Origin of the sequence: Pseudomonas sp. PvP028 (assembly GCF_017832255.1) — a bacterium.
Lineage (GTDB): Bacteria > Pseudomonadota > Gammaproteobacteria > Pseudomonadales > Pseudomonadaceae > Aquipseudomonas > Aquipseudomonas syringae.
This window is the reverse complement of record NZ_JAFIBL010000001.1, coordinates 3,294,450-3,408,473: the sequence shown is the minus strand read 5'-3', so window position 1 is coordinate 3,408,473 and position 114,024 is coordinate 3,294,450. Positions and strand designations below refer to the sequence as shown.

Here is a 114,024-nt window from a genome sequence, read left to right as displayed (position 1 = left end):
CTGCAAGCCTCAAGGACTGATGATCTGATACCCCGTCCCGGTGCTCTGTCGCCGGGACGGTTCCCGTCAGGAGAACGCCCATGAAGCATCTGATCTATGGCTTGCTGCTGTTTGCCGCAGCCGCTAACGCCACACCACCGGCATCGACCCCCACCCCCACTCCACCGCCTTCAGAGCTGAGCGCCGAACAGACTGCCAGCCAACTGCGCACGCTGTTTTTCGACGCCTCCCGTGAAGGCAACAACCCGATGCTGGACACGTTTATCGAGGCTCATTACGACCTCAACATCCGTGACGAACAAGGCTATACCGGTCTGATTCTGGCGGCCTATCACGGCCATGAGGATTCGGTGATACGCCTGATAGACGCCGGAGCGGACCCATGCGCCAAGGACAATCGCGGCAATACGGCGCTGATGGGTGCGATTTTCAAAGGTGAACTGAGCATCGCCAAGCGTCTGGTGCAGGCAGATTGTGGTGCGAACCTCACCAACAATGCCGGACAGACTGCGGCCATGTACGCCGCCTTGTTCAAACGCACTGAAGTGCTCAAGGAGCTGACCGACAAGGGCGCAGACCTGAGCATTCGTGACAGCATGGGCAATGACGTAGAAGGCTTGTCCAAGGGTGAATTCCAGGCGCCGCCTGTCCGCTGACGGCGGCTGGAATCAGTCTTCGCGCTCGATCATTTCGTAGATGCGGCTGGCAAACGCTTCCATGGTGAAGGGTTTGGTGAGCACCCACATCCCCGGATCCAGATGGCCGTTGCCAATGATGGCGTTCTCTGCGTAACCCGTAATGAACAGCACTTTGAGGTCGGGTCGAATGATGCGCGCCGCATCGGCCAATTGCCGGCCATTCATGCCACCCGGCAACCCGACGTCGGTCACCAGCAGGTCGATACGCGCATCGGACTCCAGCACCTTGAGCGCAGATGCGCCTTCGCCCGCCTCGATCGGAATGTAGCCCTGGTCCTCCAGTACTTCGGCCACCAGCATGCGGATGGTCGGCTCATCGTCGACAATCATCACGGTGCGCTCGGTCTGTACCGACGTCGATTCAGAGGCATCCGCAGACTCGATCTCTTCCGGCGCCCCAAGGTAATGACGCGGCAGGTACAGGCACATGTTCGTGCCCTGATCAGGCTCGGAATAAATGCGCACCTGGCCGCCGGACTGGCGCACGAAACCGTACACCATCGACAACCCCAGCCCCGTGCCCTGCCCCAGCGGCTTGGTGGTAAAGAAAGGATCGAATGCCCGATTGATGACCTCGGGCGACATGCCTGTGCCGGTGTCGCTGACACACAACGACAGGTACTGCCCGGGGATCAGATCGCGGCTTTGCGAACCACGCTCGTCAATCCAGCGGTTGGCTGTCTCGATGGTAATCCGCCCGCCTCGCGGCATGGCGTCCCTGGCGTTGATGCACAGGTTCAACAAGGCATTTTCCAGCTGCGGTGCATCGATGAACGTTGACCACAATCCGACCGAGGTCACCACCTCCACGGTGATGTGCGGCCCGACCGTGCGCCGAATCAGTTCTTCCATGCCGATGACCAACCGGTTGACGTCGACCGGCTTGGGGTCCAGGGTCTGCCGACGCGAAAACGCCAGCAATCGATGAGTCAGTGACGCCGCACGTTTGGAAGCATCCTGCGCAGCCCCTATGTAGCGGTCCAGTTCATTGAAACGACCCTGGCTCACCCGCGTCTTGAGCAGTTCCAGCGAGCCCGTGATGCCGGTCAACAGGTTGTTGAAGTCGTGGGCGATACCGCCAGTCAACTGGCCTACGGCTTCCATCTTCTGCGACTGGCGCAAGGCTTCTTCAGCCTGGCTCAGGCGCTTCTGCTCGCGCAGCCGCTCGCTGACATCGTAGGCAAACAGGTAAGCGCCAATGGCCTGCCCCTGAGCATTGCGCAGCGTGCTGTAACGTATTTCAAAATGGCTGGCCGGATCGTTCGAGTCGCTGAAGCTGACGCTTTCGGCGAACTCCTCGCCCGCTAACGCACGCGTCCAGCGCCGTTCAAGATCAGCCTTGCTCTGCGGCCGGTCGTCGAGCAGGTCGAGCATACTGTCACCCACTTGCGGCCGGACGCCGAACAGGCGCTCGAACTCGCGCAGGGCAGCGCCATTGATAGCCATCCAGCGAAAATTGCAGTCGACGACATGAATGATCGCATTGGTGCCGTTGACGACATCGGCCAGCACATTGCGCTCGGCCACGGCTTCGACAATGCGCGCCTCCAGTGTTTCGTTCAGTTGCTTGAGCGCCAGCTCGGCGCGCTTGCGTTCAGTGATGTCTTGAAACAGTACCGCGACCTGCCGGCGGCTGGCCGGCTCGATGCGAAACGCGGTCAAAGCCAGATAACGCCCGGTGGCCACCAGCTCGCGCTCGAAACGGATCGGCTTGCCGGTCCGCAACACATCGCCGTAAAACTCCACCCAGCCATCAGCCTCCTCGCGAACCATCTCGCGCAGCTTCTTGCCCACCACGTTGGAAATGCCGGCGTGGTACTCGTAGGCCGGGTTGGCTTCGACGTGAATGTAATCGCTCAGCGGACCGTGCGGCCCGTCAAAGAACTCAATGATGCAAAAGCCTTCATCCATCGCGTTGAACAGAAAACGATAACGCTCTTGGGATTGTGCCAGGGCGTATTCGGCCTCCCGACCGGTGACACTCAGGCTCTCTCTAAGCGAGGCGTTTTCCTGCTCCAGAGCCGCTAACCGGCTCTGGAGACGTTGTAAATCTGTCGGGGTCACAGCGGCGGCACCTGAGGTATTGGTTGTGCCGCTTTCCCGTCGTGCGGGGCGACGCGAACACGCTACGAGAAAAAACGCTCGCTTGCAAAAATAATGGCTTTTTGAGTTCAGAAATTGGTGGTTTTCGTCAAATCAGATCGAGACATGCTTTTGTGAACAGTCTTCACCAGCACAGGACCTGCCGTGCGGGATCGGTCCCATTGCGGCGCACGCTGTCAGTTCGACGCTGAGGTTGCCGCATGCAGGCGCAGCCATTGGTCTGCGACTTGCCCCATGTTCTTGGGCTCGCCATTTTTGATCCACGCCATGAATGGCCGATCGAACCTGAACGACGCCCCGCACTGCAAGGTCATGAAGCGCCTCACGTTCTGCGTGTTCCGATAGTCGTCATTCACTGGCGTGTCGCGCGTGATGAGGTCGGAGTGCCAATCGAAAGCCATGCCTGATTCCTCGTGCTGTCGGGTTGCAGACACTCTTTATAAAGGGATTCTGCTGCAGTCGCGAGACTGGAAAAGCTTGTGCCGTACAGGAAATTGCGCAAACCCGACTCACTCTCCCGCAAACGGCACCAGCGACTCAAGCAGCCACGCGCCCGCAGGCCCCAGACTGCGTTGGAACGACCAGATGACGTCCACCGCCGAGCGCCGCGGCCAGCCGGAGACTTGCAGCTCTTTCAGAAGGCCGCCCGAATAGCGCGACACCAGCCAGCGCGGTAATGCCGACCAGCCAAACCCGAACGCAGCCATGTCCATCAACAGCAGGTAATTGGGTGCCGACCAATGCCGATGGCCGCTAGTGGGCAGGTCGTCGGTGGGGATGCTGTGCTCGATCAGCGTATTGAGGCGCAAGGCGCGATAGCGGGCCAGCTGTTGGTAATCGACCCGTTCCAGTGCGGCCAGTGGATGTTTGTGCGACACGAACAGACCGAAATCGGCACTTTCCTCGATGGTCGCGTGACCGATTTCCGGTGGGTAGCTGGCTTGCGCCGACAGCAGCCCCAGTGAAGCCCTGCCCGACTGCACCAGGCTGATGGCGTCGCCATGCTCGGCGAACACGCATTCCATTTCCAGCTCTGGAAAGCGTTGATCGAGCTCGGTCATCAGCCGTTCGAAATCGGCAAACTGGTTGGCATCCGACAGCACCAGCGTCAGCCGTGGCTCGACCCCTGCCGCAAGCCGCGCAGCCGCGCGACGCAGCCGGTCCGAGGCGCACAGCAGATCATCGACACGGCCCAGCATGACCCTCCCCGCTTCGGTCAGGACCGGTTGCCTGGAAGAGCGATCGAACAGCTCCAGCCCCAGATCGATTTCCAGGCGGGCGATCGCTTCACTGATGGTCGATTGGCTCTTGCCCAGACGGCGTGCGGCCGCGCTGAACGAACCCAGCGCGGCAATCTGGGCGAAGGCTTCCAGGGCTTCTGGCGAATAACTCATGGCGCTCTCATATCGGTTTAACCGATGGTATTGATTTTCAACTTAACGTAAACACCGATGATAATACCGCCATCAATCATCACCAAGGGCAACGTAGTCATGAGTAACAGCCAACCGCACATCGACCGGCAACCCGGCGTCGCCAGCAAAACCCTGCGTGAGCGGGCGATGCATGCCGCGCTGTTCGAGATCGGCGGTGTGATTCTGGTCGCACCACTGCTGGCCTGGCTGATGGACCAGTCGCTGGCGATGATGGGCGCCATGACGGTGATGATCTCGACCATCGCCATGCTGTGGAACATGACCTACAACGCGCTGTTCGACCGCCTGCGCAACCGCTACGGATTTACCATGAGCCTGACGGTCCGCGTCCTGCACGCAACGGGTTTCGAAGCCGGACTGATTCTGGCCGTGGTGCCGCTGGCCGCATGGTGGCTGACGATCAGCCTGATGGAAGCGTTCTGGCTGGACATCGGTCTGCTGCTGATGTTTCTGCCCTATACCCTGCTGTTCAACTGGGCTTACGACACGCTGCGTGAGCGCCTGATACAGCGACGTCTGGCGAGGTGTGAGGTGTGATGCATCAGGCACACGCATACCGTGCATCAAATGTTCTCACTGGATAATCAAATCCTCGTCATTGCACACTGTCCTCTACTGACCCAGGCAAGGATACCCTTCGATGACAACTGAAGTACTCAAACTGGCGGCGTTCAGCGACGGAGATCGGGGTGGCAATCCGGCAGGTGTGTGGATTGGCGATGCGTTACCCGAGGATGCCGTCATGCAGCAGATTGCCGCCGACATCGGTTTTTCCGAAACGGCGTTCGCTGCGCCTGTCGAAGGCGGCTGGCGGGTGCGGTATTTCTCGCCGCTGGCAGAAGTACCGTTTTGCGGGCACGCCACCATCGCCCTGGGCGCAGCGCTGGCGGCGCAGCAAGGCGATGGCGTGTTTCAGCTGACACTCAATCAGGCGCAGATTACGGTCGAGGGCCACGCACAGCGCTCGCTGACGTCGGCGGCGCTGCAATCGCCACCCACGTTCAGCAAGCCGGTCAGTGTGCCGTTGCTGGAAGAAGCATTGGCGCTGTTCGGCTATAACCATGCCGATCTGCATGAGCGCATTACCCCCGCGCATATCAATGGCGGTGCCGGGCATCTGCTGCTGGCGCTGAACAGCCGCGAAAAGCTCAAGGCCATGCGCTACGACCAGCAGACGGGTCACGACCTGATGGTCCGTGAAGGCTGGGCGACGATTCTGCTGGTGTGGGCCGAGACCGATCAGTTGTTTCACACCCGCAACCCGTTTGCGTTCGGCGGCGTCTACGAAGACCCGGCCACCGGCGCGGCCACGGCAGCGCTGGGCGGCTATCTGCGTGATATCGGCTGGCCGCATGGCGGTTTGATAGACATTATTCAGGGCGAGGACATGGGCAGCCCATCGCGTCTGCGCGCCGAAATCCCGCAGCAACCGGGAAGCTCGATCCGGGTGTCGGGGATGGCGCGCAGGTTGTAATACCGATCAGGTCCTGAGTTTGCTGCCCCCGATCGCCACGCCCACCAGCATCACGGCAACGATCATGAACGCCAGCTCAAGACTGCTGACATGGGCAATGAAACCGATTGCCGCAGGACCGATCAGAATCCCGGCGTAACCGACTGTGGTAATGGCCGGGATTGCCACGCTTTCAGGCATGGTCTTCTGCCGACCGGCTGCGCTGTAGCAGACCGGCACGATGTTCGAGCAACCCGCCCCCACCAATGCATACCCCAGCAGCGCCGCCTGCCAGAACGGGATCAATGTCGCGACGGCCAGGCCCGCTGCGGCACACAGTCCGCCGAGAATAATCACTCGGTTGGAGCCGACGCGTTTTACCACTGCATCGCCAAACAGCCGCCCAAGGGTCATGGTCGCGGCGAATACCGCGTAACCCAGCCCGGCATAGGAAGGCTCGACACCACGCAACGAGGTCAGGAATACCGCGCTCCAGTCGAGCATCGCGCCTTCGGCCAGAAATACGGTGAAGCAGAGCAGGCCAATGAACAGCACCACGCCACGCGGGATTGCAAAGGCTGGCCCATCGGCCGGACTGCCGTAAGGCAACAGATTCGGCGCCGCTTTGGCCAGCGCGACCAACGTCAGGAAGACCACGATCAGCATCGCCGTGAATGGCGAGATACCCAGGCTGAGCAAACCGGCGACGCCCGCTGCACCGACAATCCCGCCAAGGCTGAACAGGCCGTGAAACCCCGACATCATGGTCTTGCCGCTGGCGCGCTCGACAATTACCGCCTGCACGTTGGCCGTGCAGTCCACTCCGCCCATGCTCGCGCCAAACAGAAACAGCGTGGCGATCAATAGCGGCAGACTGGAAATCGTCGCCAGCAGCGGCAGGCACAGGCAGATCAATAGCGTCGAACACACCAGCAGACGCCGACAGCCAAAGCGCGCCGCCAGTGCTCCCGCCAGCGGCATCGAAATGATCGAGCCCACCCCCAGACACAGCAACAAGAGCCCAAGCGTGCCCTCATCAAGGCCCATCCGCTGTTTGACGTAAGGCACCAGCGGCGCCCACGAGGCCACGCTGAAGCCGGCAATGAAAAACGCGATACGCGTCGAAGACTGCTCCGCCCGAGCCTTGGCATCCTGGGCTGCGGTGCTGAAAGAGGTCATGCATGCTCCTTGTAATTTACCGAGTACGGTCACACCGGCCAGCGCGACAGCCTAACAAATCTGATCGGTTAGCCAAAACCTCTGATGCACTTGGAAAGGGCTCGTTCCATCGCCGTGCAGAGGCCGTCTGATTTGCAGCTTTTTGCACCTCAGGCCAGTAGACTGGCGACCACGCGCACCAGACGGGTGCGCAATCTGTCGAATCAGCTGTTGCGGAGGCCGTTGTGTACAAAGGTGTGGTGTTGTCGGTCCTGGCGTCTACGCTGTTCGGGGTCATGTATTTCTATACGTCACTGATGGCCCCGCTCGACGGCGAAGAAATCTTCGGCTGGCGCATGCTGCTCACCGTGCCCTGCGCGACGCTGTTCATGCTGGTCAGCGGTGACTGGCGGCGAGTCCGCGAAGTGGCTGTCCGACTCAGGCAGCAACCGCTGCTGATCTTCGCGCTGCTGCTGTCTTCGGTGCTGCTTGGTGCGCAGTTGCTGATCTTCATGTGGGCACCGCTGCACGGGCGCAGTCTGGAGGTGTCGCTGGGCTATTTCCTGCTGCCGCTGAGCATGATTCTCACCGGCCGCGTGGTGTATGGCGAGCACCTCTCCTACTTGCAGAAAGTTGCTGCGGTGTTTGCCATGATCGGCGTGGCGCATGAGCTGTGGCGGCTGGGCAGTTTCTCCTGGGAAACCCTGCTGGTCGCGGGCGGCTATCCGCTGTACTTCGTGCTGCGTCGCACGCTCAAGACCGATCACCTCGGCGGGCTCTGGTTCGACATGCTGCTGATGCTGCCCATCGGCCTGTGGTTCATCGCCCACGGCCATCCGCAGGCCATTCAACAGACACCGCTGTTGTACCTGCTGATTCCGTTGCTCGGGGTAATCAGTGCCTCGGCGCTGGTCAGTTACATCCTTGCCAGCCGTCTGCTGCCGTTCAGCCTGTTCGGACTGCTCAGTTATGTCGAGCCGATCCTGCTGGTCGGCGTCGCCCTGCTGCTGGGCGAGAGCATCGGTCGCGATGAATGGCTGACGTACCTGCCGATCTGGATGGCCGTCGTGGTCCTGATGATCGAAGGCGCCAAGCACATGCGGGCCCAGCGCCGCCGCGATGCGAGCTAAGCATCAGGACTCGGTGAAACGCTCCAGCTGCATTTCCTGAAGTCGACTGAGGGTGCGCCGGAAGGCAAACGACAGGTAGCCCTCGGTGTACAGCTCGTCCATCGGCACCGGCGCTTCGACATACAGCGGAATGCGCCGGTCATAGCACTCGTCGACCAGCGCGATGAAGCGCCGCACGCCATCATCGTTGGGCGACAACTGCGGCAGCTCGCGATCGCCTGCGGTCACCTGCTCGACGCCATCCTCGGTACCGCGGGCAATTTTCGCTTCGCGCTGTGCGGCCCCCAGCAGCGGCACCTCGCTGAGCAGAATCACCGAAAAGCGATCGCACAAGGCGATGAAATCCATGGCCGCCAGCGGCTGTTCGCAAAGGTCGCGATAGCGGCACCACACGGCCGTGTCGGAATGCTGAACTACATTAATGCTGCGATAACCGAGCATGACCTGCGAATCGTGAACCGGCTGATCCGCGCTCAACGCTTCGAAGATGCCCTGCAAGGCGCTGGGTCGACCGGCTTCGGCAATCCAGTAGCGCTGATGCAGTTGCCCGGGGTGCAGCCGGTGATCCTCGCCGCCGTCGACGGCCACGACATCCATGTACTTCAGAATGGCCGCAACCGCTGGCAGGAAGCGCTCGCGATTGTGGCCATGGCTGTATAACTGCTCCGGTGGCTGGTTGGACGTGCAGACCAGCACCACGCCCTCTTCGAACATCACCTGCAACAGCCCGCCAAGGATCACTGCGTCACCGATATCGGTGACGAACAGCTCATCGAAACACATCACCCGCACGTCACGCGCCAGCTCCTTGGCGACCACGGTCAGCGGTTGGGAAGTGCCCATCAACTCGAACATGCGTTTGTGCACCCAACGCATGAAGTGATGAAAATGCTGACGCCGGGCCGGTACGCTCAGGCTTTCGAAAAAGCGGTCCATCAGCCAGGTCTTGCCACGTCCGACCGGCCCCCACAGATAAACGCCACGAGCCCGACCGCGAGCGTCGGCCAGCCCCTCATAACACGCCTGCAATTGCCGGGCGGCCTGCAACTGCGCCTGATCGGGTTGAAAACCACGCTGGACGGCACGTTCGTAGGCTTGCAGAGGAGAGACGGCATCCATCAGGCACACACCCTTCGCTATCGGAGAAAAGACATCCAGCCTATAAGAGGCTGCGCCGCGCAACTCATCAACTCAACTCAGGCATGCTGCACGCCGGCACGTTTGAGCAATCGCTTGCAGCGCTCGGACAGGTGTACCACACGCAAATGCTTGTCCGCTTTGGCGTAGCGCTCGCGCAGGGTTTTGAGCGCAGCGATGGCCGAGTAATCGACAAAGCTCAGGTGGCGGCAGTCCAGTGTCACCTGCGCCGGGTCTTCGGCCGGGTTGAACTGGTCGAGAAACGGTGTGGTCGAGGCGAAGAACAGCGTGCCATGCAGGTGGTAGACCTTGCTGCCGTCGGCTTCGACATGGCTGTCGGCGTACAGCTCGCGAGCCTGCTGCCAGGCGAAATTGATTGCTGCAATGATAATCCCGAACAGCACTGCGGTGGCCAAATCGGTCAGCACCGTGACCACGGTCACGGCAATGATCGCCAGGACGTCGTTGACCGGCACCTTACGCAGCACGCGCAGCGAAGCCCAGGCGAAGGTCTGCTGGGCAACCACGAACATCACCCCGACCAGCGCCGCCAATGGAATGCGCTCGATCAGCGGCGAGAGGAACAGCACGAACATCAGGATCATCAAGCCCGCGACCACGCCCGACAGACGACCACGGCCGCCAGAACTCAGGTTGATCACGGTCTGGCCGATCATCGCGCAGCCGCCCATGCCGCCGAAGGCACCGGAGACCACGTTGGCAGCGCCCAGCGCCACGCACTCGCGATCCGGATAACCACGGGTTTCGGTGATCTCGTCGGTCAGGTTGAGGGTCAGCAGGGTTTCCAGCAGACCGACCAGCGCCATCAGGATCGCGTAAGGCGCGATGATGCGCAGCGTCTCCAGATTCCACGGAATGTCCGGCATGGCGAATACCGGCAAGCCACCGGCAATGTGCGCCATGTCGCCCAGGGTGCGGGTCGGCAGGCCGAGCAGGTAGACCGCCAGCCCGACGCTGAGGATAGCCACCAGCGCTGGCGGCACAATGCGGGTCAAGCGTGGCAACAGGTAGACAATCGCCATGGTCAGCGCCACCAGCCCGAGCATCACGTACAGCGGCGTACCGCTGAGCCATGATTCACCCAACTTGAAGTGCTCCAGTTGCGCCATCGCGATGACGATCGCCAGGCCGTTGACGAAGCCCAGCATCACCGGATAAGGCACCAGCCGCACCAGTTTGCCGAGCCGCAGCAAGCCGAACAGGATCATGATCAGACCGCCCAGCAATACGGTCGCCAGCAAATACTGCACACCCTGCTGAACCACCAGCGCGACGATCACCACCGCCATGGAACCGGCCGCACCGGACACCATGCCCGGACGCCCGCCGAACAGCGCGGTCAGGGTACAGATGATGAACGCACCGTAGAGCCCCATCAGCGGATTGAGATGGGCGACCAGCGCAAAGGCGATGCACTCGGGCACCAATGCAAAAGATGTGGTGAGGCCTGCCAGGACTTCGGCACGTATACGGATCGTTTTCATGGGTTACCTGAGCGGCGCTCCATGGAGGAAGCGCAAAAAAGGGGGCATATTACGCAAACCTTTGACGACCGACCACCACGGTGGGGCTTCCAGGAAAGCTCTCTGATGATCGGCCCATGCCCCAAAACAACAAGGAATAATCCAATGCAATGGAATGGAGCGCTGCTCTGCACAGGACTTCTGCTGTTCAATGCGGTGGCTGTTGCCGACGATGACACAGCGTCTGTCGACGCATTCGTGCAGGCAGAAGCCAGCAAAGTGATGCAGGAAAATCATATCGCGGGCCTGTCGATCGCCGTTACTCGCCAGGGCAAACAGCAGTTCTACACCTATGGCGTCGCGTCAAAAGCCACCGGCCAGCCAGTCACCCGCGATACGCTGTTTGAACTCGGCTCGATCAGCAAGACCTTCACCGCCACCCTCGCTACCTGGGCGCAGGCCAATGGGCAGCTGTCGCTGACGCAAAGCATCGACAGCTTTATTCCGCAGTTGCAGGCCACGCGGCTGGGTAAGGTGCCGGTTTTCCATCTGGGCACCCACACGGCTGGCGGCTTCCCGCTTCAGGTGCCGGATAAAGTGCAAAACACCCGCCAGTTGATGGAATATTTCAAGGCCTGGCAGCCCGACTATCTGCCCGGCACCCATCGCACCTACGCCAACCCCAGTGTGGGCCTGCTCGGCATGGTTGCGGCGCGCAGCATGAAACTGCCGTATGAACAGGCTCTGCAGCAGCGGCTGTTTCCGGCGCTGGGTCTGAGTAATACCTATATCAACGTGCCCGATGAAAAACAGGCGCTGTATGCGCAGGGCTACAACAAACTCGACGAGCCGGTCAGGGTCAATCCAGGTCCACTGGCGGCTGAAGCCTACGGAGTGAAATCGAGCAGCAGCGACTTGCTACGCTTCGTCGAAGCGAACATCGGGCTCGGTCAAAACGACGCCGCGCTGCAAAAAGCCCTGCGCGATACCCGGACCGGCTATTTCAAGGTCGGCGGCATGACTCAGGACCTGATCTGGGAGCAGTATCCGCTGCCGGTTCATCTGGAAACGCTGCTTGAGGGCAATGCCAGCGCCATGCTGAACACGGTCAAAACCGAAATGATCGAGCCACCGCAGGCAGCGCAATCTTCGGTCTGGGTCAACAAAACCGGATCAACCAACGGTTTCGGCGGCTATGTGGCGTTCATTCCGGAGCAGAAGTTGGGGATTGCCATCCTCGCCAACAAAAACTACCCGAACGAGGAGCGGGTGAAACTGGCCTATCGGATTCTGCAGAAAATGGGCTGCTGCTCAACGCCCTGAAAACAGTCCTGTCCCCTCGGCCGCTTCGATTTCAAGCAGCTTGCGCTTGCGCTCGACGCCCCAGCGGTAGCCCGACAACGATCCATCGCTGCGCACCACACGGTGGCAGGGAATGGCCACTGCGAGCTTATTCGCACCGCAGGCATTGGCAACCGCACGGACTGCACTGGGCAGTCCTATCTGCGTCGCGATCTGCGTGTAGGTGGCCGTCGATCCGGCAGGAATGTCCCTGAGCGCCTGCCAGACCCGCTCCTGAAACACCGTGCCGCGGATATCCAGTGGCAGCGCCAGGCCGGTCGCGGGTGATTCGACAAAACCCACGACCTCGGCAACCAGTTGTTCGAACGCTGCGTCTGCGCCGATCAGGTTGGCGTTGGGAAACTGGTCCTGGAAAGCTTCGATCAGCGCATGCGGGTCATCACCGAGCGAAATTGCACAGATGCCCTTGCTGCTCGTGGCCACCAGAATCGAACCCAGCGAACTTTCACCCAGAGCGAACCTGATATCGACATTGGTCCCGCCCGCGCGGTATTCGGAAGGTTTCATGCCAAGCATGTTCTGCGATGCCTCATAGAACCGACTGTTGGCGTTGTAGCCCGCCTCGTACAACGCACGGGTAATGCTGACGTCCTGTGAGAGCTGGACTTTCACCCGCGAGCGTAACGAGGCAACACTGTAGGCCTTGGGCGTCAGCCCGGTCAGCCTTTTGAAAATACGGTGAAAATGAAAACCGCTCATCCCGACCTGCTCCGCGAGCTCGGTCAGAGTGGGCATCGATTCGGCGGCATCGATCAGTCTGCAAGCCTGGGCGACGGCTTGCGCGTGCTTGAGCTGCAGCGCATGTGAGTCGCCGGCATTGCGCAGGGACGGGCGAAACCCGGCGGCCTCGGCGTCGTGTGCACTATCAAAAAACACCACGTTTTCCGGACGCGGCAGCCGGGTCGGGCTGCACGGGTTGCAATAGATGCCAGTGGTCAGCACGCCGTAAACGAAGGCAGCGCCAGCGTCTGAACGCCGATTGACCAGGATGTCCCAGCGCGGATCGTCTTCAGTGCGCAGGGCGCGTGCCGGTTGAGTGCGTTCTGTACTGTCCATGGTCGAGCCCGCCTTGAGTTTCGATAAGACTGCGCCTGTCAGAGCCACTGGGCACTCCGAGTCTTGCTTTCAAATTCGAGATGAGCCGAGTTCGCTGAAATCGACCGGCACTCGCCACAGATACCAGGCGGCGATGGTTCGGTAAGGCGCGAAGCGCTCGGCAAGCCGGGCCATTTGCCGGTGCGACGGCTTGAGTTGCAGAGCATACAGTCGCCGGTAGCCTTCGCACACGCCGAAATCGCTGGCTGGCATCACATCCAGCTGACCGAGCCCGTAGATGAGCATCATCTCCACGGTCCAGCGGCCCACGCCCGGTAGCTGGATCAGGCGTTCGACCAGCGCCTCGTTGCCCATCGCCAGCGCAGCACTGACCTCAGGCACCAGACCGTCCAGCCGCGCCGCAGCAATCGCCTTGATCGCCCGGCATTTGGACGCCGAGAAGCCACAGGAGCGCAGCGCCTGATCATCCAGATCGACCAGTGCCTGCGCGCCCGGAAAGCTGACCTCTGGAAGGCTGTCATCCAGAAACAACGCACGCAGCCTCCTGACCATCGCATCGCCTGCCCTGGCATGCAATTGCTGATAGGCGACCGCCTTGACCAGCGCTTGAAACGGGTCCTGCGCTGCGCTGACCGGATGCAGACAAGGGCCGACATGGTCGATCAACGACTGCCATTGCACGTCTATGGACCTAAGCGCCGCGACCGCCTCAGCATGCTCGCGGTCAGCGCTGTGTGATTTTGATGACATGATGACTTCCAGATTGAAGCGGCCAGGCGGGCAAACAGGGTTTACGCAGAGGCGGAAATGATCGCTGATTTGCGAAGACCGCGGAACATTCAAAACACCGTGACCGATTAGCTGAACCTGACCTGAACGACCTGCCAAAAACGCATAGCCGATAAAAAACAACTACCCGCATTCAAGAATGAGTATCATTATGTTACGCAGTGTTTCCGGCCTACGACCCGCTAAGACACGTTCACCCTACAGCTTTGACTCGGTGAGATATGCTTGTTCCCTTTTTGATCATGCTGCGCGAAGGCATCGAAGCCGCGCTCATCGTTGGCATTATCGCCAGTTACCTGAAGCAGACCGGCCGCGGCGAGTGGATGCCTGCGGTATGGATCGGCGTATTTCTGGCTGCCGCGCTCTCGCTGTTCGTCGGCGGCGGGCTTGAGTTGATGAGCGCAGAGTTTCCGCAGAAGCAGCAGGAACTGTTCGAAGGCATCGTCGGCCTGATCGCGGTCGGCATTCTCAGCTCCATGGTGTTCTGGATGCGCAAGGTCGCACGGTCGATAAAAAACGCGCTGCATGAATCACTCGACGCCGCCCTCACCGGCTCGAAAAACCAGACCTACGCGCTGATTGCCATGGTGTTTTTCGCCGTGGCCCGCGAAGGCCTGGAGACCGTCTTCTTTCTGCTCGCCGTGTTCCAGCAGAGCGACGGCTCCGGCGCGCCGCTGGGCGCCCTGCTCGGCCTGTTACTGGCAGTCGCTTTCGGTGTGGCCATCTACAGCGGCAGCATGCGCCTCAACCTGAGCCTGTTTTTCCGCTGGACCGGGTTGTTCATTCTGGTAGTGGCGGCGGGGATCCTCGCCAACTCCGTCCAGGCACTGCATGAAGCCGGGGTCTGGAATCACCTGCAGGAAGTGGTTTTCGACATCAGTGCGCTGCTACCGATGGACGGTCCTGCCGGTTCGGTACTGGCGGGCATGTTCGGTTACCAGGACGCGCCGACGGTCAGCACCCTGAGTGCCTACCTGATTTACCTGATCGGGGCGCTGCTGCTGTTCTTCAAGCCGCACACCCCGGCCGCTGGCAAGGTCATGCAGCCAAACACATCTTCTGTTACGAACGAATAAGGGCCTCCATGTCTAACCGTCCCTCAGGGCCTTCCGGGAAAGCCCGGCCGCCCCGTGTCCTGCGATTGGCAGTCGCCGGCTCAGTGATCCTGATGATCGCCGCAGGCGGGCTGTTCTACTACGCCTCGCAGGTCGCAGCCAAAAAGCGCGCGGCCAATGCCGGTACTGAGACCGTGGTCAATATCCACGCTCATAACTGCGAACCGAACGCCTTGACGGTCGCTGCGGGCAAGAACGCCTTTCGCATCGTCAACCGCTCGGAACGCGCCGTCGAATGGGAAATTCTCGATGGCGTGCTGGTGATTGAAGAACGGGAAAACATCGCGCCAGGGCTGAGCCAGGTGATCAATGCCAACCTGACGCCCGGTGATTACACGATTACTTGCGGTCTGCTGAGTAATCCGCGCGGCACCTTGCACGTCACGCCGACGGCAGAGTCCGACGCCAAGGCCAAGGCGCGTCCGTCCATGACCGCCTTCATCGGGCCGCTCTCCGAGTACCGCGTGTACCTGAGCCTGCAAAGCTCGGCGCTGATCAAGGCCGTCACAGCCCTGCAACAGGCCATTGATGCCGGCGACCTGAGCGCCGCCCAGGCGGCCTACCTGCCCGCCCGCGCCGTCTACCAGCGCATCGCACCGGCTGCACAGCGCCTTGCCGAGCTGGACAATGCGATCAATGCCCGCGCCGACTATTACGAGAAACGTGAACAGGATCCTGGCTTCGGCGGCTTTCACCGAATTGAATATGGCCTGTACGAGCTACACAGCGTCGAGGGCCTGGCGCCGGTCGCGCAGCGTCTGCAAACCGACGTCACCCAGCTCAAGCAACAGTTGATGGCGCAATCGCTGGCGCCCGAACAGCTGGCGGCCATTGCCACGCGCACCCTGCGCAGCCTGGCTGAGGTACGCAGCAACGGCGAAGAGGAACGCTACAGCCACAGCGACCTCAACGGCTTTGCCGCCAACCTGGACGGCACCCGCAAGATCGTCGACCTGCTGCGGCCGTTGCTGGCCCGCAGTGCGGGTGATCTGTTGCAGAAGATCGACGCAGCCATTGCTGATCTGGACACCACGCTTGATGCGTTGAGCACCGCCGATGGTGGCGTGCGTCCCTACGATCAGGTGGATAAGGTGCAGCGTCAGCAGATCGCCGCCAAGGCTGGCGCTCTGGCTGACGCACTCAATGGCATCGACCCGGCACTCGGCCTCTCCGGCCTTTGATTTACTGGAGCACAGCACGATGAAAAATCCGGACAGCAATTCAGACACGAGCAATGCTCCGGCCTCCCTGCAACGCCGCCGCGTTCTGATGGGGCTCGGCGCTGCAGGGGCCGCGCTGGCTGGCAGCAGCCTGAGTGGCAACGCACTTGCCGCAGCACCTGCGCAGGTCGCCGAAGCGCCGAACAGTGAGAAAACGCAGGACCACAACGAGTTTCACGGCCTGCATCAGAGCGGCATCGTCAACCCGCGCCCTGCTGCGGGCATGCTGGTGGCATTCGATGTTCTGGCCGCCGACCGTGAAGACCTGGAACGTCTGTTTCGCACCCTGAACGAGCGCATCGCGTTCCTGATGACCGGTGGCCCTGTGCCGGAGATCGATCCGAAACTGCCACCGCCGGACTCGGGCATTCTCGGTCCGGTGGTGACCCCGGACAACCTGACCATCACCGTGTCGGTAGGCGAGTCGCTGTTCGACGAGCGTTTCGGTCTGACCCCGGTCAAGCCGAAACGCCTGAGCCGCATGACCGGTTTCCCCAACGATGCGCTGGATCCGGCCAGTTGCCATGGCGACCTGAGCATCCAGTTCTGCGCCAACACTGCCGACAGCAACATCCATGCGCTGCGCGACATCGTCAAGAACCTGCCCGACCTGCTGCTGGTGCGCTGGAAACAGGAAGGCACCGTGCCGCCGCAGGCACCGAAGAAACCCGGTCAGCCGCCGGAAAGCGCGCGCAACTTCCTGGGTTTCCGGGATGGCTCGGCGAACCCGGATTCCAACAACCAGAAGACCATGAACGAACTGGTCTGGGTGCAGCCGGGCAGCGACGAACCGGCCTGGGCCGCCAACGGCAGCTATCAGGCGGTGCGCATCATCCGCAACTTCGTCGAGCGCTGGGACCGCACGCCCTTGCAGGAGCAGGAGTCGATTTTCGGCCGCAGCAAAAGCACCGGCGCGCCCATGGACGGCAAAGTCGAGAGCGATGTGCCCAACTACGCAGCCGACCCGGAAGGCAAGAAAACCCGACTGGATTCGCACATCCGCCTGGCTAACCCGCGTACCGCCGAAAGCCAGCGCAACCTGATACTGCGCCGCCCGTTCAATTACTCCAATGGAGTGAACAAGAACGGTCAACTGGACATGGGCCTGCTGTTCATCTGCTATCAGGCCGATCTGGAAAAAGGCTTCATTACGGTACAGAGCCGGCTTAACGGCGAGCCGCTGGAGGAGTACCTCAAGCCGGTCGGTGGCGGCTATTTCTTCACCCTGCCGGGGGTAACCGGCGACCAGGATTTCATCGGTCGCTCGCTGCTGGCGGCCGTATCGTCCACTCAAAACGCATGACCTATCCACTCCTGACCCGGAAGACACTCATGAAAAAGACGCCCCTGGCTTTGCTCCTGACCCTTGGCCTGCTCCAGACTCCACTGGCGGCCTTCGCCGCCACCGCGCCGCTGGATCTGGTAGGCCCGGTGTCGGACTACAAGATCTACGTGACCGAGAACATCGAAGAACTGGTCAGCCACACCCAGAAATTCACCGATGCCGTGAAAAAAGGCGACATCGCGACAGCCAAAAAGCTCTACGCCCCTACTCGCGTGTACTACGAGTCGGTAGAGCCGATTGCCGAACTGTTCAGTGACCTGGACGCGTCCATCGACTCGCGCGTCGACGACCATGAACAAGGCGTGACGGCGGAAGACTTCACCGGCTTCCATCGCCTGGAGTATGCGCTGTTCTCGCAGAACACCACCAAGGATCAGGGCCCTATCGCCGACAAGCTGTTGAGCGACGTCAAAGACCTGGAAAAGCGCGTGGCCGAGCTGACCTTCCCGCCGGAAAAAGTCGTCGGCGGCGCCGCAGCCCTGCTGGAAGAAGTGGCAGCGACCAAGATCTCCGGCGAGGAAGACCGTTACAGCCACACTGACCTGTATGACTTCCAGGGCAACATCGATGGTGCGAAGAAAATCGTCGACCTGTTCCGCCCGCAGATCGAACAGCAGGACAAGGCCTTCTCGAGCAAAGTCGACAAGAACTTCGCCACCGTGGACAAAATCCTCGCCAAGTACAAGACCAAGGACGGTGGCTTTGAAACCTACGACAAGGTCAAAGAGAACGACCGCAAAGCCCTGATCGGTCCGGTCAACACCCTGGCAGAAGACCTCTCGACCCTGCGCGGCAAACTGGGCCTGAATTGATCTGAAGCGCCGCGCCTGAAAGTGCTTTTTAACGCGATGGCACTGACGACGCAAATTGCGACGTAAGTGACGGCTGAGTCCTGGCGCTGATCCGGGGGTAGCCTGGCAGGACGCCAGGCTAGCCGCACCGGGCCATGGAGGGCCCGTTGCGGCGACCCCCGGATCAGTGACAGGGCGAAGGAACCCGACGAAGTCGGGCCGGAAACGGAGCTGCGGGCTTTGCCTACTTTGGCCCCATCAAAGTAGGTCGCCGAGGGGCGAAAAGGTGACCTGAGCCGAACCTCAATCCACCTGACAAAGAAAAAACCGCCATGTGACGCAGAGCGTCACGAAAGGCATTCCCACGCTAGAGCGTGAGGAACGAGAGGAGCTCGTGAGAACACCTATCGTGCCCATGCTCCACATTTCGGGACGCTCTGCGTCCGTTCCTAGATCCCGCTGAACCAGTTGTACCCCTGATCCTCCCAATACCCTCCAGGATTCTCGTTACTGACGAAAATCTCCACGATGTGCTTGGGATTCTTGAAGCCCAGCTTGGTCGGCACCCGCACCCGCAACGGGTAACCGTAATCAGGTGGCAGCGCCACTTCACCGAAGTCCAGCGCAAGCAACGTCTGCGGATGCAGCGCAGTAGGCATATCCAGACTTGAGTAATAGCGGTCAGCGCACTTGAAACCAACAAAACGCGCGGTCGTGTCAGCGCCGATATACTCCAGGAACGTCTTCAGCGGCACGCCGCCCCACTGCCCTATCGCACTCCAGCCCTCGATACAGATCAACCGCGTGATGTCCGTGCGTTGCGGCAGTTTGCGCAGCGCCTCCAGCGTCCACGGCTGCTTGTCCCGCACCAGCCCCGACACCGCCAGCTGGTAATCGGAAAGATCCAGCTCCGGCACATTGTATTCAGGGTAGAACGCATTGAACGGGAACGGATTGGTCAACTGCGCCTTGCTGTAGGTCGGCGCCAGCTTCTGGCCGTTGAACAGCCAGGCCTGAACCCGGTCATTCCAGCGCGACATGGCCCACAGCACTTTATCGACCTGATCGCCATCCTGCAGGTTGCAGCCTGTGAGCATCGACATCGCGCCCACGGTCAGCCCCGCGCGCAAAAACGAGCGGCGCTGAATATCGACCAGCTGGCGCTCTTGCGCGGGCTCAAGGCGGATACGCTGAGTGATGCGTTTACGTGGTTCGTTCATGATTGCGCAGTTCCGTCTTCGTTCGGCTGGCGGCCGCCGGTAATCATCGGCAGCAAAGTACTGGGCACCAGCACGACCAGCAGCAGATGGACGATAACGAACGCGCCGATGGCGGTCATCGCCCCGAAATGTACCCAACGGGCGAAATCGAATCCGCCCAGCAGACTGACCAGCTCCTGAAACTGCACCGGTTTCCAGATAGCCAGACCGGACAGCACGACCAGCACGCCCATGGCCAGCACCAACCAGTACATCAACCGTTGCACGGCGTTGTAACGGCCTTTGACGTGGACCAGTCGAAAACGCAACGCGTCGCTCATGTCACGCGTCACTTCGGACGGCCGGACCGGCAACAGGTCGCGTTTGAAATGGCGGCTGAACACGCCATACAACACATAAATCAGACCGTTGATGACCAACAGCCACATCACCGCGAAGTGCCAGGCAATGGAACCGCCCAGCCAGCCGCCGAGTGTCAAGAATTTGGGAAAGGTGAACGGCATCAGTGGCGATGCGTTGTAGATCGCCCAACCGCTCATGAACATACAAACCATGCCCACGGCATTGACCCAGTGGGTCAGGCGCACCGGCCACGGATGGATGGGGCGGGTTTTCATGTCGAGATCCCTCTGATCAGGCCTGGAAAAGGCTGTCAGGGGCAGCCTTGCGCCCCTGACAGCTCTGGCGGTGATTACATCGGCGGGGTGAAACCACCTTTGCCGACGGCCACACCACGAGCGGACTTGCCGTCGTCAGCCGGGAACACCACGACCTTGGCGCCCTTGGTCAACTGGGCGACCTTGCCTGGCTCGACGTAGGCGATAGGCACATCCTGCGGCACCACCAGTTTCTTCTCGCCACCCTCGTATTTGACGGTCAGCGTGCGACCATCGGTGCCAGCCAACGTGCCAACGGTGCCATTGGTCATGGTGCCGGTGCTGCCATCAGCGTTTTCCCAGCCATAGTGACCTTCGCCACTGCCTTTGAGGCTCGCCTCAAAAACGGTCACTTCCAGCGCTTTCAGTGTGCCGTCCGCCTGCGGGATGGCAGCCGAACCGACAAAACTGTCGCCTTTGATTTGCTTGAAGTCAGCTTCGGACACAAGACGAATACCGGTCTTGTCAGTCAGCTTGATGCTTTCGTGCTGACCCGAACGGGTGGTGAAATCGAGGGTGTCGGCGCTGACGCTGTCGACGGTCCCACGCATCGGTTTGACCACCTTCATGTCGGCAGCCTGGGTCATGACAGCGGCACTGAGCAACAGCAGGCCGAACGTAGTAGAGAGTGCAGTCTTCATCGGTACTTCCTTGGCAGGTGAGATCTGAAACCCATCTTTGCACCGCTACCGGCACCGCAGAATGACCGGGCAATGACATTTTTGTCATTCGTCGGACACCTTGTCGGCAACTGGTTAGACTCCGGCATCGGCGCACCATGGGTGCAGGCAAAAGCGTAGCGGACAAAACGATGCATATCCTGCTGATTGAAGATGACACCAAAACCGGCGAGTACCTGAAGAAGGGTCTGGGTGAGTCCGGCTACAAGGTGGACTGGACCCAACACGGGGCCGACGGCCTGCACCTGGCGCTGGAAAACCGCTATGACCTGATCGTGCTGGACGTGATGTTGCCGGGCATCGATGGCTGGCAAATCATCGAAGTACTGCGCGCCCGGCAGGACGTGCCAGTGCTGTTTCTGACCGCGCGCGACCAGTTGCAGGACCGGATTCGCGGCCTGGAACTGGGTGCCGACGATTATCTGGTCAAGCCGTTTTCCTTCACTGAACTGCTGCTGCGCATCCGCACCATCCTGCGCCGGGGCGTGGTACGCGAGGCGGACCACTTTCATCTGGCCGATCTGGAACTGGACCTGCTGCGCCGCCGCGTAACGCGCCAGCAGCAGGTCATCGTGCTGACCAACAAGGAGTTCGCCCTGTTGCACCTGTTATTGCGCCGCGAAGGCGACGTACTGTCCAGGGCACAGATTGCCTCGGAAGTCTGGGACATGAATTTCGACAGCGACACCAATGTCGTGGACGTCGCCATCAAGCGCCTGCGCAGCAAGGTGGACCTGCCCTACCCGGTCAAACTCATCCACACCGTGCGTGGCATCGGTTATGTGTGCGAGGTGCGGCCATGCGACGCCAGCCTTCCTTGACCCTGCGTTCGACCCTGGCCTTTGCCCTGGTGGCGATGCTTACCGTCAGCGGCGCCGGCCTGTACCTGTATCAGTCCATCGAAGAAACGGTCATGCAACGCAGCGACCATGCCGTGCTCGCGCGGCTGGACCACTTTCGCAAGCTGCTGCGCTATGACTTGACCATGGACAACCTCAAAGGCAGCCCGCAGCTGTTCGAGAACATGCTCGACAGCGAAGAAGACATCTTCATCATCGGCGAGCCAGGCAAATCACCAGTGATCTCGGTCAACCCGCAGCACGCGCCTCTGCCGGAGCTGCCGACCGTGGCGCAGGACCAGCCGCTGCAGGTCGACGACCTGCGCAGCGGCATGAGCCTGCAAGGCGTGCCGTTGCGCGCTGCTGCCGTGCAGGTGATGTCCAACGGTGTCGAAGTACGCTTGCAGGCCGCACACCTGATGGTCAAGGAAATGGCCATGCTCGCCAGCTTCCGTCAGCGCATCTATATAGCCGTGGCCCTGGCGTTTCTGATCACCGCAGCGCTGGGCTATGTGCTGTTGCGCCGCGGCTTGCGTCCGCTGCGCAGAATGGCCGCCCATGCCGCCGCAATCACCCCGGCCAGCCTGCACAAACGCCTCGACAGCCGTGATACGCCCGTCGAACTGCAACAACTGAGCGACGCGTTCAACGCCATGCTTGACCGTCTGGACGATGGCTACCGACGCCTGATGCAGTTTTCTGCCGATCTGGCCCACGAAATCCGCACACCGGTCGGATCGCTGATGGGCCACTGCCAGGTCGCCTTGCGCCAGAACCGCAGCGCCGATGAATATCAGGCGCTACTGGCCTCCAATCTGGAAGAGCTGGAGCGCATCTCGCGGCTGGTAGAAAGCATTCTGTTTCTGGCACGGGCGGACGAAGCCCAAGCCGCGCTGGAACGTCAGTCGCTGGATCTGCATGATGAGCTGCAACGGGTCGCCGGCTATTTCGAGGGGCTGGCCGAAGAACGCAATCTGACCCTGAGCACCCACGGACAAGGCACGTTGCTGGCCGATCCTATTTTGCTGCGGCGTGCACTGAGCAATCTGGTCGCCAATGCGATTCGCTACGCCGATGAAGACAGCGAAATTCTGATGCGGGTGACGGCTGTGGACAGGCACTGGAAGATCGATGTGGAGAATCAGGGACCGGTGCTGCCGCAAGCCACACTCGCGCGCTTGTTCGATCGTTTCTATCGCGGTGACGCCTCACGCCATGAGCGTTCGGATTCCAACGGCCTGGGGCTGGCGATCGTCACGGCAATCATGCAACTGCACGGCGGTCGGGTCGAAGTCGATCAACCCGCCGTCGGCAGAATCTGCTTCAGTCTGATATTCCCGGCGGCCTGAAGCCTGCGGTGCGCGAGGATCAATTCTTTTTCTCGTGGGCAATGGCCAGCTTGTAGAACGTGGCCGAGCCGCCTTCCGTGGTGTAGCCGGTATTGTCCTGGGTATAGACCCCTGCCTTGAAGTAGAACAGTTTGCTGGCCCAGGCTGAATCCAGCTTGGCGTACCAAACTGCGTCAAAGGCATTGACCGTCAGATCGCCAGACGGCGACAGGTTGATGGTGTAGTTGAACTGCTTGTTGAGCGGCACACCTTGCGCGATGGTGATGACCTCGATTTCCGAGTCCGGCGTACGACGAAACTTGGCGACGATGTTACCGGTCTGCAGCTTCTCCTTGTACTGATACTCCACCTTCAGCAGCGGTTCGGTGCTCTGGTAGCAGTGAATCTGACCGATCACGATCTTGCCACTGGAAGGCACCTGATCGACTTCCAGGGTGGCGCGCAAAAAGTTGTCGGCACTCGAGTAGGCCCAGTTGAAGACTCTTCCGTCTGAAGTCGTCTCACGCAATTCGGAACGCGGGTACTTGGCGTTTTCGGTGGTTGACCCCGTCACCGGCGCCCAGAAGAACAGCGTATCCCCCGATTGAAAGTAGCCATCCCGGTAGCCCTTTACCAACTTGGGGGTTTCGATAATGGTCGCAGGGCTTCCGACAGGTACGGAGAGATTCCAGGTAGCAAGGTCGATCATCGCGTAGCTCGCAAGGTGCGCATCGCGCACCAACTGAATGGCTCTGAAACGGGTGTGCTGGCCCGTTTGGTCATCCAGACTATCGGCTGAATCGTTTATTTTTTAAACAGCCTCGACAACGCTTTGGCGTCAACAAACCGTCTAAAAATAGCCAATGCCATCACTGCGATATCAATTGTTGCGATGCAGCCATGTGCCACTGTCGAGCTACAAGCGTTGATTAACGTGAAGAAGTGTTTTGTGAAACGCGTCATTTTTTTGAATGTGTCGAGGCCGATACAGCACAAAAAACCGCAAATCACCGACAGACGGTAGCAATTATCTTCGTCACAAATGAACTTCCGCCACTTGAAGCTGACCAAGGCGACCCTTTTAGGGCGTCCCGTCTTCTCGAAACGCGCTATTAACGGATTAGAAAGAAAGCGCCTCCGCCGGGCGGCTTCGGGTTGACTGTAAGCAGTTGTTACGGGATATTAGTTAGCAAGCTATTTATATCCCTACTAACAATATTGCTCCTAACTAAATTCCTGGTGTTTCCATGTCTGTCGAATCCCTGCATCGGACAATCAGCAGTGGCCTGGTGGCCGCGTCTCGCCAATGGCGACGCATCTGCCAGAACACGCTGGTGACCTATGGCATTTCCGAAGCCTGCGCAGGTCCGCTGTTGGCCATCGCACGCCTGGGCGATGGCGCACATCAGGTAAAAGTCGCCCAGGCGGCCGGCATGGAGAGCCCGACGCTGGTGCGTCTGCTCGATCAGTTGTGCCAGGCCGATATCGTTTGCCGCACCGAAGACCCGAATGACCGCCGCGCCAAGGCCTTGAGCCTGACGCGCAAAGGTCGCGCACTGGCCTGTTCCATCGAAGCCGAGCTGACCCGCTTGCGTGCCGAAGTGCTGCAAGGCCTGCAACCTGCCGACCTGGAAGCCACCTTGCGGGTGTTACAGGCGTTTGCCGATGCGGCGCAGCGCGAACACGGGGGCCAGGCTTGAACGGATTTTTCTCCAGCGTTCCACCTGCACGTGACTGGTTCTACGGTGTACGCACCTTCGGCGCGTCGATGCTGGCGCTGTACATCGCATTGTTGATGGAAATGCCCCGCCCCTACTGGGCAATGGCCACGGTGTACATCGTCTCCAGCCCCTTCGTCGGCCCGACCAGTTCCAAGGCGCTGTACAGAGCGGCAGGAACCCTTGCCGGTGCTGCGGCCTCGGTCGTGCTGGTGCCCATGTTCGTGCAGACACCCTTGTTGCTGGCCATCGTCGTCGGGCTGTGGACCGGCACCTTGTTGTTTCTGTCCCTGCACTTGCGCACCGCCAACAGCTACGCATTGATGCTGGCCGGCTACACCATGCCGCTGATTTCGCTGCCAGTGGTCGACAACCCGCAAGCTGTATTCGACATCGCGGTGTCGCGTACCGAAGAGATTTTTCTTGGCATCATTTGCGCCGCTGTCGTGGGTGCGATGTTCTGGCCCAGACGCCTGGCGCCGGTGTTTCAGGCCACCACGGAAAAGTGGTTCAGCGATGCCGCGACCTACAGCCAGCGTTTTATCAGCCGCACCTGCCAGCCCGAAGAAATCGGTACGCTGCGCAATTCGATGGTCGGCAGCTTCAACTCGCTGGAAATGATGATCGGCCAGTTGAGTCACGAAGGCGCCCGCAAGCAAACCGTGCGCAACGCCAATGAACTGCGCGGCCGGATGATCCACCTCTTGCCGGTCATCGATGCGCTGGACGACGCGCTGTGGGCGCTGGAGCGACGCACGCCAGAGCTGCTGGCCAGCATCAAGCCCTTGTTGCACAAGGCTTGCGACTGGCTCGAAAGCACTGCCGATGGGCCGCAGGTGGAGCAATGGCAGCAGTTGCACCGCGATCTGCAGAGCCTGCAACCGGGCTCCGCGCAACTGGACGACCGCAATCAACTGCTGCTTTCCAATACGCTGTTCAGGCTGGGTGAGTGGATCGATCTGTGGCTGGATTGCCGAACCCTGCAATACGCGATCAAGACCGACGACCAGTCACAGTGGCGCGCGGTCTATCGCCATTGGCGCCTGGGCCGGCTGACCCCGTTTCTCGACCGCGGTCTGATGCTCTATTCGGTGACCTCGACAGTACTGGCGATCATCGCCGCGTCGGTGTTGTGGATTCTGCTCGGCTGGAAAGACGGCGCAAGTGCCGTGGCACTGGCGGCGGTGTCGTGCAGCTTCTTCGCCGCCATGGACGACCCTGCCCCGCAAATCTACCGGTTCTTCTTCTGGACCCTGCTCTCGGTGGTGTTCGCCAGCCTGTACCTGTTTGTGGTGCTGCCCAACCTGCATGACTTCCCGATGCTGGTGCTGGCCTTCGCCGTGCCGTTCATATGCGTCGGGACCCTGACCGTGCAGCCGCGCTTCTTTCTCGGCACGCTGCTGACCATCGTCAACACCTCGTCGTTCATCAGTATCCAGAGCGCTTATGACGCGGACTTCATGAACTTCCTCAATGCCAACCTGGCGGGTCCTGCCGGGCTGCTGTTCGCCTTCATCTGGACCCTGGTGTTCCGCCCGTTCGGCGTCGAACTGGCGGTCAAGCGCCTCACCCGTTTCAGCTGGCGTGACATCGCCAGTCTCAGTGAAAACGCTTCGCTGGCCGAGCATCGGCGCATGGGCGTGCAAATGCTCGACCGCCTGATGCAGCAACTGCCGCGCCTGACGCTCACCGCCCAGGACACCGGGATTGCCTTGCGTGAACTGCGCGTCGCGCTGAACATGCTCGACCTGCTGGCCTACACCCGCCGTGCCACGCCTGCGGCCCAGGTACTGCTGCGTCAGGTGATCGAAGAAGTCAGCGGCTATTTCAAACAGTGTCGCAAGGCCGGTGAACGGCTGCCGGCGCCCAGAGGCCTGCTGATGGCCATGGACCGCGCACGCCGTTCACTGACCGATCAGGAGATGGGCGACAACCCGGCCCGACTGCACCTGCTGCATGCTCTCAGCGGCCTGCGCCTGGCGCTGCTGCCGGGGGTCGAAATCGTCACCGTAGGCGGCGAACTGACCGAGCAACTGCCGCACAACATCGATGGAGCGCCCCTGTGATCGGTGATCTGGACATCAGCGGGATCTTCATCCCCACGTTCCTGGCGATGATGGGCATCGCCTATCTGCTGTTTCTGGTCGTGCACGCGGTGCTGTCGCGTGCCCACTTCTACCGTCTGGTCTGGCACCGGGCTTTGTTCAACGTAGGTCTATACGCTTTGTTGCTCGGCGCCGTGGATACTCTAAGTCGATACCTGATGACATGAAAAAACCGATACTGACACTGGGCCGCGTGGTCCTGACCCTGCTGGTTGTCACCTTGGCCGCCGTGGTCGTATGGCGCATGGTGATGTATTACATGTATGCACCGTGGACGCGCGACGGGCATATCCGCGCCGACATCGTGCAGATCGCACCGGACGTGTCCGGGCTGATCCAGAAGGTCGAAGTCACTGACAACCAGCCTGTGCACAAGGGCCAGGTCCTGTTCACCATTGATCAGGACCGCTTCCGTCTGGCACTGCGCCAGGCGCAGGCGACGGTCGCCGAACGTCAGGAAACCTGGGAACAGACGCGCCGCGAGAACAAACGTAACCGGGGCCTGGGCAATCTGGTCGCCCGCGAACAACTGGAAGAAAGCCAGTCACGCGAAGCCCGAGCCCTTTCGGCACTGGGCGAATCAAAGGTTGCGGTAGATGCCGCGCAGTTGAACCTGGATCGCTCGGTGATCCGCAGTCCGGTGGACGGCTACCTCAACGACCGCGCCCCCCGCGAACATGAGTTCGTCACTGCCGGGCGTCCGGTGCTTTCTGTGGTCGATTCGACGTCGTTCCACATCGACGGATATTTCGAGGAAACCAAGCTCGATGGCATCCATGTCGGCCAGGGCGTCGACATCCGTGTCATCGGCGACAACGCGCGGCTGACCGGCCATGTGGTGAGCATCGTTGCCGGTATCGAAGACCGCGATCGCAGCAGCGGCTCGAACCTGCTGCCCAACGTCAACCCGGCCTTCAGTTGGGTGCGTCTGGCGCAGCGGATTCCGGTGCGGATTGCCTTCGATGACGTGCCTGCCGATTTCCGCATGATTGCCGGGCGTACCGCGACAGTGTCGATTATCGACGACACGCAGGAGCGCAGCCGATGAAACGTGCTTTACGCGTGGCCGCGCTCGGCTTTACCGCCGTGCTGTCGGCCTGCCAGATGGTCGGTCCGGATTACCAGTTGCCCAAAGACGGCGCGATCAATCGCCCTGACTTGCAGGGTGAACTGGCTGGTCGCTCGGTCAACACGGTTTCGGCCCCGGTGCCTGCTCACTGGTGGCGCCTGTACCAGGATGCGCGTCTGGATGAGCTGGTGGGCCAAGCCATAGCTTCTAATACCGACCTGCGCATCGCTGCCGCCAACCTGCAGCGTGCCCGCTATCAGACCTCGGAAGCCGAGGCGGCCGGCGGCTTTACCAACGGCGCGAAGATCGGCGCGCAGCGCGTGCAGGAGTCCGGCGAGGCGTTTCTGCTGACCGACAAGGTGCCGGTGGCCAATGTCGGCGATGTGGGTCTGACCACTTCGTACCAGTTCGATCTGTTCGGCACCTTGCAGCGTGGCATCGAAGCGGCGCAGGCCAATGTCGATGCCAATCAGGCGGCGGTGGATACGGCACGTATCACGGTGGTCGCCGATGTGGTGCGCGCGTACACGCAGATTTGTGCGGCCAACGAAGAGCTCGACATCGCCCGCGAATCGCTGGAATTGCAAAAACAGAGTGTGTCCCTCAACCAGCGCCTGCGTGATGCCGGGCGTGGCGATGAAACCCAGGTCACTCGTTCGCAAACGCAGTTCAAGTCATTGCGCGCCGAAATGCCCCGTTACGAGGCGCGTCGTCAGGCTGCGATGTTCCGCCTGTCGATGTTGCTGGCCAAACCTGTCGAGCAACTGCCCGCCGGGGTCAGCACCTGCAACCAACTGCCGCATATTGCGCAGGTCATGCCGGTGGGCGACGGCGCAGCACTGCTCAAACGCCGCCCGGATGTGCGTCAGGCTGAACGCCATCTGGCGATGTCGACTGCCGAGATCGGCGTTGCCACCGGCGAGCTGTATCCGGACATCAGCATCGGCGCGAGCATTGGCACCACCGGCCTGATCGAGAACCTTGGCAAGCCGGCGGCCAATCGCTGGGGCTTCGGGCCGCTGCTGAACTGGACTATCCCGTCCAACGGCTCACGCGCCCGCATCCATCAGGCCGAAGCCTCGGCGCAAGCTGCGCTGGCGCGATTTGACGGTGTGGTGCTCAATGCCATCCGTGAAACCCAGACCGGTCTGGCGCAATACACCGCCCTGCTCGACCGCCGCGACGCGCTCAAAGACGCCGAGCAATCTGCCAAGGAAGCGGCTGACCAGACACACCGTTTCTATCAGGCCGGACGCGCTTCGTTCCTCGCCGACCTGCAGGCTACGCGCACTTACACTGACGTACGCGCGCAGATGGCCGAAGCCAACACTCAGGTGGCGATGGGGCAGATCAATCTGTTTCTGGCACTCGGCGGCGGCTGGGAGAAGGATGACGTGGCGCAGCAGTAGGATGGGCGTTCGCCTCGCCATCAGGCGTGGTTCGGATTGATCAGTGCTCTGAGGACATGATCTTCCCAGACACCGGCAATTTTCAGGTAGGCGCGCGCGTGCCCTTCCTTTTCGAAGCCGAGTGATTGCAGAAGTCGCTGACTTTTCAGGTTGTGTGGCAGGTGGTTGGCCATGATTCGATGCAGGCCCATGTGTTCGAAGCAGTAGCGATTGGTGACCTCCAGTGACCTTTTCATCAAGCCCTGCCCCTGAGCGGTTTCTGCCAGTGAGAAGCCGAGGTTGCAGGCCTGGAAAGCGCCTCTCACGATGTTGGTGTAGCTGCAGCGTCCCAGCAATTCTCCGTCCGGAGCGGTGATAAGGAAAAAAAACGCGCTGCCGACCTGCATGCTTTCCCATTGCTGCTGGACCCTTGACCGGGCGTTTTCGAGAATGAAATAGTCATCGTCCCTTAGCGGTTCCCAAGGCTGCAGATGCTGGCGATGGGTATTTTCATAACGGTTGATCAGCTCGGCATCATCAAATGCCAATATCCTGAGAGAAAAGCCTTCGCCTGCATACTGCATGTTTACTCCCCGTGTCAGTCACTACCCGGATTATCGTTCACACGCTCCAGCGTGGGAATGTAGTTCGTGATGCACTGCGTCACACGGCGGTTCTGCGATATCAGGTAGATTGGGGTTCGGCTCAGGTCACCTTTACAGCGGCTATAACGCCCTCTTCGCGAGCAAGCGAAGCGTCGCCCGGCTCGCTCCCGCAAGTCTTGTGCGCTTGCACTCAACCACACAATGCTCCTAGGCTCTCCCGATCTTTGATTCGGGAACCACCATGGACAGCTCTCTCAGCCGCCGCGAGCGGTTGCATATTGTTATTTTCGAGGCCAATACGCCTGCCGGGCGGACGTTTGACAAGGCGGTGCTGGTCGCGATTCTGCTCAGTCTGCTGGTCACTATCATCGACAGCATCGAGAGTATTCATCGTGATTACGCGATGCTTTTCGCGTGGATCGAATGGGGCTTCACGCTGATGTTTGCCATCGAATACATGCTGCGCCTGTATTGCTCGCCGCGGCCGCTGAAGTACGCATTCAGTTTCTACGGGCTGGTGGACCTGCTGGCGATCGTGCCGGGCGTGCTGTCTATCTATTACAGCGATGCGCAATACCTGCTGATCGTGCGGATCATCCGTATGCTGCGGATTTTTAGGGTGCTCAAGCTCGGCACCTACCTGCGGCAGGCCAATTACCTGCTGGCGGCGCTGCGTGGCAGCAAGCAGAAGATCATCGTGTTTCTGGTCACGGTGTCTACGCTGGTCACCGTATTCGGCACGCTGATGTATGTGATCGAAGGTCCGGAGCATGGTTTCACCAGCATTCCCAAGGGTATTTACTGGGCCATCGTGACCCTGACGACGGTGGGCTTTGGCGATATCGTGCCCAAGACTCCACTCGGCCAGATGCTCTCCTCGCTGGTGATGATTACCGGCTACTCGATCATCGCCGTGCCCACCGGGATATTCACCGCCGAGCTGGCCAACGCCATGCGCGGCGAGCAGTTGAAACACGACTGCCCGGTGTGCTCGAAAAACCTTCACGAGCACGGCGCGGCGTTCTGCTCACGCTGCGGCAATCAATTGTTTAAAAAAACAGAGCACACGGCATAAGCAAAGATCTTTTCGGTCTTTAAACCGCAGGCGCGATGCTGATAGTGTCGCGGCATTACGCCATCAGGCTGATCACACTCTTCATCTCAAGGACCCTGCAGTGAATAAACTCTTCGCCGCCTCGCTACTGGCCGCCGGCCTGGCTTTTGCCAGCGCTGCCCAGGCAGCTCCAACGCTGCTCAACGTCTCCTATGACGTGATGCGTGATTTCTACAAGGACTACAACAGCGCCTTCCAGAAACACTGGAAAGACGAGAAGCATGAAGATGTGACCGTGCAGATGTCCTTCGGCGGATCGAGCAAGCAAGCGCGTTCGGTCATCGACGGGCTGCCGGCTGACGTGATCACCATGAACATGGCCACTGACATCAACGCCCTGGCCGACAATGGCAAGCTGGTGCCGGAAGACTGGGTCAGCCGCCTGCCAAACAACAGCGCGCCCTTCACCTCGGCCACGGTGTTCATCGTGCGCAAGGGCAACCCGAAGGCGATCAAAGACTGGCCGGATCTGATCAAGGATGGCGTGGAAGTCATCGTGCCCAACCCGAAAACCTCGGGCAACGGCCGCTACACCTACCTCTCGGCCTGGGGTTACACCTTGAAAAAAGGCGGCGATGAAGCGGCGGCGAAGAAATTCGTCGGTGATCTGTTCAGCCATGTGCCAGTCCTTGATACCGGCGGCCGTGGTGCGACCACAACGTTCATGACCAACCAGATCGGCGACGTGCTGGTCACCTTCGAGAACGAAGCGGAAATGATCGCCCGCGAATTCGGTCGCGATCAGTTCGAAGTGGTTTACCCCTCCGTGTCGGCAGAAGCCGAGCCACCGGTGAGTGTGGTCGACAAGGTCGTGGACAGGAAAGGCTCCCGCCCCCTGGCTGAGGAATACCTGAAATACCTGTGGTCACCGGAAGGCCAGGAGATCGCGGCCAAAAACTACCTGCGCCCGCGTGATCCGCAGGTGCTGGCCAAGTACACCGATCGCTTCCCGAAAGTGGACTTCCTCTCGGTGGAGAAAACCTTCGGTGACTGGCGCACGGTGCAGAAGACCCACTTCATCGACGGCGGTGTGTTCGACCAGATCTATCCGGGCAAATAAACCGCTCAGGCGATGCAAAACGGCGACCTTCGAGGTCGCCGTTTTTATTGAGCCTGGATCATTTACTGAACTGTTTGCCCAGCCCTGCCGGCACGCCACTGACATCAGTCGCCTGCCACGGACCGTTGGGGCTGGTTGCCCAGCTCCAGCCGTCATTCCACTGGTAGTAAGTGCGCTGGCGATAGAAGGTATTAGGCTGATCGTCCATCACGTACACGCCCAGGCGCGGGTCCCAGTGGCTGCCGCCGCCCGGTGGCGGCGCGAAACTGGCCGAGGACTTCGGCGCTGCGGCAGGCGCCTTGGCAGGCTCCGACGGCGCGCTACTCGGACGCGGTGCGCCGGGCTGCTGGCCACCCGGCAGGTTAAGGATAGGATCCTGGCTATGTGGCGGTGCCGGATGCTGGACAGCACAGGCACTCAGGCCAACGACCAGACCCAACAAGGTGATGCGTGCGGTACGGTACATAAGCGAATTCTCTAGTTATCCGGACTGTCAATGGTCAACGCCTGCTGCGCCGCAGTATCACTGGCCAGTGGCTGACTGCGGCCGACCCACTCACCGGTGGTTGGCTGCCCTGCGCGAGACACTCGCGCAACCAGTTGGACTTGCGCAAAGTTCGACAGGTTCAGTTGCGGCATCATTGCGTCGGCATCGCTCAGTTCCACGTCGGCAGGCAAGTCCGCCACGGTAATGCGTTTGACCGCCAAAGGCGCCGCCGGGCCATTGATGGCGCGGGCAAAGATGAACACGCTGTCGTTCGGCCTTACCTTGCCTTGAAGCGCCGCAGCCAGCTCGACATGAATTTTTATCGATTTAGTCTTCACCGCCGGCGCCGCGTTTGCCACGCGTTTGGCGAGGTTTTCTCTGGCGCGGGCAATACCGCCTTCCAGTGCCGAACGCGATGCGTCATCTGCGGGCAGTGCTGCAAGCAACCGGGTCCAGTAATCCACCGCCGCCTGATAGCGCTGTGTTTCGAACGCGGCAATCCCGAGCAGGCCAAGGCTAGTGACTTCCTTGGGGTCAGCCTGCAGCGCTTCGTCGGTCAGCTCCTGCACCTGGGGTGTGAAGTGTTTGCCACTGGCGAAATACAGCGCCTGAGCCCACTGCCCGAGCAACTCGGGCTGCCTTCCGGCCAGCGCCACCGAGCGCTCGAACATCTGCGCGGCATCACCCGGACGGTTCTGCGCCATGTAGCTGCGCGCCAGAAAATAAAGGTTTTCGGCTGAATCCGGTTGAGCCTGCACGCTGCGCTCAAGGCGCTGTGTCATGTCTGCCAGTGAGGTCGGTGGTCGAGCGAATTCGCGACTCAGTTCAACCCGGTCACTGGCACCCAGCTGGAGATAGCCCGCCAGCCCCAACAACGGGACCAGCAGCGCAGCCAGCACCAGCAAGGGCTTGCCCAGACGCGATGTGCGGGCGGGCTCTGCGCCTTCGGTGTCGGCAAGCAGCTCACGCGCTGCTTCGGCACGTGCAGACTGCAATTGCGCCACCGACAGCACGCCCTGCTCGTGCTGAACCTGCAGCTCGCTCAGTCGCTCTTGATACAAGGCCACGTTCAGAGCTGTGCGGTCTTCTTCCCGTTGCGCGCGATGGCCGCGCAGCAGCGGAATCAGCAAAAAGCTCAGCGCGACCATCAGCAACAGCCCGGTAGCCATCCAGAAGTCGATCATGGGCGGTGCTCATCCAGCAAGGTGGCAAGACGCTGCTTCTCATCTTCGCAAAGCTCGTCGGTCTGTGCGGATTGTGCCTTGCGGCGGCGGCCAACGATAAGGCCGATCACCACAAACCCGCCAACCAGCAGGCCGGCGGGCCCGAACCACAGCAGCCAGGTGCGTGCATTGAGGCTCGGCTTGTAGCGAACGAAATCGCCATAGCGATCGACCATGAAATCGATGATCTGTTGATTGCTCTGCCCTTCGCCCAGCATGCGGTAGATTTCCTTGCGCAAATCAGCGGCAATCGGCGCATTGGAGTCGGCAATGTCCTGGTTCTGGCATTTCGGGCAGCGCAGTTCTCGGGTCAGTTCGCTGTAGCGCGCGCGCTCGGCATCGTCGCGAAAGGCATAAGCGTCGATGGCCGCGTGGGCGATGCCGGAACACAGCACGCTGAACAGGACGATCATCAGGCAGCGCTTCATGGCCGCGCCTCATCGACCAGTTGCTGATAACGCGCGGCAAGCTTTTCGCGCCACACTGCGTCGTCGATAACCCCGACGTGTTTGTAACGAATGACGCCTTGGGCATCGATCAGGAAGGTTTCCGGCGCACCGTATACCCCCAGGTTAAGGCCCAGAGAGCCGTCCTGGTCACGAATATTCAACTGATAAGGATCATGGAATTCCTTGAGCCATTTCAGCGCGTCCGCGTTGACGTCCTTGTAATTCACGCCGTAGATCAGCACGCCCTGCTGCGCCAGCCGGGTCAGCACCGGATGCTCCACCCGGCAGGCCACGCACCAGGTGCCCCACACGTTGACCAACGCAGGTTTGCCGAGCAGATCGGCACGGCTCAACATCCGCTCGCCCTGCACCGCCGGTAGCGAGAATGCCGGAAAAGGCTTGCCGATCAGTGCCGAGGGCAGCTCGGCGGGGTCCAGATACAAACCGCGATACAAAAACGCCGCTACGCCCAGAAACAGCACCAGTGGCAGCACCATGACCCAGCGTCTCATTGTGCTGCTCCCGACAAACCCAACGCCTCGCGCACCTTGCTCTTTACCCGGGTGCGATAACGCCGATCCAGCGCCGCCAGCACCCCGCCCAGGCCGGTCAGCAGGCCGCCCAGCCAGATCCAGCGCACAAACGGTTTGACGTGAACCCGAACGGCCCACGCACCATCGCCCAGCGGTTCACCCAGGGCGACATACAGGTCCCGGCTGAAACCGGCATCAATGCCCGCTTCGGTCATCATCGACTGCTGCACGGTGTAGAGGCGCTTCTCCGGGCGCAGTTCGGTCAGTTTAACGCCGTCGCGCAACACGCGAACGGTGCCCCGATCAGAGGTGAAGTTCGGCCCTTCATAATGCCGGGCACCCTCGAAGACAAAGGTATACCCACCCAGTTCGGTGGACTCGCCAGGGGCCATGCGCAAATCGCGCTCGGCGCTGTTCTGGCTCGACAGCACCACCCCCAGCGCGCACACGACAATCCCAAGGTGCGCCAGCTGCATGCCCCAATAGCTGCGGGTCAGACCGCGTGCGCCGCTGAGCAGACCCTTGTGGCGGGTCTTGTCGAGCAGGTCGCGAACCCCGGCCAGCAGCACCCAGGCGGCGAGCATCAGGGTCGCCAGCACCGCCCACTGGAAATCGCCCAGCAGCAGACCGGCCAGCACCGCCAGGACGACGCTGCCGATTAGTACCGGGGCCAGCATGCCGAGCAGCCATTTCAGCGGCGTGTCCTTCCAGCGCACCAGTACGCCGACCGCCATCACCACCATCAACAAGCCCATCAACGGCACGAACAGCGTATTGAAGTACGGCGGGCCGACCGACATCTTGGCGCCGCTCATGGCATCAATCACCAGCGGATAAAGGGTGCCCAGCAGAATCATGGACGCAGCAACCACCAGCAACAGGTTATTGCCCAGCAGCAGGGTTTCCCGCGACCACAGGCCGAATCCGACCTGGCTTTTGACCACCGGTGCGCGAATCGCGAACAGGGTCAGCGAACCGCCGACCACGACCAGCAAAAACATCAGGATAAACACACCGCGTGCCGGGTCCGAGGCAAAGGCGTGCACGGAGGTCAGCACCCCGGAACGGACCAGGAAGGTGCCCAGCAGGCTCAAAGAAAACGCAGCAATGGCCAGCAATACCGTCCAGCTCTTGAATACGCCACGTTTTTCCGTGACCGCCAGCGAGTGAATCAGTGCAGTGCCGACCAGCCAGGGCATGAACGAGGCGTTTTCCACCGGGTCCCAGAACCACCAGCCGCCCCAACCCAGCTCGTAATACGCCCACCACGAGCCGAGGCTGATGCCGATGCCGAGAAAGGCCCAGGCCACTAGCGTCCACGGCCTGGACCAGCGCGCCCAGGCAGCGTCGAGTCGACCGCCGAGCAAGGCCGCAATGGCGAACGCAAAGGCCACGGAGAAACCGACATAGCCCATGTACAGCATCGGCGGATGCACGATAAGGCCAATGTCTTGCAACAACGGGTTCAGATCACGTCCATTCGCGGGTATCTGCGGCAACAGACGCGCGAACGGGTTGGAGGTCATGATCAGAAACGACAGGAAACCCAGGCTGATCATGCCCATCACGGCGAGGACCCGCGCCAGCATCACCTGCGGCAGTTGCCGTGAAAACACCGACACGGCGAAGGTCCAGCCGCCGAGAATCACGGCCCAGAGCAGTAACGACCCCTCATGCGCGCCCCACACGGCACTGAACTTGTAGTACCAGGGCAGCGCGGTGTTGGAGTTCTGTGCAACGTAGGCGACGGAGAAGTCGTCGACCATGAACGCGTAGGTCAGACAACCGAAGGCGAAGATCAGAAAGCTGAACTGGCCCCAGGCTGCCGGACGGGCAAGGCTCATCCACAGGCGATCACCGCGCCATGCGCCGATCAGCGGAATGATGGCCTGCACCAGCGCAAAGCAGAATGCCAGAATCATGGCCAGCTGGCCGAGTTCGGGAATCATCGATCAACCCTGTTTGACGGGTGTGGAAGGCGCAGCCGGTGCCGTCTGACCGCTGTCACGCAGCGCCTTGGTGACCTCGGGGGGCATGTATTTCTCGTCATGCTTGGCCAGTACCTCATCGGCCACCACTACGCCCTGTGCATTGAGTTTGCCCAGCGCCACGATGCCCTGCCCTTCACGAAACAGATCAGGAAGAATGCCTCGATAGGTGATGGTTACCGACTTGTTGAAATCGGTGACCACAAAACGCACGTCCAGCGAATCGGCCGAGCGCTGCAAGGAGCCCTTTTCGACCATGCCGCCAGCCCGAATGCGCGTATCCAGCGGTGCCTCGCCATTGGCGATCTGGCTGGGGGTGTAGAACAGGTTGATGTTTTCCTGCAAGGCGCCGAGGGCCAGGGTCACGGCCAGACCGACACCGGCCAGCAGCGCGACAATGATCAACAAGCGTTTTTTGCGCAGCGGGCTCACGGGCGATTCTCCCGCTTCAGGCGACGTGCCTGCTGTTTCAGAAAGCGCTGCCGCGCCCATAGCGGCAACGCCACGTTGATCAGCAGCACCACAAGGCACAGCCCGTAGGCCGACCAGACAAACACCCCGTGGCGGCCCATGGCAAGAAAATCGCTGAGCGATGCAAAACTCAAAGCGTGTTCTCCGACTGCGCTGCTGTGTGGCCCAGGCTGCGCAGAATCTCGGCCTTGACCCACTGGGTGCGCGCTTCGCGACGCAGCACTTCAAGACGCATGCGCATCATCAACAGCACGCCGAACAAGCAGTAGAAACCCAGTGTGGTAAACAGCAGCGGCAGCCACATTTCAGCCGGCATGGCGGGTTTCTCCGTGAGGCTGAACGTCGACCCTTGGTGCAGGGTGTTCCACCACTCGACCGAATACTTGATGATCGGAATGTTCACCACACCGACGACGGCCAGCACCGCGCAGGCCTTGGCGGCGCTGTCGCGGTTACTGATGGCGTTGCCCAGCGCGATCAGGCCGAAATACAGGAACAGCAGAATCAGCATCGAGGTCAGTCGCGCGTCCCAGACCCACCATGCTCCCCAGGTGGGCTTGCCCCAGATCGCGCCGGTCGCCAGCGCCAGCGCGGTCATCCACGCGCCAACGGGTGCAGCGCAGTGCAGCGCGACATCGGTCAGCTTGATTCTCCAGACCAGCCCGACCAACCCGCACACGGCCAGCATGACGTAACAGGACTGGGCGAGCATCGCGGCAGGGACGTGGATATAAATGATACGGAAGCTGTCGCCCTGCTGGTAATCCGGCGGCGCGAACGCAAGGCCCCAGACCATGCCGATGACCAGTAACAGCAAAGCGGCAACACTCAGCCAGGGCAGCAGGCGTGCGCTGACGCGGTAAAACCCTTTCGGCGAGCCGAGCGTGTGCAGCCAGGCCCAACCGATGCTGCTTTTCATGGCGTTGCTTTTCATCAGAGTGCATCCAGGGTGTTGACCGGCATCGAAGTCTCGATCCCGGAACCTCAATTATTCGCCGATGCTGATTTTCAGGCCAGCGGCTATCGCAAAGGGTGTCAGGGTGATCGCCAGCGCCGCCAGGCTGCCCAGCCACAGCAGATAGCCGGTCGTCGGCATGCCCTGCAGCGCGGCCTGCAACGCGCCACTGCCCAGAATCAGCACCGGGATGTACAGCGGCAGAATCAACAATGCCAGCAGCAGGCCGCCACGCTTCAAACCCACGGTCAACGCCGCCCCCAACGCCCCCAGCAGGCTGAGCACCGGGGTGCCCAGCAGCAGCGAAACCATCAACACCGGCAGGCACTGCACCGGCAGACCGAGCATCAAGGCCAGCAAAGGTGACAACAGTACCAGTGCCAGCCCGGAAAAAACCCAGTGTGCCAGCACTTTGATCAGCACCAGAAGGGCCAGCGGGTGCGGCGAAAGGACCCACTGCTCCAGCGAGCCGTCCTCGAAATCACTGCGCAACAGCCCGTCCAGCGACAGCAGCACGGCCAGCAGTGCCGCCACCCAGACCAGCCCCGGCGACAAGGTTTGCAACAATTGCGTCTGCGGCCCCAGCGCCAGCGGGAACAGGGCGACCACGATCGCGAAGAACACCAGCGGGTTGGCCAGCTCTGCCGGACGCCTCGCCAGCAGCCGCACCTCACGGAGCATCAGCAGAACAAACACATTGCTCATGCTGACCACTGCCCCAGGTCGAGGTCCCGATAGCCCGCGGGCAGACGGCTCAGGCTGTGGTGGGTGGTCATGACAATCATGCCGCCGTGTTCACAGTGCTCGGCGAGGTGTTTCTCCAGTTGCTCGATGCCTTGGCGGTCGAGCGCGGTAAACGGCTCGTCGAGCAGCCAGAGTGGCGGGCCCGGCAGGTACAGACGTGCCAGCGCGACGCGACGCTGCTGCCCGGCCGACAAAGTGTGACAGGGCACGTCCTCGAAACCTGCAAGGCCGACCGCATCTAGCGCGGTAGCTATCGCGCCGGCATCGGCTGGCTGGTGCAGGGCGCTGAGCCAGGACAGGTTTTCCAGCGGCGTCAGCACATCCTTGAGCGCTGGCGCATGACCGATCCACAACAGCTTGCTGCCCGGTGCCGCGGGCCCACGATCCACTGGCTGCGCGTCGAGCACCACCTGCCCGGCCGTTGGCTGCATCAACCCGCACAGCAGGCGCAGCAGGCTGGTCTTGCCGCATCCGTTGGGACCGCTGATCTGCAGCATGTCGCCCGCGTGCAGATGAAGATCGAGGTTTTCGAACAGCATCCGCCCGTCCCGCTCACACGCCAGAGCCGTCGCTTGCAAAAATGGGGTGGCTGGGATCATGAAGCGTTTCCAGTGCTTTGCGTCGCGAAATGTGCCAAAACAGAGACATACAGAGTAAAACGCGGTTCAAGTCGGGATTGATACGGCCGTTACATGAAGAGAAGTTAATGGCGGCTGGTCCGGTTTCGGCCGGTATTATACATGCGAGTCCTGTTATCAAAGGGGCAATTTCCTCGGGTTGATAGTTCAATGACAGGCGACATCACCAGCGTTCCGGCAACAAACGCCACCCTGACACTGTTGCGCGCCGGCATCTCCCCCGCGCAAGTGCTGACCATGCTGCAATCAGCGGAAAATCTGATCCCTGAAGGCGAAACCGCTAACGCCGAAGTGCTGACCCTCAAGCAGGTCAACCAGAACTTCCAGCTGCTGTTGCGGCTGGTGCTCGCCAACGGCAGCCTGACCAATTTACCGGTCACCAGCAGCGTCCCGTTCACGCCCGGCAGCCTGCTGCAAGTGGCGCAGGCGTCGGCCAACGAGCTGACCTTGACGCTGCAGCAGCTCAACGGCGCGCTGAAAAACTCGATGACCAGCATCGATACCCAACAATTACCGGTCGGCACGCTGCTGCAAGGCAAAGTCATGACCAGCCAGGTGATCGCTCAGGCAGTCAATCAACTGGCCACCCAGAACCCCGCTGCGGCGACGCCCATCTACCGCTCCATCGTGATGCTGCTCAACACGGCGCTGGCGGGTTCCAGTCTGACCATCGAGAGCCCGCAGCCGCTGACGGTTGGCAGCCTCTTGAGCGCTCAGGTACAAGGCAATCAGGCACTCAACTTCGTGGCCCTGCCCGGTCGTTTCGACCAACTGGCCGTGGCGCAGCAACTGTCCGCACAGCAAAATCGTCAAGGCTCGCTGGACACCCTGATCAATGCCCTGCAAAACCTGCAGTCCGGCAGCCCGACCAGTACCAGCCCGGCCATCAGCGCGCCGCTGCAGGCCAGTATCAATCAGTTGCTCGCCGACCTGCCCGACGTCGAGCAGATGACCACCCCTAAGGGCGTGGCCCAGGCGCTGAACGCCAGTGGCGTGTTTCTGGAAGCCAGACTGCTGGCCGGATTGAACCCGGCGCAGCAGCTACCGGACATGAAGGCCAACCTGATGCGTCTGATCGCCCAGATCCTGCCCGGCCTGCCGGACAATATGTCTTACGGCGCAGCGGCGGCGTCCAACACCCTGGCGCGCACGATGCCCAATGCAATCCGCAATGCGCTGGGTACCCTCGGCCTGGTCGCGGCACGCACTCAGCCAAGCATTTTTCCGCTGCCGTCGCGCACGGTCAGCGGTGGCGAGAAGGAGGATGATCTGGAAATCCTCCTCAAGCTCGCTGCGGCTGCTGTCTCACGCCTGCAAAGCCATCAACTGGGCGGGCTGGAACAAACGCGCACCAACGCCGACGGCACCCAGGTGACCACCTGGCAGCTGGAAGTGCCGATGCGCAACGCCCACGACATCGTGCCCTTGCAGGTCAAGGTGCAGCGTGAAGACACGCCCGATCAGGACGCGGCCGAAGACCGTGATGATATCGAGATCAAGGACACCCGGGAAAAGCTCTGGAAAGTCGACCTGGCGTTCGATCTCGAGCCATTGGGGCCCTTGCAGGTGCATGCACAGTTACTGCGCGGCACGCTGTCCAGCCAGCTGTGGGCCGAGCGCCCCGACAGTGCGGCATTGATCGAACATGAGCTGGGGTATCTGCGCGAACGGCTGATAGCCTGCGGCCTGGCAGTGGGCGAACTGGCCTGCAGTCACGGCGCACCACCAAGCGGTCCGCGTACCGCGCTCGAACAACGCTGGATCGACGAGAACGCCTGATGAGCTTACCCGACCACACTCCGCGCCAGGCTATCGCCCTCAGCTATGACGGCCAGCACGCCCCGACGCTCAGCGCCAAGGGCGACGACCAGTTGGCCGAGGCGATTCTGGCCATTGCCCGCGAATACGAAGTGCCCATCTATGAGAACGCTGAACTGGTCAAGCTGTTGGCCCGCATGGAATTGGGCGACAGCATTCCCGAGCCGCTGTACCGCACGATTGCCGAAATCATCGCGTTCGCCTGGCACCTGAAAGGCAAGTTTCCGGCTGGTCAGGACCCGAACGCGCCACCTGTCGAGCGCGATATTACGCCGCGCTACTGACTGCAGAAGCGCTGGCCGGTATCACATTGCAATCGGCTTGCGCCCTGCAAACGAATGCGCCAGCGTGCCGCCGTCGACCAGGTCCAGCTCGCCACCCAGCGGAACGCCGTGGGCAATGCGCGATGCGACCAGGCCCTTGTCATGCAGCAACTGGGCGATGTAATGCGCGGTCGCTTCGCCTTCCACCGTTGGATTGGTCGCGAGGATCACCTCGGTGAAGGTGCCCTGCTGGCTGACGCGTTCCATCAATTGCGGAATGCCAATGGCCTCCGGTCCCAGGCCGTCGAGCGGCGACAGGTGCCCCTTGAGCACGAAGTAACGACCGCGATAGCCGGTCTGTTCCACCGCATAGACATCCGTCGGGCCTTCGACCACGCACAGCAGCGTGTCATCGCGACGCGGGTCTGCGCATTGCGGGCAGAGTTCCTCTTCGGTCAGCGTGCGGCACGAGCGGCAGTGACCCACGCCATCCATCGCCTGCCCCAATGCCTGCGCCAGCCGCGAACCGCCGCTGCGGTCGCGCTCCAGCAACTGCAACGCCATGCGCTGAGCGGTTTTCTGACCGACGCCCGGCAGCACGCGGAAGGCATCGATCAACTGGCGAATCAGGGGGCTGAAGCTCATGGAGAAAAATCCGACAAAAACACAAGACGCGGTTTATACCCGCGCGTTGCCGTGAGCGTCAATTAAGGTGTTCAACACAGCGACCAACAGCGTGCCGGTGCTTTGCCGAATCAGGCTTTCAGGGCTGTCTCGAGAAACTCGGTCAACGCCTGTACCCGTGCGCTGCGATGCTTTCGTACAGGCACCAGCAGGTTGATCGGCGCACTGGCCAGTTGCCAATCGGCAAGCACCCGCACCAGCCTGCCGCTGGCAATGGCGTCGCTGACGTCCCACTGCGAACGCAACACGATGCCCAGCCCCTGTTCGGCCCAACGCCGGGCGACCGAGCCGTCGTTGCTGAGCAGCGCGGGCTCGATGCGCAGGGTCTTTTTCGTTTGGCCCTTGCTCAGGTGCCAGAGGGTGACGTCTTCATCGTTTTCGCGAATGCAGATGCAGCGATGGCCAGCCAGTTGATCGGGCGTCGAGGGCACACCATGCTGCTCGATATATGCCGGGCTGGCGCACAGCCAGCGATGATTCTGTGCCAATGGCCTGGCGATCCACTGGCTGTCATTGAGGCTACCGATGTGTATCACCGCATCGCTGTCGTGACGGTCCGGCCAGGGTGTTTCGCGCAGGTCCAGCTGCAGACACAACTGCGGATGCAGCCTGGCGAAGCGCGCCAGCAGCGGCGCAATGCGCTGGCGTCCATAACCGAACGGCGCTGCCAGACGCAATGTGCCCACCAGCCGTTCATCACGCTGCCTGAAAGACTCCGGGAGTGACTCCAGTTGCTCCAGCAACTGTGCGCTTTCGCGGGCGAAACGCTCGCCATCAGCGGTCAGACTCAGGCGTCTGGCGTCGCGACTGGCCAGGGTGATGCCCAGTTGCGTCTCCAGTTTGCGCAAGCGCATCGACAATGCAGGCGGCGAGACGTTGAGAATTCTGGCGGCAGCACTGAGCGATTCGCAGCGCGACAGGGTCACGGCCAGACGCAGGTCTTCGATAGCGATCATTCACTTCAGCTTAATGATTGATGATCACGTATTGAACCACAGCTTCATCATCGCTGCGTAGAGTGGCTCCCGTACCCAGCCACACGAGCGCTTTCCATGTCAGCCTCCCTGTCTTCTCTCGATACGCCTGTCGCGCTGCTCGATGTGTCGCGCATGCAGCACAATATCCAGCGTATGCAACAACGCATGAACGAGCTGGGCGTGCGTTTGCGCCCGCACGTCAAGACCAGCAAATGCCTGCCGGTCATACAGGCGCAGATTGCAGCGGGTGCCAGCGGTGTCACGGTGTCGACGCTGAAGGAGGCTGAGCATTGCTTCGCCGAGGGCATCGACGACGTGTTCTATGCCGTCGCCATTGCACCCGGCAAGCTGGAGCAGGCACTCAGACTGCGGCGCAAGGGTTGCCGCCTGAGCATCCTGACCGACAGCGTGACGGCTGCCCGGGCAATTGTCGCCTTCGGCCAGGCGCATGACGAACGTTTCGACGTCTGGATAGAAATCGATTGCGACGGTCATCGCTCCGGCCTGACCGTCGACGACCCCTCGCTCGTCGAGGTCGCGAGCACGCTGGTCGACGGTGGCATGCAACTGCGTGGGGTAATGACCCATGCCGGGTCCAGTTATGACCTCGACACACCCGCAGCACTGCAAGCCCTCGCCGAACAGGAACGCAGGCTCTGCGTCAGCGCCGCCGAGCGGATTCGTCAGGCAGGACTGCCCTGTGCGGACGTCAGCATCGGTTCAACGCCGACGGCACTTTCGGCGCAGAGCCTGCACGGCGTGACCGAAGTTCGCGCCGGGGTGTATGTGTTCTTCGATCTGGTGATGCACAACATTGGCGTATGCCAGGCAGATGAGTTGGCCCTGAGCGTGCTGACCACGGTCATCGGCCATCAGCAGGACAAGGGCTGGATCATCGTTGACGCAGGCTGGATGGCCATGAGCCGCGATCGCGGCACGCAGCGCCAGAGTGAGGATTTCGGCTACGGCCAGGTGTGCAGCGAAAGCGGTGAATGGATCGACGGTGCACGGGTCACCGGTGCCAATCAAGAGCACGGCATCATCACGCTTGCTGCGGGCAGCGAGGCCGACATCAGCGAGCGTTTTCCCATCGGCAGCCGACTGCGCATTCTGCCCAACCACGCCTGTGCCACCGGCGCGCAATTCCCGGACTACCACGCCTGCGACAGCGAAGGCGCAATCCATACCTGGAGTCGCCTGCATGGCTGGTGAGATGAAACCGATCAGTACGTCCCTGGCCGCAGCACCCGGTGGGCATTATTCGCAGGCGATGCTGCATCAAGGCACGCTGCATGTTTCCGGACAACTGCCGGTGCGCGCCGATGGCAGTCACAGCGTCGGCGAGCCGTTCGAGGTCCAGGCTGCGGTCGCGCTGGACAATCTGCTGGCCATCCTTGGCGCGGCGGGATGCAATACGGATGACCTGCTGAAAGTGACCATTTATATCGCCGGCGTCCAGCATTGGCCTGCCTTCGACCGCATCTACGCTGGCTATCTGGGCGAACATCGCCCTGCGCGCGCGGTGGTGCCGGTTCCGGAATTGCACCACGGCTACCTGATCGAGATCGAAGCGCTGGCGCGTTGTAGCCAATCCACATGAGCGGGAGCCCTTCATGACCCCACAAAAAAGCGATGTCCTGATTATCGGCGGCGGCTTCATGGGCGCGTCCTCCGCGTTTTTTCTGCGCCAGCACGGCCGTTCGGTCACTCTGCTGGAGCGCGACCAGATCGGCCAATACGCCAGCGGCGTGAATTTCGGCAACGTGCGCCGTCAGGGACGGTTTCTCGGCCAACTGGAACTGTCCAATCGCTCCTGGGCACTGTGGAAGCGCCTGCCGGAGCTGATCGGCGAAGACCTGGAATTCATTCCCAGCGGGCATATGCGCGTGTGCTATCGCGAAGACGAAATCGCCGAACTGGAGGCCTATGCCGCCGCCCCGGAAGCCCGCGAGCTGGACTTACAGATCCTTTCCGGCAAGGCGCTGCACGACCGTTTTCCGTTTCTCGGTGCGCAAGTCAAAGGCGGTTCCTATGCGCCCCATGACGGGCACGCCAACCCAAGGCTGGCAGCCCCCGCGTTCGCCCGTGCGGCGATTCGTGCGGGGGCAAGAATCGAAGAACGCACTGAAGTGACCGAGGTACAGAAGGTCGGCGGCGAGTTTCAAGTCACCACCGCCGATGGACAGCTATTCGTCGCCGAACAGTTGCTCATCACTGCCGGTGCCTGGGGTGCCAGGCTCGCCGAGCAGTTCGGCGAGTCTGTCCCTCTTGAGCCCAACGGACCGCAGATGTCGGTGACAGAACCGGTACCTTACGCACTGCCGACGGTGATCGGGGTGTTTACCAAGATCAAGGAAGAAGTGATCTATTTCCGACAGATCCCGCGCGGCAACATCATCATCGGGGGCGGCAATCGCAATAAACCGGACATGCTCAACCGCCGCGCCTACTTCAAGCCGGAGAGCCTGATCAACCAGATGAAACAGATGAAACGCCTGCTACCAGGCGCAGAAAAGCTGAACATCATCCGCGTCTGGAGCGGCATCGAGAGTTACACGCCGGACTCGCTGCCGATCATGGGCCGCAGCGGCAAAGTCGACGGCCTGTTCTACGCGTTTGGCTTCTGCGGCCACGGTTTTCAGCTTGGTCCCGGCGTCGGTGACGTCATGGCCGAGCTGATCAGCACCGGCAGCACGCGCACGTTGATCAGCCCGTTCGATATTCGCCGCTTCACCGATCCGACGGCCATCGAAATGCCGCTCATGTCCAGCCTGATGAGCACTGGAAAGCTGGTATGAGCCCAACCACTCACCCACCTCATCGCAACGGAGGCGCCATGCCTGCAACCTCAGACGCTCACTACCAGTATCGCCCCGTGACTGCGGCGGATATCCCGGCAGCCCATGCCCTTTCAGTGAGCCTCAAGTGGCCACACCGCGAACAGGACTGGGCGATGGTGCAACGTACTTCCGAGGGTTTTGTCGCCGAGCACGATGGCCAGCTGGTTGGCGTGGCGTTTACCTGCCATCAGGGCGACTGGTCCTCGATCGGGCTGGTGATCGTCCGCGATGATCATCAGGGCAAAGGCATCGGTCGCCGCTTGATGAAGCTGTGTCTCGACGCGACGGCACCGCGCACGCCGATCCTCAACGCTACGGAACTGGGCGCGCCGCTTTACCAGAGCCTGGGTTTCGTTGACTTCGCGCGTATCCAGCAGCATCAGGGCGTTGCCGACCTGTCAGGCATGGCGCCATCGAAAGACGACCTGCCTATTCGTACGCTGGGCGCGACCGACCACGCAGAACTGATCCGACTGGCCAACGCGGGCAGCGGCCTGGATCGCACTGCCGTGTTGACTGATCTGTTGCACGATGCAGAACAGGCGGTCGGCATTGAACACGCAGGCCGGTTGCAAGGCATCGCCCTGCTGCGCCGTTTCGGGCGCGGTCATATCATCGGTCCGGTGGTTGCCCGTGATGTCGATCAGGCACAACGATTGATTGAACACCTGTTGCAACAGATACCCCGTCTATTCGTGCGCTTCGACATTCTGGCTGACTGCGGGCTGGCGCCGTGGCTCGAAAGCCTGGGGCTGCCGTGTGTCGACAGGGCACCGCGCATGGTGCTCGGGACGCCGCCTGCCTCGAGCCCGGATGTGCAGCAATTCGCGCTGGTGACTCAGGCGATCGGCTGAGTCACCAGCGCGGGTAAACGGCCGAAACAGGTCCGCCATGTTAGCGGGTTGCATACAGCAGATTATTCTTTGCAACCCGGCAGATCGGCGCTTTTTATCCAGACTGCTTTGTTAGCTTATGGGTATCGAACGGCCTGACCGTAAAGGGCCTGGCCTTGACCACTATTGCTCCAGGGAGCCCGCTGGATGACCTCACAGTCCTTGAACAGCCATCACGTTGATCCGGACACCGCGCTGAAACTCTATATTGATGGTGGTTGGTCCGCCCCGCTCGACCCGGTCAGTATCGCGGTGATCAACCCTGCGACCGAAGAGGTGGTGGCGCATGTCGCCAGTGGCTCGGCCGCCGATGTCGACCGTGCGGTTGCGGCAGCGCGGGCAGCCTTTGCCAGCTGGTCCGGCACCTCGCCACACGCCCGGGCACAGGTCATCGGCCGAATCTACGAGCTCATTATCGAGCGCAAGGAACAACTGGCGCAGGCGATCTCGCTGGAGATGGGCGCATCCATCAGTTCGGCACGGGCCATGCAGGTGCCGCTGGCCGCAGAACACGTGCGTGTCGCACGTGACCTGCTGGCGAGCTACCGCTTCCATACCGTCGAAGGCGGCACGGCGATCGACCGCGAGCCCATCGGTGTGTGCGGGCTGATCACGCCGTGGAACTGGCCGCTGTATCAAATCACCGCCAAAGTCGCCCCGGCCATCGCGGCCGGCTGCACGGTGGTGCTCAAGCCCAGCGAATTGTCACCCCTGAGCGCCCTGCTATTCGCGCAACTGGTGCATGACGCGGGTCTGCCGCCCGGCGTGTTCAACCTGGTCAATGGCAGCGGCCCCGAGGTCGGCGGCGCGATGGCGGCCCACCCTGATATCGACATGATCTCGATCACCGGCTCCAACCGGGCAGGCGCATTGGTGGCGCAAGCCGCCGCGCCGACGGTTAAACGAGTGACTCAGGAACTGGGCGGAAAATCACCGAATATCCTGCTGCCCGACGCCGACTTCGCCAAAGCCGTGCCGCCCGGCGTGATGGCCGCGTTCCGCAATGTGGGTCAGTCGTGCAGCGCGCCGACGCGAATGATCGTGCCCAGAAACCGACTGGCGGAAGTCGAGGCTCTGGCTGCCGAAACGGCCGCAGCCATTGTTGTGGGCGATCCACAGTTGGAGGGGACGGTATTGGGCCCGATCGCCAACGAGGCGCAGTTTCACCGTGTCCAGGCGATGATCGATGCAGGGCTGAGCGAAGGCGCGAAGCTGGTGTGCGGCGGGCCGGGACGGGTGAAGGGCCATGAGCGAGGCTTCTATACCCGGCCAACGGTGTTTTCCGAGGTGGACTCGTCGATGCGTATCGCCCAGGAAGAGATTTTCGGCCCGGTGCTGTGCCTGATTGCCTACGATACGGTCGAGGAGGCTATCGCAATTGCCAACGATACGGTCTATGGCCTGGGTGCGCATGTCCAGGGGCAAAACCTCGATCAGGCACGCGCGGTGGCTTCGCGCATTCGTGCCGGGCAGGTGCACCTGAACTACCCCGCCTGGAACCCGATGGCCCCGTTTGGCGGCTACAAGCGCTCGGGCAACGGTCGCGAGTACGGCGTGCAGGGGTTTGAAGAGTATCTGGAGACCAAGGCTATTGTGGGGTTTGGCTGAGTGGGGTTTGTGATGCGCGCTAATTCTTGCTGATTGTGAGGATCGTGCCAACGCGGCATTGGCACGATAATCACTGGAGCGTGCGAAACAAGAGTGAGAAATCACTTTCTCGCCGCTTTGGCCACGTCCAGCCTGCGCAGGTGGCAGGTGACTTCTTCGCGGTCGTGGTAGAGCTGTTTGCAGCCGATGGACACCCGTACCCCTCGCGCCTGAAAGCCCTCTTCGATGCGGTCGAGCAGTCGGCGTACTTCAGCGTAGCGCTGTTTCATCGGCAACTTGAGGTTGACCACCGCTTCGCGGCACAGTCCTTCGCCCAGCCAGGTCTCCAGCAGCGCCGCATTGCGTGCAGGCTTTTCGACGATGTCGCAGACCATCCAGTCCACGGGCTGTCGAGGCTTGTAGGTAAAACCGTCCGCCATCAGATGCTGCACCAGCCCGGTGTCCATCAGGCTTTCCGCCATCGGCCCGTTATCGATGGCGGTCACCAGCATGCCGCGGCGCACCAGTTGATACGTCCAGCCGCCCGGTGCGGCCCCCAGGTCCACGCCGGTCATGTCGCCGGAAAGGCGCTCGTCCCACTGGTCTCTGGGAATGAAGTGATGCCAGGCCTCTTCAAGCTTCAAGGTCGAACGGCTTGGCGCTTCGCGGGGAAACTTGAGGCGCGGGATGCCCATGGGCCACATGGCGGAGTTGTCCGCATCGGCCAGACCGAGAAACACCTCGCGACCACTCTTGAAGGTCAGCAGCAGACGCGGCTTGCGCGGGTCATCCACCAGTTTGCCTGCCTGAGTCAGGGCCTTGCGCAGCGGCGCTTCGAACTTCTTGCAGAAATTCGACAGTTCCTTGCCGTCGTTGGTATCCACGACCTCAAGCCACAGACTGCCGCAGGTAGGAAACGCCGCCAGCTGCGCGAGAATCACGCTGATGCGATCGGTTTCCGGCAACTCGAGAAAAAGACCCCGCGCCCACTGCCGGGGAAAGATCAGCTTGTCGAAGCGCTGACCGTTCATCAACCGTTCGGCGCCATCCGCCTCGGTGCAGATGAATTCGGCGCAGGCCGTGTCGGGACGGGCCTTGGCATACCCGGCCACGTCCAGGCGCGCGGCGTGATCGGCTATTTCCGAGCAGACTTCGCCCTCAAAACCGGGTCGGCAGTGCATAAACAGTGTATTCATGGGTTACTCCTGGGCAGTGGGCACTCGGGCGTAACCCCGCAGACTTGAAAGCCGCGCATGATAGCCCAATCCAGGAACCACTGGTGCGGCCGAACAGTCCACAGAACTTGAAGCCTGATGCGGCGCTCCCGACCTGATGCACATGGAGCCCGTAAACCGATGTTCGGAGAACATTCCTCAAAGGAGACATTCATGCCCTCCCTCGATAGCCTGAAGAGCCTTAAAACCCTCGAAATCGATAACAAGACCTACCACTACTTCAGCCTGCCGGAAGCCGCCCGATCACTGGGCGATCTGGACAAGCTGCCCATGTCACTCAAGGTGCTGCTGGAAAACCTGCTGCGCTGGGAAGACAACAAGACGGTAACCGGCAACGACCTCAAGGCCCTCGCCGACTGGTTGACCGAGCGTCGTTCGGACCGGGAAATTCAATACCGCCCTGCCCGCGTCCTGATGCAGGACTTCACCGGCGTACCGGCGGTGGTCGATCTGGCCGCCATGCGCGCGGCCGTGGCCAAGGCCGGCGGCGATCCTCAGCGAATCAACCCCCTTTCCCCGGTGGACCTGGTGATCGACCACTCGGTGATGGTCGACAAGTTTGGCAACGCCGAAGCCTTCGGCGAGAACGTCGATATCGAGATGCAGCGCAACGGCGAGCGCTACGCGTTCCTGCGCTGGGGCCAGAGCGCTTTCGATAATTTCAGCGTGGTGCCACCCGGCACCGGCATTTGCCATCAGGTGAACCTCGAATACCTGGGCCGCACGGTATGGACCAAGGAAGAAGACGGTCGCACTTACGCGTTCCCGGACACCCTGGTCGGTACCGACTCGCACACCACGATGATCAACGGCCTGGGCGTGCTGGGCTGGGGCGTGGGCGGTATCGAAGCCGAAGCGGCGATGCTCGGCCAGCCGGTGTCGATGCTGATCCCGGAGGTGATCGGTTTCCGGCTGACCGGCAAACTGAAGGAAGGCATCACCGCCACCGACCTGGTGCTCACTGTCACCCAGATGCTGCGCAAGAAAGGTGTGGTCGGCAAGTTTGTCGAGTTCTACGGCGACGGCCTGGCCGATCTGCCGCTGGCCGACCGCGCGACCATTGCCAACATGGCGCCCGAATATGGCGCGACCTGCGGCTTCTTCCCGGTCGATGACGTGACGCTGGACTACCTGCGTCTGTCAGGTCGCCCCGACGAAACCGTCAAGCTGGTCGAAGCGTATTGCAAGGCTCAGGGGCTATGGCGTCTGGCGGGTCAGGAACCGGTGTTCACCGACAGCCTGGAACTGGACATGAGCACGGTCGAAGCCAGCCTTGCCGGCCCCAAGCGCCCTCAGGATCGTGTAGCACTGCCGAATGTCTCCAAGGCGTTCAGCGATTTCCTCGGTCTGCAGGTCAAGCCTGCCAAGGTCGATGAAGGTCGGCTGGAAAGCGAAGGCGGCGGCGGTGTCGCGGTTGGCAACGAGGCTCAGGTCAGTGGCGAAACCCAATATGAATACGACGGCCAGACTTATCACCTGAAAGACGGCGCCGTGGTGATCGCAGCGATCACGTCCTGCACCAATACCTCCAACCCCAGCGTCATGATGGCAGCCGGGCTGGTCGCGAAAAAAGCCGTCGAGAAAGGCCTGAAACGCAAGCCGTGGGTGAAAAGCTCGCTGGCTCCCGGTTCCAAAGTGGTGACCGATTATTACAACGCAGCGGGTCTGACCCAATACCTCGACGCCCTGGGCTTCGATCTGGTCGGTTACGGCTGCACCACCTGCATCGGCAACTCCGGTCCGCTGCTGGAGCCTATCGAGAAAGCCATTCAGCAGTCCGACCTGACCGTTGCGTCGGTACTGTCGGGCAACCGCAACTTCGAGGGCCGCGTCCATCCGCTGGTCAAGACCAACTGGCTGGCATCGCCCCCCCTGGTAGTTGCCTATGCGCTGGCAGGCTCGGTGCGCATCGACATCAGCAGCGAGCCGCTGGGCGAAGGTGCAGACGGCAAGCCGGTTTATCTGCGTGATATCTGGCCGAGTCAGCAGGAAATCGCCGACGCCGTGGCCAGCGTCAACACCGGCATGTTCCATAAGGAATACGCCGAAGTCTTTGCCGGCGACGAACAATGGCAAGCCATCGAGGTGCCGCAGGCTGCCACCTACGTCTGGCAGGACGATTCCACCTATATTCAGCACCCGCCGTTCTTCGACGGCATCGACGGTCCCCTGCCGGTTATCGAAGACGTGGAAAACGCGCGCATCCTGGCCCTGCTGGGCGACTCGGTAACCACCGACCACATCTCACCCGCCGGTAATATCAAGGCCGACAGTCCTGCCGGGCGCTACCTTCAGGAAAAAGGCGTCAAGTATCAGGACTTCAACTCTTACGGCTCGCGCCGTGGAAACCATGAAGTGATGATGCGCGGGACGTTTGCCAATATCCGCATTCGCAACGAAATGCTCGGTGGCGAAGAAGGTGGCAACACGGTGTATGTGCCCTCCGGCGAGAAGCTGGCGATCTACGACGCAGCCATGCGCTATCAGGCAGAAGGCACGCCGCTGGTGATCATTGCCGGTCTGGAATACGGCACGGGCTCAAGCCGTGACTGGGCTGCCAAAGGTACCAACCTGCTGGGCGTCAAGGCTGTCATCGCCGAAAGCTTTGAACGGATTCACCGCTCGAACCTGGTGGGCATGGGCGTGTTGCCATTGCAGTTCAAGAACGGCCAGACGCGCAAGACCCTCGGCCTGACCGGCAAGGAGACACTGAAGATCACCGGGCTGACCAACGCAGACGTGCAGCCGGGCATGAGCCTGACCCTGCATATCGAACGCGAAGACGGCAGCAAGGAAACCGTCGACGTGCTGTGCCGTATCGATACGCTTAACGAAGTGGAATACTTCAAGTCAGGTGGCATTCTGCATTACGTGCTGCGCCAGCTGATCGCGTCCTGATACCCCCTGAATAGGGCCTGCACCCAGTTTCAGGGTCAGGCCCCTTGCATGAAAATTTCTATAATCTCGCCCCTGCCCTGCTGAACGCCGGATAGAATTCCCAGCTCTCAAGGCAGGACTTACTCATGACCACAAGGCACTGGCTGACTTTCTGCCTCCTGAGCAGCGGCTACGCGCTGGCGTTGTTCTACGGCAACCTTGACCCTTCGGCGGCGCTGAGCTTTGGCGCGTTGTTCATTGCCTGGTTTTGCGTGGCGCGATCCTCTTATTCCTCCATTCGCCTGTGTGGCCACGGATTGTTCATCGTGACCGGTCTGGCGCTGGCCTTTCACCTGGCGCCTGGCTTCAATAACGCCAACGTCATCGAAGCAACGCGATTCAGTGCCGATGCCGCGCTGTTCTCCATGGACCTGAGTCTGGACAAGCCGCTGATCGGCTTCTGGCTGATACTGGCCTGCCCCTGGATTCTGCCTAAGGTTGACGTCGCCCATTCACTGCAAACCGGGCTTCTGGCGCTGATTGTGACCTCGGCGTTCTGCATGACCGCTGCGGTCATGTTGAACGTCGTCGGCTGGACACCGAAATGGCCTGACCAGGGCCTGATATGGCTGCTCAACAATCTGTTGCTGGTGACCCTGACCGAAGAGCTGTTTTTCCGCGCTTATCTGCAAGGCAGCCTGATGCGCCTGTTCAAGGGCTCAAGGTATGCGACGGCATTATCGATCACCCTCGCTGCCGGCCTGTTCGGACTTGCGCACGCAGGTGCCGGCCCGCAGTGGGTAGCATTGGCGAGCATGGCGGGCCTGGGGTACGGCATCGCATTTCGTTTCGGCGGGCTGCAGGCCGCCGTCATCAGCCATCTGGGCCTGAACCTCGTGCATTTCGGGCTGTTCACCTACCCCATGCTGGCCCGCCAGGGCTGACTCTACGGTCACTTGTCGCACGCCGCTCAATTTATCGACGTGCCCGCCGATAACCACGCCATAGTCTTCCGGATCGAAGGATCGAAATCCCATGCGCAACAACCAGCCCGTCACTCAACATGAGCGGACATTTCCTGCCGAACAACGACTGATTTCCACCACCGACACACGCGGCACCATCACCTATTGCAACGATGCCTTCGTCGACATCAGTGGTTACAGCGAGGCTGAGTTGGTGGGTGCGGCGCACAACACGGTGCGTCATCCGGATGTACCGCCTGCTGTATTCGAGCACATGTGGACCACGCTCAAGTCCGGGCAGCCGTGGATGGGCATCGTCAAGAACCGCTGCAAGAACGGCGACCATTATTGGGTCAATGCCTACGTGACGCCGGTGCTGGAAAACCGCCATGTGGTGGGTTTCGAGTCGGTACGTATCAAGCCGACCGCCGAACAGATCCGCCGTGCCGAGGCGCTTTACACCCGCCTCAACAAGGGCAAGAGCGCCGTACCAAACCGCGACAAGTGGCTGCCGGTACTTCAGGACTGGCTGCCGTTCATTCTGGTCAGCCAACTGAGCTTCCTGATCGGCGTGTGGCTCAATTCACACTGGGGGTTTGCCCTGGCTGCGGCACTGTCGGTACCACTGGGCCTGCTGGGGCTTTCCTGGCAGCAGCGTGGCATCAAACGCTTGTTGCGCCTAGCCGAGCAGACCACTTCCGACCCGTTGATCGCGCAGATGTACACCGACAGCCGCGGCCCGCAAGCGCGCCTGGAAATGTCGATCCTCAGCCAGGAAGCGCGCATGAAAACCTGCCTGACGCGTTTGCAGGACACGGCCGAACACCTGAACAGTCAGGCTCGTCAGTCCAACTCGCTGGCCAATGCCAGTTCGATCGGGCTGGAACGTCAGCGTGTGGAAACCGAGCAGGTTGCCGCCGCCATCAACCAGATGGCCGCCACCACTCAGGAAGTCGCCAGCCACGTAAACCGTGCCGCTGACGCCACCCAGCAGGCCAACGAACTGACGCGTCGCGGGCGCGATATCGCCGGTGAAACCCGCGAAGCCATTCAGCGCCTGTCCACCTCGGTGGGCGAAACCGGCCTGACCGTGACCCGCTTGGCCAAGGACAGCGATGAAATCGGCGGCGTGGTCGATGTGATCAAAGGCATCGCCGACCAGACCAACCTTCTGGCCCTTAACGCCGCGATCGAAGCAGCGCGCGCCGGTGAGATGGGTCGCGGCTTTGCCGTCGTGGCAGATGAAGTGCGCCAGCTGGCGCAACGCACCGCCGAGTCCACCGGGCAGATTCATGGCCTGATCGCCAAACTGCAGCAGACCGCAACCGACGCGGTACATACCATGGACACCGGTCGCCGTCAGGCCGAAGAAGGCGTTGCCCGGGTACTGGAGGCCGATCAGGCGCTGGTGGGCATCAGCGAGGCTGTCGCCAATATCACCGACATGACCACGCAAATCGCCACCGCCACGGAAGAGCAAAGTGCCGTGGCCGAGGAAATCAATCGCAACATCGCCACCATCGCCAGCCTGGCAGACCAGACCTCTGACGAAGCGCGTCGCTCTGCGGTATTAAGTGGCGAACTGACCGACACGGCCAACTCACAGTATTCACTGGTAGAGCGGTTTAATCGCTAAGGCCTGAGACTGTATGCCAAGCCTCGACAAACTTCGGTTGGTCGGGGCTTTTTTATGAGCATTAGTAGTATGCACTGTTAACACTCTATTCAAATCTGACGAAATCTTAAAAGCCATCTGAAGACTGTGTAGGATATTTCTTTAAAATCTTCAGTAGCAGCCATGCATGATTTTTGTCTATTGACAGTGAACGCTTACTCAGATTAGTTGAAATTCAGGTGATGCGGTAGTTATCTATTACCCGTTACGCCGACATGCAGATCGTTTTAAACAAAGCGTTCCTGCTCGGCCTGGAGACCCCGGCACTTTCAATACAGATTTAAGCACAGTAGCCTACATTTTGGCTCACAACCTTGACGGCCTCGCATGCTAACGCGTGCGAGACCCTAATGATAAAGCTGAGTGAATATTCCTACGCAGGAGTGGGAATTCAGCCAAAACTTAATTTTTCACCTTTTGTAAGACTTATCTGTAGTTAATGTCCTACAGTTAATTCATGCCTAAAAAGCCTTGGAAAAATACCCATATCAAGCCACACCCTTTATTTACAGCATCTCCGACACTAACGAGCGATAACTCACTATGCACATGATACCAAATGTAACTGCACAACCTCGCACAACCTTGGCTTACCTTTGATATCGGCAGACACTTGACCTGAACACTTATGTGCCTTGTAATATTTCCGTTGCCGACAACTGCCGGCACGCACATAACAACTCAACTTAATGTCAATAAAAGAGTTCACGATGGATAAAGAACAATCCACGGATGTAGCGGCGCGCACCCAAAAAGAAAAAAACAATCCCAACAGCGCGATCACTGTTCAAGAAGCCCCGCCCCACGAGAGCCTCTACCGGCACGCGAGCCCCCTCCATCTTCCATCCGACATTTCCGATACGCTGAAAGCACCTGTGCTGCCCGACATCGATCCTGACTCCATCAGTCACGAACAGGCACATGCGGGCATTACCATTCATATCCCAGGGTCAATCAAAATGTGCTGGGGTGACGAAATCCGTTTTTATTGGGGAAAAAACCTGTCATCGACAACGCTTTTTCATCGGGTAGGCGAAAACAGCGTGATACGTGTGCTGTGCATTTCCTACACTTTTACGCCCTATATTCAGTACGGTCTGGTTGATCTGTATTACGAGCTTTATCGTGATCATCGACTGATCGGCACATCGCCAGTGCTACGGGTGAACGTCAACTACGCGGTGCCTGTCACCTCCCGACAGAGACAACGCAAACGCAGGTTCACCGATCATTAACTGAAAAGCCCCCGGTGATCATTCACCGGGGGCTCTGGTGTTGCTCAGGCACTGGCCTTAAGAATCAGAATGCCAGGCGTAGCCCTACATTCGCTCCCCAGGGTTGCTCGATATGCCGACCTTTCATGTAATCGAAGTCTGCGTGCAGTTTCATACGCTCGGACAGCGACACCGATACCCCGGCTCCCAGTTCGCCGCGCGAACCGAACAGGCTGTTATCGAATTTCACATCGTTGGCTTTCACCTCGTTGCGGCGCGAAAACTCCTGTGCAACGGCGACGCGCACATAAGGCTGCAATACCCCGCCATCCTTGAGCGCGACGCTGCGGCCCAGCGAGGTGCCCACCTTGCCCAATACCGATTGGGTCTGGTCGTTCTTCGCCTTCATGCCGTTGTCCAGGCGCAGTTCCTGTCCCTGAACGACGACACTGGACAACTGAGCGAACGGTTCGAGAAAGTAATCGTCCGCCAGTTTTATGTGGCGGCCGAACTCTACCCATCCCCCTACCCCGTTGTTGGTGTAGTCACCCTTGGCCTTGCTTGCATCGCTCATGGCAACATCTGCCTTGTTGCGAAAGCGGTTGAGTTTGAGCACGCCGTCAACGTAGTAGCCTTCGTCCAACAGCCAGGTGGCATAGGCGCCTGCATAGTAGCTGTCGACTTTACCCGTAGTGCCACGGCTCAAATCGATACCGGACGTGCTGTACCCTCCCAGCACACCCACTACCAGTTGGCCGTTGCTGACCTCGACGGGCGCATCGGCACCCAGCGACAGGCCACTTTGTTTCTGCCGGTAGTCAACACCGTCACTGGTCGTGGCATTCAGCCTGTTGCCATAGGCACGCATCCAGCCGCCCGCCCTGCCGCTTGCACGAACCTCACCCATGCGCGAACGCAAGGTAGAGAGCTCACTCATCCAGATGGCAGGTGCCGCACTGTAAAGGGCTAGCGCGCTCTGGGTCGAAGGGCTTATGACCTTGTGTTTACCGACGATGAACCAGTCATTGCCCTGCTGCTCCAGCAAATACGAATAGGCGCCCAGGTCGACCCGTCCGCCCAGCAGGCTGAATTGCGCGTCGCCACCTTCGGTATGCACCACCTTGAGCGGTGCCATGTCGGCAGACACAATCTCCTCCCCCGTGTTGCGCACCCGCAAGCCGAACTGCCCACTGGCCTGGCCGTTGACGTCAATGAGGTCTCCGACGCCGTTGTCCAGATCCACGCGCAAGCCGAACGTGCCAGCCCCTGACAACTCATTCAGCGAAAGGGTATGAAACCCTTCGCCAGCAAACGAGACCCTGCCAGCCTGCAGGGAAAGCGACCTGACGGCATTGTCGCCCTGCATCTGCCAGTGGCTGCCCGAGGTAATCGCCAGACGGTTGCCATTGACGATGTCGCCGTTCAATTGCGCGCCGTTTTGCAGCGTGATGTTCAGGGTGCTGGTGTCATCGGCGACAAGGTTGCCATTGAGGGTGCTGTTGTCGACGTTGAAGTTGGCGGTGCTGTGATCTTCCACTTCCAGCAGGTTGCCATTCCCGGACCATAGCTCGGATTGGTTTTGCACAGCTATGTCGGCCTCGATGTCGAATGCGACGCGCTGGTTTACTTTGATAGCGGCCCCGCCCAGCCCCTCGACGATCGACCGGTCAATCACAGTGACGGACTTGTTTCCGTCCACTACTCCGTTGCCAGATCCATCTACCAGATTGATTCCATTCATGTCGCCTGTGACATGGCTGTTGTCAGCGATCAGCACATTGGCGCCAGAAGCAAAAATTCCCTGACCACCCTTGCCTTGCGATGCAAATCCGCGCACATCGGTATTAAAAATATTCAGCGCGCCCCACATTCCGACTGCAATGCCATAGCCAGAGCCCGATACCTCGCTTGAATGAGCCGATACCGAGGAACCAGGTTTGATAGCGCCGATCACTCCCTGAAGAACGATGCCGACACCTGTCGCGTTTTTTACGGTAGCGTTGGAGAGATTACCCAAGGCATCGGTGAGGCTGATACCACTCTCCACCACGCCGGACTCAATATTGACCGTAGCGTTTCTCACGCCCACAAAGTCTACTCGCCCACCGACAACATTAAGAACACTTTGATCAATGATGTGGTAAGAATCAAAGGGCGTATCAGGACCTACGGTAATGATTTCACGCCGTCTGACGGTTTCATCTGGCAACTCTTCAGCCGGCAACACTCCGCTGACTATTTTGGAGTCTAAAGGCAGACCATTATTATCGCCCGATGCCGCTGCCGACGCCTGCACATTAGCTAGAGCGCCAAAGGCAATCACGGCAAGCTGAAACGCGCCACCCCGCGACTTAACGACATTATTTTCTCTACAAGACACCGTCCATCTCCTCGTTCATTGAGAATGGAAAGGTAGCCCACTTAGCTCACAAACTTTTAACCTGTTCAATATCAAGTACGTAGGAGCAATCCCAAAATAATATAAGAAGTTTCTTACAGCGAGATTCTACATGAGCGTCAAGCAAAAAAACTCGCAAAAGAATTAAGAAATATCTGCACACCCACTTGACCAACTTACAAAAACCCTATTACGTCCAATCGTGACTGAGGACATAATTGGCGCGTTCATCAAGAGCTCATCACAAAAACCTCATACAAAAACTCGTTCGACAAAAGTAGGAAACTCCCTACAAAATTTTTAATAAAAAAGGCTTCTACACATGGAAAATCTCTCAACACGCTATCTCTCAACACCTGTTTCAGTTCCTGGAAACAGACGTCGAAACTTGAATCTTGTATTGACTGCCCCTGATATTGCAGTCGCATTTCATGATCAAGATACGCCAGGACTCATACCGGTCGCTGAGGCATCTCAACCGTTGACGGTCGACCTCGTTGTATGGCCAGCCGCGCTTCCTGGTTACACATATCAACTGCTGTTCAATAGTATCGCGACCGGCCCCCAAAAACTGATTCTGCCCTCACATGCACCAGGAGACCCTCTGCAACTGGAGATCCCGTCCGAACTGCTGCTGGAAGGTTTCCACGATGTCGCGTACGTCGTTGTTAATCCGATCAATCAGACAGAACAGAAATCGGAAATTTTCCGGATTCAGATCGACCGGACAGCGCCAGGCGCTCCGGAGCTTGCTGCCATACAGTTTCCAGCCGAGATTCAGAACGGTCTGACTGCTGCCGAGCTCGATCAACTGGGTGGCCAACTTGATGTACAGATTGCCGGCTACACAGGTATGGCCAAGCATGACCGCATCCTGACCAGGTGGGGAGATATCGTAGGCCCCACTGCTGTCGTCAACGAAACCGACATGGGACTGGACAAGGTCTCGGTCACTTTTACACGAGCGTTTCTGCAAACGTTGGGGGAGGAAGAAAAGCAGGTGTGCTATCAGGTCATCGACCGTGCGGGCAATCCTTCAATCCTCTCGAACACCGTCCCGGTGAAATTAAGACTGAAAGACTTGCCCTCCGATTATCCGGCACCTGTTATTGATCAGGCGGTAGGCGATCTGGTCGATTATCTGGAAGCGCAGGCGGGAGTAGTGGTCGACATCCCGCATTATCCAGGCGCGGCAGCGCTTGATAGCATCCAGCTATTCTGGGGCATCAATAACCCACTGACCCCTGTGTTCGTTACGCCTGGCGACGAAAATGAGGCTGTCATACTGACCTTGAAGTTGCCATTCGAGGCCATCGCCCAGGGTCCACAAGGCGACACAGCGGTTCATTATGAAGTGTTTCGCAACGGCGAACTGACTGGCACGTCGCTGGACACCCACATAGACGTTTTTACAACACTTCCCTTCCCCACCCCCTTGAACAACGTGACGGTACAAGGGACGAGCGTACAAAACCCGAACACCCAAGACAACTTCATCGATGAAGACGATTACGAGTTGAACGGCAGAGGGGTGGTGGCCTGGAATACGGGGTTCGAAATCAATGATGACCTGAACCTGTACTGGGGCAATCAGGTAAAACCGCAGTGGTATCAAATACGGTCGAGCGACGTTGCAGCAGCAAGAGACCTGATCATTCCGATTGACAATGAGCTGATGAAGTTGCAAGGCACCGGCGAAGCCATTCCCGTGTACTTCACCGTCACGCGTACAGGAAACCCGAACAGCATGACGAGTCCGATGCAGCCTGTAACAGTACGGTCTCGAGAAGAGCAACCCGGTGGCGAGAACGGATTGACCGGACCCACGTTCAATCTCACGCCAAACGGAGTGCTGGGTCCCAATGAAAATCCGGACGGTGCAGATGTAAAAGTTTCACCGTATTTAAACATTGCCGAGGGTCAGAAGATCACCTTCACCTTCAAGGGATTTGACGATTCCAATAATCCCATTGAGGCCGCTACCTACGTGGCGACTCGTAAGCTGGATGAAGTGGATGTTGTGCAAGGGCATGTATTCACGGTCCCTCAGATCAACACACTTCTTATTTGCACAGGGTTTGCGGAGGCGAGTTATACCGTCGACCCTGTCGAAGGCAGCAATCAAAGTGCGGCAAATTCCACGGTCACTCGCGTCGTCGTGCACATGCTTAAACCTACCGACTTTACCTGTCTGAGTCGCTAAACCGTTGCGGGCTCACGAGGCCCGCAACTTTTACACTTATAAGGAACGCCCCATGTATAACGCCACGACTGAAAAAAAAGAAAACGTGCTGACTGCGCCTGTCATCGCAGCCGCCTTGAACGATGGACTATTACCCGTCGACAGTTTGAACACGCCCCTCGAAGTGCTGTTGAACGTATGGCAAGGCGCGCGCCCCGGCTATACCTATCAGCTGTACTTCGATGGAGTGCTTATTGGTCTCAAGAAAGAGATACTGCCTTCGCAGATGCCAGGTGACGACCTCATGCTGCACATTCCACCCGAGCTGTTGAAGGAAGGCCGTCACTCGGTGGCTTACGCGGTCGAAAACCCGATTAATATGGTCGTCGAGTTTTCTGCCGAGACAGCTGTAATCGTAGACCTTACCCCGCCTGGCGATCCGCTGCTGGCCCCCATCATTTTTCCCGCACAGACACAGAACGGTCTGACCTCCGACGAACTGCAAACCATGGGCAACGTGCTTTCAGGGACAATTGCCAGCTACAACGGCATGCAGGAGGGCGATGTTGTCCGCACTTACTGGAATGATCTACCCGGTCCTATGGCGGTGGTGAGCAAGGATGACGTAGGTCTCAGGCGAACAATGGTCGACTTCACCCGATCGTTTCTGGAGTTGATCGGCGACATTGAGGCGCCGGTTTACTACACCGTCACAGACCTGGCAGGGAATCTGTCAATGGCCTCTGAGGCTGTGGACGTAAAGTTGCAACTCACGCACGTAACGCCCCTCCCCACCCCCACCCTGAAAGAAGCCATCGGCACCACGCTCGACCCGGCCAACGCTTCATCCGGTGCAACCGTGGTGATCGACGCCGTCGCCAATCTGCAAGCGGGTGACCAGGTCATCACACAATGGCAAGGGCCCAACGGCAACGACACCCGGGAAAAAACCCTGACTGGCGCAGAAGCGGGCAAGACGCTGGAGGTAGTGTTTGCTGCGGCGCTGGTGACGGCAAACGCCGGGCAGACGGTGGCGATTTCTTATGTCGTCAATCGCGTCAACGGTCTGGTTCAGGTATCCGGCACGCTGGCCTTGCAGATTCTGGCGGCGCAGCCCGAGCTGGTGCTGGACACTTCGCCGGTCACGCTGGGTGGCAAGGTGTATCTGCTTCCGGGCTCACCGGACCTGTTGCCGAACTTCCCGGCCGACACCACCCTTCTGCGTCAGGCCAGTGGCGGACAGGCACCCTATCAGTACGCTTCGAGCGACCCGCTGGTCGCGAAAGTGGACAGCAATGGCCTGACCTCGGTTCGGGGCAAAGGCACGGCCATCATTACTGCGACCGATGCGCTGGGCGCGAGCAAGCAATACACGGTGACCGTCACCGGCGTCATCCATTGCATCGGCCTGGGCAGCGGCAGCTTTTCTCAGATCAGCAAAAACGCGGGCAACAACGGCGCGAGGATTCCAACCATCCACGAGCTGGTGGATATCCACGCCCTGTATGGCAATCGCTGGCCGATGGGCAAAGGCAATTATTGGTCGTCGACTGTTTCAAGCGCCGGTATCGGCGGATGGAACTGGTATTACGTGAAAAACATGGTCACTGGCGGCAACTTCAAACTGAAGAGTCACAATTCCAGTCTTGGCGTAGGCATCAGATGATCGATTGCTGAACCCATTGTTAATCCGGCAGGGCGTTGCGCTAAAGGTGTAACGCCCTGTCACCGCTTTCAGGAGCTTCTCAGGGCCAGCCCATGCACCGACCGACGCCCTCACGCCAACGCTGCGTCCACCCTGTTGTTCTCGAAGACCGCTTTGCCGCGAGCATCAACACACAACCTTTCAGGACGTCCTCACTGACCGGTCGACTGACACTGAGATCGGAGCTGGAACAGGCCCCCGCTCACTGGATATGGCAGGTCATCGCCGATGGCAAGGTGGGCAGCCGACGAACCACCATCGGCTTGTTTCTGGATCGCGATCTTGAGCCCGGCGGCCACGACCTTATCGATCATGAGCAGATCAAGGTGATCTACACCGAAACGCTGCACCGGAAGAACACCGTCTACCACTCGGCGCATTTCCAGGGCGGCCGGCTGGTGCTGCTTGAAGCCAACCCCTGCACACTGCGGATAAGGGGCGAGTTCAGTTTCAATATGTCGTCCATCAACCTTGATGTGACCGACGGCGCCTTCGACCTGTATTGCCGGTGACTCAGGCGCGCAGGAACCCGGCAATCTCTCTCGCGGATTCAGTCAGGCATTGCTCGTGGCTAACGCCCGCGACCTTCAGTGGCTTTAGGTCGTGATTGGCAGTCGGCAACCAGTGCAGTCGGATGGCACTGGACAATGCATAGCGCTCTACTGCTTCGCGATTGCCCAGCGCGTCGCGTTCGCCCTGAACGATCAGCGTGGGTGTCTTCAGCTCGGCCAGATGAGCCACGCGTGGTTTTTCAGGCTTGCCCACGGCGTAGAACGGATACCCCAGACACACCAGCGCATCGACCTCAAGCTCATCGGCGATCAAGCTGGCCATCCGCCCGCCCATTGATTTGCCGCCGATCGCCAGACGTCCGGGGATGTAAGCACGGGCGCAGGCGAACACCTCTCTCCAGCACTCCAGCAGTTGCGCTTGTGGATTGGGGGGGCGCTTGCTGCCGCCCTGACGCCGCTGCGTCATGTAGGGAAACTCGAAGCGCAGTACGCTGATACCTTGCGCCGCCAGATCAGCCGCCATGCGGTTCATGAAGTCGCTGTCCATGGGTGCGCCGGCACCATGCGCCAGCAGCAGGGTCGGTGTGTCCAGCGCATCCGCAGGTTGCGCGGGCGTCCACAGCCAGCCTCTTTCATTGACCAGCTGCAGCCATTGATCCTGACCGATATCGGGCTTCAAGCCGTTGCTCATGGTTGCCTCATTCAGGTGGGTCGCAAAGTAGCCCGTCACTATAACGGCGAACAGGGTCGCGAATCCTGCACGAATCGCGAGCGCACGGCGCATCGGCATGCCCTGCCACGTCGGACAGCCACCATTCAGGTCTGCCTGGGTACTCTGTCAAGGTGCACAAGGTCAAGCACCGAGACAATGAGCGCCCCAAACTCGACACCGCCGGGCGGTTTCATTGACGGCACTGGACGCGCACACGTGCAACAACACCGCTGAGTCGGTCACCAGAGTCATATGCCTGCTCAGGCCAACTTGCTGGGCAATGACAGGTGTTACTGCCGACTGAATAGACGTGACAGTCTTTGCGCGAGTCCTGATCAACTCGTCTGTACGCGAAGATCGCCACCGCTGTATTCCAGTCCAGCGGCGATGCGTGAACTCCGCACCCTGCAACGGGGTGCGGAATACCTTCTGAGCCTGCTCTCAACGCAGCATCACCAAACACAGCCACTTTTCGTACAGAGCCTGCGACTTCCCACACCCCTGTTTCAAAGTTAAACTCGCCAACACGCGTCTGCCGCAACCCTTTTGACGCTCGTTGATGTGCCTGTCTGTTCCTGCCCCTGCCTTTTCGGTGTGCTTCGATGCCATTTCCAGCACTGCATCGCCCTGGCCCGATTACGTCTGCGGTAACCCTCTGAATCGTGGAAGTCTGCAATGAGCACAACAATCAGTCCGACAACCTACAACTACACCGTGGTGCGCCAGTTTGCCATCATGACCGTGGTCTGGGGTGTGGTCGGCATGAGCCTGGGCGTGTTCATTGCTTCGCAGCTGGTCTGGCCAGGGCTGAACCTGGACCTTGAATGGACCACCTTCGGACGCCTGCGCCCGCTGCACACCAATCTGGTGATCTTCGCCTTCGGCGGCTGTGCGCTGTTCGCCACCTCCTATTACGTAGTGCAACGCACTTGCCAGACGCGGCTGATTTCCGACGGTCTGGCGGCCTTTACCTTCTGGGGCTGGCAGGCCGTGATTGTCGGTGCCATCGTGACCCTGCCGATGGGCTACACCACTACCAAGGAATATGCCGAGCTCGAATGGCCGGTGGCGATTCTGCTGGCCATTGTCTGGGCCGCCTACGCAGTGGTGTTTTTCGGTACGATCGTCAAACGCCGCACCCGGCATATCTATGTCGCCAACTGGTTTTACGGCGCGTTCATCGTCGTAACCGGCATGCTGCACATCGTCAACCATATCTCGTTGCCGGTCAGCCTGTTCAAATCCTATTCGGCGTATGCCGGTGCGACCGATGCCATGATCCAGTGGTGGTACGGACACAATGCCGTCGGGTTTTTCCTGACCACCGGCTTTCTCGGCATGATGTATTACTTCGTGCCCAAACAGGCCGAGCGCCCGGTCTACTCCTATCGTTTGTCCATCGTGCATTTCTGGGCATTGATTACCCTGTATATCTGGGCCGGCCCGCACCATCTGCACTACACCGCCCTGCCGGACTGGGCGCAGTCGCTGGGCATGGTGATGTCGATCATTCTGCTGGTCCCCAGTTGGGGCGGGATGATCAACGGCATGATGACGCTGTCGGGCGCGTGGCATAAATTGCGGACCGATTCGATACTGCGCTTTCTGGTGGTCTCGCTGGCCTTTTATGGCATGTCGACCTTCGAAGGCCCGATGATGGCAATCAAGACCGTCAACTCGCTTTCGCACTACACGGACTGGACCATCGGCCATGTCCACGCCGGAGCACTGGGCTGGGTCGCGATGATTACCATCGGGTCGGTCTACCACATGATTCCGAAACTCTACGCCCGCCCGCACATGTACAGCGTCAGTCTGATCAACACGCACTTCTGGCTCGCGACCGTCGGCACCGTGCTGTACATCACCTCGATGTGGGTCAATGGCATCACTCAGGGCCTGATGTGGCGCGCGGTGAACGACGACGGCACGCTGACCTACTCTTTCATCGAAACCATGCAGGCCAGCCACTTGGGCTATATCGTGCGGGCCATCGGTGGCGCCATTTTCACCAGCGGCATGTTGCTGATGGCTTACAACGTCGTGCGCACGATACGTGCCTCTGACCCTCAGGCGGCAGCAGCGGCCACCCGCATCGCAGTCGCAGGAGCGCATTGATGAAGCACGATGCGCTGGAAAAAAACATCGGCCTGCTGGCCTTCTTCATGGTGATTGCCGTGAGCATCGGTGGGCTGACGCAGATCGTCCCGCTATTCTTTCAGGACGTAACCAACCAGCCTATCGAGGGCATGAAGCCACGCAGCGCGCTTGAGGTGGAAGGCCGTGATGTGTTCATCGCCAACGGCTGCGTCGGTTGCCACTCGCAGATGATCCGCCCGTTGCGCGCCGAAACCGAGCGCTACGGGCATTACTCGGTGGCAGGCGAAAGTGTCTGGGACCATCCCTTCCTGTGGGGCTCCAAACGCACCGGGCCGGACCTGGCAAGGATCGGCGGTCGCTACTCGGACGAGTGGCACCGGGTACACCTGAACAACCCGCGCGACCTAGTCCCGACCTCGATCATGCCGGCTTATCCGTTTCTGGCAGAGAAGACAATCGACAGCACGCAGACTGCAAAAAAACTGCAGGTGCTGCGTACCCTCGGCACCCCTTACACCGACGCGGATATCGCCGGTGCGGCGGCTGCGGTGCAGGGCAAGACCGAAATGGACGCGCTGGTGGCCTATCTGCAAGGCCTTGGCACGCTCATCAAGAGCAAACGGTGATCATGATGGACATCGGAATGATTCGAGGCCTTGGCACACTGGTCGTGATGGTCGCCTTCATCGGCCTGATGCTGTGGGTGTTCAGCCCTGCCCGCAAGGCAGACTTCGACGACGCGACCTTGCTGCCTTTCGCGGATGACCCCGAGGCCATCGGCAAGGTCGAAAATGCCAAGGCTGAACGGGAAGGCCGGTCATGAGCACGTTCTGGAGCCTTTACGTCGCGGTCCTGACCCTGGGCACCCTCATCGCAATGCTCTGGCTGCTGGTGTCCACGCGCAAAGGTCAGCCCGACGAACCCACGGATGAAACCGTCGGCCATACATTCGACGGTATCGAGGAGTACGACAACCCGCTGCCCAGATGGTGGTTCTATCTATTCGTAGCGACCATCGTCTTTGCCCTGGGGTATCTGCTCCTGTACCCGGGCCTGGGCAACTGGCAGGGCTTGCTGCCCGGTTATGAATACCGGGACCAGGACAGCAAGACACAATTCTCCGACGGCCAGCAAGGCTGGACCAGTATCCATGAATGGGAACGGGAAGTCGCAAACGCCGAAGCCCGCTACGGGCCGCTGTTTGCCAGGTACGCCGCCATGCCCGTCGAGGAAGTGGCGAAAGACCCGCAGGCGTTGAAAATCGGCGCACGCCTGTTCGCGTCCAACTGCTCGGTCTGCCACGGCTCTGACGCGAAAGGCGCCTATGGCTTTCCCAATCTGACCGATGCCGACTGGCGCTGGGGCGGCGATGCGCAGGCGATCAAGACGTCTATCCTCGCCGGGCGCATGGGCGTGATGCCGGCCCTGGGCGGCGTGCTTGGCGAACAAGGGGTTCGCGATGTGGCGGCCTATGTGCTGACGCAACTGGACGCGCGCGCGCTACCGCAGGATGCCAAGGCTGACCCGGTGGCAGGACAGAAGACCTTCGCCAGCCTGTGCGTTGCCTGTCATGGGCCAGAGGGCAAAGGAATGCCGATTCTCGGCGCGCCGGACCTGACCCACCCCAACGCGTTTATCTACGGCTCCAGCTTCGCTCAGTTGCAGCAGACCATTCGTGATGGCCGCCAGGGCCAGATGCCTGCTCAGCAAGCATTGCAAGGCAATGACCGGGTTCATATTCTGGCTGCCTATGTTTACAGCCTGTCCCGTCAAGAGCCACCAGCCGAATCCAGATGACAGGGCGCCGGTCAGCCTGGGGTTGTAGCATTCTGAAAGAACAAATTCTTTGTAGTTACATCTCTACATGACTAGACTCATTGATGACCACGACACCCTGTCTACTCATTCTGGAAGTCGCACACATGACCACTACCCTCTCCAGCCGTGAATTCAATCAGGACACCAGCGGGGCCAAGAAAGCGGCTAATGAAGGCCCGGTGTTCATTACCGACCGCGGCCGCCCGGCCCATGTGCTGCTTTGCATCGAGGATTACCTGAAGCTGACCGGCAGCGCGGCAAGCATCGCCGACATGCTGATAATGCCCACTGACATCGATATCGAATTCGAGCCTCAGCGCGCCGTGATCACGCCCCGACAGGTTGATCTGTCCTGATGTTCCTGCTCGACACCAACGTGGTTTCAGAGCTCAGGAAGCGCACTGCAGACGCCAACGTGCTGCGCTGGTCGCGAACACAGATGGCCTCCAGCCTGTTCATCTCGTCCATCACGATTCTTGAACTCGAAACAGGTATCCTGCGCATCGAACGCCGCGACCCGACACAAGGCGCAGTATTGCGAATGTGGCTCGACCAGCACGTATTGAAAGCATTCGCCGGGCGTATCCTGACAGTCGACACCCAGGTCGCAAGGCGCTGCGCGCAATTGCACGTTCCCGACCCGCGCAGCGAATGCGATGCGCTGATAGCCGCCACTGCGCTGGTACATGGCATGACCGTGGTCACACGCAACACAATGGACTTTCAGTCGTGCGGGGTCGCGTTGCTCAATCCCTGGGTCAGCCAGTTGAATGAAGAAGCGGCCGTATATTCACGTGCATCACGTTGAACGCGGATATGAACCTGCCTGACCTGTGTCGGCCGGAGCCAGGCCGCTGGACTCATCGATGACCAAGCAGATTCCAGTACACGACATCACCCCGGCATCCGAAACAGGCGGCGAATTCACCGACCTCTATGCTTCGCGCCAGAAAATCCAGACCCGCGCGTTCAAAGGCCTGTTTCGAAATGTGCGGATGCTCGGCGGCGCGCTGTTGCTGCTGATCTTTTTCGGCACGGTCTGGCTGAGTCGCAGCGGGCATCAGGCGGTCTGGTGGAACCTGCCGGAACGCAAGTTCTACATCTTCGGCGCAACGTTCTGGCCGCAGGACTTCATCCTCTTGTCCGGCATTCTGATCGTTGCAGCGTTCGGGTTGTTCTTCATCACCGTCTATGCCGGGCGGGTCTGGTGTGGCTATACCTGCCCACAGAGTGTCTGGACCTGGATCTTCATGTGGTGCGAGAAAGTGACTGAAGGCGACCGCAACCAGCGCATCAGGCTCGACCATGCCCCTATGAGTGCCGGCAAAATGCTGCGCAAATTCGCCAAGCACAGCCTGTGGCTGCTGATCGGGTTTGCCACCGGTATGACCTTCGTGGGCTATTTCTCGCCCATTCGCACGCTGTGCGTGGATCTGTTCACGGGCCAGGCGGATGGCTGGGCCTATTTCTGGGTCGGTTTCTTTACCCTGGCCACTTACCTTAATGCCGGCTGGCTGCGCGAACAGGTATGCATTTACATGTGCCCCTATGCGCGATTCCAGAGCGTGATGTTCGACAAGGACACGCTGATCATCTCCTACGACCAGAATCGTGGCGAAGCCCGAGGCCCGCGCAAGAAGGAAGCCGATCCTCAGGCACTGGGGCTGGGTGACTGCATCGACTGCACGATGTGCGTGCAGGTCTGCCCGACCGGCATCGACATTCGTGACGGCCTGCAGGTGGAGTGCATCAGCTGTGCGGCGTGCATCGATGCCTGCGATACGGTCATGGACAAGATGGATTACCCTCGCGGCCTGATTCGCTACACCACCGAGCACAACCTGTCCGGGCAACGCACCCGCACCCTGCGCCCGCGCCTGATCGGTTATGCGCTGGTCTTGCTGTTGATGATTGCGCTGCTGACGGCTGCTTTCTGGATGCGTACGCTGGTGGGCCTGGAGGTCAGCAAGGACCGCATGCTGTTCCGGGAAAACGCCGAAGGCCGGATCGAAAACGTCTACAGCCTGAAAGTGATGAACAAGGATCAGGTGGACCACACCTATGTGTTCCAAGCCAACGGTCTGCCGGACCTGAAACTGCAGGGCCGTCGGGAAATCAGCGTCCCGGCGGGTGAAATCGTCAGCCTGCCGGTGGAGCTGTCCAGCGCGCCGGAAAAACTACCGTCGCACAGCAACGAGGTAACCTTTACCCTCAAGGACATCGACAGCGATACACAGGTCGAGACCCAAAGCCGCTTTCTTGGCCCACCTATTCGTTAAGAGCCCCGTCATGCCCGCTGCGACTGCTGCAAGCCCCTGGTACCGGCACCTCTGGCCATGGATCATCATCGCCATCCTGACCGGCTCGGTGACCTTGAGCCTGTCGATGGTGTTCATCGCCGTGACCCACCCGGATCCGCTGGTCACCGATAACTATTACGAGGCCGGCAAGGGCATCAATCGCTCGTTGAATCGCGAAGTGCTCGCCCAGACCCTCAAGCTGCACGCGCGCCTGAACATGGATGAGCTGACCGGCGAAGTCGAACTGCGCCTGAGTGGCAACAGCAACCCGGAGCGTCTGGAACTCAACCTGATTTCACCCACGCGCCCTGACAGTGACCGCCGGGTGTTCCTGACCCGCAGCCCGTCCGAACCAGGCCGTTACATCGGTCAGTTGCAGGACAAGGTCAACGGTCGGCGTTTTGTGGAACTGCTGGGTGTCGAAGGCGAGCAGACCTGGCGCCTGTTCGAGGAAGAACAGATCGGCACCAATGACGTGACCCTGGGTGACGAGCCCCTGCAAGCCGCGCAACGCCGGAAAGACTGAACGTGGCCAGGCCCTCCTCCCCCGCGCCGCTGCACTGCTACCACTGCGGCCTGCCGGTTCCGGCGGGCAGCCATTTCAACGCGGTGGTGCTCGGAACAACCCGACAGCTGTGCTGCCCCGGTTGCCAGGCAGTAACCGAGGCCATCGTCGCGAGCGGTCTGGACAACTATTACCGCCATCGCAGTGAAACCTCGGCCAACCCGGAAAGCCTGCCCAGCCAATTGCTCGATGAACTGGCGCTCTACGACCGCCCCGACGTACAGGCGCCGTTCGTGCGCCACGACGGCGACCTCTCAGAGGCCACCCTGCTTGTCGAAGGCATCAGTTGCGCGGCCTGCGGCTGGCTGATCGAGCAACGCCTGGGGCGATTGCCCGCGGTGACCGAAGCGCGGCTGAATCTATCCACTCATCGCCTGCTGGTGCGCTGGAACGCCGACCAGCTTGCCCTCAGCCAATTGCTGAACGAACTGCACGCGATTGGCTATGTCGCCCATCCATGGCAGGCCGACCGCGCTACCGAGCGCATGGCGAGTGACAATCGCTTGGCGTTGCGACAACTGGGCGTCGCCGGCCTGCTGTGGTTTCAGGCAATGATGGCAACCATGGCCACCTGGCCGGAGTTCAATATCGACCTCAGCCCGCAGATGCACACCATACTGCGCTGGGTGGCGCTGTTTCTGACCACGCCGATCGTCTTCTACAGTTGCGCGCCGTTCTTTCGCGGCGCGTGGCGCGACCTGCGCAGCCGTCACCTGACAATGGATGTCTCGGTGTCGCTGGCAATAGGCGCGGCCTACGCCGCAGGGATCTGGACCGCCGTCACCGGCGCTGGCGAACTGTATTTCGATGCAGTCGGCATGTTTGCGCTGTTCCTGCTGGCAGGACGTTACCTGGAACGCCGGGCTCGCGAGCGCACGGCGGCGGCCACGGCCCAACTGGTCAACGTGCTGCCCGCCTCATGCCTGCGCCTCAGCGATGACGGCCAGAGCCAGCGCATCATGCTCAGCGAACTGCACCTGGCTGATCGGGTGCTGGTGCAGCCCGGTGCAGTGATACCGGCCGATGGCAAAATCCTCGAGGGTCACTCCAGTGTCGATGAATCGCTGTTGACCGGCGAATACCTGCCACAGATGCGCAGTGTGGGCGATGCGGTCACCGCAGGAACGCTGAATGTCGAAAGCCCGCTGACCGTTGCCGTGACGGCGTTGGGCCACGAAACCCGTCTTTCGGCCATTGTCCGACTGCTTGAACGCGCGCAGGCAGAAAAGCCCCGACTCGCGCAGATCGCTGACCGTGCAGCACAGACTTTTCTGCTGTTTTCGCTGATCGCGGCCGCGCTGATCGGGGTGATCTGGTGGCAGCTGGACGCATCGCGCGCGTTCTGGATCGTTTTGGCCATGCTCGTCGCTACCTGCCCCTGCGCACTGTCGCTGGCGACGCCGACTGCATTGACTGCGGCGACCGGCACGCTGCACACACTTGGTCTGCTGCTGACCCGGGGTCATGTGCTCGAAGGCCTCAACCAGATCGATACGGTCATCTTCGACAAGACCGGCACCCTGACCGAGGGGCGCCTGACACTGCGCGGCATTCACCCGTTGCGCGAGCTGGACGCCAATCGCTGCCTGGAACTGGCGGCAGCCCTGGAAAACCGCTCCGAGCATCCCATCGCCCGCGCCTTCGGTCGAGCGCCAACGGCTGCCGAAGAGGTGCTCAGCACACCGGGACTGGGCCTGCAAGGTCGTGTTGACGGGCATCTGCTGCGCATCGGCGAGGCGGCCTTCGTCTGTGCGCTGAGCGGTGCTGAAACACCCTTGCCAACCGAGCGTTCCGGCCAATGGCTGTTGTTGGGCGATACGCAGGGCCCACTCGCATGGTTGGTACTGGACGACCGACTGCGCGAGGATGCAGGCACTCTGTTACACGCGTGCCGGGCGCGAGGCTGGAAGACGCTGCTTTTGTCTGGTGACAGCTCGCCGATGGTTGACCGTGTCGCGCAGGCGCTGGGCATCGACGAGGCGCGTGGCGGCATGCGCCCGGACGATAAGCTGGAGGTGCTGCGCCAGCTTCAGGCTCAGGGGCGCAAGGTGCTGATGATCGGTGACGGAGTGAACGACGTACCGGTCATGGCAGCAGCCGACATCAGTGTGGCGATGGGCTCGGCCACCGACCTCGCCAAAACCAGCGCTGACGCCGTGCTGCTGTGTAACCGTTTGCCGGTGCTGATCGACGCGCTGAATCTGGCCCGGCGCACGCGTAGCGTCATTATCGAAAACCTGCTCTGGGCCGGTCTGTACAATGGCCTCATGCTGCCCTTCGCGGCGCTGGGCTGGATCACTCCGGTGTGGGCGGCGATCGGCATGTCGCTCAGTTCGCTGACTGTGGTACTCAACGCCTTGCGCCTGACCCGCCTGCCGCGTCGTGCGCCCGTTTCCCCATCTGCCCCGGAGGTTTCATGCCCGCGCTTTACATCATGATTCCTGCCGCTCTATTGCTGGTGGGCGTGGCGATCTACGTGTTCTTCTGGGCAGTGGACAGCGGTCAGTACGACGACATGGACGGTCCGGCACACAGCATATTGTTCGACGACACACCGCCTGTGGAGCATGCCCCGCCTGAGTCTCCCCAACCGGGCCCGGACGAGAAACGCGATGTTTGAACTCGCCTCGATGCTGTTCTCGGCGTTCATTCTCGGGCTGCTCGGCGGCGGCCACTGTCTGGGCATGTGTGGCGGCCTGATGGGAGCCCTGACGCTGGCCATCCCCAAGGAACAGCGCAGCCGCCGGTTTCGTCTGCTGCTGGCCTACAACCTGGGGCGCATTCTCAGTTACGCCGCAGCCGGCCTGTGTTCCGGCCTGGTCGGCTGGGCTGTGGCGCAAAGTCCGCTGGCGACGGGCTTGCGCATCGTCGCCGCCGTGTTGCTGATCATGATGGGGCTGTACCTGGCCGGCTGGTGGAACGGACTGACCTATATAGAGCGTCTCGGCCGAGGCCTGTGGCGTTATTTGCAACCCTTGGCCAGTCGCCTGGTGCCGGTGTCCAGTGTGCCGCGCGCCCTATTGCTCGGCGCCCTGTGGGGCTGGCTGCCCTGCGGGCTGGTGTACAGCGCCCTGCTCTGGGCCGCCAGCCAGGGCAACCCTCTCGACAGTGCACTGCTGATGCTGGCCTTCGGGCTGGGCACCTGGCCCGTTCTGCTGGCCACCGGCCTGGCTGCCGAACGCACTACGGCTTTGCTGCGCAAACGTGGCGTGCGCATGGCGGGAGGCTTGCTGGTGATGGTCTTCGGTATCTGGACCTTGCCAGGCCCGCATCAGCACTGGCTGATGGGGCATTGAGGCCGGCAACTCTTGCCATTTGATCCACATCAACGCCGACCCTCGGCCTCCTGCGTATGCTCGCGATATCGCCAGCCGGACCGGGAAACGCGCGCATGCTTGACGCCATTCGTTGGGATTCAGACCTGATCCATCGCTACGATGTGGCCGGACCGCGCTATACGTCCTATCCGACAGCGGTGCAGTTTCATACCCAAGTGAGCGCCTTCGACCTGCTGCACGCGCTACGCGAAAGCCGCAAGGCGTCACGTCCGTTATCGCTCTACGTGCATCTGCCCTTCTGCGCGAACATTTGCTACTACTGCGCCTGCAACAAAGTCATCACCAAGGATCGCGGACGCGCTCAGGCCTACCTGCAACGGCTCGAGCACGAGATACAGATGCTCGCCTGTCACTTGGCGCCCGGTCAGGTGGTGGAGCAACTGCATCTGGGCGGCGGTACGCCGACCTTTCTCAGTCACGACGAACTGCGCCGCTTGATGGCGCAGCTGCGCTTGCATTTCAACCTGCTGGACGACGACTCCGGCGACTATGGCATCGAGATCGATCCTCGCGAAGCCGACTGGTCGACGATGGGCCTGCTGCGCGAGCTGGGTTTCAACCGGGTCAGCCTGGGCGTGCAAGACCTCGACCCGACGGTGCAGCGGGCGATCAACCGCATGCAGAGCCTGGAAGAGACCCGCGCAATCGTTGAAGCGGCGCGCACGCTGCAATTTCGTTCGGTGAATATTGATCTGATCTACGGTCTGCCCACACAGAATCCGCAAACCTTCAGCCACACCGTGGACAAGGTCATCGATCTGCAGCCCGATCGGTTGTCGGTGTTCAACTATGCGCATCTGCCCGAGCGCTTCATGCCGCAGCGGCGCATCGACGTGGCAGACCTGCCGGATGCAGAAAGCAAACTGCTGATGCTGGAGCGCACCGTCGAGCAATTGGGCAACGCCGGTTATCGCTACATCGGCATGGACCATTTCGCCCTGCCCGACGACGAGTTGGCCACCGCTCAGGAAGACCTGACCCTGCAGCGCAACTTTCAGGGCTATACCACGCACGGTCACTGCGACCTCATCGGCCTGGGTGTCTCGGCCATCAGCCAGGTCGGCGAGCTGTACAGCCAGAACAGCAGCGACCTGAACGAGTACTTGAGGCTGCTGGACAGCGACCAGCCAGCAACCCGACGCGGGCTGATCTGCAACGATGACGACCGCATCAGGCGCGCGATCATTCAGCAGTTGATCTGCCACTTCACGCTGGATTTCGGCGAGATCGAAAAGACTTTTTGCATCGATTTCAGGGACTATTTCAGCGAAGCGTGGCCGCAACTGCTTGGCATGGCCAGCGACGGGCTGATTACGCTGAGCGAGACGGGCATTGAAGTCAGACCGGCAGGCCGCCTTTTGGTACGCGCAGTATGCATGGTCTTCGATACTTACCTGACCCGGCAGAACAGACAGCAGTTCTCCCAGGTGATATGACCTGCGGCCGGGTGCTACATTTTGGCCAGAACCAGCATCCCCGCCTTGGTCTTGTCGGCGTCACTGGAGCCCAGGCTGTTCATGAGCGACGACAGATCGGCCGTGGAATTGCTCACTTGCGCCTGCAACGTGCTGAGCACGGTCTGTAGCGCCGCAGCCTTGGTCCTTCGCTCCTCGGGGCTCAGGCTGGGGTCATTCAGCGCCTTCTGGATCTGCTCCATGGTTTCCTCGATCCTGCGCTGAAGTTCGCGAATCGCCTTGAGGATCTTCTGCACGGAACCAGGCAGGCCGCTCTGTTCGATATCAGCGTTTCTGGAAGACGATGACGCAGCCGCCTTGCCTTCTGCCGACAAATTGACCTGTACGCCCTTTGTCTCGCTTGCCGACGCCGCGGTAGTGATTTGCTCAGCGTTACTGTAGGTGGTCTGCGAGGTCGCAGTCCGTATCGTAATGCTGCTGATCAACGGGAGTGTCGTTGACATGACGAGGCATCCTGGCTTGGCTGAAGGAATACGTGGTTATCGGCAGGCAACCTGTAACCTTGACGACGCCGACAGATTTGCAGGCTGGCCCCGACAAGCACGGGTGAGTTACCCTTACGGCTTATGTGTGATTTCCCACAAGGAATTAAGTGATGTCCGAGCCAGTCAAGTCGCGCGCGCAAAACCAGGCTCACTGCAAGGATTGCAGTCTCGCGCCGTTGTGCCTGCCCCTTTCGTTGAATACCGAAGACATGGACTGCCTTGACCAGATCGTCAAACGCGGCCGCCCGCTGAAGAAAGGCGAATTTCTGTTTCGTCAGGGGGACACCTTCGAGTCGGTCTATGCGGTGCGTTCCGGGGCGTTGAAAACCTTCAATATCAGTGACAGCGGTGAAGAACAGCTCACCGGTTTTCACCTGCCCAGCGAACTGGTGGGCATGTCCGGCATGGACGCCGAGGCTTACCCAGTCTCGGCCCAGGCACTGGAAACCACGTCGGTCTGCGAAATCCCTTTCGAGCGTCTGGACGAGCTTTCCGCGAAACTGCCGCAACTGCGTCGGCAGTTGATGCGCGTCATGAGCCGTGAGATCCGTGACGATCAGCAAATGATGCTGCTGCTCTCGAAAAAGACCGCCGATGAGCGTATCGCCACGTTTCTGATCAACCTGTCTGCACGCTTCCGCGCCAGAGGCTTTTCGGCCAATCAGTTCCGCCTGAGTATGTCGCGCAACGAAATCGGCAATCACCTGGGTCTGGCAGTCGAGACCGTGTCCCGTGTCTTTACCCGGTTCCAGCAAAATCAGCTGATTTCTGCCGAGGGCAAAGAGATTCACATCCTCGCCCCCATCGAGCTGTGCGCACTGGCTGGCGGGTCGATGCAAAGCTGAAACGTGCGATCTTTGGCGGGTCGGCTTAAACTGTCGGCCAAAACTGCCATGGAATCCCCTGATGACTTTCGATCAATCGAACTTCAAATCCCTCATCCGCCCGGTCGTGGACTTCCCCAAGCCGGGCGTGGTCTTCCGCGATATCACGCCCCTGTTCCAGTCGCCCAAGGCCACCCGTCAGGTGATTGACAGCTTCGTGCAGCGCTACATCGATGCCGAGTTCAGCCATATCGGCGTCATGGACGCGCGGGGTTTTCTGATCGGTTCGGTGGTCGCGTATCAATTGAACAAGCCGCTGGTGCTGTTCCGCAAACAAGGCAAACTGCCTGCCGATGTACTGTCCGAGGCGTATCAGACCGAATACGGCGAAGCGTATCTGGAAGTGCATGCCGACAGTCTGTGCGAAGGTGACTCGGTCATCATGTTCGATGACTTGATCGCGACCGGAGGCACGCTGATCGCCGCTGCCAACCTGATCCGCCGTATGGGTGCCGAAGTGTACGAGGCTGCTGCGATCATCGACCTGCCGGAACTGGGCGGCTCCCAGCGTCTTAACGACCTGAAGATCCCGACGTTTTGCCTGACCGAGTTTGCGCTGGACGAGCAGTAAGACGGGGCGCTGACCGTCGCTCCGCGTTGCACAGCGGTTCTGCGATGTCAGGTGGATCGGGGTTCGACTCAAGTCACCTTTTCGCCCCTCGGCGACCTACTTTGATGGGGCCAAAGTAGGCAAAGCCCGCAGCTCCGTTTCCGGCCCGACTTCGTCGGGTTCCTTCGCCCTGTCACTGATCCGGGGGTCGCCGCAACGGGCCATCCATGGCCCGGTGCGGCTAGCCTGGCGTCCTGCCAGGCTACCCCCGGATCAGCGCCAGGACTCAGCCGTCACTTACGTCGCACCCTGCGTCGTCTGTGCCATCGCGATAAAAAAGCATTTTAGGCAGCATTAACAGTTAAGGCATGATCTTGTGCCGCGCCGGAAATTTATGACGTCAAGCGTTACGGAGGGCATGCCAACGCGGAGTGACTGGCACGAGAATTACAAGATTATCGTTCCTCCAGCGTGGGAATGCAGTTCTGGACGCTCTGCGTCCGACCTTGGGTGTGCAGCGCAGGCGTGCAGGGAAGAGAAACTAGCTCGCTGTATTGCCGTGCAGTTTGGTCATCAACTGCGCTTCGGCCTGGGTCAGGCCGCAGGACTGGGTAAGCTCGTCGATGCTGGCACCCATGCCGACCAGACGGGCGGCCTGGGCGAAGGATAGCGTGGAGGGATCGCGCTGCTCCAGAGCGGTGAGCTTGTCCGGCAACGGCGCAACGACGGCACGCAGCTCATGTAACGCTTCGCCCATGCGCACCGTACCGTTCTGGTAGTTGTCCAGACGCCTGGCCAACTCCTTGATCCGCTGATCCCGCAAGGCAGCCGCCTCATCACGCTCGGCGTCGAGCTTGCGCTGACGCCTGGTATGGGCCAGGAACATAAACAGGGTCACTACCCAGAGAATGCCCAGAAAGACGACAGCTACCTCAAAGATCAATCAGATGTTCTCCAGATCGGACCACTCTTCTTCGGACATCATTTTGTCCAGTTCAACCAGAATCAACAGTTCGCCGTTCTTGTTGCAAACGCCCTGAATGAACTTGGCCGATTCGTCGTTACCGACGTTAGGCGCAGTTTCAACTTCTGACTGACGCAAGTAAACCACTTCCGCAACGCTGTCGACCAGAATACCGACCACTTGCTTGTCAGCTTCGATGATCACGATACGCGTGTTGTCGCTGACTTCAACCGGGTCCAGGCCAAAACGCTGACGGGTGTCGATCACGGTCACGACGTTACCGCGCAGGTTGATGATGCCCAGCACATAACTTGGCGCACCCGGCACCGGGGCGATTTCAGTGTAGCGCAGCACTTCCTGCACCTGCATTACGTTGATGCCGTAGGACTCGTTGTCCAGGCGGAACGTAACCCATTGCAGAATAGGATCTTCGGAACCTTGTGCAGACGACTTATTCATAACCCCAACCCCTCACGTGTGTTCTTTGCAGGTGACGCCACTGGCATCGACCCATGATTATTTCGACTTGTTCAACTGCTTGACCGCGCCACTGGCTATCAGCTCGGCCAACTCTGCTACATCCAGCAACGCGCACATATGCTCGATGACCGTACCCGCCAGCCATGGACGATGACCTCGCTGCGCGCGCCATTTGATCTCGTTCGGATCAAGACGCAACGAACGGCTGACCTGATGCACCGCCAGCCCCCACTCGTATCCCTGCACCGAAATCACATACTGCAATCCCTGGCGAAAATCGTCGCGGTAGCGATCAGGCATGATCCAGCGCGCGGTATCCAACACTTTCAGGTTGCCTGCCTGACACGGCAGGATCCCGAGAAACCAGTCCGGCTGACCGAACAGCGGCGTCAGCTCCTGCCCCGCCAGCGGATATATCGACCCCAGGCACACCAGCGGCACCGCCAGTGTCAGACCGGCCACATCGAACAACAGGCATTCGAATGGCTCGGCAGCCCATGCCGGACGACCATCACTGGTCGGCGGTGGCGTCGGGGTACGCTGGGCTGCCAGCGTGCTCAACTCGGCGACCGGTTCAACCAGCGCAACGGTTGGCACTGCCTCTTCAACCTGCACCGCTTCGGCAACGATCACCGGAGCGACTTCAACCACTGGCGCGGGCGCTGCTACCTGCACCTTGACAGCCACCGGAGCCGGCGCGGCAACCGCGACCGCAAGCGGCTTGATCTGCGCCTGCATCCGCGCATCAAAGGCCTGCTCTTCGAGCACAGCCGCCTGAAATTCATCGATGCTGCTGACGGGCTCTTCGAGCACTTCAGTCGCGTCGTACAGCAGTGCGTCCAGGTAGGACTGCAAAGCCAGTTTGGGTCGTGTTGCTACTTCTACAGGGCGGTTCATACCGGGGCCCAACGAAAAATGGAGCATGTGCAGCCTGATACAGTTATCGGCCGCATTGAGGCATCACTTGAGCAAACAATGCAGAAAGAGTAGACGTTCACGTCAGGCCACCTGCGCATTGAGCTGCTCGGCGAGCATATGCTTGAGCAATGCCCGGTAAGCGATCACACCGCGACTCTTGCTGTCGTTCTGCGACGGCGTAAGCCCCAGACGGCTGGCATCGCGCAGTCGTGTATCGACCGGCACGTAGGCTTGCCAGACATGCTCGGGAAAGCTGTCGCGCAACAGTTTCAAGGTGCCCATCGATGCCTGGGTACGGCGGTCGAACAAGGTCGGCACGATGGTGTAAGGCAACGGCACCTTGCGCGAACGATTGATCATGGTCAGCGTATTGACCATGCGCTCCAGACCTTTCACGGCCAGAAACTCGGTCTGCACCGGAATCGCCAGTTGCTGGCTGGCCGCCAGTGCATTGACCATGAGAACGCCCAGCAGCGGCGGACTGTCGATCAACGCATAGTCAAAATCCTGCCACAACTGAGCCAGGCTTTTCGCGACAACCAGACCCAGGCCGCTCTGGCCGGGTGACTGGCGCTCCAGCGTGGCAAGCGCGGTGCTGGAGGGGATCAGCGAGATGCGTTTATCGCTGGTAGGCAGCAACAACTGGCCGGGAAGACCGTCCGGCACAGCACCTTTATGCAGAAACAGATCGAAAGCGCTGTGTTCCAGCTCGTCCGGGTTATGCCCGAAATAACTGGTCATGGAGCCGTGAGGGTCCAGATCGACCACAACCACGCGCTTACCTGAGTCGGCCAGCAAACCGGCCAGGGCAATGGTCGTGGTGGTCTTTCCGACTCCACCTTTCTGGTTGGCTACTGCCCAGACTCTCATTAATTGTTTTCCTTGCGTACAGCGACGACCATACCGATACGATGTTTAGGGGGCGGGTGACGGAGAATTGACGGCGTTCGCGCGTACCGGCGGCTTTGCTGGCACCGGTGCAGTTTGTGTGCCAGCACGCCGCAATGCAGCATCAGGCTGCACATTGGCCGATCCAGCGCTGGTCAGGCTGCGGCGAACGTCCAGATTGCGCGAGATAACCAGCACTACACGGCGGTTCTTGGCGCGTCCGGCCGTGCTGGTATTGGGAACGATCGGCTGAAATTCACCGTAGCCCACCGAAGCGAGTCGCGCCGGATTGACGCCGTCCATGGCCAACATGCGCACAATGCTGGCAGAACGTGCCGAAGACAGCTCCCAGTTGGTCGGGAATTGTGCAGTGCTGATCGGCTGGTCGTCGGTAAAGCCCTCGACATGGATCGGGTTGTCGAAGCGTTTGACGATTCCGGCGACCTTTTCGATGATGGTGAACGCCTTGTCGCTGGGCATCGCATCGCCGCTGCCGAAAAGCATGCTGGAGTTGAGCTCGATCTCGATCCACAGTTCGTTGCCACGCACCGTCATCTGATCGGACTTGATCAGGTCACCGAACGCATCGCGCACGTCCTGGGCAATGGTCTGCAACGGGTCATCGGACGCCTGACCTATACCGGCGTCAGTCTGCTCGCTGTCCTTGACCAGGGGCTCGGCAGGCTTGACCGAGACCGGGCGCTGCTCACCGATGGGGATCGGCTTCATGGTGCGTTCAGTGTCGTTGAATACGCCGACCAATGCCTGGGACAGGATCTTGTACTTGCCTTCGTTGACCGAGGAAATCGAGTACATCACCACGAAAAACGCGAACAGCAAGGTAATGAAGTCGGCATACGACACCAGCCAGCGTTCGTGATTTTCATGTTCTTCGACCTGACGACGGCGAGCCATGCGTTGTTACTCCATGAAGCCTTGCAGCTTGAGTTCGATGGAGCGCGGGTTTTCACCCTCGGCGATGGACAACAGACCTTCAAGCAACATTTCGCGGTAGCGCGCCTGACGGTGGGCAATGGCCTTGAGTTTGTTCGCCACTGGCAAAAGGATCAGGTTGGCCATGGCCACGCCGTAGATGGTGGCGACGAAGGCCACCGCAATACCGCTGCCCAACTGGCTGGGATCAGCCAGGTTGCCCATGACATGGATCAGGCCCATGACTGCGCCGATGATACCCACGGTCGGCGCGTAGCCGCCCATGCTTTCGAATACTTTCGCAGCCTGAATATCGCGGGTTTCCTGCGTGATGAAATCCACTTCAAGAATGCTGCGAATCGCGGCGGGTTCTGCACCGTCGACCAACAGTTGCAGGCCCTTGCGCGAATAACCGTCGGGCTCGGAATCAGCTACGGTTTCCAGACCCAGCAAGCCCTCTTTGCGAGCGGTCATGCTCCAGCCGATCACTCGATCGACACCGCCAGGCAGATCGATACGTGGCGGAAAAATGATCCAGTGGATGATTTTCATAGCACGCATGAACGCGTTCATCGGCGACTGCAACAGCGAAGCACCGAGTGTACCGCCCAACACGATCAGCGCCGCCGGACCATTGAGCAAGGCACCGAGGTGCCCGCCTTCGAGAAAATTACCACCAATGATTGCGACAAACGCCAGGATCAGACCGATAAGGCTCAGTACATCCATCAGAGACAGGCCTCTACCAGGTGCCGACCGATGTCGTCGAGACTGTAGATCGCATCCGCGAGTTCAGCCTTGACGATGGCCATCGGCATGCCATAAATCACGCAGCTCGCTTCATCCTGAGCCCACACGGTACTGCCAGCCTGCTTGAGCAAACGCGCGCCCTCGCGGCCGTCGGCGCCCATGCCGGTCAAGACCACCGAAAGCACTTTATCGCCGTAGGACTTGGCGGCAGAGCCGAAGGTGATGTCGACGCAGGGCTTGTAATTGAGGCGCTCGTCGCCCGGCAGAATCTTCACCGTGCCGCGTCCGTCAACCATCATCTGCTTGCCACCCGGTGCCAGCAGCGCCAGACCAGGACGCAGCACGTCGCCGTCTTCCGCTTCCTTGACGCTGATCTTGCACAGCTTGTCGAGACGTTCGGCAAACGCCTTGGTAAACGCCGCAGGCATGTGCTGAATCAGCACCAGTGGTGCCGGAAAGTTGGCTGGCAGTTGGGTCAGTACGCGTTGCAGTGCGACCGGGCCGCCCGTTGACGTGCCGATGGCCACCAGTTTGTAGGCCTTGCGCTTGGCCGTGCCTGACGTCGTCGGGTGCGCCGGCGCATGATGGGCCGGGGCGGCCGAAGCGGCAGCGGGTGTTGCCGTGCGTGACGGCACCGCCCTGGCGGGTGCCGGGGCTGGCGCAGAAGCGCGGCTGGTCAACGTCGACGGAGCCGGTGCTGCCGGAGTTGCACTGGCTGAACCGAACCCGCTGGAACGACGATTGCTGCGTGAGATGCTGTTGATCTTCTCGCACAGCAGTTGCTTGACCTTCTGCGGGTTGCGCGAGATATCTTCGAAATTCTTGGGTAGAAAATCCACCGCACCGGCGTCAAGAGCATCCAGCGTCACGCGCGCACCTTCGTGCGTCAGCGACGAGAACATCAATACCGGGGTGGGGATACGCTGCATGATATGGCGAACTGCCGTAATGCCATCCATCATCGGCATTTCGTAGTCCATGGTGATGACATCCGGCTTGAGCGCCAGCGCCTGCTCAATCGCTTCCTTGCCGTTGGTGGCGGTGCCGACCACTACAATGTTGGGGTCCGAAGAAAGAATTTCCGTAACGCGGCGGCGGAAAAAACCGGAATCATCCACCACCAGGACCTTGACTGCCATAAACACTCCAATAGGTGCCGCAGGCAGCCAGGCTGCCCGCGACCCCGGGTTCAGATACGCCGTGCGGCGTAACGCTTGAGCATGCTGGGTACATCGAGAATCAAGGCGATGCGACCGTCACCGGTGATGGTGGCGCCCGACATACCCGGCGTACCTTGCAGCATCTTGCCCAGCGGTTTGATGACCACTTCTTCCTGACCGACCAGTTGATCGACGACAAAGCCGATGCGCTGAGTGCCGACCGTGAGGATTACCACGTGCCCTTCGCGCTGCTCCTCGTGAGCCGCCGAACTGACCAGCCAGCGCTTGAGGTAGAACAGCGGCAAGGCCTTGTCACGTACGATCACCACTTCCTGGCCATCAACCACGTTGGTAGTCGACAGGTTCAGATGGAAGATTTCGTTGACGTTGACCAGCGGGAAAGCGAAAGCCTGGTTGCCCAGCATCACCATCAGGGTCGGCATGATCGCCAAGGTCAACGGCACCTTGATGACGATCTTCGAACCCTGGCCCTTGGTCGAGTAGATGTTGATCGAGCCGTTGAGCTGGGAGATCTTGGTCTTGACCACGTCCATGCCCACACCGCGACCCGACACATCGGAAATCTCGGTCTTGGTCGAGAAGCCCGGCGCGAAGATCAGGTTGTAGCAATCGGTGTCACTCAACCGATCGGCTGCATCCTTGTCCATGACGCCGCGCTTCACTGCAATGGAGCGCAGTACGTTAGGGTCCATGCCCTTACCGTCATCGGAAATCGACAGCAGGATATGGTCGCCTTCCTGCTCTGCCGAAAGGATCACACGACCGCCGCGGGACTTGCCCGTGGCTTCGCGCTCTTCCGGCGTTTCGATACCGTGGTCGACTGCGTTACGCACCAAGTGGACCAGTGGATCGGCAAGCGCCTCTACGAGGTTCTTGTCAAGGTCGGTCTCTTCACCGACCAGTTCCAGGTTGATCTCTTTCTTGAGCTGGCGAGCCAGGTCACGGACCAGACGCGGGAAGCGGCCGAAGACTTTCTTGATCGGCTGCATGCGGGTTTTCATCACCGCAGTCTGCAGATCGGCAGTCACCACATCCAGGTTGGAAACTGCCTTGGACATGGCTTCATCGCCGTTGTTGAGACCCAGGCGCACCAGACGGTTACGCACCAGTACCAGCTCGCCGACCATGTTCATGATCTCGTCCAGTCGGGCGGTATCGACACGAACCGTGGTTTCGGCTTCTGTCGCCACCGGCTTTTCGCCGGTAGGCGCAGGAGTGCGCGCAGGGGCTGGAGCCGAAGCAGGTTTGGCCGGCTCGGCTTTCGCAGCAGGCGCCGGTGCAGGCTTGGCGACAGGAGGTGGCGGAGCAGCCGCTGCGGCCGGAGCAGGCGCGTTGGCAACGATCGCCTCAGGCTCGAACTTGCCCTTGCCATGCAATTCGTCGAGCAGGCTTTCGAATTCGTGATCGGTGATTTCGTCCGAAGCAGCAGCGGGTGCCTTGGCAGCAACGGCTACAGGTGCAGCAGCTACCGGAGCCGCTACGGCGCCATCAAACGAGCCTTTGCCGTGCAGTTGATCGAGCAACGCTTCGAATTCGTCGTCGGTGATTTCATCACCGGCAGGCGCTGCACTCCCCTGCGCCACAGGTGCACGTGCCGGAGCAGGAGCAGCGTCAGCCGCAAACTTGCCCTTGCCATGCAACTGATCAAGCAGGGATTCGAATTCCTGATCGGTGATTTCATCACCCGCCGGCGCAGCCGCAACCGCTGCTGGCGCCGTTGCAGGCGCTGCAGATACCGGGTTTGAGCCGTGCAGCGAATCGAGCAACTGCTCGAATTCATCATCGGTAATCTCGTCGCCAGCGGCTGGCTCCGCAACCGCAGCAGCAGCCTGGACTTCAACCACCGGCTCAGGTTCAGGAGCCGCTACTTCATCGGCGGATTGTGGCTCGGCCAGACGCGCCAGCGCGGCCAGCAGTTCTGGCGTCGCCGGAGTTACGTCAGTCCGTTCACGTACCTGACCGAACATGCTGTTGACGGTGTCCAGTGCTTCCAGGACCACGTCCATCAATTCGGAATCGACGCGACGTTCACCCTTACGCAGGATGTCGAACACGTTTTCGGCGATGTGGCAGCACTCCACCAGCTCATGGAGCTGGAGGAAGCCGGCGCCCCCTTTTACAGTGTGAAAACCGCGAAAAATTGCATTGAGCAGATCAGCATCATCCGGTCGGCTTTCCAGCTCGACCAATTGCTCTGACAACTGCTCCAGAATTTCGCCGGCCTCTACCAGAAAATCCTGAAGGATTTCTTCATCGGCGCCGAAGCTCATGGGGTGCTCCCTAAAATTAACCGTCAACAGACCTTAGAAGCCGAGGCTCGATAGCAGATCGTCTACATCATCCTGTCCGGATACGACGTCTTCACGTTTATCGGCATGAATCTGCGGACCTTCACCCTGAGCGAGATGTTTTTTAGGATCTTTTTCATCGAGGATGGATTGTTCGTCATGTTCGATGCCTGCAAAGCGATCGACATGACTGGCCATGAGCACCAGTTTGAGCAGATTGCTCTCGACCTCAGTGACCAGTTGCGTCACTCGCTTGATAACCTGACCGGTAAGGTCCTGGTAATCCTGGGCGAGCAGAATGTCGTTGAGATGCGCGGAAACCTGATGGGTTTCCTTCTCGGTACGCGTCAGAAAACCATCGACCCGCTTGGCCAGCTCGCGGAACTCTTCGGCACCGATTTCGCGGCGCATGAAACGTCCCCAGTCGTCGCTCAACGCCTTGGCGTCGGAACTCAGGCCGTTCATGACCGGCGTACTCTCCTCCACCAGGTCCATGGTGCGGTTGGCCGCATTCTCGGTCAGCCTCACCACATACGACAGGCGCTCGGTAGCATCCGTGATCTGCGACACTTCCTCGGCTTGAGGCATGTGCGGATCGATGTGAAAGTTTACGATTGCACTGTGCAGCTCACGAGTCAGCTTGCCCACTTCCTGATAAAGGCCGCGGTCGCGTGTCTGGTTGAGTTCGTGAATCAGTTGCACAGCGTCACCGAAACGACCCTTTTCAAGGCTGGTGACAAGTTCCTGCGCGTGTCTCTTTAAGGTCGACTCAAAGTCGGCCATCGAATCATTGTTATCCATAGCGCCCTCGCGGCTTGCATCAGCTATTGACGCGTTCAAAGATCTTGTCGATCTTGTCTTTCAGGGCTTGGGCAGTGAATGGCTTGACTACATAGCCGTTCACCCCAGCCTGGGCAGCTTCAATGATCTGCTCACGCTTGGCTTCGGCAGTGACCATCAGCACGGGAAGGCTCTTGAGGCGTTCGTCCTTGCGGACTTCGCGCAGCAGATCGATACCGGACATGCCAGGCATGTTCCAGTCCGTCACCAGAAAGTCAAAGGCACCGCTCTGCAGCATCGGCAATGCGGTCAGACCATCATCCGCTTCCGATGTGTTGGTAAACCCCAGATCACGCAAAAGGTTCTTGATGATCCGCCGCATCGTTGAGAAGTCATCAACGATGAGGATTTTCATGTTCTTGTCCAATTCGACCTCCAAGCAGTCTTTAACGCGTTCAGCACCTGAACACGCTGTTCACTCAATACTGGCACAGCACACCTCCGGCTGTACGAAACGACGACGGGCTTGGCACAACAACAGGCAAGGACCTGAGAAACAAGCCCATCAAGGCAATGCCTGACAGGCTTCTGACGAGTCCATCCTGTTACCACGTAACGCTCTGCACAGCCGGCTTGCAGCCAACGTGCGGCCAAGGACCGCACATTGCCTGTCAACGCGCTCGCCACTCCCCCAAACGCCCTCGCAAACGAGCTGCGCACTGGCTGTGTAACTGACTGACCCGAGATTCGCTGACCCCAAGAACCTCTCCGATTTCCTTGAGGTTCAGCTCTTCGTCGTAGTACAGCGCCAACACCAGACGCTCGCGCTCTGGCAGATTGGCAATTGCATCGGCCAACGCAGCCTGGAAGCGCTCGTCTTCCAGGTCGCGCGACGGCTCAAGCGATCCGCTTGCGCCATCCTCGTGCAGCCCTTCATGATCGCCGTCCTGCAGCAGGTCGTCGAAACTGAAGAGGCGGCTGCCCAAGGTGTCATTCAAAATCCCGTAGTAATCATCGAGACTCAACTGGAGTTCGGCCGCAACCTCGTGATCTTTAGCATCACGGCCGGTTTTAGCTTCAATTGACCGAATTGCGTCGCTGACCATGCGCGTATTGCGGTGTACCGAGCGTGGCGCCCAGTCACCCTTGCGCACTTCATCGAGCATCGCACCACGGATGCGAATGCCAGCATAGGTCTCGAAACTCGCACCCTTGGTGGAATCATACTTGGTGGAGACTTCAAGCAGGCCGATCATGCCGGCCTGGATCAGATCCTCGACCTGCACGCTGGCCGGCAAGCGCGCCAGCAGATGATAAGCGATACGCTTGACCAATGGCGCATAGCGCTCGATCAACTCGTACTGTGAATTACGGGAAGTCTTGCTGTACATCTGGTAGCCGCTCGCAGTCATTGCACAGGCCCTGCACTGGTCTGGTGAACGAGTCGCTCAACGAAGAACTCGAGATGACCCCGCGGATTGGCTGGCAACGGCCAGGTATCAACCTTCTGGGCAATGGCCTTGAAGGCCAGTGCACATTTGGAACGCGGGAATGCTTCGTAAACAGCGCGCTGTTTCTGTACCGCCTTGCGTACGCACTCGTCGTACGGCACGGCACCTACATACTGCAGTGCAACATCGAGAAAACGGTCCGTCACTTTGGTCAGTTTGGCGAACAGGTTGCGCCCTTCCTGCGGGCTCTGTGCCATGTTGGCCAGCACCCGGAAGCGGTTCATGCCGTAATCGCGGTTGAGCAGTTTGATCAGGGCGTAGGCATCGGTGATCGACGTGGGCTCATCGCACACCACCAGCAGCACTTCCTGAGCGGCGCGCACGAAGCTGACCACCGACTCACCGATACCGGCGGCTGTGTCGATCACCAGCACATCGAGGTTGTCGCCAATCTCACTGAACGCCTGGATCAAGCCCGCATGCTGGGCGGGCGATAGATGCACCATGCTCTGGGTGCCGGAAGCGGCGGGTACGATTCGAACCCCGCCCGGCCCCTGCAACAGCACGTCGCGCAACTCACAACGCCCCTCCATGACATCGGCAAGCGTGCGTTTGGGCGTCAACCCAAGCAGCACGTCGACATTGGCCAGACCCAGATCGGCGTCCAGCAGCATGACGCGACGGCCAAGCTCGGCGAGGGCCAGTGAAAGGTTCACTGACACGTTAGTCTTACCGACGCCACCTTTGCCACCGGTCACCGCGATAACCTGTACGGGATGCATGCTGCCCATGTTATTTCTTTACCTTGTCTTGCGTAGACCGAAACCACATCGAGGGCTGCACGTTCGCAAATGAACACTGTATGGCAGACCGTTGACGCAGGGACATTCCAATAATATCCATCACTTAACCCACTCTCTTGCCAGGGGTGTGATAGAGGTCAGCAAACATATCAGCCATTGCTTCTTCGCTAGGCTCGTCCTGCATCTGCACACTCACAGCGCGGCTTACCAACTGATGACGACGCGGAGTATGCAGGTCATCAGGAATACGTGGTCCGTCCGTGAGGTAGGCCACAGGTAGTTCGTGACTGATCGCCAGGCTCAGGACTTCACCAAGGCTGGCAGTTTCATCAAGCTTGGTCAGAATGCATCCGGCCAGGCCACAACGTTTGTAACTGTGATACGCGGCTGTCAGCACCTGCTTCTGGCTGGTGGTTGCCAGTACCAGATAGTTGCGCGACTTGATGCCGCGACCCGCGAGGCTTTCCAGCTGCATGCGCAGCGCAGGATCACTGGCCTGCAGGCCGGCGGTGTCAATCAGTACCACGCGTTTGCGCAACAGCGGTTCCAGCGCCTGAACCAGAGACTGGCCAGGATCGATATGGGTGACCGGTACGTTGAGGATGCGCCCAAGGGTCTTGAGCTGCTCCTGCGCGCCGATGCGGAAACTGTCCATGCTGACCAGTGCGATATTCTGCGGGCCGTACTTCAGCACGTAACGTGCTGCCAGTTTGGCCAGGGTGGTGGTCTTGCCCATTCCTGCAGGACCGACCATTGCAATCACGCCGCCCTCTTCGAGCGGCTCGACTTCGGGTACGGCGATCATGCGGGCCAGGTGCGCCAGCAGCATGCGCCAGGCCTGACGAGGCTCGTCAATCTCCGGAATCATCGACAGCAGGTCGCGTGACAGCGGGCCGGACAGGCCGACACGTTGCAGGCGACGCCAAAGGTTGGCCTGCTGCGGACGACTGCCCTGCAGCTGGTTCCAGGCCAGCGAGCCGAGCTGGACTTCCAGCAACTCACGCAGGCCGTTCAATTCGGAGCGCATCGAGTCATAGGCGCGCTGGCCAATGGCAGGCTCGGCGGCCTGTGGCGGTGCGTACGCGAATGGACGCGGCGGCTCTTCGAGCGTCGGCTCAATGTGCGTATCGGCAGGGTTGGCCGGCTTGCCGGAAAAAAGCTGCAGGTTGATCGATGCGTCGCTGTCGCTGCGGTTGTTCAATTCGGCCTGGGCGGAGACGATGCGCGACTGAGTCTTGCGCAGCTCGTCTTCCAGTTCCATGTTCGGCACACGCGGTGCCAGGGCGGACAGCTTGTAATCCAGAGCAGCAGTCAGCTCTACGCCACCGGCAATGCGCCGGTTACCGATGATGGCCGCTTCAGCGCCCAGCTCATCGCGAACCAGCTTCATGGCTTGACGCATATCGGCGGCGAAAAATCGCTTAACTTGCATGACTCACTACCTCAGCCGTTTGGCCCGACAGTCGCTACGATGGTTACTTGCTTGTTGTCCGGAATTTCCTGGTACGCCAGAACATGCATGTTCGGTACAGCCAATCGTCCAAATCGTGACAGCATCGCCCGGACAGGCCCTGCTACCAGAAGAATTACCGGCAACCCTTGCATCTCCTGACGCTGGGCGGCCTCGATCAACGAACGCTGGAGCTTCTCAGCCATGCTTGGCTCAAGAAGAACGCCTTCTTCCTGACCCTGACCAGCCTTCTGCAAACTATTGAGCAATATCTGTTCCAACCTTGGTTCCAGAGTGATAACAGGCAGCTCCGGCTCAACGCCTACAATGCTTTGGACGATTGCGCGGCTCAGACCAACGCGCACCGCGGCCACTAAAGCGGCGGTATCTTGACTCTTCCCGGCGTTGTTGGCGATAGCCTCTGCAATGCTGCGAATATCACGGACAGGTACGTGTTCAGCCAGCAGCGCTTGCAGCACGTTGAGCAGCGAGGACAGCGACAGCACGCCAGGTACCAGCTCTTCAGCCAGCTTGGGCGAGCTTTTGGCCAGCAATTGCATCAATTGCTGGACTTCCTCGTGGCCGATCAGCTCATGCGAATGCTTGTAGAGAATCTGGTTCAAGTGAGTCGCCACTACAGTACTGGCATCGACCACCGTGTACCCCAGCGACTGAGCCTGGCTGCGCTGGCTTATTTCGATCCACACGGCTTCCAGCCCAAACGCCGGATCTCTGGCGGTGATGCCGTTAAGGGTGCCGAACACTTGACCGGGGTTGATCGCCAGCTCGCGATCCGGGTAGATCTCGGCCTCGGCCAGAATCACGCCCATCAGTGTCAGACGATAGGCGCTTGGCGCCAGATCAAGGTTGTCGCGAATGTGCACGGTGGGCATCAGAAAACCGAGCTCTTGCGAGAGCTTCTTGCGCACACCCTTGATACGCGCCAGCAACTGACCACCCTGATTGCGATCCACCAGCGGAATCAGGCGATAACCTACTTCCAGGCCGATGATATCGATGGGGGTGACGTCATCCCAGCCCAGCTCCTTGGAGTCTTGAACGCGGGTCGGTGACGGCAGCAGGTCCTGTTGACGCTGCACTTCGGCCAGCGCCTCGACCTTCACCTGGTTGTCTTTCTTCCACAGCAGGTAAGCACCACCTGCGGCCACCAGGCCAAGGCCGATGAAGGAGAAATGCGGCATGCCTGGCACCAGACCCATCACGATCATGATGGCGGCAGATACAGCCAGCGCCTTGGGCGAGGCAAACATCTGGCGATTGATCAGCTTGCCCATCTCTTCAGAACCGGAAGCACGGGTCACCATGATCGCGGCAGCGGTGGACAGCAGCAGTGATGGCAATTGCGCCACCAAACCGTCACCGATGGTCAACAGGGTGTAAACGCGACCCGCATCGGCGAAGGTCATGTTGTGCTGAAAGATACCGACCAGCATGCCGCCGATCAGGTTGATGAACAGAATCAGCAGGCCGGCAATCGCGTCACCGCGTACAAACTTGCTGGCACCGTCCATGGACCCGTAGAACTCGGCTTCCTGGGCCACTTCGGCACGACGGCGCTTGGCTTCCGGCTGGTCGATAAGACCGGCGTTGAGATCGGCGTCGATCGCCATCTGTTTGCCGGGCATCGCGTCGAGGGTGAAGCGCGCGCTTACCTCGGAAATACGGCCGGCACCCTTGGTGATAACCACGAAGTTGATGATCATCAGAATCGCGAACACCACGATACCGACGACGTAGTTGCCACCGATCACCACTTCACCGAAGGCCTGAATCACCTTGCCCGCCGCGGCGTGGCCGTCCTGGCCGTGAAGCATCACCACCCGGGTGGAAGCCACGTTCAGCGCCAGACGCAGCAACGTGGCGACCAGCAGAATGGTCGGAAACACAGAAAAATCCAGCGGCCGCAGGGCGTATACGCAGACCAGCAGCACGACGATGGACAGTGCAATGTTGAACGTGAAAAGTACGTCCAGCAGGAACGGCGGCATGGGCAACATCATCATTGCCAGCATGATCAGCAACAACAACGGAACGCCCAACTGACCACGGCCCAGGCCTGTGATGTTGCTGCGTGCGCTACTGAGTAATTGAGAGCGATCCACTGATTCGTTACCTGCGCACTAGATCAAAACATTGACGCCGATGGCGCCCTGTATCGACCCTGTTGCAAAAAGCTGTCCAACTTTTACAAAGCCAGCGGCGGTAAGGTTTTAGAGACACAAGCCAGGTTAAACCGGAGCGCGGACCGCCCGGAACGGCATGCCCACGTGGAGCATGGGCAAGATGGTGGTCTGCCGGCAACGAAGGGAGAGCGGGCTACGCGTCGCGCTGCAGGTCGGGAGGAATCCTGATGTCGCCCAGAGGGTCGGGGCGCTTGCCCTGACCGGCGCGGAACTGGCGGATCTGGTAGACGTAGGCCAGCACCTGTGCGACCGCCAGATACAGGCCGGCGGGGATTTCCTGGTCAAGCTCGGTGCTGTAGTAGATAGAACGCGCCAGTGCCGCAGACTCCAGAATCAGGATCTCGTTATGCGCGCCGATTTCACGAATTTTCAGCGCCACCAGATCCGTACCCTTGGCCAGCAACATCGGCGCCCCGCCCTGCTCGGGATCGTATTTGAGGGCGACGGCGAAGTGTGTCGGGTTGGTGATGATCACGTCTGCTTCGGGAACGGAGGCCATCATGCGCCGCTGCGACATTTCACGCTGCAACTGACGAATACGTTGCTTGACCTCCGGGCTGCCCTCGCTGTTCTTGTGCTCGTCGCGCACTTCCTGCTTGGTCATCAGCAATTTCTTGTGCGCTTCATACAACACGAACGGCACATCCGCCGCCGCGATGAATATCAGGCCGCACGCCATCCAGAAACTGCTCCAGCCCACCACCACCAGGCTATGGATCATGGCCTGCTCGAGCGGCTCGTGAGCAATCGCGACCAGATCCTTGCGCTCATTGTTCAGGACCACCAGCGCCACTGCCAGAGTGATCAGGAATTTTCCGAAGGACTTGAGCAACTCGACCAGCGCATGCGGCGAGAACATGCGCTTGAGCCCTGCTGCCGGGTTCATCCGGCTGAACTTGGGCATCAACGATTTGGTTGCGAACAACCAGCCACCGAGCATGATCGGCCCCACCAGTGCGGCAACCAGCATGGCGATCAGAAACGGCAGGACCACGACCAGCGCATGCATCCCGGAACTGAGCAGCGCCTTGCCCATGTAGGACTGGTCCATCAGGGTTTCACGGGATATCGTGAAATTGTCACGCATCAGTTCGGACATCATCAGGGCGATATCAGAGCCGAACATCAGTAACCCGCCCGCCCCCATCAGCATCACCACCAGCGTGGTCAGCTCCTTGGAGCGCGCGATCTGGCCGTCAGCCCGTGAGTCCTTGACCTTTTTTTCCGTGGGGTCTTCTGTCTTGTCCTGGCCATTCTCGTTTTCTGCCATTCAACGAGCCCTCACCATATCGCGCAACGCCTGCAAGGCCTGCGTTGCGATCGGTTGATACTGATTGAGCATGTCACCCATCGTCATCCACAGAATGACCATGCCCAACACCAGCGTAAGCGGGAAGCCGATGGAAAAGATGTTGAGTTGCGGCGCGGCGCGAGTCATGACCCCGAAGGCGATGTTGATGATCAGCAGCGCGGTGATCGCAGGCAATACCAGTCGCAGACCCGAAGCCAGTGCCCAGCCCAGCCCGTTGGCCAGCTCCCAGAAGTTATTGACCAGCAAACCACTGCCGACCGGCATCGTGGTAAAGCTCTCGACGAGAACCTCCAGCACCACCAGATGGCCGTTCATGGCCAGGAACAACAGGGTGACCAGCATCGTGAAGAACTGACCAATGGTGGCGGAGGAAACACCGTTGGTAGGGTCGACCATTGACGCAAAGCCCATCCCCATCTGCGTCGAGATGATCTGTCCCGCGATGACAAAAATATGGAAGAACAACTGCAACGACAAGCCCATCCCGGCGCCGATGATGATCTGTTCACCGATCAGCAACAGCGCGCTCAGGTCGAGCGCCTGCACGGGCGGCATGGCTGGGAGCGCAGGCGCGACCACTACGGTGATCGCCACGGCGAGGTACATGCGCACGCGACGCGGGACCAGCGTGGTGCCGATGATCGGCATGGTCATCAGCAACGCGATGATGCGAAACAGCGGCAGCATGAAGCTGGCTACCCAGGTACTGATCTGGGTATCGGTCAGCGCAAGCATCGGCTGCATGCGGTGCTAGCCGATCAGGGTCGGAATACTGGTGTACAACGACAGCATGTATTCCATGAATATTTTCAACAGCCACGGGCCGATGACGATAAGGGTGACGAGCATCACCAGCAGACGCGGCAGGAAGCTCAAGGTCTGTTCGTTGATCTGCGTGGCCGCCTGAAACATGGCCACCAGCAGACCGCACAACAGGCTCGGCACCACAAGAATCGCGACAAGCACAGTGGTCAGCCACAGCGCCTCGCGGAACAAATCGACGGCTACTTCCGGCGTCATCGGGCAGACTCCTCAGTAAAACGGCTCATACGCCACCAAAACTGCCAGCCAGGGTGCCGACAATCAGCGCCCAGCCGTCCACCAGCACAAACAGCATGATCTTGAACGGCAGAGAAATGATCAGCGGCGACAGCATCATCATACCCATCGCCATCAGCACACTGGCCACCACCAGATCGATGATCAGAAACGGAATGAAGATCATGAAGCCGATCTGAAACGCCGTCTTGAGTTCCGAAATCACGAACGCCGGAACCAGAATAGTCAATGGCGCGGCATCCGGGGTCGGAATGTCGGTACGCTTGGACAGGCGCATGAACAATTCGAGATCGCTGGTGCGCGTCTGAGCCAGCATGAAGTCCTTGATCGGCACTTGCGCCTTGGCCACCGCATCCTGCGCGGAAAGCTTCTCCGCCAGGTAAGGCTGCAAGGCGTCCTGATTCACCCGGTCGAAGACCGGCGCCATGATGAACATGGTCAGAAACAGCGCCATGCCGGTGAGGATCTGGTTCGACGGCGCCTGCTGCAGACCGAGGGCCTGACGCAGGATCGAGAAGACGATGATGATTCGCGTAAAGCTGGTCATCAACATGACAAACGCCGGAATGAAGCTCAGCGCGGTCATGATCAGCAGAATCTGCAGGCTGACCGAATACTCCTGCTGACCATCGGCACCGTTGGACAGCGTGATCGCCGGAATCGACAGCGGATCGGCCGCCAGCGCAGCAGGCGTCACCATGACCAGCAACAGCAGTATCAGGAAACGCAAGGCGCCCATCACTTCTTGTCCTTATCCTTGCCCATCAGCTCCATCAGGCGCTGAGCGAATTCAGGGGTAGCCTGCTCGCGCACCGGCACCTGTACGGGCTCCTTGAGCACATGCAGAGGCGTGATTCGCCCGGGCGTAATGCCCAGCAGCACTTGTTCATTACCGATCTGCACAAGCACCAGCCGATCACGCGGGCCCAGTGCGCGCGAACTCACCAGCTCGATCACCTGATTGCTGTTAGGCCCGACGCGCTGCACCCGGCGCATCAGCCAGGCGAGCACGAAAATCAGACCAATCACCAGGATCAGACCGAACAGCAATTGCACCACCTGCCCGCCCATGCCGCCGGAGACCGTGTTGGCCACTTGCGCAGGTGCCGCCTGAGCGGCGGGTTCGGCAGCCCAGGCCAGCGATGGCAGGGTCAGCAAAACACTCAGCCAGCGCCTCACTTAGCGCAGCTTCTTGATGCGTTCGCTCGGGCTGATCACGTCGGTCAGACGGATGCCGAACTTTTCGTTGACCACCACCACTTCGCCATGCGCGATCAGTGTGCCGTTGACCAGCACATCCAGGGGTTCGCCTGCCAGACGATCCAGCTCGATCACCGAGCCCTGGTTGAGCTGCAACAGGTTACGAATGTTGATGTCGGTGCTGCCTACTTCCATGGAAATCGACACCGGAATGTCGAGAATCACATCCAGGTTGGGACCATCCAGAGAAACCGGACCGGTGCTTTTCGGCACGCTGCCGAACTCCTCCATAGCCATCCGGCTACCCGAATTGCCGGCGTCCGCAGCCAGCAACGCATCAATATCAGCCTGACTGTCGCCAGCTTCGCCCAATGCAGCAGCCCATTCATCGGCCAATGCCTGGTCTTCAGCAGACGTCATATCGTTTTCATCAGCCATCGGTTGTCCTCTGCACGCAGTATTTCAGTTACGCAACAATTTCCGACGCAGACCTGAAAGGTCAGCGTCGCGCTATAGGTTCGATTACTTGCAGGGCCATCTTGCCCTTGTGCGAGCCAAGCTTGACCTTGAATGAAGGTACGCCATTGGCACGCATGACCAGCGAGTCGCTCAGTTCCACCGGGATGACATCGCCAGGGCGCATGTGCAGGATGTCCCGCAACGGCAACTGGCGCTGGGCGATGGTCGTGGTGAGCGGCACGTTGACATCCAGCACGTCTTCCTTGAGCGCGTTGACCCAGCGCTCGTCCTGATCGTCCAGATCGGACTGGAAACCGGCGTCGAGCATTTCGCGGATCGGCTCGATCATCGAGTACGGCATGGTCACGTGCAAGTCGCCGCCACCGCCATCGAGTTCGATGTGGAAGGTGGAGATCACTACAGCCTCGCTCGGCCCGACAATGTTGGCCATGGCCGGGTTAACTTCCGAGTTGATGTACTCGAAATTCACTTCCATGATCGCCTGCCAGGCCTCTTTGAGGTCGACAAACGCCTGATCCAGCACCATGCGTACGACACGCAGTTCGGTCGGCGTGAACTCCCGGCCTTCGATCTTGGCGTGACGACCGTCACCGCCGAAAAAGTTATCCACCAGCTTGAACACCAGCTTGGCGTCGAGAATGAACAGCGCGGTGCCTCGCAGCGGCTTGATCTTGGCCAGGTTGAGGCTGGTCGGCACGTACAGGGAATGCACGTACTCACCGAACTTCATGACCTGAACACCGCCCACTGCCACGTCCGCCGAACGGCGCAGCAGGTTGAACATGCTGATACGCGTGTAGCGAGCGAATCGCTCGTTGATCATTTCCAGCGTCGGCATGCGTCCGCGGACGATCCGGTCCTGGCTGGTCAGGTCGTAACTTTTGACACTGCCAGGTTCGCTGTTGTTGTCAGTCTGGACCATCCCATCGTCGACGCCATGCAGCAGCGCATCGATCTCGTCCTGGGAGAGCAGGTCTTGCACGGCCATGTGAGAGTCCTACTGCAATACGAAGTTAGTGAAGAGCAGCTGTTCTATCACAGTCTTGCCGAGTTCTTTCTGTGCGACTTCCTGAATACTGGCGGTCGCTTTCTGACGCAGCATTTCCTGGCCGATCGGCGAAGCCAGTGATTCGAAGGGAATGGCTGCGAACAGCATGACCAGATTATTGCGGATCAATGGCATGTGTACCTTCAGCGCTTCCATGTCGGCTGCATTTCGACCCAGCATGGTGATGCTCACCTGCATGTAGCGTTGGCGGCCATTGGCGTTGAAGTTGACCACGAAGGCCGGGGTCATCGGCTCGAACACCGCCACGGGCTTGACGTTCGCTGCCGCTGCGGCCGCCGCTGGGTCTACCTTGCTTTCGCTCTTGTGCATGAGGAACCAGGTCGCGCCCACCGACAAGCCTACCGCCAGCAGCAACGCCACGACGGCAATGATAATGAGCTTGAGCTTGCCTTTACCTTTGCCTGTGGTCGCGGGGTCTTTAACTTCTTCGCTCTGCGCCATGCCAATAATCCGTCACTATTCAAGAGGTTCTTCAATACGTGACAGAGGCAGAGCAAGTGTTATGCCAGAGTTGTACGAAACGGGGATGTATTGGACACAAACGGTTACGCGCTTGGGCGCAAGGGCATGGTGACTCTTATACAGGCGTTGAAGGCGCGGCGCGGTAGCTGATGACTATCGTTCCTCACGCGCGTGGGAATGCAGGTCGTGACGCTCTGCGTCACACAACGGTTTTTCTTTGTCAGGTGGATTGAGGTTCGGCTCAGGTCACCTTTTCGCCCCTCGGCGAGTCACTTTGATGGGGCCAAAGTAGGCAAAACCCGCAGCTCCGTTTCCGGCCCGACTTCGTCGGGTTCCTTCGCCCTGTCACTGATCCGGGGGTCGCCGGATCAGCGCCAAGACTCAGCCGTCACTTACGTCGCACTCTGCGTCGTCTGTGCCACCGCGGTCGAAAAGCACTGCGTTAGCAGCGACTGCGTGGAAGGCATAACATTGTTTCGCATCGACGATTTGTGATGCGGAGCACCAAGAACTCCGTGCCTGCGCGAAGCGTTGGCAGGAGAATCAGATCAGGACAGACTTGCCTCACGCATAATAATCGATCTCACTGGTGCCGATCACTCGTGCCGCTGGCTGGCTGACAGGGATGGCCGCATCGACGCCTGCGATTTCATCCGAGCTATCGCCAGAGCTCCTGCCCCCACCACGACCGCTGCGCTGGGCGCGACTGGCCTGCTCTTGAGCCTGTTGCTGGGCCTGCTGTTGCGACTGATCGGAGACATTCACGTCGACGTTGCCAAGCCCCTGCTGCACGAACGACTCACGCAACTTCGACATTTGGCTTTCCAGCGCATCACGGACACCCAGGTGCGCGCTCATGAAGGTCACTTGGGTCTGCTGCTCAGGCGCCATGTTGATCCGGATATCCAGACGGCCGAGTTCGGCAGGCTCAAGCTTGATATCCGCGGTCTTGAGGTTCTGGCTCGACAGGTACATGACGCGATCGACGATGCCTTCGGTCCAGCCACTTTGATGCATGGCCAACGGCTGGTTCATCAAGGGCGCAGCCGGTGCCGCCGCTGCACGTACGGGTTGCGCGGCCTGGCTGAGCGCAGCGAGGCGATCGGCAAAGTTGTCGACGCGCGTGTCACCGGCGGCGCCTTTGACATCCTTCAGTCCCTCACCGATCAAACCACTGAACGACTTGTCGCTGCTTTCAGTGCTGCTGCCTTCGGACGGAAGCTGCTCGCTCAAGACCGACAGGTTATTGACGATATTTTGATTGGGGTCAGCTTCAGCATTGCTCGGCGTCGCCTTGTTGGCAGCCTGGGCATTCTGCGCAGCCAGTTGGGTTTTGGCAGTGGCGTTTTCCAGCGCCAACTGCACGGCATCCAGACCATCAAGCGGATCGGCGTCTGGGTTGAAGGCGTCTTCAACCACGGCCGGCGGTGCCGCCTGAGTGGTGGTGAGCGCCGAGACCACTGGCGCAGTGACGACTTCCGAACTGGGTGGCACCTTGGCTACAGGGGCCCCGGGAGCCTGTGCGACCATTGCCTGCAATGCCGGATCAAGGGCCGGATCGACGACCGCCTGGCCCTCAGTCAACGCCGGATCGGCAGAGGCCTGTGCATCATCCTGTTTAGCATCAGAATGCCCCGCGTCATCATCTGCAGCAGCCGGCTTGGCTGGCAAATCATTGCCGCTATCGGCAACGCTCGACTTGTCGGCGGCATTTGCCTGATCACTTGCAGGCTTGTCCTTGCCGGCGGCGACCTTGTCCTTGTCAGGCGCGGTCTTGTCGCGAGCTGGCTTTACTGGCGCATCTTCCCGCGCAGGGGCAGTGTCTTTGGCCTGCTTTGCATAGACATTGGAAAAGCTGGAGGCCCCGTCCTTGCTGCTGTCAGCAGACTTGACCGCATTATTGGCCACACCGGACCTGGCGGTCACAGAGGTTGTGGCCTGAAGAAGCGCATTGGTAGCAAGGGGCATTTCGGTCTCCGCATCAGCTGCTGGTTATCGCCTTACCGGAGTAGCTAGCAATATGCGGGCCAATTTTTAAATGATCCCTGGTAACGGGAATCAACGGGGTGACGTCAGGACTCAACTGACGAACAGCTGCCGCTCGGAATTGAACAGCCCGCGAATCGTCATGTATTCGCTGTCGATCGTGCGAATCAGCTCTGCCAGGCCTGCGAACTGCTGCTGGCGAGCCTGGTCCTCGAGCTGACGACACAGCTCGGAAAGCTGCAAGGCGCCCATGTTGCTGCTGCTGCCCTTGAAACTGTGAGCGGTCAGGCTCAACTCCTGAAAATCAGGATCGTGCGACCCGACAGCCAGGCGCAGTTGCGCGATACGCTGCTCGGAATCCTTGAGAAAAACATCCAGCAAGGTCGGATATTCCTCCTCCATGACCTCCTGCAAGGCATTCAATACGCTGTAATCCAGATGAATCGACACTTGTTCACTCCTTGATCAAGACTCCAGGCGAGGATTATGCCACTCCCTTCCAGGAAAATTCCACGCAGGCCGTCCTGCCATCCCTGGACCACCTGGCCTCGCGGCTCAATTCGCAGACCAGGTGCAGTCCGCGACCATACAGTTCATTGCTGGCAGACGTCGGCGTCCGGATCTTTTCCACATCGAATCCCTGGCCGCTGTCCTCGACGCTGAGGGTCAGCCGACCGCCCTGCGCGACCGTTTCGACCTGCAGGGTCACCCGGATGAAGCCGGACTGCAGCCTGTCGAGACGCTCTGCGCGCTGCTGGTAATAAAGCGCGAAACCTGCTGCATCGTGCTTGAGCGACGAATCCAGCGCTAGCACACCATGCTCCAGCGCATTGCTGTACAGCTCGCCAAGCACCATGTGCAGTGCGGCCCCCTGATCACGCAGGCCATGAACCTCCAGCAGCAGTTGCAGCACATAAGGCAGTGGGTTGAAACGCTTGAGGGTCGAGGCACGAAACTCGAAGCTGGCCGACCAGTCCAGCGGGCTGGATGCACCGCTGTCCGAATACATCATCGCTGGCAGACTTTTCAGCGGCGCCTCGACAGCGCTGACTTCCAGAAGGCTGACATCGTCACGCGCCTTGCCGCCAAATTCGTTGAGCGCCTCGAGGATCTCTTCGATCAGCAACTGCGGTTCGCGATTGGCAGACAGAACCTCTCGCAGACGCTGCGCACCGAACAGCTCCTCCTGGCTGTTACTGGTGTCGAGCACGCCGTCGGACAACAGAAATATGCGATCACCCGGTGCCAACGGATACACGTCAGTGCGCGCGTCGAAGGCATCGACGCTCAATACACCCAATGGCAGATGATTCGAAGCCAGCGGCACATGCTCGCCCTGCACGCCGCGCAACAGGTAACCGTCCGGCAAGCCGCCACTCCAGACCTCAACCTGCCGCTGCGGCAGATTGATACACAGCAGCGTCGCACAACAAAACATGTCGACCGGGAGGATGCGTTTGAGCTTGGCGTTCATTTCACGGAGGATTTCAACCAGACCATAGCCCTTGGCGGTCATGCCGTAGAACACCTCGGCAAGTGGCATGGCACCCACCGCCGCCGGCAAGCCATGTCCGGTGAAATCCCCGAGCAGCACCTGCATGTGCCCGGCTGGCGTATAAGCGGCGAGCATCAGGTCGCCGTTGAACAATGCGTAGGGAGACTGAAGGTAGCGGATATTGCTCGCCCCCAGGCAACCGGCGTGGGCGATCTGATCGAACACCGCCTTGGCGACACGCTGCTCATTGAGCAGATACTCATGATGCCTGGCGATCTGGTCACGCTGCTGGCGGACGGTTTCGTGCAATACCCGCAAGCGGTTCATGGCGTTGATCTTGGCGGCCAATACCAGCGGGTTGTAAGGCTTGGACATGAAATCGTCGCCACCGGCATCCAGGCAGCGTGCGAGCGCTTCGCCTTCGGTGAGCGAGGTCAGGAAGATGATCGGCACCAGCGATTCGCCGGCCATTGCCTTGATTCTTCGCGCCGCTTCGAAACCATCCATGACCGGCATCATGGCGTCCATCAGAATCAACTGCGGGCTTTCGGCCTTGAAGATGGCAACCGCTTCGACACCGTTGCCCGCGCTGAGAACCCGGTGACCCTGCCGCGCAACGATAGTTGAAAGCAGCAAGCGGTCACTGGTGCTGTCATCAGCGATCAGAATGCACAGTTTTTTCGGGGCTGACTGCACTGGGTATGCTCAATTCGAACAGCTTCGAGAAATTGGAAATGGCCAGAATCTTCAGCACATCAGGCGTGCAGTTGACCAGGCGCACCAACGCCTTGTCACCGCCAGCATGATCGCGCAGCAACAACAGCATCCCCAGCGCCGAGCTGTCCAGATAATGCGTACCGCGCAGGTCGACCACGTAATTCAATGACTGCGGATGGTCCTCATAGGCAGCGCGAAACGCCTGATGGGAGTTGAAATCGAAGCGTCCTTCGATTTCAAGGATCAGCGTCCGGCCGTCGTCAGAAAGTTTGGAAGTGACTGTCATGGGAACCTCGAGGTGTTTCATCACCGAGACATTGATAGCGTAGACCAGCCCGAGAGATTGCTGCGGGTCTGATTGAGTCAAACGTCAGAATTGTTCATGGCGAGGCAGACGCTGCGACAACTCGTCGAGCAATTTCTGCTCGCGCTTGTCCTCCAGCCTGCGCGCCTCGTCCATGTAGCGCTGCACCAGCTTGCGCAAGCCCTCCACACGCGCATAGCAATCCTGCCAGGCGCTGCGCGCCCGATCCAGATTGGCCTTGTGCCATTCGAGACTTTTGTATTGCTGGGCAACGGCGACATCGAGCTGACTGAGAAAGCGCTGGTAGCCCAGCAGCCATTGCCCGGAAACCCCGGCACTGCCGCGCTGCAACCATTGCTGCTGATAATCCTGACGAAACTGGTCAAGCTCCTGCAGCTTGTTATTGGCAAGGTTGACCTGCCCCTGGAAGTGCCCAAGGCGCTGGGCGGCGGTTCGCTCGGCGGCTTCTGCCATCTCGACCACCGGCGCCAGACGCGCCGCTCGACTCTGGGCCATGGCTTATCAGCCGCCAGGCGCTGGTGCGAAAATCGACGCCAGCGCCTCGCTGCTGCCTTCTATGCTTTCGTTTTCACGCAGGCCCTGGCGCTGGTAGCGCACCAGCACCGGGTGCAGCGCGATCGCCATGTCGGTTTCCCGGTCGCCACCGGCCACGTAAGCACCGACGCTGATGAGGTCGCGGGTCTGCTGATAGCGCGACCACAGCTGTTTGAAATGCTGGGCACGCGCCATGTGTTCAGGGCTGACCACTGCAGGCATGACCCGGCTGATGGACGCTTCAATATCGATGGCCGGGTAATGCCCCTCTTCGGCCAAGCGCCGGGACAGTACGATGTGACCGTCAAGCACACCACGCGCCGAGTCGGCAATCGGGTCCTGCTGATCATCACCCTCCGAGAGCACCGTGTAAAACGCGGTGATCGAACCACCACCCGCCTCGGCATTGCCAGCGCGCTCCACCAGCTTGGGCAAACGGGCGAATACCGAAGGCGGATAGCCCTTGGTGGCCGGCGGCTCGCCAATGGCCAGCGCGATTTCCCGCTGAGCCTGAGCAAAACGGGTCAGGGAGTCCATCAGCAACAGGACATTCTTGCCCTTGTCACGAAAGTATTCGGCGATTCGCGTGCAATACATCGCTGCACGCAAGCGCATAAGTGGCGCATCATCGGCTGGCGAAGCGACGACGACCGAACGCTTCAGGCCCTCTTCGCCGAGGATGTGCTCGATGAACTCCTTGACCTCACGGCCCCGCTCACCGATCAGGCCGACGACGATGATGTCCGCCTCGGTGAAGCGCGTCATCATGCCGAGCAGCACACTCTTGCCCACGCCCGTACCGGCAAATAGCCCGAGACGCTGACCGCGGCCCACCGTCAATAAACCGTTGATGCACCGAATGCCGACATCCAGCGGCCGACTGATGGGGTCACGCTTGAGCGGGTTGATGGTCGGGCCATCCATCGGTACCCAGTCTTCGGCCTTGATCGGCGAGCGACCATCCAGCGGACGACCAGCGCCATCGAGCACCCGGCCCAACATGCTCATGCCCATCGGCAACCGACCGGTATCGGCCAGCGGCACAACCCGTGCGCCAGGCGCGATGCCGGCCACGCTGCCGACCGGCATCAGAAACACCTTGCCACCGGAAAAACCCATCACTTCGGCTTCGACTTCCACCGGGTGATGACTGTCGTCATTGATGACCACACAGCGGCTGCCCATCGCCGCGCGCAGGCCCTCGGCCTCAAGCGTCAGACCCACCATGCGCAGCAGGCGGCCTTCCACTACGGGCTGGACAGGCAGGCTGATTGACTCGGCATAGGAACCGAGGCGCTTGGCGAAACTGGTGCGATCAAGGCGCATTGAGGGTGTCCGCGTCGGATTCGTCAGCAGTAGGCACTGCACCTGGCGAGGCTTGCAGATCGATACTCAGATCGGCTGCCGCAGGATGGGTTACCTGCTCATGCAACTGGTCGTGCATCTTGGAAATTGCCAGGGCGATGCGCGTTTCGACGCTGGCGTCGATACGGCTATGTTCGGTTTCGATCCGACAACCACCCGGCAGCAGGTCTTCATCTTCGACGATCTTCCAGGACTCCTCGTGACGTTCGCGCATGGCCTTGACCAGCAGAAAATCCTGAGGGTTTATGAAAATTCGCACGTTCTGCGCGCCCATCGGCAAGAGCTTGAGGGCATCGCGCAGGACGCTGGCAATCTGTGCCGAGTCGGTAACCAGTTCACGCTGAATCACCTGGCGCGCGATGTGCTCGACCAGGTGAATGACGGCCTTCTCGATCTGGGTGTCCTGCTCGGCGATAGGTGTCAGCAGGTTGCTCATCAGTTGTTCCAGGCTGGCGACTTTTGCCGCAAGAACGACCTCAGCCTCCTGACGCACTTTTAGTTGAGTGCTGTGGAAACCTTCCTTTTCACCGGTGGCAAAGCCTTCGTTCCAGGCCTCCTGGCGGATACTTTCCAGCTCTTCCAGGGTCAGTGGCTGGACTTCATCCAGCGGCACTTCTTCCATCTCGGCCGGTTCGTCGAGCTGCTCGGGCTCCGGTTCAGGTTCGGGCTCGACGTGCGGATCGAAGCTGGGCAACGCCCAGATATCGAGCAACCCGGCGTCCTTGGCGCGAATGAGGTCGCTGGCCGATTCTTTATTGGAACTGGACATGAGTCGGCTGAATCCTTAGATCATTTCCTCGCCACCCTTGCCACCGAGTACGATCTCGCCGGCCTCGGCCATACGACGCGCGATGGTGAGGATTTCTTTCTGGGCGGTTTCCACATCGCTGACACGCACCGGACCTTTTGCTTCCAGGTCGTCGCGCAGCAGCTCGGAGGCACGCTTGGACATGTTCTTGAAGATTTTTTCCTTGATCGCTTCGTCCGAGCCCTTGAGGGCCAGTACCAGCACGTCCGAGGATACTTCGCGCAGCAGCGCCTGGATACCGCGATCGTCCACATCGGAAAGATTGTTGAAGACGAACATGAGGTCTTCGATCTGCACCGACAGGTCTTCGTCGACCTCGCGGATCGAATCCATAAGTGAACCTTCGATCGAGCTGTCGAGGAAGTTCATGATATCGGCCGCACGCTTGATACCACCCAGTGTGGTACGCGACGTGTTGGCGTTACCGGAGAACTGCTTCTCGAGAATCTGGTTCAATTCCTTGAGAGCCGCTGGCTGTACGGTGTTGAGCGACGACACCCGCAGGATGATATCGAGGCGGACCTTGTGATCGAAATGCCCAAGCACCTCGCCCGCCTGATCGGCGTCGAGATAGGCGACCACGATGGCCTGAATCTGTGGGTGCTCGAAACGGATAACGTCGGCAACGGCACGCGGCTCCATCCACTTGAGGCTGTCCAGACCGCTGGTATTGCCACCCAGCAGGATCCGGTCGATCAGGCCGTTGGCCTTGTCCTCGCCCAGTGCCTGAGTCAGCATCTTGCGGATATAGCCATCGGAACCGACGCCAAGGCTGGTCTGATCGCCAACGATGTCGACGAACTCGCTCATGACCTCTTCGACCTGCTCGCGATGCACATTGCGCATCTGCGCCATCGCTACGCCCACCTTCTGGACTTCCTTGGGGCCCATGTGCCGGAGCACCTGAGCCGCATCGGTTTCGCCCAGCGAGAGCAACAGTACAGCCGCTTTTTCAACTTTGGAGAGTTTGGCTACCATGGCTCGTTCATTCATCAGTGTTGATCCACTCTTTCACAACCTGAGCCACACGGCCAGGATCCTCAGCCACCAAACTCTTGATTGCATTCAGCTGTGCGTCATAGCCTTCGGTCGGGCTCGGCAGCAGAATGCTCTGCGGGCCGCCCAGGCTTACACGATCGTTGGACAATTCGCCGTCCAGACCGCCCATGCCACCTAGCTCGGCGTCGCCACCGAAACCTGCCAGTTCCTTGCGCTTGCCGTTGGTGATGTTGTTCAACACCGGGCGCAGCACACCGAACACCAGAATCAGGATGAAGATCACGCCAACAGCCTGCTTGACGATGTCCCAGAACCAGGGTTGCGAATAGAACGACGCTTCAGGCAGCACTTCAGCGCGTTCGCTGGAGAACGGCACGTTGATCACGCTGACGCTGTCACCGCGGCTGGCGTCGAAACCGACGGCATCCTGCACCAGACGCGTGAAGCGCGCCAGATCCGCCGCGCTCCACGGAGCACGGCTGACTTCGCCATTGGCCGCGTTGGTCTTGACCATGTCGTCGACCACTACCGCGACCGAAAGACGGGTCAGACGGCCCTGCTGCTGCTTGGTGTGACTGATAGAACGGTCAAGCTCGAAGTTCTTGGTCGACTGCACGCGCTTGTCGGCCGGGTAAGGCGCCAACGCGGGCTGACCGGTTGCCGGGTCCATGATCTGCTGACCATTGGCATCCAGCAGGGGCTGGCCAGGCGCAATGGGGCCGGCAGCACCGGCGGCACCAGCACCTGCAGTCTGCGGAGCCGTCGCCGGGCCGGGCGGCTGGTTGCTCAGCGCCCCCGGAACGCCGCCCGAGCTTGAGCTGCTGGAACGTTGTTCATTGACCGACTGCTCGCTGCGCAAGGCAGGCTGGTCAGGGTTGAAGCTTTCGGCGGTCGATTCGACAGCGCTGAAATCAACCACCGCCGAGACCTCGGCCTTGTAGCGGTCATTACCCAGGATCGGCTGCAGGATGTTCTGCACACGCTGGGTCAGCATGCCTTCCATGCGCCGGCTGTAGTCAAACTGCTTGCCAGCCATGGTCAGCTCGGAGTTTTCCGCCTGATCAGAAAGCAGCGCGCCCTTCTGGTCGACGACGGTAATCTGCGACTTGCTCAATTCGGGAACGCTGGTGGCGACCAGATTGATAATGGCCAGCACCTGGCTCGGCTCCAGCGAGCGACCGGCGTACAGCTCGACCAGTACCGAGGCGCTTGGCTTACGGTCATCACGAACAAACACCGAGCTTTTCGGAATGGCCAGGTGCACGCGCGCACCCTTGACGTTGTTCAACGCAGAAATGGTACGCGCCAGTTCGCCTTCCAGCCCGCGACGATAACGCGTGGCTTCCATGAACTGGCTGGTGCCCAGGCCCTGATCCTTATCGAGGATTTCGAAGCCGATGTTGGCGTCGTTCTGTACCACGCCCGCCTGGGCCAGCTGGATGCGGGCACGCTGCACATCATCGGACTTGACCAGCAGCGCACCGGAGTTCGGCTCGACGGTGTAGTTGATGTTAGCTGCAGTCAGGGTGTCCATGATCTGCTTGCTGTCCATGCCCGCCAGACTGCCATAAAGCGGACGATAGTCAGGCTGTTGGGACCAGAGCACCACGGCAAAGCCGATGGCCACGCTCGCGGCAAGACCGACCATGAGGCCGATCTGCCGCAGCATGGTCATTTCGGAAAGATTTTCCAGAAAAGACATACCGAACAACGGTTTTCTTTCGGAAGCGCCCGCTCTTGCAGGAACGGTATCGGCAGCTGCTTCGGCCATGACTCAGTACGTCCCTTAAACCGGCATCTGCATGATGTCTTGGTAAGCTTGAACCAGCTTGTTACGTACCTGGGTCAACGCCTGAAAAGACACACTGGCTTTCTGCGACGAAATCATGACGTCGGTCAGATCCACGCCGCTCTTGCCGACTTCGAATGCATTGGCCAACTGGCTGGAAGCCTGCTGGGTCTGCGCGACCTTGTTGACGGCCTGACCAAGCATGTCAGCGAAGCTGCTGGCACCGGCTTCCTGCGCACCGGACACGGGCTTGGGCGCAGACATCGCATCCATCTGCATGGCCCGCATATCCAACATCAAGCGATTAAATTCAACACCTTGGCTCATGGACATATCTCTCGTAAGGCCCGCAAATTTTTGACACTGATTCAGCGGGTACAGAAGGTATAGCAACAACGATGCCAGCTAGATGGCGGCTATTTGCCACACCAGATAAGTGCATCATGTCACTTGACACGAGATCACGCCGAATCGCCCTTATTTACGGGGCGTCGGGTGTATTTCAGACTTGCATCACAGCAAAAATATTCAGTGACCGCCGATCGGGAACGGCAATCAGTGTGCTTCCTTCATGTGGCAAACAGATAGGCTTCCACATCCATTCCAGCGTCACGCATCTGCGCCAGCTTGTAACGCAATGTACGTGGGCTGATACCCAGGCGTTCCGCAGCCTCCTTGCGACGTCCCCGTTCAGAACGCAGGGTGTCGATGATCATTTGAAACTCATGACGCCTGAGGTCATCGCCCAGCGCGCCGGCAGATTCCGGACTAACGCCGGTCCCTGCGTTCTCCGCCACGGTAGTGACGGTCACAGCCGCTGCAGCCTCGGCGGGTGCGGCAACAGGCAAGCTGGTAACCGGCCCGGACAGACAGAAATCCTGCGCCTGAATCACCCCGCCCTGCTGCAGAATCAAGGCCCGCTGTACTGCGTTATCCAGTTCCCGCACATTCCCGGGCCATGGATAGCTCACCAGACACTGCTGCGCTTCTGCAGAAAGACGAACCGGCGCGTGCTTCATTTTATTGACGTGCTTGGCCAGAAGCCGCTCGGCCAACGGCAGAATATCGGCAGTCCTTTGACGCAACGCCTGCCATGCCAGTGGAAATACCGACAGGCGATAAAACAGATCCTCACGAAAGCGCCCCGCCGCTACTTCGCCCGCCAGATCGCGGTTGGTGGTCGCCACGACGCGAATGTCCAGAACGATCGGCTTGCGCGCCCCTACGCGCTCGACTTCGCGTTCCTGCAACACACGCAGCAATTTGGCTTGCAGCCCCAGCGGCATTTCGGAAATCTCGTCCAGCAGGATCGTCCCGCCGTCAGCCTGCTCGAACTTGCCGGCCTGCGCCGCAATGGCGCCGGTAAACGAACCCTTTTCATGACCGAATAACGTGGCTTCCAGCATGTTGTCCGGAATCGCTGCACAGTTGATCGCAATAAAAGGCTTATCGGCACGGGGCGAGTTTTGATGAATGAAACGCGCCAAAACCTCTTTACCAGTACCGGACTCGCCGGAGATCAACACGGTGGAGTCGCTTTTCGCCACGCGACTGGCCAGGTTCAGCAACTGGATACTGGCGGGCTCCACGGCAATCGGCCCGTCGCGCTCGGCAGGCTCCAGACGACCCAGTGCATGCCGCGCAACCAGTGCGATCAGCGCCTTGGGCTCGAAGGGTTTGACCAGGTAATCCGCAGCGCCCTGGCGCATGGCATCGACCGCACGCTCGACCGCGCCGTGCGCGGTCATCAGCAGCACCGGCAATTGCGGATGCCGGCTGCGCAACAGACTCAGCAATTGGTGCCCGTCCATGCCCGGCATGTTGACGTCACTGATCACCAGGCTGAAGGGCTGTGCGTCGGCGGCCACTAGCGCCTCTTCGGCAGAACCGACCGCCTGATAGTCATAACCGGCCAGCTCGAGGGTTTCCCCAAGCGCTTCCCGGAGCGAAAGATCATCCTCGACCAGCAGCACATTGATCGGCATCAGTTAGTACCTGTCGAACTGGAAGCCGGGATCAACGGCAGACTGATAATGGCGCAGGTACCACGGCCGACCCGCGACAAATAATGCACGCGTCCCTGATGCGCACGCGACACCGCCGTCACCACAGCCAGACCAAGCCCTGTGCCGGTGGTCTTGGTCGTAAAGAATGGCTCACCGATGCGCGCCAGCCCAGCCTTGTCAATGCCGCTGCCGTTATCGCTGAAGCAGATCCGCAGCTCATTGCCGCGACTGTAGGCGTGGACTTTCAGCAGCGTCCGGCCGGCGCTGGCCTGGACGGCGTTTTCAATCAGATTGAGCAGTGCGCCGACCAATGTGTCGCGATTGCACAGCAGCTCGCCATCGATGCTGTCGCACTGCCAGCGCACCGCTACGCCCTGAACATGCGTCGCAGCAGCATTTTGCAGCGCCTGAAACAGAGCTCCGGGGGTTAGCCGATCCGTCAGCGGCAGCTCGCCCCGGGCGAATACCAGCATGTCGCGAACCTGATGCTCCAGCTCATGCAAACGATCCTTGAGCCGCGCGGCGAAACGTTGCTGGGTTTCTACCGGCAGTTCCCGCTCGGTCAAGTGGCTGGCGTAAATCATCGCAGCGGACAACGGTGTACGAATCTGATGCGCCAGAGAAGCGACCATACGCCCCAGTGAAGACAGGCGCTCGTGACGGGCCAGCTGCTCCTGAAGATGACGGGTTTCGGTCAGGTCATTGATCAATACCAGCTGCCCCGGCTCGGCATCCAGCGAACGCGTGGCAATAGAGAGCCTGCGACCGTCCTTGAGCGAGACTTCGTGACCATCGTCCTCACGGGGTGCAAAGCAGCGGCTGATCACATGACGCCAGAGCATGCCCAGCAGCGGCTGCCCGAGCAGATCGATGGCAGCGGGATTGGCCTCTCGCACGACGCCCATGCCATCAATAACGATGACGCCACCAGGCAACAGATCAAGCAGATTCTGCAGGCGGTTGGCCAGGCGTTCTTTTTCCGCCAGTTCCTGAAGACGCTGGGCGCCGGCATGCGCCAGTTCGCCCTTGAGTTCGGTAACACGCGCTTCAAGCACGCCGTAGGAATTGGTCAGTTGCGCCGACATTTGATTGAACAGCGAGAATGCCTGCTCAAGCCCCTGACGACTTTCCAGTTCCGGGGAGTACTGAGCCTGAACAGATAGGGCGGAAGTCAGTTGGGCGGCCTGGGACATGATTCATCTCTCTCGTGGCGAACCGTCAGTAAACGGTGTGTTAAGAGAGACTTAGCAATCCCCGTGCCTAAAAAAAACCCCTGAAAAATCAGGGGCTTGGTTTTTGGCACAAAAAACCGGCGTCAATCATCTGCCTGTTCATCGCCCTCACGACGACTCATACCGTACTTGCGCATCTTCTCGACCAGCGTGGTCCGACGAATGCGCAGGCGCTCCGCAGCGCGGGCAACGATACCGTTGGCATCGTCGAGTGCCTGCTGAATCAGGCCCTGCTCAAGACCACCGAGGTAGTCTTTCAGATCGAGCCCTTCAGGCGGCAGCATCGCGCCTGAAGCGAAGTTCGGCGTATTGCTGTTGATCGCCACACGCTCTTCGATCTCGCTGCGCATGCTGTCGACCATCTGCTCGTCTTCGTCGTCGACGTAGCGAAACTTCTTTGGCAGCTCGGCCACACCAATCACACCATACGGATGCATGATCGCCATGCGCTCGACCAGGTTGGCCAGCTCACGGACGTTGCCCGGCCAGGCATGGCGACACAGCGACATGATGGCTGCGGAGTTGAAGCGAATCGAACCGCGCTTCTCGTGCTCCATACGCGAAATCAATTCGTTCATGAGCAGCGGGATGTCTTCGACACGCTCGCGCAACGGCGCCATTTCGATCGGGAACACATTGAGACGGTAGTAAAGGTCTTCGCGGAAGCTGCCCAGCTCGATCATGGTCTCGAGATTCTTGTGCGTCGCAGCGATGATGCGCACATCAATGCTCTGCGTCTTGTTGCTGCCCACACGCTCGAACGTGCGCTCCTGCAGGACGCGCAGCAGCTTGACCTGCATAGGCAGCGGCATGTCGCCGATTTCGTCGAGGAACAATGTGCCGCCGTTGGCCAGCTCGAAACGGCCGGCACGGCTGGTGATCGCGCCGGTAAACGCGCCCTTCTCATGTCCGAACAGCTCGCTTTCGAGCAGTTCGGCCGGAATGGCACCGCAGTTGACCGGCACGAACGGCGCATCACGACGCTTGGAGTGGTAATGCAGATTACGCGCAACCACTTCCTTGCCGGTCCCCGACTCACCAAGAATCAGTACGCTGGCATCGGTGTCGGCGACCTGCTGCATCATCTGCCGCACGTGCTGAATCGCACGGCTGGTACCTACCAGACTGCGGAACAGGTTCGGTTCACGATGACGGCCGCGCTCGCGGGCCTGGTCGTACATCTCGCGATAGACCTGGGCACGGTGCAGCGAATCGAGCAGCTTGCTGTAGCTGGGCGGCATTTCGAGGGCAGAGAGGACTCGCCTGCGCAAATCCTCGGGCAATTCGACAGAGGAATTTTCGCTCATCAGCAGCACCGGAAGGAACTCATCCCATGCCGCGATGGTCTTAAGGAGCCCCTGCAGGCTGCCCGGTGCATTTACGCTACCGACAAGTACGCACAGTACTTCTCGTGGAGACGCCAGAGAGCCGACTACCTGCTGCCAGTCCTGAGTGGAACAGGAGAGATTTTCTTCGCCAAGAAAATTCAGGATAACCGCCAGATCCCGGCGGCGCTGGCTATCGTCATCGATTAGCAGAATCTTGATTTCACGCCACATGCAATAGCAACTTCCCTAGTCAACTCAATGCCCATGATTGGGGGGGCAGCTTGGCTTTCTCAGCTGTATAAACCTTGAGACGCCAGAAAATAGTAAACATCACTAGTTAAGTCAAAAAAACGGACACAGTCAAATTTATGGCGAAATTCTTGTCGAACAATAAAAATGACAATTAAACATTAACCAAACAGATGGTATACCTTCGTCGCGCTCTTCGCATTCTGGATTTGAGTCATTTCTTCGACAACCGCTTGACGCTCGCCGGTTGCAACATCAATCAGTTGCCTGTAGACACCCAATAACTCCTCAAGGTTGCTGCGCAGTGCAGGTTCGTCGTCGGGCGCTTCGCCGACCACCGCGTCGACGCACTCGCGACATGCCAGGTCCAGCTTGACGATAGCCTCCCAGTCACGATCAGCCAGCGCGCCTACCAAGGCTTCGCGGGTTTCTTCGATACGCTTGAGCGCAGCACTCATTATTGTTCTCCTCAGGCCAGCAGATTATTGCAGGGTGCCGATAGCGTCCCAGCCTTCCTTGACGGTGATCAACAGGCCGGCGACTTCATCGAGCATCTTCTGATCATTACGGGCGTTGGCTTCCGCCAGACGCGTCATCATGTAGTGATAGAGGCTGTCCTGCCTGACCAGCGCATCGCTGGGCGAGTTTTCCAGATCCAGCCCCTCACGCAGGCCGCCCACGATGTCGATGGCCTTGCTGATGAGCACGCCCTTGCTGGCGATATCCCTGCGCGCCATGGCGCCCTTGGCCTGAGCAATGCGGTCGAGGCCACCTTCCATCAACATTTGAACCAGACGATGAGGACTGGCCTCCGAGGTCTGAGCCTGGGAGCCGATCTTCTGATACTGCCGCAACGCTAACATCGGATTCATAATGGGCCTCGTAACAAATCCAGAATACTGATACTCAAGCTATCGACG

The 114,024-nt window shown here is 60.0% G+C and carries 113 protein-coding genes (1 of these 113 cut by a window edge); 47 read left to right on the top strand and 66 right to left on the bottom strand.

The genetic code is table 11. The annotated features are described in order from the left end of the window. Both katB and JOE34_RS15165 read left to right on the top strand, forming a co-directional pair. On the top strand, window positions 1-20 hold the 3' portion of the coding sequence (gene katB, locus JOE34_RS15170; protein WP_003344123.1) for a catalase KatB. It extends 1,486 nt beyond the left edge of the window; the window shows 20 of its 1,506 coding nt (coding positions 1,487-1,506); the start codon falls outside the window, past its left edge; it ends in the stop codon at window positions 18-20. Window positions 21-80: 60 nt separating this feature from the next. Beyond that, a complete protein-coding gene (locus tag JOE34_RS15165) occupies window positions 81-656 on the top strand; it encodes an ankyrin repeat domain-containing protein (RefSeq protein ID WP_032659258.1) in 576 nt (191 codons plus the stop codon). Window positions 657-668: 12 nt separating this feature from the next. On the opposite strand, the gene JOE34_RS15160 is transcribed toward JOE34_RS15165, so the two are convergent. From JOE34_RS15160 to JOE34_RS15150, 3 genes are all read right to left on the bottom strand, one after another. Then, window positions 669-2,762 (bottom strand): PAS domain-containing protein, encoded by a 2,094-nt coding sequence (locus JOE34_RS15160; RefSeq protein ID WP_032659260.1) that lies wholly within the window; start codon window positions 2,760-2,762, stop codon window positions 669-671. A gap of 215 nt (window positions 2,763-2,977) precedes the next feature. Beyond that, window positions 2,978-3,202 carry a DUF6434 domain-containing protein gene (locus JOE34_RS15155; RefSeq protein WP_003391466.1) on the bottom strand — a complete coding sequence of 75 codons (225 nt, stop codon included), beginning with the start codon at window positions 3,200-3,202 and terminating at the stop codon, window positions 2,978-2,980. 108 nt (window positions 3,203-3,310) lie between these two features. Continuing rightward, window positions 3,311-4,195 (bottom strand): LysR family transcriptional regulator, encoded by an 885-nt coding sequence (locus tag JOE34_RS15150; protein ID WP_024649341.1) that lies wholly within the window; start codon window positions 4,193-4,195, stop codon window positions 3,311-3,313. Window positions 4,196-4,294: 99 nt separating this feature from the next. Here JOE34_RS15150 and JOE34_RS15145 point away from each other — a divergent pair, with 99 nt between their 5' ends. Further along, window positions 4,295-4,774 (top strand): multidrug/biocide efflux PACE transporter, encoded by a 480-nt coding sequence (locus tag JOE34_RS15145; RefSeq protein WP_003344131.1) that lies wholly within the window; start codon window positions 4,295-4,297, stop codon window positions 4,772-4,774. 103 nt (window positions 4,775-4,877) lie between these two features. Next, a complete protein-coding gene (locus JOE34_RS15140) occupies window positions 4,878-5,711 on the top strand; it encodes a PhzF family phenazine biosynthesis protein (RefSeq protein WP_046265839.1) in 834 nt (277 codons plus the stop codon). A 6-nt stretch (window positions 5,712-5,717) separates the two neighbouring features. On the opposite strand, the gene JOE34_RS15135 is transcribed toward JOE34_RS15140, so the two are convergent. Then, window positions 5,718-6,869: an MFS transporter gene (locus tag JOE34_RS15135; protein ID WP_003391460.1), complete on the bottom strand. Its 1,152-nt coding sequence runs from the start codon at window positions 6,867-6,869 to the stop codon at window positions 5,718-5,720. A 224-nt stretch (window positions 6,870-7,093) separates the two neighbouring features. Between JOE34_RS15135 and rarD the strand changes: the two genes are divergently transcribed. Beyond that, window positions 7,094-7,978, top strand: a complete 885-nt coding sequence (rarD, locus tag JOE34_RS15130) for an EamA family transporter RarD (RefSeq protein ID WP_003315903.1) — start codon at window positions 7,094-7,096, stop codon at window positions 7,976-7,978. Between the two features lie 3 nt (window positions 7,979-7,981). Here the strand turns inward: rarD and zapE are convergent, their stop codons facing one another. Both zapE and JOE34_RS15120 read right to left on the bottom strand, forming a co-directional pair. Then, window positions 7,982-9,097 carry a cell division protein ZapE gene (gene zapE / locus JOE34_RS15125; protein ID WP_046265838.1) on the bottom strand — a complete coding sequence of 372 codons (1,116 nt, stop codon included), beginning with the start codon at window positions 9,095-9,097 and terminating at the stop codon, window positions 7,982-7,984. A gap of 77 nt (window positions 9,098-9,174) precedes the next feature. After that, window positions 9,175-10,620 carry a SulP family inorganic anion transporter gene (locus JOE34_RS15120; protein WP_046265837.1) on the bottom strand — a complete coding sequence of 482 codons (1,446 nt, stop codon included), beginning with the start codon at window positions 10,618-10,620 and terminating at the stop codon, window positions 9,175-9,177. A gap of 144 nt (window positions 10,621-10,764) precedes the next feature. On the opposite strand from JOE34_RS15120, the gene ampC reads away from it, so the two are divergent. After that, the gene (gene ampC / locus JOE34_RS15115; RefSeq protein ID WP_046265836.1) at window positions 10,765-11,922 is read left to right on the top strand and encodes a class C beta-lactamase; all 1,158 of its coding nucleotides are present in this window, start codon (window positions 10,765-10,767) and stop codon (window positions 11,920-11,922) included. Here ampC and ada read toward each other — a convergent pair. Together ada and JOE34_RS15105 are read right to left on the bottom strand one after the other, a co-directional pair. Continuing rightward, window positions 11,911-13,017 carry a bifunctional DNA-binding transcriptional regulator/O6-methylguanine-DNA methyltransferase Ada gene (gene ada, locus JOE34_RS15110; protein WP_003391454.1) on the bottom strand — a complete coding sequence of 369 codons (1,107 nt, stop codon included), beginning with the start codon at window positions 13,015-13,017 and terminating at the stop codon, window positions 11,911-11,913. The two genes, ampC and ada, sit on opposite strands and share 12 nt — an antisense overlap. A gap of 69 nt (window positions 13,018-13,086) precedes the next feature. Then, window positions 13,087-13,767 carry a DNA-3-methyladenine glycosylase gene (locus JOE34_RS15105; RefSeq protein ID WP_024693754.1) on the bottom strand — a complete coding sequence of 227 codons (681 nt, stop codon included), beginning with the start codon at window positions 13,765-13,767 and terminating at the stop codon, window positions 13,087-13,089. A 260-nt stretch (window positions 13,768-14,027) separates the two neighbouring features. Here JOE34_RS15105 and efeU point away from each other — a divergent pair, with 260 nt between their 5' ends. From efeU to efeO (JOE34_RS15085), 4 genes are read left to right on the top strand one after another with little or no spacing between them, the layout of a single operon-like run. Then, window positions 14,028-14,882, top strand: coding sequence for an iron uptake transporter permease EfeU (efeU, locus tag JOE34_RS15100; protein WP_004417080.1), 855 nt, complete (start codon window positions 14,028-14,030; stop codon window positions 14,880-14,882). Window positions 14,883-14,890: 8 nt separating this feature from the next. After that, a complete protein-coding gene (gene efeO, locus JOE34_RS15095) occupies window positions 14,891-16,102 on the top strand; it encodes an iron uptake system protein EfeO (RefSeq protein WP_032659268.1) in 1,212 nt (403 codons plus the stop codon). Between the two features lie 19 nt (window positions 16,103-16,121). Next, the gene (gene efeB, locus JOE34_RS15090; protein ID WP_024664591.1) at window positions 16,122-17,444 is read left to right on the top strand and encodes an iron uptake transporter deferrochelatase/peroxidase subunit; all 1,323 of its coding nucleotides are present in this window, start codon (window positions 16,122-16,124) and stop codon (window positions 17,442-17,444) included. Between the two features lie 29 nt (window positions 17,445-17,473). Further along, window positions 17,474-18,298, top strand: coding sequence for an iron uptake system protein EfeO (gene efeO, locus JOE34_RS15085; protein ID WP_003427240.1), 825 nt, complete (start codon window positions 17,474-17,476; stop codon window positions 18,296-18,298). Window positions 18,299-18,726: 428 nt separating this feature from the next. On the opposite strand, the gene JOE34_RS15080 is transcribed toward efeO (JOE34_RS15085), so the two are convergent. The 3 genes from JOE34_RS15080 to JOE34_RS15070 form a co-directional block, all read right to left on the bottom strand. After that, entirely contained in the window at window positions 18,727-19,497 is a 771-nt protein-coding gene (locus JOE34_RS15080) for a molybdopterin-dependent oxidoreductase (RefSeq protein ID WP_003344155.1), read from the bottom strand. After that, entirely contained in the window at window positions 19,494-20,114 is a 621-nt protein-coding gene (locus JOE34_RS15075; protein ID WP_003427555.1) for a cytochrome b/b6 domain-containing protein, read from the bottom strand. Before JOE34_RS15075 ends, JOE34_RS15080 begins: the two co-directional genes overlap by 4 nt. A 74-nt stretch (window positions 20,115-20,188) precedes the next feature. Then, window positions 20,189-20,794 carry a hypothetical protein gene (locus JOE34_RS15070; RefSeq protein WP_004417075.1) on the bottom strand — a complete coding sequence of 202 codons (606 nt, stop codon included), beginning with the start codon at window positions 20,792-20,794 and terminating at the stop codon, window positions 20,189-20,191. A gap of 170 nt (window positions 20,795-20,964) precedes the next feature. On the opposite strand from JOE34_RS15070, the gene JOE34_RS15065 reads away from it, so the two are divergent. Continuing rightward, on the top strand, window positions 20,965-21,654 hold the full coding sequence (locus JOE34_RS15065; protein WP_002554192.1) for a heavy metal response regulator transcription factor: 690 nt from the start codon (window positions 20,965-20,967) through the stop codon (window positions 21,652-21,654). Next, window positions 21,633-23,021, top strand: a complete 1,389-nt coding sequence (locus JOE34_RS15060; RefSeq protein WP_003427546.1) for a heavy metal sensor histidine kinase — start codon at window positions 21,633-21,635, stop codon at window positions 23,019-23,021. Before JOE34_RS15065 ends, JOE34_RS15060 begins: the two co-directional genes overlap by 22 nt. A gap of 19 nt (window positions 23,022-23,040) precedes the next feature. Here the strand turns inward: JOE34_RS15060 and JOE34_RS15055 are convergent, their stop codons facing one another. Then, window positions 23,041-23,709: a polysaccharide lyase family 7 protein gene (locus tag JOE34_RS15055; protein ID WP_003344165.1), complete on the bottom strand. Its 669-nt coding sequence runs from the start codon at window positions 23,707-23,709 to the stop codon at window positions 23,041-23,043. 538 nt (window positions 23,710-24,247) lie between these two features. Here JOE34_RS15055 and JOE34_RS15050 point away from each other — a divergent pair. From JOE34_RS15050 to JOE34_RS15030, 5 genes are read left to right on the top strand one after another with little or no spacing between them, the layout of a single operon-like run. Next, window positions 24,248-24,700: a MarR family transcriptional regulator gene (locus JOE34_RS15050; RefSeq protein ID WP_003344167.1), complete on the top strand. Its 453-nt coding sequence runs from the start codon at window positions 24,248-24,250 to the stop codon at window positions 24,698-24,700. Next, window positions 24,697-26,784 carry an FUSC family protein gene (locus JOE34_RS15045; protein ID WP_032660824.1) on the top strand — a complete coding sequence of 696 codons (2,088 nt, stop codon included), beginning with the start codon at window positions 24,697-24,699 and terminating at the stop codon, window positions 26,782-26,784. The genes JOE34_RS15050 and JOE34_RS15045 overlap by 4 nt, the downstream gene beginning before the upstream one ends. Beyond that, window positions 26,781-26,990, top strand: a complete 210-nt coding sequence (locus tag JOE34_RS15040) for a DUF1656 domain-containing protein (RefSeq protein ID WP_003315925.1) — start codon at window positions 26,781-26,783, stop codon at window positions 26,988-26,990. The genes JOE34_RS15045 and JOE34_RS15040 overlap by 4 nt, the downstream gene beginning before the upstream one ends. Next, window positions 26,987-27,871, top strand: coding sequence for an HlyD family secretion protein (locus tag JOE34_RS15035; RefSeq protein ID WP_010425284.1), 885 nt, complete (start codon window positions 26,987-26,989; stop codon window positions 27,869-27,871). Before JOE34_RS15040 ends, JOE34_RS15035 begins: the two co-directional genes overlap by 4 nt. After that, the gene (locus tag JOE34_RS15030; protein WP_024961084.1) at window positions 27,868-29,301 is read left to right on the top strand and encodes an efflux transporter outer membrane subunit; all 1,434 of its coding nucleotides are present in this window, start codon (window positions 27,868-27,870) and stop codon (window positions 29,299-29,301) included. Before JOE34_RS15035 ends, JOE34_RS15030 begins: the two co-directional genes overlap by 4 nt. A gap of 20 nt (window positions 29,302-29,321) precedes the next feature. On the opposite strand, the gene JOE34_RS15025 is transcribed toward JOE34_RS15030, so the two are convergent. Beyond that, a complete protein-coding gene (locus tag JOE34_RS15025) occupies window positions 29,322-29,864 on the bottom strand; it encodes a GNAT family N-acetyltransferase (RefSeq protein ID WP_010425287.1) in 543 nt (180 codons plus the stop codon). Window positions 29,865-30,126: 262 nt separating this feature from the next. On the opposite strand from JOE34_RS15025, the gene JOE34_RS15020 reads away from it, so the two are divergent. Both JOE34_RS15020 and JOE34_RS15015 read left to right on the top strand, forming a co-directional pair. Next, the gene (locus JOE34_RS15020) at window positions 30,127-30,960 is read left to right on the top strand and encodes an ion transporter (RefSeq protein ID WP_003391436.1); all 834 of its coding nucleotides are present in this window, start codon (window positions 30,127-30,129) and stop codon (window positions 30,958-30,960) included. Between the two features lie 100 nt (window positions 30,961-31,060). Next, window positions 31,061-32,059, top strand: a complete 999-nt coding sequence (locus tag JOE34_RS15015) for a sulfate ABC transporter substrate-binding protein (protein ID WP_024664906.1) — start codon at window positions 31,061-31,063, stop codon at window positions 32,057-32,059. A gap of 58 nt (window positions 32,060-32,117) precedes the next feature. On the opposite strand, the gene JOE34_RS15010 is transcribed toward JOE34_RS15015, so the two are convergent. The 10 genes from JOE34_RS15010 to ccmA are packed head-to-tail and all read right to left on the bottom strand — an operon-like array spanning window position 32,118 to window position 39,508. Beyond that, a complete protein-coding gene (locus JOE34_RS15010) occupies window positions 32,118-32,525 on the bottom strand; it encodes a lipoprotein (protein WP_003316888.1) in 408 nt (135 codons plus the stop codon). A gap of 11 nt (window positions 32,526-32,536) precedes the next feature. Next, window positions 32,537-33,730: a c-type cytochrome biogenesis protein CcmI gene (gene ccmI, locus JOE34_RS15005; protein WP_046266916.1), complete on the bottom strand. Its 1,194-nt coding sequence runs from the start codon at window positions 33,728-33,730 to the stop codon at window positions 32,537-32,539. Beyond that, window positions 33,727-34,197 (bottom strand): cytochrome c-type biogenesis protein, encoded by a 471-nt coding sequence (locus tag JOE34_RS15000; RefSeq protein WP_003316886.1) that lies wholly within the window; start codon window positions 34,195-34,197, stop codon window positions 33,727-33,729. The genes ccmI and JOE34_RS15000 overlap by 4 nt, the downstream gene beginning before the upstream one ends. Further along, a complete protein-coding gene (locus JOE34_RS14995; protein WP_003319244.1) occupies window positions 34,194-34,730 on the bottom strand; it encodes a DsbE family thiol:disulfide interchange protein in 537 nt (178 codons plus the stop codon). The genes JOE34_RS15000 and JOE34_RS14995 overlap by 4 nt, the downstream gene beginning before the upstream one ends. Continuing rightward, window positions 34,727-36,700: a heme lyase CcmF/NrfE family subunit gene (locus tag JOE34_RS14990; RefSeq protein WP_046266915.1), complete on the bottom strand. Its 1,974-nt coding sequence runs from the start codon at window positions 36,698-36,700 to the stop codon at window positions 34,727-34,729. Before JOE34_RS14990 ends, JOE34_RS14995 begins: the two co-directional genes overlap by 4 nt. Before the next feature lie 3 nt (window positions 36,701-36,703). Next, the gene (gene ccmE / locus JOE34_RS14985; RefSeq protein WP_044313279.1) at window positions 36,704-37,171 is read right to left on the bottom strand and encodes a cytochrome c maturation protein CcmE; all 468 of its coding nucleotides are present in this window, start codon (window positions 37,169-37,171) and stop codon (window positions 36,704-36,706) included. Next, on the bottom strand, window positions 37,168-37,344 hold the full coding sequence (ccmD, locus tag JOE34_RS14980; protein ID WP_010425302.1) for a heme exporter protein CcmD: 177 nt from the start codon (window positions 37,342-37,344) through the stop codon (window positions 37,168-37,170). The genes ccmE and ccmD overlap by 4 nt, the downstream gene beginning before the upstream one ends. Further along, the gene (locus tag JOE34_RS14975) at window positions 37,341-38,144 is read right to left on the bottom strand and encodes a heme ABC transporter permease (RefSeq protein WP_010425303.1); all 804 of its coding nucleotides are present in this window, start codon (window positions 38,142-38,144) and stop codon (window positions 37,341-37,343) included. The genes ccmD and JOE34_RS14975 overlap by 4 nt, the downstream gene beginning before the upstream one ends. 54 nt (window positions 38,145-38,198) lie before the next feature. Beyond that, window positions 38,199-38,870 (bottom strand): heme exporter protein CcmB, encoded by a 672-nt coding sequence (gene ccmB, locus JOE34_RS14970; protein WP_003370279.1) that lies wholly within the window; start codon window positions 38,868-38,870, stop codon window positions 38,199-38,201. Beyond that, window positions 38,867-39,508 (bottom strand): cytochrome c biogenesis heme-transporting ATPase CcmA, encoded by a 642-nt coding sequence (gene ccmA / locus JOE34_RS14965; protein WP_024682911.1) that lies wholly within the window; start codon window positions 39,506-39,508, stop codon window positions 38,867-38,869. The genes ccmB and ccmA overlap by 4 nt, the downstream gene beginning before the upstream one ends. Window positions 39,509-39,697: 189 nt before the next feature. Here ccmA and JOE34_RS14960 point away from each other — a divergent pair, with 189 nt between their 5' ends. Further along, window positions 39,698-41,326 carry a flagellar hook-length control protein FliK gene (locus tag JOE34_RS14960; protein WP_010425309.1) on the top strand — a complete coding sequence of 543 codons (1,629 nt, stop codon included), beginning with the start codon at window positions 39,698-39,700 and terminating at the stop codon, window positions 41,324-41,326. Continuing rightward, entirely contained in the window at window positions 41,326-41,649 is a 324-nt protein-coding gene (locus JOE34_RS14955) for an EscU/YscU/HrcU family type III secretion system export apparatus switch protein (RefSeq protein WP_003412308.1), read from the top strand. The genes JOE34_RS14960 and JOE34_RS14955 overlap by 1 nt, the downstream gene beginning before the upstream one ends. Window positions 41,650-41,670: 21 nt before the next feature. On the opposite strand, the gene recR is transcribed toward JOE34_RS14955, so the two are convergent. Both recR and JOE34_RS14945 read right to left on the bottom strand, forming a co-directional pair. Next, window positions 41,671-42,273, bottom strand: coding sequence for a recombination mediator RecR (recR, locus tag JOE34_RS14950; protein WP_003316874.1), 603 nt, complete (start codon window positions 42,271-42,273; stop codon window positions 41,671-41,673). 110 nt (window positions 42,274-42,383) lie between these two features. Then, window positions 42,384-43,268, bottom strand: a complete 885-nt coding sequence (locus JOE34_RS14945) for a LysR family transcriptional regulator (protein ID WP_024664914.1) — start codon at window positions 43,266-43,268, stop codon at window positions 42,384-42,386. A 96-nt stretch (window positions 43,269-43,364) separates the two neighbouring features. Between JOE34_RS14945 and JOE34_RS14940 the strand changes: the two genes are divergently transcribed. The 5 genes from JOE34_RS14940 (at window position 43,365) to JOE34_RS14920 (ending at window position 48,630) form a co-directional block, all read left to right on the top strand. Continuing rightward, window positions 43,365-44,501, top strand: coding sequence for a DSD1 family PLP-dependent enzyme (locus tag JOE34_RS14940; protein ID WP_003316872.1), 1,137 nt, complete (start codon window positions 43,365-43,367; stop codon window positions 44,499-44,501). After that, a complete protein-coding gene (locus JOE34_RS14935) occupies window positions 44,491-44,889 on the top strand; it encodes a RidA family protein (RefSeq protein ID WP_017279038.1) in 399 nt (132 codons plus the stop codon). Before JOE34_RS14940 ends, JOE34_RS14935 begins: the two co-directional genes overlap by 11 nt. A gap of 13 nt (window positions 44,890-44,902) precedes the next feature. Continuing rightward, complete coding sequence (locus tag JOE34_RS14930; RefSeq protein ID WP_017279037.1) at window positions 44,903-46,087, top strand: FAD-binding oxidoreductase; 1,185 nt, start codon at window positions 44,903-44,905, stop codon at window positions 46,085-46,087. Window positions 46,088-46,125: 38 nt separating this feature from the next. Continuing rightward, complete coding sequence (locus tag JOE34_RS14925) at window positions 46,126-46,983, top strand: GNAT family N-acetyltransferase (RefSeq protein ID WP_017279036.1); 858 nt, start codon at window positions 46,126-46,128, stop codon at window positions 46,981-46,983. A gap of 186 nt (window positions 46,984-47,169) precedes the next feature. Then, window positions 47,170-48,630, top strand: coding sequence for an aldehyde dehydrogenase family protein (locus JOE34_RS14920; protein ID WP_046266913.1), 1,461 nt, complete (start codon window positions 47,170-47,172; stop codon window positions 48,628-48,630). 101 nt (window positions 48,631-48,731) lie between these two features. On the opposite strand, the gene rlmM is transcribed toward JOE34_RS14920, so the two are convergent. Beyond that, entirely contained in the window at window positions 48,732-49,805 is a 1,074-nt protein-coding gene (rlmM, locus tag JOE34_RS14915; protein ID WP_003422195.1) for a 23S rRNA (cytidine(2498)-2'-O)-methyltransferase RlmM, read from the bottom strand. A gap of 192 nt (window positions 49,806-49,997) precedes the next feature. On the opposite strand from rlmM, the gene acnA reads away from it, so the two are divergent. The 4 genes from acnA to JOE34_RS14895 all read left to right on the top strand — a co-directional run bounded on the left by acnA (window position 49,998) and on the right by JOE34_RS14895 (window position 56,596). Further along, window positions 49,998-52,742 carry an aconitate hydratase AcnA gene (gene acnA / locus JOE34_RS14910; protein ID WP_003391410.1) on the top strand — a complete coding sequence of 915 codons (2,745 nt, stop codon included), beginning with the start codon at window positions 49,998-50,000 and terminating at the stop codon, window positions 52,740-52,742. A gap of 125 nt (window positions 52,743-52,867) precedes the next feature. After that, entirely contained in the window at window positions 52,868-53,665 is a 798-nt protein-coding gene (locus JOE34_RS14905) for a CPBP family intramembrane glutamic endopeptidase (protein WP_003391408.1), read from the top strand. A 91-nt stretch (window positions 53,666-53,756) separates the two neighbouring features. Further along, window positions 53,757-55,322: a PAS domain-containing methyl-accepting chemotaxis protein gene (locus JOE34_RS14900; protein ID WP_004417048.1), complete on the top strand. Its 1,566-nt coding sequence runs from the start codon at window positions 53,757-53,759 to the stop codon at window positions 55,320-55,322. 749 nt (window positions 55,323-56,071) lie between these two features. Continuing rightward, window positions 56,072-56,596, top strand: coding sequence for a hypothetical protein (locus JOE34_RS14895; protein ID WP_003391406.1), 525 nt, complete (start codon window positions 56,072-56,074; stop codon window positions 56,594-56,596). 64 nt (window positions 56,597-56,660) lie between these two features. Here JOE34_RS14895 and JOE34_RS14890 read toward each other — a convergent pair whose 3' ends face one another. Further along, on the bottom strand, window positions 56,661-58,526 hold the full coding sequence (locus tag JOE34_RS14890) for an autotransporter outer membrane beta-barrel domain-containing protein (RefSeq protein ID WP_046266918.1): 1,866 nt from the start codon (window positions 58,524-58,526) through the stop codon (window positions 56,661-56,663). A gap of 769 nt (window positions 58,527-59,295) precedes the next feature. Here JOE34_RS14890 and JOE34_RS14885 point away from each other — a divergent pair. The 3 genes from JOE34_RS14885 (at window position 59,296) to JOE34_RS14875 (ending at window position 63,372) form a co-directional block, all read left to right on the top strand. Then, window positions 59,296-61,176 carry a hypothetical protein gene (locus JOE34_RS14885; RefSeq protein WP_046266912.1) on the top strand — a complete coding sequence of 627 codons (1,881 nt, stop codon included), beginning with the start codon at window positions 59,296-59,298 and terminating at the stop codon, window positions 61,174-61,176. A 52-nt stretch (window positions 61,177-61,228) separates the two neighbouring features. Next, on the top strand, window positions 61,229-62,821 hold the full coding sequence (locus JOE34_RS14880) for a hypothetical protein (protein WP_010425338.1): 1,593 nt from the start codon (window positions 61,229-61,231) through the stop codon (window positions 62,819-62,821). 92 nt (window positions 62,822-62,913) lie between these two features. After that, entirely contained in the window at window positions 62,914-63,372 is a 459-nt protein-coding gene (locus tag JOE34_RS14875; protein ID WP_024662705.1) for a hypothetical protein, read from the top strand. A 1-nt stretch (window position 63,373) separates the two neighbouring features. On the opposite strand, the gene JOE34_RS14870 is transcribed toward JOE34_RS14875, so the two are convergent. Continuing rightward, complete coding sequence (locus tag JOE34_RS14870; protein ID WP_046266917.1) at window positions 63,374-64,063, bottom strand: alpha/beta family hydrolase; 690 nt, start codon at window positions 64,061-64,063, stop codon at window positions 63,374-63,376. A gap of 696 nt (window positions 64,064-64,759) precedes the next feature. On the opposite strand from JOE34_RS14870, the gene ccoN reads away from it, so the two are divergent. The 12 genes from ccoN (at window position 64,760) to hemN (ending at window position 75,641) form a co-directional block, all read left to right on the top strand. After that, window positions 64,760-66,202: a cytochrome-c oxidase, cbb3-type subunit I gene (gene ccoN / locus JOE34_RS14865; protein WP_003391401.1), complete on the top strand. Its 1,443-nt coding sequence runs from the start codon at window positions 64,760-64,762 to the stop codon at window positions 66,200-66,202. Beyond that, window positions 66,202-66,810 (top strand): cytochrome-c oxidase, cbb3-type subunit II, encoded by a 609-nt coding sequence (ccoO, locus tag JOE34_RS14860; protein WP_003391400.1) that lies wholly within the window; start codon window positions 66,202-66,204, stop codon window positions 66,808-66,810. The genes ccoN and ccoO overlap by 1 nt, the downstream gene beginning before the upstream one ends. Before the next feature lie 5 nt (window positions 66,811-66,815). Then, window positions 66,816-67,007, top strand: coding sequence for a CcoQ/FixQ family Cbb3-type cytochrome c oxidase assembly chaperone (locus JOE34_RS14855; RefSeq protein WP_003316853.1), 192 nt, complete (start codon window positions 66,816-66,818; stop codon window positions 67,005-67,007). Continuing rightward, entirely contained in the window at window positions 67,004-67,981 is a 978-nt protein-coding gene (ccoP, locus tag JOE34_RS14850) for a cytochrome-c oxidase, cbb3-type subunit III (RefSeq protein ID WP_032662646.1), read from the top strand. The genes JOE34_RS14855 and ccoP overlap by 4 nt, the downstream gene beginning before the upstream one ends. Window positions 67,982-68,106: 125 nt before the next feature. Further along, window positions 68,107-68,358, top strand: coding sequence for a type II toxin-antitoxin system prevent-host-death family antitoxin (locus JOE34_RS14845; protein ID WP_002554250.1), 252 nt, complete (start codon window positions 68,107-68,109; stop codon window positions 68,356-68,358). After that, a complete protein-coding gene (locus JOE34_RS14840) occupies window positions 68,358-68,810 on the top strand; it encodes a type II toxin-antitoxin system VapC family toxin (protein WP_003391397.1) in 453 nt (150 codons plus the stop codon). The genes JOE34_RS14845 and JOE34_RS14840 overlap by 1 nt, the downstream gene beginning before the upstream one ends. A 58-nt stretch (window positions 68,811-68,868) precedes the next feature. Further along, the gene (gene ccoG, locus JOE34_RS14835; RefSeq protein ID WP_046266911.1) at window positions 68,869-70,281 is read left to right on the top strand and encodes a cytochrome c oxidase accessory protein CcoG; all 1,413 of its coding nucleotides are present in this window, start codon (window positions 68,869-68,871) and stop codon (window positions 70,279-70,281) included. 10 nt (window positions 70,282-70,291) lie between these two features. Continuing rightward, entirely contained in the window at window positions 70,292-70,828 is a 537-nt protein-coding gene (locus tag JOE34_RS14830) for a FixH family protein (RefSeq protein ID WP_003391394.1), read from the top strand. A gap of 2 nt (window positions 70,829-70,830) precedes the next feature. Next, window positions 70,831-73,305, top strand: a complete 2,475-nt coding sequence (locus JOE34_RS14825; RefSeq protein WP_003391393.1) for a heavy metal translocating P-type ATPase — start codon at window positions 70,831-70,833, stop codon at window positions 73,303-73,305. Further along, window positions 73,284-73,487 carry a cbb3-type cytochrome oxidase assembly protein CcoS gene (gene ccoS, locus JOE34_RS14820; RefSeq protein ID WP_003391392.1) on the top strand — a complete coding sequence of 68 codons (204 nt, stop codon included), beginning with the start codon at window positions 73,284-73,286 and terminating at the stop codon, window positions 73,485-73,487. Before JOE34_RS14825 ends, ccoS begins: the two co-directional genes overlap by 22 nt. Next, window positions 73,480-74,163, top strand: coding sequence for a sulfite exporter TauE/SafE family protein (locus JOE34_RS14815; protein ID WP_003391391.1), 684 nt, complete (start codon window positions 73,480-73,482; stop codon window positions 74,161-74,163). Before ccoS ends, JOE34_RS14815 begins: the two co-directional genes overlap by 8 nt. A gap of 95 nt (window positions 74,164-74,258) precedes the next feature. Further along, complete coding sequence (gene hemN, locus JOE34_RS14810) at window positions 74,259-75,641, top strand: oxygen-independent coproporphyrinogen III oxidase (RefSeq protein ID WP_003316842.1); 1,383 nt, start codon at window positions 74,259-74,261, stop codon at window positions 75,639-75,641. A 14-nt stretch (window positions 75,642-75,655) separates the two neighbouring features. On the opposite strand, the gene JOE34_RS14805 is transcribed toward hemN, so the two are convergent. Next, window positions 75,656-76,123, bottom strand: coding sequence for a hypothetical protein (locus JOE34_RS14805; RefSeq protein ID WP_003391390.1), 468 nt, complete (start codon window positions 76,121-76,123; stop codon window positions 75,656-75,658). 152 nt (window positions 76,124-76,275) lie between these two features. On the opposite strand from JOE34_RS14805, the gene fnr reads away from it, so the two are divergent. Together fnr and JOE34_RS14795 are read left to right on the top strand one after the other, a co-directional pair. Continuing rightward, window positions 76,276-77,010, top strand: coding sequence for a fumarate/nitrate reduction transcriptional regulator Fnr (gene fnr, locus JOE34_RS14800; RefSeq protein WP_003316840.1), 735 nt, complete (start codon window positions 76,276-76,278; stop codon window positions 77,008-77,010). Between the two features lie 61 nt (window positions 77,011-77,071). After that, on the top strand, window positions 77,072-77,620 hold the full coding sequence (locus tag JOE34_RS14795) for an adenine phosphoribosyltransferase (protein ID WP_003316839.1): 549 nt from the start codon (window positions 77,072-77,074) through the stop codon (window positions 77,618-77,620). Window positions 77,621-78,140: 520 nt separating this feature from the next. On the opposite strand, the gene JOE34_RS14790 is transcribed toward JOE34_RS14795, so the two are convergent. The 37 genes from JOE34_RS14790 to fliS form a co-directional block, all read right to left on the bottom strand. After that, window positions 78,141-78,542 (bottom strand): DUF2802 domain-containing protein, encoded by a 402-nt coding sequence (locus tag JOE34_RS14790; protein ID WP_003316837.1) that lies wholly within the window; start codon window positions 78,540-78,542, stop codon window positions 78,141-78,143. Further along, window positions 78,543-79,022 (bottom strand): chemotaxis protein CheW, encoded by a 480-nt coding sequence (locus JOE34_RS14785; protein ID WP_003343961.1) that lies wholly within the window; start codon window positions 79,020-79,022, stop codon window positions 78,543-78,545. It abuts the gene before it with no gap. 57 nt (window positions 79,023-79,079) lie between these two features. Next, complete coding sequence (locus JOE34_RS14780; protein ID WP_010425357.1) at window positions 79,080-79,967, bottom strand: CheW domain-containing protein; 888 nt, start codon at window positions 79,965-79,967, stop codon at window positions 79,080-79,082. 75 nt (window positions 79,968-80,042) lie between these two features. After that, window positions 80,043-80,831: a ParA family protein gene (locus tag JOE34_RS14775; RefSeq protein WP_003316833.1), complete on the bottom strand. Its 789-nt coding sequence runs from the start codon at window positions 80,829-80,831 to the stop codon at window positions 80,043-80,045. Between the two features lie 45 nt (window positions 80,832-80,876). Beyond that, the gene (gene motD / locus JOE34_RS14770) at window positions 80,877-81,764 is read right to left on the bottom strand and encodes a flagellar motor protein MotD (protein ID WP_003316832.1); all 888 of its coding nucleotides are present in this window, start codon (window positions 81,762-81,764) and stop codon (window positions 80,877-80,879) included. Window positions 81,765-81,770: 6 nt separating this feature from the next. Continuing rightward, window positions 81,771-82,511 (bottom strand): flagellar motor protein, encoded by a 741-nt coding sequence (locus JOE34_RS14765; RefSeq protein WP_003316831.1) that lies wholly within the window; start codon window positions 82,509-82,511, stop codon window positions 81,771-81,773. Continuing rightward, complete coding sequence (locus JOE34_RS14760) at window positions 82,511-83,671, bottom strand: chemotaxis response regulator protein-glutamate methylesterase (protein ID WP_003391381.1); 1,161 nt, start codon at window positions 83,669-83,671, stop codon at window positions 82,511-82,513. Before JOE34_RS14760 ends, JOE34_RS14765 begins: the two co-directional genes overlap by 1 nt. A gap of 50 nt (window positions 83,672-83,721) precedes the next feature. Then, a complete protein-coding gene (locus JOE34_RS14755) occupies window positions 83,722-85,983 on the bottom strand; it encodes a chemotaxis protein CheA (protein WP_024665778.1) in 2,262 nt (753 codons plus the stop codon). Between the two features lie 33 nt (window positions 85,984-86,016). Further along, complete coding sequence (locus JOE34_RS14750) at window positions 86,017-86,802, bottom strand: protein phosphatase CheZ (protein ID WP_003316828.1); 786 nt, start codon at window positions 86,800-86,802, stop codon at window positions 86,017-86,019. A gap of 19 nt (window positions 86,803-86,821) precedes the next feature. After that, a complete protein-coding gene (locus JOE34_RS14745) occupies window positions 86,822-87,196 on the bottom strand; it encodes a chemotaxis response regulator CheY (protein WP_161420660.1) in 375 nt (124 codons plus the stop codon). A 256-nt stretch (window positions 87,197-87,452) separates the two neighbouring features. Next, window positions 87,453-88,193, bottom strand: a complete 741-nt coding sequence (gene fliA / locus JOE34_RS14740) for an RNA polymerase sigma factor FliA (protein ID WP_003316826.1) — start codon at window positions 88,191-88,193, stop codon at window positions 87,453-87,455. Further along, window positions 88,190-89,023 carry a flagellar synthesis regulator FleN gene (fleN, locus tag JOE34_RS14735; RefSeq protein WP_003343974.1) on the bottom strand — a complete coding sequence of 278 codons (834 nt, stop codon included), beginning with the start codon at window positions 89,021-89,023 and terminating at the stop codon, window positions 88,190-88,192. Before fleN ends, fliA begins: the two co-directional genes overlap by 4 nt. A 115-nt stretch (window positions 89,024-89,138) precedes the next feature. Next, window positions 89,139-90,467 (bottom strand): flagellar biosynthesis protein FlhF, encoded by a 1,329-nt coding sequence (gene flhF / locus JOE34_RS14730; RefSeq protein ID WP_024649293.1) that lies wholly within the window; start codon window positions 90,465-90,467, stop codon window positions 89,139-89,141. An 11-nt stretch (window positions 90,468-90,478) separates the two neighbouring features. Further along, window positions 90,479-92,608, bottom strand: a complete 2,130-nt coding sequence (gene flhA, locus JOE34_RS14725) for a flagellar biosynthesis protein FlhA (protein WP_003343980.1) — start codon at window positions 92,606-92,608, stop codon at window positions 90,479-90,481. Window positions 92,609-92,822: 214 nt separating this feature from the next. Then, on the bottom strand, window positions 92,823-93,959 hold the full coding sequence (gene flhB, locus JOE34_RS14720) for a flagellar biosynthesis protein FlhB (protein ID WP_046266994.1): 1,137 nt from the start codon (window positions 93,957-93,959) through the stop codon (window positions 92,823-92,825). Beyond that, window positions 93,960-94,745, bottom strand: coding sequence for a flagellar biosynthetic protein FliR (fliR, locus tag JOE34_RS14715; protein ID WP_017279339.1), 786 nt, complete (start codon window positions 94,743-94,745; stop codon window positions 93,960-93,962). A gap of 6 nt (window positions 94,746-94,751) precedes the next feature. Then, window positions 94,752-95,021, bottom strand: a complete 270-nt coding sequence (locus tag JOE34_RS14710; protein WP_002554277.1) for a flagellar biosynthetic protein FliQ — start codon at window positions 95,019-95,021, stop codon at window positions 94,752-94,754. Between the two features lie 25 nt (window positions 95,022-95,046). Continuing rightward, window positions 95,047-95,799, bottom strand: coding sequence for a flagellar type III secretion system pore protein FliP (fliP, locus tag JOE34_RS14705; RefSeq protein WP_003316820.1), 753 nt, complete (start codon window positions 95,797-95,799; stop codon window positions 95,047-95,049). Then, window positions 95,799-96,239, bottom strand: coding sequence for a flagellar biosynthetic protein FliO (gene fliO / locus JOE34_RS14700; RefSeq protein WP_003343990.1), 441 nt, complete (start codon window positions 96,237-96,239; stop codon window positions 95,799-95,801). The genes fliP and fliO overlap by 1 nt, the downstream gene beginning before the upstream one ends. Next, window positions 96,240-96,698, bottom strand: a complete 459-nt coding sequence (gene fliN / locus JOE34_RS14695) for a flagellar motor switch protein FliN (RefSeq protein ID WP_003316817.1) — start codon at window positions 96,696-96,698, stop codon at window positions 96,240-96,242. Window positions 96,699-96,759: 61 nt separating this feature from the next. Beyond that, the gene (gene fliM, locus JOE34_RS14690; RefSeq protein WP_003422170.1) at window positions 96,760-97,728 is read right to left on the bottom strand and encodes a flagellar motor switch protein FliM; all 969 of its coding nucleotides are present in this window, start codon (window positions 97,726-97,728) and stop codon (window positions 96,760-96,762) included. Between the two features lie 9 nt (window positions 97,729-97,737). Continuing rightward, a complete protein-coding gene (gene fliL, locus JOE34_RS14685; RefSeq protein ID WP_003343996.1) occupies window positions 97,738-98,250 on the bottom strand; it encodes a flagellar basal body-associated protein FliL in 513 nt (170 codons plus the stop codon). Between the two features lie 585 nt (window positions 98,251-98,835). After that, entirely contained in the window at window positions 98,836-100,239 is a 1,404-nt protein-coding gene (locus JOE34_RS14680) for a flagellar hook-length control protein FliK (protein WP_003391360.1), read from the bottom strand. Window positions 100,240-100,350: 111 nt separating this feature from the next. Next, on the bottom strand, window positions 100,351-100,707 hold the full coding sequence (locus tag JOE34_RS14675) for an Hpt domain-containing protein (protein ID WP_010425376.1): 357 nt from the start codon (window positions 100,705-100,707) through the stop codon (window positions 100,351-100,353). A gap of 34 nt (window positions 100,708-100,741) precedes the next feature. Beyond that, the gene (locus tag JOE34_RS14670; RefSeq protein ID WP_010425377.1) at window positions 100,742-102,448 is read right to left on the bottom strand and encodes a fused response regulator/phosphatase; all 1,707 of its coding nucleotides are present in this window, start codon (window positions 102,446-102,448) and stop codon (window positions 100,742-100,744) included. Next, window positions 102,408-102,755, bottom strand: coding sequence for an STAS domain-containing protein (locus tag JOE34_RS14665; RefSeq protein ID WP_003344003.1), 348 nt, complete (start codon window positions 102,753-102,755; stop codon window positions 102,408-102,410). The genes JOE34_RS14670 and JOE34_RS14665 overlap by 41 nt, the downstream gene beginning before the upstream one ends. 84 nt (window positions 102,756-102,839) lie before the next feature. After that, a complete protein-coding gene (fliJ, locus tag JOE34_RS14660; RefSeq protein WP_002554288.1) occupies window positions 102,840-103,289 on the bottom strand; it encodes a flagellar export protein FliJ in 450 nt (149 codons plus the stop codon). A gap of 6 nt (window positions 103,290-103,295) precedes the next feature. After that, a complete protein-coding gene (gene fliI / locus JOE34_RS14655; RefSeq protein ID WP_003391356.1) occupies window positions 103,296-104,654 on the bottom strand; it encodes a flagellar protein export ATPase FliI in 1,359 nt (452 codons plus the stop codon). Next, window positions 104,644-105,462, bottom strand: a complete 819-nt coding sequence (gene fliH / locus JOE34_RS14650; protein WP_010425382.1) for a flagellar assembly protein FliH — start codon at window positions 105,460-105,462, stop codon at window positions 104,644-104,646. Before fliH ends, fliI begins: the two co-directional genes overlap by 11 nt. Window positions 105,463-105,477: 15 nt before the next feature. Next, the gene (fliG, locus tag JOE34_RS14645) at window positions 105,478-106,494 is read right to left on the bottom strand and encodes a flagellar motor switch protein FliG (protein WP_003316807.1); all 1,017 of its coding nucleotides are present in this window, start codon (window positions 106,492-106,494) and stop codon (window positions 105,478-105,480) included. After that, window positions 106,487-108,271, bottom strand: a complete 1,785-nt coding sequence (gene fliF / locus JOE34_RS14640) for a flagellar basal-body MS-ring/collar protein FliF (protein WP_024682836.1) — start codon at window positions 108,269-108,271, stop codon at window positions 106,487-106,489. Before fliF ends, fliG begins: the two co-directional genes overlap by 8 nt. Window positions 108,272-108,286: 15 nt before the next feature. Next, window positions 108,287-108,616: a flagellar hook-basal body complex protein FliE gene (fliE, locus tag JOE34_RS14635; protein WP_003344011.1), complete on the bottom strand. Its 330-nt coding sequence runs from the start codon at window positions 108,614-108,616 to the stop codon at window positions 108,287-108,289. Window positions 108,617-108,858: 242 nt separating this feature from the next. Next, on the bottom strand, window positions 108,859-110,274 hold the full coding sequence (locus tag JOE34_RS14630; protein ID WP_122336114.1) for a sigma-54 dependent transcriptional regulator: 1,416 nt from the start codon (window positions 110,272-110,274) through the stop codon (window positions 108,859-108,861). Beyond that, window positions 110,274-111,488, bottom strand: coding sequence for an ATP-binding protein (locus tag JOE34_RS14625; RefSeq protein ID WP_010425388.1), 1,215 nt, complete (start codon window positions 111,486-111,488; stop codon window positions 110,274-110,276). The genes JOE34_RS14630 and JOE34_RS14625 overlap by 1 nt, the downstream gene beginning before the upstream one ends. Before the next feature lie 122 nt (window positions 111,489-111,610). Continuing rightward, window positions 111,611-113,086, bottom strand: coding sequence for a transcriptional regulator FleQ (gene fleQ / locus JOE34_RS14620; RefSeq protein WP_003422160.1), 1,476 nt, complete (start codon window positions 113,084-113,086; stop codon window positions 111,611-111,613). A gap of 179 nt (window positions 113,087-113,265) precedes the next feature. Beyond that, the gene (gene fliT / locus JOE34_RS14615; protein ID WP_003391333.1) at window positions 113,266-113,562 is read right to left on the bottom strand and encodes a flagellar protein FliT; all 297 of its coding nucleotides are present in this window, start codon (window positions 113,560-113,562) and stop codon (window positions 113,266-113,268) included. Window positions 113,563-113,586: 24 nt separating this feature from the next. Further along, window positions 113,587-113,976, bottom strand: coding sequence for a flagellar export chaperone FliS (gene fliS, locus JOE34_RS14610; protein ID WP_003316801.1), 390 nt, complete (start codon window positions 113,974-113,976; stop codon window positions 113,587-113,589). Window positions 113,977-114,024: the final 48 nt, after the last annotated feature.

Excerpts from the sequence above, each read along its gene's own strand:
- acnA (WP_003391410.1), top strand. The coding sequence starts at position 49,998 with ATGCCCTCCCTCGATAGCCTGAAGAGCCTTAAAACCCTCGAAATCGAT.
- JOE34_RS15135 (WP_003391460.1), bottom strand. The coding sequence starts at position 6,869 with ATGACCTCTTTCAGCACCGCAGCCCAGGATGCCAAGGCTCGGGCGGAG.
- JOE34_RS14750 (WP_003316828.1), bottom strand. The coding sequence starts at position 86,802 with ATGGATAACAATGATTCGATGGCCGACTTTGAGTCGACCTTAAAGAGA.
- ada (WP_003391454.1), bottom strand. The coding sequence starts at position 13,017 with ATGGACAGTACAGAACGCACTCAACCGGCACGCGCCCTGCGCACTGAA.
- JOE34_RS15060 (WP_003427546.1), top strand. The coding sequence starts at position 21,633 with ATGCGACGCCAGCCTTCCTTGACCCTGCGTTCGACCCTGGCCTTTGCC.
- JOE34_RS14680 (WP_003391360.1), bottom strand. The coding sequence starts at position 100,239 with ATGCCCCTTGCTACCAATGCGCTTCTTCAGGCCACAACCTCTGTGACC.
- JOE34_RS15140 (WP_046265839.1), top strand. The coding sequence starts at position 4,878 with ATGACAACTGAAGTACTCAAACTGGCGGCGTTCAGCGACGGAGATCGG.
- JOE34_RS15000 (WP_003316886.1), bottom strand. The coding sequence starts at position 34,197 with ATGAAGCGCTGCCTGATGATCGTCCTGTTCAGCGTGCTGTGTTCCGGC.
- fnr (WP_003316840.1), top strand. The coding sequence starts at position 76,276 with ATGTCCGAGCCAGTCAAGTCGCGCGCGCAAAACCAGGCTCACTGCAAG.
- JOE34_RS14975 (WP_010425303.1), bottom strand. The coding sequence starts at position 38,144 with ATGAAAAGCAACGCCATGAAAAGCAGCATCGGTTGGGCCTGGCTGCAC.
- fliP (WP_003316820.1), bottom strand. The coding sequence starts at position 95,799 with ATGGGCGCCTTGCGTTTCCTGATACTGCTGTTGCTGGTCATGGTGACG.
- efeB (WP_024664591.1), top strand. The coding sequence starts at position 16,122 with ATGAAAAATCCGGACAGCAATTCAGACACGAGCAATGCTCCGGCCTCC.
- ccmA (WP_024682911.1), bottom strand. The coding sequence starts at position 39,508 with ATGATCCCAGCCACCCCATTTTTGCAAGCGACGGCTCTGGCGTGTGAG.
- fliT (WP_003391333.1), bottom strand. The coding sequence starts at position 113,562 with ATGAGTGCTGCGCTCAAGCGTATCGAAGAAACCCGCGAAGCCTTGGTA.
- JOE34_RS14625 (WP_010425388.1), bottom strand. The coding sequence starts at position 111,488 with ATGTCCCAGGCCGCCCAACTGACTTCCGCCCTATCTGTTCAGGCTCAG.
- JOE34_RS14755 (WP_024665778.1), bottom strand. The coding sequence starts at position 85,983 with ATGAGCTTCGGCGCCGATGAAGAAATCCTTCAGGATTTTCTGGTAGAG.
- JOE34_RS14855 (WP_003316853.1), top strand. The coding sequence starts at position 66,816 with ATGGACATCGGAATGATTCGAGGCCTTGGCACACTGGTCGTGATGGTC.
- JOE34_RS15010 (WP_003316888.1), bottom strand. The coding sequence starts at position 32,525 with ATGTACCGTACCGCACGCATCACCTTGTTGGGTCTGGTCGTTGGCCTG.
- JOE34_RS15050 (WP_003344167.1), top strand. The coding sequence starts at position 24,248 with ATGTCTGTCGAATCCCTGCATCGGACAATCAGCAGTGGCCTGGTGGCC.
- efeU (WP_004417080.1), top strand. The coding sequence starts at position 14,028 with ATGCTTGTTCCCTTTTTGATCATGCTGCGCGAAGGCATCGAAGCCGCG.
- JOE34_RS14775 (WP_003316833.1), bottom strand. The coding sequence starts at position 80,831 with ATGAGAGTCTGGGCAGTAGCCAACCAGAAAGGTGGAGTCGGAAAGACC.
- JOE34_RS14930 (WP_017279037.1), top strand. The coding sequence starts at position 44,903 with ATGACCCCACAAAAAAGCGATGTCCTGATTATCGGCGGCGGCTTCATG.
- JOE34_RS14995 (WP_003319244.1), bottom strand. The coding sequence starts at position 34,730 with ATGAGACGCTGGGTCATGGTGCTGCCACTGGTGCTGTTTCTGGGCGTA.
- fliG (WP_003316807.1), bottom strand. The coding sequence starts at position 106,494 with ATGAATGAACGAGCCATGGTAGCCAAACTCTCCAAAGTTGAAAAAGCG.
- ccoG (WP_046266911.1), top strand. The coding sequence starts at position 68,869 with ATGACCAAGCAGATTCCAGTACACGACATCACCCCGGCATCCGAAACA.
- fliN (WP_003316817.1), bottom strand. The coding sequence starts at position 96,698 with ATGGCTGATGAAAACGATATGACGTCTGCTGAAGACCAGGCATTGGCC.
- JOE34_RS14885 (WP_046266912.1), top strand. The coding sequence starts at position 59,296 with ATGGAAAATCTCTCAACACGCTATCTCTCAACACCTGTTTCAGTTCCT.
- JOE34_RS15120 (WP_046265837.1), bottom strand. The coding sequence starts at position 10,620 with ATGAAAACGATCCGTATACGTGCCGAAGTCCTGGCAGGCCTCACCACA.
- JOE34_RS14840 (WP_003391397.1), top strand. The coding sequence starts at position 68,358 with ATGTTCCTGCTCGACACCAACGTGGTTTCAGAGCTCAGGAAGCGCACT.
- JOE34_RS15070 (WP_004417075.1), bottom strand. The coding sequence starts at position 20,794 with ATGAAGACTGCACTCTCTACTACGTTCGGCCTGCTGTTGCTCAGTGCC.
- JOE34_RS14990 (WP_046266915.1), bottom strand. The coding sequence starts at position 36,700 with ATGATTCCCGAACTCGGCCAGCTGGCCATGATTCTGGCATTCTGCTTT.
- efeO (WP_032659268.1), top strand. The coding sequence starts at position 14,891 with ATGTCTAACCGTCCCTCAGGGCCTTCCGGGAAAGCCCGGCCGCCCCGT.
- ccmI (WP_046266916.1), bottom strand. The coding sequence starts at position 33,730 with ATGATCGACTTCTGGATGGCTACCGGGCTGTTGCTGATGGTCGCGCTG.
- JOE34_RS14710 (WP_002554277.1), bottom strand. The coding sequence starts at position 95,021 with ATGACGCCGGAAGTAGCCGTCGATTTGTTCCGCGAGGCGCTGTGGCTG.
- zapE (WP_046265838.1), bottom strand. The coding sequence starts at position 9,097 with ATGGATGCCGTCTCTCCTCTGCAAGCCTACGAACGTGCCGTCCAGCGT.
- fliI (WP_003391356.1), bottom strand. The coding sequence starts at position 104,654 with ATGCGCCTTGATCGCACCAGTTTCGCCAAGCGCCTCGGTTCCTATGCC.
- JOE34_RS14795 (WP_003316839.1), top strand. The coding sequence starts at position 77,072 with ATGACTTTCGATCAATCGAACTTCAAATCCCTCATCCGCCCGGTCGTG.
- ampC (WP_046265836.1), top strand. The coding sequence starts at position 10,765 with ATGCAATGGAATGGAGCGCTGCTCTGCACAGGACTTCTGCTGTTCAAT.
- JOE34_RS14905 (WP_003391408.1), top strand. The coding sequence starts at position 52,868 with ATGACCACAAGGCACTGGCTGACTTTCTGCCTCCTGAGCAGCGGCTAC.
- JOE34_RS14830 (WP_003391394.1), top strand. The coding sequence starts at position 70,292 with ATGCCCGCTGCGACTGCTGCAAGCCCCTGGTACCGGCACCTCTGGCCA.
- JOE34_RS14785 (WP_003343961.1), bottom strand. The coding sequence starts at position 79,022 with ATGAATAAGTCGTCTGCACAAGGTTCCGAAGATCCTATTCTGCAATGG.
- efeO (WP_003427240.1), top strand. The coding sequence starts at position 17,474 with ATGAAAAAGACGCCCCTGGCTTTGCTCCTGACCCTTGGCCTGCTCCAG.
- ccoN (WP_003391401.1), top strand. The coding sequence starts at position 64,760 with ATGAGCACAACAATCAGTCCGACAACCTACAACTACACCGTGGTGCGC.
- JOE34_RS14815 (WP_003391391.1), top strand. The coding sequence starts at position 73,480 with ATGTTTGAACTCGCCTCGATGCTGTTCTCGGCGTTCATTCTCGGGCTG.
- JOE34_RS14955 (WP_003412308.1), top strand. The coding sequence starts at position 41,326 with ATGAGCTTACCCGACCACACTCCGCGCCAGGCTATCGCCCTCAGCTAT.
- fleQ (WP_003422160.1), bottom strand. The coding sequence starts at position 113,086 with ATGTGGCGTGAAATCAAGATTCTGCTAATCGATGACGATAGCCAGCGC.
- ccmB (WP_003370279.1), bottom strand. The coding sequence starts at position 38,870 with ATGAGCAATGTGTTTGTTCTGCTGATGCTCCGTGAGGTGCGGCTGCTG.
- JOE34_RS14920 (WP_046266913.1), top strand. The coding sequence starts at position 47,170 with ATGACCTCACAGTCCTTGAACAGCCATCACGTTGATCCGGACACCGCG.
- JOE34_RS15055 (WP_003344165.1), bottom strand. The coding sequence starts at position 23,709 with ATGATCGACCTTGCTACCTGGAATCTCTCCGTACCTGTCGGAAGCCCT.
- JOE34_RS14870 (WP_046266917.1), bottom strand. The coding sequence starts at position 64,063 with ATGAGCAACGGCTTGAAGCCCGATATCGGTCAGGATCAATGGCTGCAG.
- JOE34_RS15030 (WP_024961084.1), top strand. The coding sequence starts at position 27,868 with ATGAAACGTGCTTTACGCGTGGCCGCGCTCGGCTTTACCGCCGTGCTG.
- JOE34_RS14630 (WP_122336114.1), bottom strand. The coding sequence starts at position 110,274 with ATGCCGATCAATGTGCTGCTGGTCGAGGATGATCTTTCGCTCCGGGAA.
- hemN (WP_003316842.1), top strand. The coding sequence starts at position 74,259 with ATGCTTGACGCCATTCGTTGGGATTCAGACCTGATCCATCGCTACGAT.
- JOE34_RS15065 (WP_002554192.1), top strand. The coding sequence starts at position 20,965 with ATGCATATCCTGCTGATTGAAGATGACACCAAAACCGGCGAGTACCTG.
- fliF (WP_024682836.1), bottom strand. The coding sequence starts at position 108,271 with ATGGCCGAAGCAGCTGCCGATACCGTTCCTGCAAGAGCGGGCGCTTCC.
- recR (WP_003316874.1), bottom strand. The coding sequence starts at position 42,273 with ATGAGCTTCAGCCCCCTGATTCGCCAGTTGATCGATGCCTTCCGCGTG.
- JOE34_RS14880 (WP_010425338.1), top strand. The coding sequence starts at position 61,229 with ATGTATAACGCCACGACTGAAAAAAAAGAAAACGTGCTGACTGCGCCT.
- JOE34_RS14925 (WP_017279036.1), top strand. The coding sequence starts at position 46,126 with ATGCCTGCAACCTCAGACGCTCACTACCAGTATCGCCCCGTGACTGCG.
- JOE34_RS15020 (WP_003391436.1), top strand. The coding sequence starts at position 30,127 with ATGGACAGCTCTCTCAGCCGCCGCGAGCGGTTGCATATTGTTATTTTC.
- JOE34_RS14845 (WP_002554250.1), top strand. The coding sequence starts at position 68,107 with ATGACCACTACCCTCTCCAGCCGTGAATTCAATCAGGACACCAGCGGG.
- fliR (WP_017279339.1), bottom strand. The coding sequence starts at position 94,745 with ATGCAGCCGATGCTTGCGCTGACCGATACCCAGATCAGTACCTGGGTA.
- JOE34_RS14665 (WP_003344003.1), bottom strand. The coding sequence starts at position 102,755 with ATGACAGTCACTTCCAAACTTTCTGACGACGGCCGGACGCTGATCCTT.
- JOE34_RS15035 (WP_010425284.1), top strand. The coding sequence starts at position 26,987 with ATGAAAAAACCGATACTGACACTGGGCCGCGTGGTCCTGACCCTGCTG.
- JOE34_RS15155 (WP_003391466.1), bottom strand. The coding sequence starts at position 3,202 with ATGGCTTTCGATTGGCACTCCGACCTCATCACGCGCGACACGCCAGTG.
- fliH (WP_010425382.1), bottom strand. The coding sequence starts at position 105,462 with ATGTCCAGTTCCAATAAAGAATCGGCCAGCGACCTCATTCGCGCCAAG.
- JOE34_RS14960 (WP_010425309.1), top strand. The coding sequence starts at position 39,698 with ATGACAGGCGACATCACCAGCGTTCCGGCAACAAACGCCACCCTGACA.
- fliA (WP_003316826.1), bottom strand. The coding sequence starts at position 88,193 with ATGACTGCGAGCGGCTACCAGATGTACAGCAAGACTTCCCGTAATTCA.
- JOE34_RS15150 (WP_024649341.1), bottom strand. The coding sequence starts at position 4,195 with ATGAGTTATTCGCCAGAAGCCCTGGAAGCCTTCGCCCAGATTGCCGCG.
- JOE34_RS15025 (WP_010425287.1), bottom strand. The coding sequence starts at position 29,864 with ATGCAGTATGCAGGCGAAGGCTTTTCTCTCAGGATATTGGCATTTGAT.
- JOE34_RS14945 (WP_024664914.1), bottom strand. The coding sequence starts at position 43,268 with ATGATCGCTATCGAAGACCTGCGTCTGGCCGTGACCCTGTCGCGCTGC.
- fliE (WP_003344011.1), bottom strand. The coding sequence starts at position 108,616 with ATGAGCCAAGGTGTTGAATTTAATCGCTTGATGTTGGATATGCGGGCC.
- JOE34_RS14760 (WP_003391381.1), bottom strand. The coding sequence starts at position 83,671 with ATGGCAGTCAAGGTCCTGGTGGTGGATGATTCCGGTTTTTTCCGCCGC.
- JOE34_RS14805 (WP_003391390.1), bottom strand. The coding sequence starts at position 76,123 with ATGTCAACGACACTCCCGTTGATCAGCAGCATTACGATACGGACTGCG.
- fliL (WP_003343996.1), bottom strand. The coding sequence starts at position 98,250 with ATGGCGCAGAGCGAAGAAGTTAAAGACCCCGCGACCACAGGCAAAGGT.
- JOE34_RS15165 (WP_032659258.1), top strand. The coding sequence starts at position 81 with ATGAAGCATCTGATCTATGGCTTGCTGCTGTTTGCCGCAGCCGCTAAC.
- JOE34_RS15145 (WP_003344131.1), top strand. The coding sequence starts at position 4,295 with ATGAGTAACAGCCAACCGCACATCGACCGGCAACCCGGCGTCGCCAGC.
- motD (WP_003316832.1), bottom strand. The coding sequence starts at position 81,764 with ATGGCTCGCCGTCGTCAGGTCGAAGAACATGAAAATCACGAACGCTGG.
- JOE34_RS14780 (WP_010425357.1), bottom strand. The coding sequence starts at position 79,967 with ATGCTCCATTTTTCGTTGGGCCCCGGTATGAACCGCCCTGTAGAAGTA.
- flhB (WP_046266994.1), bottom strand. The coding sequence starts at position 93,959 with ATGGCAGAAAACGAGAATGGCCAGGACAAGACAGAAGACCCCACGGAA.
- fliM (WP_003422170.1), bottom strand. The coding sequence starts at position 97,728 with ATGGCCGTGCAAGACCTGCTCTCCCAGGACGAGATCGATGCGCTGCTG.
- JOE34_RS14900 (WP_004417048.1), top strand. The coding sequence starts at position 53,757 with ATGCGCAACAACCAGCCCGTCACTCAACATGAGCGGACATTTCCTGCC.
- JOE34_RS15075 (WP_003427555.1), bottom strand. The coding sequence starts at position 20,114 with ATGAAAACCCGCCCCATCCATCCGTGGCCGGTGCGCCTGACCCACTGG.
- JOE34_RS14940 (WP_003316872.1), top strand. The coding sequence starts at position 43,365 with ATGTCAGCCTCCCTGTCTTCTCTCGATACGCCTGTCGCGCTGCTCGAT.
- JOE34_RS14875 (WP_024662705.1), top strand. The coding sequence starts at position 62,914 with ATGCACCGACCGACGCCCTCACGCCAACGCTGCGTCCACCCTGTTGTT.
- fliJ (WP_002554288.1), bottom strand. The coding sequence starts at position 103,289 with ATGGCCCAGAGTCGAGCGGCGCGTCTGGCGCCGGTGGTCGAGATGGCA.
- ccoP (WP_032662646.1), top strand. The coding sequence starts at position 67,004 with ATGAGCACGTTCTGGAGCCTTTACGTCGCGGTCCTGACCCTGGGCACC.
- ccoO (WP_003391400.1), top strand. The coding sequence starts at position 66,202 with ATGAAGCACGATGCGCTGGAAAAAAACATCGGCCTGCTGGCCTTCTTC.
- flhF (WP_024649293.1), bottom strand. The coding sequence starts at position 90,467 with ATGCAAGTTAAGCGATTTTTCGCCGCCGATATGCGTCAAGCCATGAAG.
- fliS (WP_003316801.1), bottom strand. The coding sequence starts at position 113,976 with ATGAATCCGATGTTAGCGTTGCGGCAGTATCAGAAGATCGGCTCCCAG.
- JOE34_RS14765 (WP_003316831.1), bottom strand. The coding sequence starts at position 82,511 with ATGGATGTACTGAGCCTTATCGGTCTGATCCTGGCGTTTGTCGCAATC.
- JOE34_RS14895 (WP_003391406.1), top strand. The coding sequence starts at position 56,072 with ATGGATAAAGAACAATCCACGGATGTAGCGGCGCGCACCCAAAAAGAA.
- ccoS (WP_003391392.1), top strand. The coding sequence starts at position 73,284 with ATGCCCGCGCTTTACATCATGATTCCTGCCGCTCTATTGCTGGTGGGC.
- JOE34_RS14935 (WP_017279038.1), top strand. The coding sequence starts at position 44,491 with ATGGCTGGTGAGATGAAACCGATCAGTACGTCCCTGGCCGCAGCACCC.
- rlmM (WP_003422195.1), bottom strand. The coding sequence starts at position 49,805 with ATGAATACACTGTTTATGCACTGCCGACCCGGTTTTGAGGGCGAAGTC.
- JOE34_RS14745 (WP_161420660.1), bottom strand. The coding sequence starts at position 87,196 with ATGAAAATCCTCATCGTTGATGACTTCTCAACGATGCGGCGGATCATC.
- JOE34_RS15080 (WP_003344155.1), bottom strand. The coding sequence starts at position 19,497 with ATGAACGAACCACGTAAACGCATCACTCAGCGTATCCGCCTTGAGCCC.
- fleN (WP_003343974.1), bottom strand. The coding sequence starts at position 89,023 with ATGGGCAGCATGCATCCCGTACAGGTTATCGCGGTGACCGGTGGCAAA.
- JOE34_RS15105 (WP_024693754.1), bottom strand. The coding sequence starts at position 13,767 with ATGTCATCAAAATCACACAGCGCTGACCGCGAGCATGCTGAGGCGGTC.